This window comes from Variovorax sp. SPNA7, assembly GCF_033807855.1.
GTDB classification, from domain to species: domain Bacteria; phylum Pseudomonadota; class Gammaproteobacteria; order Burkholderiales; family Burkholderiaceae_C; genus Variovorax; species Variovorax beijingensis.
In genome coordinates this window covers 728,845-843,385 of record NZ_CP138513.1, presented here as the reverse complement: position 1 = coordinate 843,385, position 114,541 = coordinate 728,845, and the positions used below count along the sequence as shown (strand labels likewise).

At 67.0% G+C, this 114,541-nt stretch carries 95 protein-coding genes and 2 riboswitches (2 of these 97 running past the window's edge); of the genes, 44 read left to right on the top strand and 51 right to left on the bottom strand.

All coding sequences use genetic code 11. The features are described 5' to 3' along the window. From RZE77_RS03755 to RZE77_RS03730, 6 genes are all read right to left on the bottom strand, one after another. On the bottom strand, window positions 1-444 hold the start of the coding sequence (locus tag RZE77_RS03755; RefSeq protein ID WP_319440757.1) for a 3-hydroxyacyl-CoA dehydrogenase/enoyl-CoA hydratase family protein. Its footprint begins 1,980 nt before the window's first position; only the first 444 of its 2,424 coding nucleotides appear in the window; it begins with the start codon at window positions 442-444; its stop codon lies beyond the left edge, outside the window. Window positions 445-480: 36 nt separating this feature from the next. Next, window positions 481-915 carry a DUF2147 domain-containing protein gene (locus RZE77_RS03750; RefSeq protein ID WP_319440756.1) on the bottom strand — a complete coding sequence of 145 codons (435 nt, stop codon included), beginning with the start codon at window positions 913-915 and terminating at the stop codon, window positions 481-483. A 40-nt stretch (window positions 916-955) separates the two neighbouring features. Further along, window positions 956-2,752, bottom strand: a complete 1,797-nt coding sequence (locus RZE77_RS03745) for an acyl-CoA dehydrogenase C-terminal domain-containing protein (RefSeq protein WP_319440755.1) — start codon at window positions 2,750-2,752, stop codon at window positions 956-958. 59 nt (window positions 2,753-2,811) lie between these two features. Beyond that, window positions 2,812-3,510, bottom strand: a complete 699-nt coding sequence (locus tag RZE77_RS03740; protein WP_319440754.1) for a TetR/AcrR family transcriptional regulator — start codon at window positions 3,508-3,510, stop codon at window positions 2,812-2,814. Window positions 3,511-3,722: 212 nt separating this feature from the next. Further along, window positions 3,723-4,853, bottom strand: coding sequence for a type I restriction endonuclease (locus RZE77_RS03735; RefSeq protein ID WP_319440753.1), 1,131 nt, complete (start codon window positions 4,851-4,853; stop codon window positions 3,723-3,725). A 361-nt stretch (window positions 4,854-5,214) separates the two neighbouring features. Continuing rightward, entirely contained in the window at window positions 5,215-5,973 is a 759-nt protein-coding gene (locus RZE77_RS03730; RefSeq protein ID WP_319440752.1) for an SDR family oxidoreductase, read from the bottom strand. A 129-nt stretch (window positions 5,974-6,102) separates the two neighbouring features. Here RZE77_RS03730 and RZE77_RS03725 point away from each other — a divergent pair, with 129 nt between their 5' ends. Next, window positions 6,103-6,987 (top strand): LysR family transcriptional regulator, encoded by an 885-nt coding sequence (locus tag RZE77_RS03725; RefSeq protein WP_319429499.1) that lies wholly within the window; start codon window positions 6,103-6,105, stop codon window positions 6,985-6,987. A gap of 12 nt (window positions 6,988-6,999) precedes the next feature. On the opposite strand, the gene RZE77_RS03720 is transcribed toward RZE77_RS03725, so the two are convergent. The 19 genes from RZE77_RS03720 to RZE77_RS03630 form a co-directional block, all read right to left on the bottom strand. Next, window positions 7,000-7,863, bottom strand: coding sequence for an isocitrate lyase/PEP mutase family protein (locus RZE77_RS03720; RefSeq protein WP_319440751.1), 864 nt, complete (start codon window positions 7,861-7,863; stop codon window positions 7,000-7,002). Further along, window positions 7,860-8,960, bottom strand: a complete 1,101-nt coding sequence (locus RZE77_RS03715; protein ID WP_319440750.1) for an FAD-dependent oxidoreductase — start codon at window positions 8,958-8,960, stop codon at window positions 7,860-7,862. The genes RZE77_RS03720 and RZE77_RS03715 overlap by 4 nt, the downstream gene beginning before the upstream one ends. Then, window positions 8,957-9,556 (bottom strand): cysteine hydrolase family protein, encoded by a 600-nt coding sequence (locus RZE77_RS03710; RefSeq protein WP_319429493.1) that lies wholly within the window; start codon window positions 9,554-9,556, stop codon window positions 8,957-8,959. The genes RZE77_RS03715 and RZE77_RS03710 overlap by 4 nt, the downstream gene beginning before the upstream one ends. Continuing rightward, entirely contained in the window at window positions 9,553-11,607 is a 2,055-nt protein-coding gene (locus RZE77_RS03705; RefSeq protein WP_319440749.1) for a hydantoinase/oxoprolinase family protein, read from the bottom strand. Before RZE77_RS03705 ends, RZE77_RS03710 begins: the two co-directional genes overlap by 4 nt. Further along, a complete protein-coding gene (locus tag RZE77_RS03700) occupies window positions 11,604-13,292 on the bottom strand; it encodes a hydantoinase B/oxoprolinase family protein (protein WP_319440748.1) in 1,689 nt (562 codons plus the stop codon). The genes RZE77_RS03705 and RZE77_RS03700 overlap by 4 nt, the downstream gene beginning before the upstream one ends. Window positions 13,293-13,294: 2 nt before the next feature. Next, complete coding sequence (locus RZE77_RS03695) at window positions 13,295-14,266, bottom strand: tripartite tricarboxylate transporter substrate binding protein (protein WP_319440747.1); 972 nt, start codon at window positions 14,264-14,266, stop codon at window positions 13,295-13,297. A gap of 28 nt (window positions 14,267-14,294) precedes the next feature. Beyond that, window positions 14,295-15,629, bottom strand: a complete 1,335-nt coding sequence (locus tag RZE77_RS03690) for an MmgE/PrpD family protein (RefSeq protein WP_319440746.1) — start codon at window positions 15,627-15,629, stop codon at window positions 14,295-14,297. Next, on the bottom strand, window positions 15,616-16,131 hold the full coding sequence (locus tag RZE77_RS03685) for a LeuD/DmdB family oxidoreductase small subunit (RefSeq protein WP_319440745.1): 516 nt from the start codon (window positions 16,129-16,131) through the stop codon (window positions 15,616-15,618). The genes RZE77_RS03690 and RZE77_RS03685 overlap by 14 nt, the downstream gene beginning before the upstream one ends. Further along, window positions 16,128-17,417 (bottom strand): 3-isopropylmalate dehydratase large subunit, encoded by a 1,290-nt coding sequence (locus RZE77_RS03680; protein ID WP_319440744.1) that lies wholly within the window; start codon window positions 17,415-17,417, stop codon window positions 16,128-16,130. The genes RZE77_RS03685 and RZE77_RS03680 overlap by 4 nt, the downstream gene beginning before the upstream one ends. Beyond that, a complete protein-coding gene (locus RZE77_RS03675) occupies window positions 17,414-18,370 on the bottom strand; it encodes a tripartite tricarboxylate transporter substrate binding protein (protein WP_319440743.1) in 957 nt (318 codons plus the stop codon). Before RZE77_RS03675 ends, RZE77_RS03680 begins: the two co-directional genes overlap by 4 nt. A 50-nt stretch (window positions 18,371-18,420) precedes the next feature. Continuing rightward, window positions 18,421-19,131: an ABC transporter ATP-binding protein gene (locus RZE77_RS03670; RefSeq protein WP_319440742.1), complete on the bottom strand. Its 711-nt coding sequence runs from the start codon at window positions 19,129-19,131 to the stop codon at window positions 18,421-18,423. Further along, on the bottom strand, window positions 19,128-19,889 hold the full coding sequence (locus RZE77_RS03665; protein WP_319440741.1) for an ABC transporter ATP-binding protein: 762 nt from the start codon (window positions 19,887-19,889) through the stop codon (window positions 19,128-19,130). Before RZE77_RS03665 ends, RZE77_RS03670 begins: the two co-directional genes overlap by 4 nt. Next, window positions 19,882-20,865, bottom strand: a complete 984-nt coding sequence (locus RZE77_RS03660) for a branched-chain amino acid ABC transporter permease (RefSeq protein ID WP_319440740.1) — start codon at window positions 20,863-20,865, stop codon at window positions 19,882-19,884. Before RZE77_RS03660 ends, RZE77_RS03665 begins: the two co-directional genes overlap by 8 nt. After that, entirely contained in the window at window positions 20,862-21,734 is an 873-nt protein-coding gene (locus tag RZE77_RS03655) for a branched-chain amino acid ABC transporter permease (protein ID WP_319440739.1), read from the bottom strand. Before RZE77_RS03655 ends, RZE77_RS03660 begins: the two co-directional genes overlap by 4 nt. Before the next feature lie 292 nt (window positions 21,735-22,026). Beyond that, on the bottom strand, window positions 22,027-23,229 hold the full coding sequence (locus RZE77_RS03650; RefSeq protein ID WP_319440738.1) for an ABC transporter substrate-binding protein: 1,203 nt from the start codon (window positions 23,227-23,229) through the stop codon (window positions 22,027-22,029). A 21-nt stretch (window positions 23,230-23,250) separates the two neighbouring features. Next, window positions 23,251-24,036 carry a GntR family transcriptional regulator gene (locus RZE77_RS03645; protein WP_319440737.1) on the bottom strand — a complete coding sequence of 262 codons (786 nt, stop codon included), beginning with the start codon at window positions 24,034-24,036 and terminating at the stop codon, window positions 23,251-23,253. A 134-nt stretch (window positions 24,037-24,170) separates the two neighbouring features. After that, window positions 24,171-25,019 carry a fumarylacetoacetate hydrolase family protein gene (locus tag RZE77_RS03640; RefSeq protein WP_012745943.1) on the bottom strand — a complete coding sequence of 283 codons (849 nt, stop codon included), beginning with the start codon at window positions 25,017-25,019 and terminating at the stop codon, window positions 24,171-24,173. A gap of 28 nt (window positions 25,020-25,047) precedes the next feature. After that, window positions 25,048-25,794 carry an SDR family NAD(P)-dependent oxidoreductase gene (locus RZE77_RS03635; RefSeq protein ID WP_319440736.1) on the bottom strand — a complete coding sequence of 249 codons (747 nt, stop codon included), beginning with the start codon at window positions 25,792-25,794 and terminating at the stop codon, window positions 25,048-25,050. After that, on the bottom strand, window positions 25,791-26,525 hold the full coding sequence (locus RZE77_RS03630; RefSeq protein WP_319440735.1) for an SDR family oxidoreductase: 735 nt from the start codon (window positions 26,523-26,525) through the stop codon (window positions 25,791-25,793). The genes RZE77_RS03635 and RZE77_RS03630 overlap by 4 nt, the downstream gene beginning before the upstream one ends. Before the next feature lie 137 nt (window positions 26,526-26,662). Here RZE77_RS03630 and RZE77_RS03625 point away from each other — a divergent pair, with 137 nt between their 5' ends. The 6 genes from RZE77_RS03625 (at window position 26,663) to RZE77_RS03600 (ending at window position 33,262) form a co-directional block, all read left to right on the top strand. Then, on the top strand, window positions 26,663-27,376 hold the full coding sequence (locus tag RZE77_RS03625; RefSeq protein ID WP_319440734.1) for a FadR/GntR family transcriptional regulator: 714 nt from the start codon (window positions 26,663-26,665) through the stop codon (window positions 27,374-27,376). 46 nt (window positions 27,377-27,422) lie between these two features. Then, window positions 27,423-28,418, top strand: coding sequence for a sialic acid TRAP transporter substrate-binding protein SiaP (locus RZE77_RS03620; RefSeq protein ID WP_319440733.1), 996 nt, complete (start codon window positions 27,423-27,425; stop codon window positions 28,416-28,418). Between the two features lie 15 nt (window positions 28,419-28,433). Then, the gene (locus tag RZE77_RS03615) at window positions 28,434-28,991 is read left to right on the top strand and encodes a TRAP transporter small permease (RefSeq protein WP_124959788.1); all 558 of its coding nucleotides are present in this window, start codon (window positions 28,434-28,436) and stop codon (window positions 28,989-28,991) included. Between the two features lie 22 nt (window positions 28,992-29,013). Then, window positions 29,014-30,408 (top strand): TRAP transporter large permease, encoded by a 1,395-nt coding sequence (locus RZE77_RS03610; protein ID WP_319440732.1) that lies wholly within the window; start codon window positions 29,014-29,016, stop codon window positions 30,406-30,408. A gap of 127 nt (window positions 30,409-30,535) precedes the next feature. Continuing rightward, complete coding sequence (locus RZE77_RS03605; RefSeq protein WP_319440731.1) at window positions 30,536-32,062, top strand: UxaA family hydrolase; 1,527 nt, start codon at window positions 30,536-30,538, stop codon at window positions 32,060-32,062. 138 nt (window positions 32,063-32,200) lie between these two features. Beyond that, entirely contained in the window at window positions 32,201-33,262 is a 1,062-nt protein-coding gene (locus RZE77_RS03600) for a malate/lactate/ureidoglycolate dehydrogenase (protein ID WP_319440730.1), read from the top strand. 12 nt (window positions 33,263-33,274) lie between these two features. On the opposite strand, the gene RZE77_RS03595 is transcribed toward RZE77_RS03600, so the two are convergent. The 5 genes from RZE77_RS03595 to slmA all read right to left on the bottom strand — a co-directional run bounded on the left by RZE77_RS03595 (window position 33,275) and on the right by slmA (window position 38,015). After that, window positions 33,275-34,162, bottom strand: coding sequence for a DMT family transporter (locus RZE77_RS03595; RefSeq protein ID WP_319440729.1), 888 nt, complete (start codon window positions 34,160-34,162; stop codon window positions 33,275-33,277). Beyond that, window positions 34,155-34,970 (bottom strand): DUF2182 domain-containing protein, encoded by an 816-nt coding sequence (locus tag RZE77_RS03590; RefSeq protein ID WP_319440728.1) that lies wholly within the window; start codon window positions 34,968-34,970, stop codon window positions 34,155-34,157. Before RZE77_RS03590 ends, RZE77_RS03595 begins: the two co-directional genes overlap by 8 nt. Further along, window positions 34,967-35,569 carry a DUF1326 domain-containing protein gene (locus RZE77_RS03585; protein ID WP_319440727.1) on the bottom strand — a complete coding sequence of 201 codons (603 nt, stop codon included), beginning with the start codon at window positions 35,567-35,569 and terminating at the stop codon, window positions 34,967-34,969. The genes RZE77_RS03590 and RZE77_RS03585 overlap by 4 nt, the downstream gene beginning before the upstream one ends. A gap of 151 nt (window positions 35,570-35,720) precedes the next feature. Next, entirely contained in the window at window positions 35,721-37,244 is a 1,524-nt protein-coding gene (locus RZE77_RS03580) for a catalase (RefSeq protein WP_319440726.1), read from the bottom strand. A 117-nt stretch (window positions 37,245-37,361) separates the two neighbouring features. Further along, a complete protein-coding gene (gene slmA / locus RZE77_RS03575) occupies window positions 37,362-38,015 on the bottom strand; it encodes a nucleoid occlusion factor SlmA (protein WP_124959796.1) in 654 nt (217 codons plus the stop codon). A 120-nt stretch (window positions 38,016-38,135) separates the two neighbouring features. Between slmA and galE the strand changes: the two genes are divergently transcribed. The 3 genes from galE (at window position 38,136) to RZE77_RS03560 (ending at window position 45,667) form a co-directional block, all read left to right on the top strand. After that, a complete protein-coding gene (gene galE, locus RZE77_RS03570; RefSeq protein ID WP_319440725.1) occupies window positions 38,136-39,173 on the top strand; it encodes a UDP-glucose 4-epimerase GalE in 1,038 nt (345 codons plus the stop codon). Window positions 39,174-39,378: 205 nt separating this feature from the next. Then, window positions 39,379-41,178: a glycosyltransferase family 2 protein gene (locus tag RZE77_RS03565; RefSeq protein WP_319440724.1), complete on the top strand. Its 1,800-nt coding sequence runs from the start codon at window positions 39,379-39,381 to the stop codon at window positions 41,176-41,178. A gap of 58 nt (window positions 41,179-41,236) precedes the next feature. Beyond that, window positions 41,237-45,667, top strand: a complete 4,431-nt coding sequence (locus RZE77_RS03560; RefSeq protein WP_319440723.1) for a class I SAM-dependent methyltransferase — start codon at window positions 41,237-41,239, stop codon at window positions 45,665-45,667. A 13-nt stretch (window positions 45,668-45,680) separates the two neighbouring features. On the opposite strand, the gene argB is transcribed toward RZE77_RS03560, so the two are convergent. Continuing rightward, window positions 45,681-46,574 carry an acetylglutamate kinase gene (argB, locus tag RZE77_RS03555; protein WP_319440722.1) on the bottom strand — a complete coding sequence of 298 codons (894 nt, stop codon included), beginning with the start codon at window positions 46,572-46,574 and terminating at the stop codon, window positions 45,681-45,683. A gap of 64 nt (window positions 46,575-46,638) precedes the next feature. Beyond that, window positions 46,639-47,736 carry a glycosyltransferase family 4 protein gene (locus RZE77_RS03550; protein WP_319429428.1) on the bottom strand — a complete coding sequence of 366 codons (1,098 nt, stop codon included), beginning with the start codon at window positions 47,734-47,736 and terminating at the stop codon, window positions 46,639-46,641. Between the two features lie 45 nt (window positions 47,737-47,781). Between RZE77_RS03550 and RZE77_RS03545 the strand changes: the two genes are divergently transcribed. After that, on the top strand, window positions 47,782-48,540 hold the full coding sequence (locus tag RZE77_RS03545; protein ID WP_319440721.1) for a glycosyltransferase family 2 protein: 759 nt from the start codon (window positions 47,782-47,784) through the stop codon (window positions 48,538-48,540). An 86-nt stretch (window positions 48,541-48,626) separates the two neighbouring features. Then, a complete protein-coding gene (locus RZE77_RS03540) occupies window positions 48,627-50,678 on the top strand; it encodes an acyltransferase family protein (protein WP_319440720.1) in 2,052 nt (683 codons plus the stop codon). A gap of 7 nt (window positions 50,679-50,685) precedes the next feature. Here RZE77_RS03540 and RZE77_RS03535 read toward each other — a convergent pair whose 3' ends face one another. Genes RZE77_RS03535 through RZE77_RS03525 form a run of 3 tightly spaced genes read right to left on the bottom strand, consistent with a single transcriptional unit; the run spans window position 50,686 to window position 54,519 of the window. Continuing rightward, window positions 50,686-51,744, bottom strand: coding sequence for a glycosyltransferase family 2 protein (locus RZE77_RS03535; RefSeq protein ID WP_319440719.1), 1,059 nt, complete (start codon window positions 51,742-51,744; stop codon window positions 50,686-50,688). 31 nt (window positions 51,745-51,775) lie between these two features. Next, a complete protein-coding gene (locus RZE77_RS03530; RefSeq protein ID WP_319440718.1) occupies window positions 51,776-52,780 on the bottom strand; it encodes a glycosyltransferase family 2 protein in 1,005 nt (334 codons plus the stop codon). Continuing rightward, window positions 52,777-54,519 carry a glycosyltransferase family 2 protein gene (locus RZE77_RS03525; RefSeq protein WP_319440717.1) on the bottom strand — a complete coding sequence of 581 codons (1,743 nt, stop codon included), beginning with the start codon at window positions 54,517-54,519 and terminating at the stop codon, window positions 52,777-52,779. Before RZE77_RS03525 ends, RZE77_RS03530 begins: the two co-directional genes overlap by 4 nt. A 166-nt stretch (window positions 54,520-54,685) precedes the next feature. On the opposite strand from RZE77_RS03525, the gene RZE77_RS03520 reads away from it, so the two are divergent. From RZE77_RS03520 to RZE77_RS03510, 3 genes are all read left to right on the top strand, one after another. Then, entirely contained in the window at window positions 54,686-56,104 is a 1,419-nt protein-coding gene (locus RZE77_RS03520; RefSeq protein WP_319440716.1) for a mannose-1-phosphate guanylyltransferase/mannose-6-phosphate isomerase, read from the top strand. Window positions 56,105-56,184: 80 nt separating this feature from the next. Continuing rightward, on the top strand, window positions 56,185-56,904 hold the full coding sequence (locus RZE77_RS03515) for an ABC transporter permease (protein ID WP_319440715.1): 720 nt from the start codon (window positions 56,185-56,187) through the stop codon (window positions 56,902-56,904). 3 nt (window positions 56,905-56,907) lie between these two features. Continuing rightward, a complete protein-coding gene (locus tag RZE77_RS03510) occupies window positions 56,908-57,657 on the top strand; it encodes an ABC transporter ATP-binding protein (protein ID WP_125965845.1) in 750 nt (249 codons plus the stop codon). Window positions 57,658-57,714: 57 nt separating this feature from the next. Here RZE77_RS03510 and RZE77_RS03505 read toward each other — a convergent pair whose 3' ends face one another. Continuing rightward, complete coding sequence (locus tag RZE77_RS03505) at window positions 57,715-61,764, bottom strand: glycosyltransferase (RefSeq protein ID WP_319440714.1); 4,050 nt, start codon at window positions 61,762-61,764, stop codon at window positions 57,715-57,717. Window positions 61,765-62,175: 411 nt separating this feature from the next. Between RZE77_RS03505 and gmd the strand changes: the two genes are divergently transcribed. From gmd to RZE77_RS03490, 3 genes are all read left to right on the top strand, one after another. Further along, window positions 62,176-63,213 (top strand): GDP-mannose 4,6-dehydratase, encoded by a 1,038-nt coding sequence (gmd, locus tag RZE77_RS03500; RefSeq protein WP_319440713.1) that lies wholly within the window; start codon window positions 62,176-62,178, stop codon window positions 63,211-63,213. Beyond that, window positions 63,210-64,091, top strand: coding sequence for a GDP-mannose 4,6-dehydratase (locus RZE77_RS03495; RefSeq protein WP_319440712.1), 882 nt, complete (start codon window positions 63,210-63,212; stop codon window positions 64,089-64,091). Before gmd ends, RZE77_RS03495 begins: the two co-directional genes overlap by 4 nt. Before the next feature lie 113 nt (window positions 64,092-64,204). Continuing rightward, window positions 64,205-65,626, top strand: coding sequence for a hypothetical protein (locus RZE77_RS03490; protein WP_319440711.1), 1,422 nt, complete (start codon window positions 64,205-64,207; stop codon window positions 65,624-65,626). A 130-nt stretch (window positions 65,627-65,756) separates the two neighbouring features. Here RZE77_RS03490 and RZE77_RS03485 read toward each other — a convergent pair whose 3' ends face one another. The 7 genes from RZE77_RS03485 to rfbB form a co-directional block, all read right to left on the bottom strand. Continuing rightward, window positions 65,757-66,635, bottom strand: a complete 879-nt coding sequence (locus RZE77_RS03485; RefSeq protein ID WP_319440710.1) for a hypothetical protein — start codon at window positions 66,633-66,635, stop codon at window positions 65,757-65,759. Continuing rightward, on the bottom strand, window positions 66,632-68,554 hold the full coding sequence (locus tag RZE77_RS03480) for a glycosyltransferase (RefSeq protein ID WP_319440709.1): 1,923 nt from the start codon (window positions 68,552-68,554) through the stop codon (window positions 66,632-66,634). Before RZE77_RS03480 ends, RZE77_RS03485 begins: the two co-directional genes overlap by 4 nt. A gap of 4 nt (window positions 68,555-68,558) precedes the next feature. Next, a complete protein-coding gene (locus RZE77_RS03475) occupies window positions 68,559-71,435 on the bottom strand; it encodes a glycosyltransferase (RefSeq protein ID WP_319440708.1) in 2,877 nt (958 codons plus the stop codon). Window positions 71,436-71,504: 69 nt separating this feature from the next. After that, complete coding sequence (gene rfbC, locus RZE77_RS03470; protein ID WP_319440707.1) at window positions 71,505-72,053, bottom strand: dTDP-4-dehydrorhamnose 3,5-epimerase; 549 nt, start codon at window positions 72,051-72,053, stop codon at window positions 71,505-71,507. Next, entirely contained in the window at window positions 72,050-72,949 is a 900-nt protein-coding gene (rfbA, locus tag RZE77_RS03465) for a glucose-1-phosphate thymidylyltransferase RfbA (RefSeq protein ID WP_319440706.1), read from the bottom strand. Before rfbA ends, rfbC begins: the two co-directional genes overlap by 4 nt. 50 nt (window positions 72,950-72,999) lie before the next feature. Next, the gene (gene rfbD, locus RZE77_RS03460) at window positions 73,000-73,890 is read right to left on the bottom strand and encodes a dTDP-4-dehydrorhamnose reductase (RefSeq protein ID WP_319440705.1); all 891 of its coding nucleotides are present in this window, start codon (window positions 73,888-73,890) and stop codon (window positions 73,000-73,002) included. Continuing rightward, window positions 73,887-74,969 (bottom strand): dTDP-glucose 4,6-dehydratase, encoded by a 1,083-nt coding sequence (gene rfbB / locus RZE77_RS03455; RefSeq protein ID WP_319440704.1) that lies wholly within the window; start codon window positions 74,967-74,969, stop codon window positions 73,887-73,889. Before rfbB ends, rfbD begins: the two co-directional genes overlap by 4 nt. 106 nt (window positions 74,970-75,075) lie before the next feature. Then, a riboswitch (glycine riboswitch) is annotated at window positions 75,076-75,145 on the top strand. A 51-nt stretch (window positions 75,146-75,196) separates the two neighbouring features. Beyond that, window positions 75,197-75,303, top strand: a riboswitch (glycine riboswitch). A 90-nt stretch (window positions 75,304-75,393) separates the two neighbouring features. Between rfbB and RZE77_RS03450 the strand changes: the two genes are divergently transcribed. Continuing rightward, window positions 75,394-76,695: a D-amino acid dehydrogenase gene (locus RZE77_RS03450; protein WP_319440703.1), complete on the top strand. Its 1,302-nt coding sequence runs from the start codon at window positions 75,394-75,396 to the stop codon at window positions 76,693-76,695. A gap of 17 nt (window positions 76,696-76,712) precedes the next feature. On the opposite strand, the gene RZE77_RS03445 is transcribed toward RZE77_RS03450, so the two are convergent. The 3 genes from RZE77_RS03445 to RZE77_RS03435 all read right to left on the bottom strand — a co-directional run bounded on the left by RZE77_RS03445 (window position 76,713) and on the right by RZE77_RS03435 (window position 80,295). Continuing rightward, window positions 76,713-77,993, bottom strand: a complete 1,281-nt coding sequence (locus RZE77_RS03445) for an FIST signal transduction protein (RefSeq protein WP_062364448.1) — start codon at window positions 77,991-77,993, stop codon at window positions 76,713-76,715. A gap of 49 nt (window positions 77,994-78,042) precedes the next feature. Further along, window positions 78,043-78,792: a PhaM family polyhydroxyalkanoate granule multifunctional regulatory protein gene (locus RZE77_RS03440; RefSeq protein WP_319440701.1), complete on the bottom strand. Its 750-nt coding sequence runs from the start codon at window positions 78,790-78,792 to the stop codon at window positions 78,043-78,045. Between the two features lie 87 nt (window positions 78,793-78,879). Continuing rightward, window positions 78,880-80,295: an aminotransferase-like domain-containing protein gene (locus RZE77_RS03435; protein WP_012745901.1), complete on the bottom strand. Its 1,416-nt coding sequence runs from the start codon at window positions 80,293-80,295 to the stop codon at window positions 78,880-78,882. Window positions 80,296-80,399: 104 nt separating this feature from the next. On the opposite strand from RZE77_RS03435, the gene RZE77_RS03430 reads away from it, so the two are divergent. The 10 genes from RZE77_RS03430 to RZE77_RS03385 are packed head-to-tail and all read left to right on the top strand — an operon-like array spanning window position 80,400 to window position 88,445. Beyond that, window positions 80,400-80,999, top strand: a complete 600-nt coding sequence (locus RZE77_RS03430; RefSeq protein WP_319440700.1) for a LysE family translocator — start codon at window positions 80,400-80,402, stop codon at window positions 80,997-80,999. After that, window positions 80,996-81,952 (top strand): DMT family transporter, encoded by a 957-nt coding sequence (locus tag RZE77_RS03425; RefSeq protein ID WP_319440699.1) that lies wholly within the window; start codon window positions 80,996-80,998, stop codon window positions 81,950-81,952. The genes RZE77_RS03430 and RZE77_RS03425 overlap by 4 nt, the downstream gene beginning before the upstream one ends. 31 nt (window positions 81,953-81,983) lie before the next feature. After that, window positions 81,984-83,186, top strand: a complete 1,203-nt coding sequence (locus RZE77_RS03420; RefSeq protein WP_145742255.1) for an aminotransferase-like domain-containing protein — start codon at window positions 81,984-81,986, stop codon at window positions 83,184-83,186. A 23-nt stretch (window positions 83,187-83,209) separates the two neighbouring features. Next, window positions 83,210-83,842: a DJ-1/PfpI family protein gene (locus RZE77_RS03415; protein WP_319440698.1), complete on the top strand. Its 633-nt coding sequence runs from the start codon at window positions 83,210-83,212 to the stop codon at window positions 83,840-83,842. A 23-nt stretch (window positions 83,843-83,865) separates the two neighbouring features. Continuing rightward, a complete protein-coding gene (locus RZE77_RS03410) occupies window positions 83,866-84,537 on the top strand; it encodes a LysE family translocator (protein WP_319440697.1) in 672 nt (223 codons plus the stop codon). A gap of 5 nt (window positions 84,538-84,542) precedes the next feature. Then, complete coding sequence (locus RZE77_RS03405; protein ID WP_319440696.1) at window positions 84,543-85,184, top strand: glutathione S-transferase family protein; 642 nt, start codon at window positions 84,543-84,545, stop codon at window positions 85,182-85,184. Window positions 85,185-85,189: 5 nt separating this feature from the next. Further along, the gene (locus RZE77_RS03400; RefSeq protein ID WP_319440695.1) at window positions 85,190-86,116 is read left to right on the top strand and encodes a PhzF family phenazine biosynthesis protein; all 927 of its coding nucleotides are present in this window, start codon (window positions 85,190-85,192) and stop codon (window positions 86,114-86,116) included. 11 nt (window positions 86,117-86,127) lie between these two features. Further along, on the top strand, window positions 86,128-86,820 hold the full coding sequence (locus RZE77_RS03395) for a VOC family protein (RefSeq protein ID WP_319440694.1): 693 nt from the start codon (window positions 86,128-86,130) through the stop codon (window positions 86,818-86,820). 1 nt (window position 86,821) lies between these two features. Further along, window positions 86,822-87,454 carry a LysE family translocator gene (locus RZE77_RS03390; protein WP_319440693.1) on the top strand — a complete coding sequence of 211 codons (633 nt, stop codon included), beginning with the start codon at window positions 86,822-86,824 and terminating at the stop codon, window positions 87,452-87,454. Between the two features lie 13 nt (window positions 87,455-87,467). Then, window positions 87,468-88,445 carry a threonine dehydratase gene (locus RZE77_RS03385; RefSeq protein ID WP_319440692.1) on the top strand — a complete coding sequence of 326 codons (978 nt, stop codon included), beginning with the start codon at window positions 87,468-87,470 and terminating at the stop codon, window positions 88,443-88,445. Between the two features lie 310 nt (window positions 88,446-88,755). Here RZE77_RS03385 and RZE77_RS03380 read toward each other — a convergent pair whose 3' ends face one another. Beyond that, the gene (locus RZE77_RS03380; RefSeq protein ID WP_319440691.1) at window positions 88,756-89,583 is read right to left on the bottom strand and encodes a creatininase family protein; all 828 of its coding nucleotides are present in this window, start codon (window positions 89,581-89,583) and stop codon (window positions 88,756-88,758) included. 340 nt (window positions 89,584-89,923) lie between these two features. Between RZE77_RS03380 and pgaA the strand changes: the two genes are divergently transcribed. The 5 genes from pgaA to RZE77_RS03355 all read left to right on the top strand — a co-directional run bounded on the left by pgaA (window position 89,924) and on the right by RZE77_RS03355 (window position 97,036). Then, a complete protein-coding gene (gene pgaA / locus RZE77_RS03375) occupies window positions 89,924-92,260 on the top strand; it encodes a poly-beta-1,6 N-acetyl-D-glucosamine export porin PgaA (protein ID WP_319440690.1) in 2,337 nt (778 codons plus the stop codon). Continuing rightward, window positions 92,260-94,341: a poly-beta-1,6-N-acetyl-D-glucosamine N-deacetylase PgaB gene (gene pgaB / locus RZE77_RS03370; RefSeq protein ID WP_319440689.1), complete on the top strand. Its 2,082-nt coding sequence runs from the start codon at window positions 92,260-92,262 to the stop codon at window positions 94,339-94,341. Before pgaA ends, pgaB begins: the two co-directional genes overlap by 1 nt. Then, window positions 94,338-95,621: a poly-beta-1,6-N-acetyl-D-glucosamine synthase gene (gene pgaC / locus RZE77_RS03365; RefSeq protein WP_319440688.1), complete on the top strand. Its 1,284-nt coding sequence runs from the start codon at window positions 94,338-94,340 to the stop codon at window positions 95,619-95,621. The genes pgaB and pgaC overlap by 4 nt, the downstream gene beginning before the upstream one ends. Continuing rightward, window positions 95,605-96,156 carry a PgaD family protein gene (locus RZE77_RS03360; protein WP_319440687.1) on the top strand — a complete coding sequence of 184 codons (552 nt, stop codon included), beginning with the start codon at window positions 95,605-95,607 and terminating at the stop codon, window positions 96,154-96,156. The genes pgaC and RZE77_RS03360 overlap by 17 nt, the downstream gene beginning before the upstream one ends. An 82-nt stretch (window positions 96,157-96,238) precedes the next feature. After that, window positions 96,239-97,036, top strand: a complete 798-nt coding sequence (locus RZE77_RS03355; protein WP_319440686.1) for an SDR family oxidoreductase — start codon at window positions 96,239-96,241, stop codon at window positions 97,034-97,036. On the opposite strand, the gene RZE77_RS03350 is transcribed toward RZE77_RS03355, so the two are convergent. Beyond that, window positions 97,033-97,938, bottom strand: coding sequence for a LysR family transcriptional regulator (locus RZE77_RS03350; protein WP_319440685.1), 906 nt, complete (start codon window positions 97,936-97,938; stop codon window positions 97,033-97,035). The genes RZE77_RS03355 and RZE77_RS03350 overlap by 4 nt on opposite strands. Before the next feature lie 90 nt (window positions 97,939-98,028). Here RZE77_RS03350 and RZE77_RS03345 point away from each other — a divergent pair, with 90 nt between their 5' ends. Next, window positions 98,029-99,039: a zinc-binding alcohol dehydrogenase family protein gene (locus RZE77_RS03345; protein ID WP_319440684.1), complete on the top strand. Its 1,011-nt coding sequence runs from the start codon at window positions 98,029-98,031 to the stop codon at window positions 99,037-99,039. Between the two features lie 14 nt (window positions 99,040-99,053). Next, complete coding sequence (locus RZE77_RS03340; RefSeq protein ID WP_319440683.1) at window positions 99,054-99,623, top strand: GNAT family N-acetyltransferase; 570 nt, start codon at window positions 99,054-99,056, stop codon at window positions 99,621-99,623. A gap of 13 nt (window positions 99,624-99,636) precedes the next feature. Here RZE77_RS03340 and RZE77_RS03335 read toward each other — a convergent pair whose 3' ends face one another. Next, window positions 99,637-100,998, bottom strand: a complete 1,362-nt coding sequence (locus tag RZE77_RS03335; RefSeq protein WP_319440682.1) for a PQQ-dependent sugar dehydrogenase — start codon at window positions 100,996-100,998, stop codon at window positions 99,637-99,639. A gap of 137 nt (window positions 100,999-101,135) precedes the next feature. On the opposite strand from RZE77_RS03335, the gene RZE77_RS03330 reads away from it, so the two are divergent. The 6 genes from RZE77_RS03330 to RZE77_RS03305 all read left to right on the top strand — a co-directional run bounded on the left by RZE77_RS03330 (window position 101,136) and on the right by RZE77_RS03305 (window position 110,445). Next, window positions 101,136-101,885, top strand: coding sequence for an alanyl-tRNA editing protein (locus tag RZE77_RS03330; RefSeq protein WP_319440681.1), 750 nt, complete (start codon window positions 101,136-101,138; stop codon window positions 101,883-101,885). A gap of 51 nt (window positions 101,886-101,936) precedes the next feature. Further along, window positions 101,937-104,150: a protein-disulfide reductase DsbD family protein gene (locus RZE77_RS03325; RefSeq protein ID WP_405546924.1), complete on the top strand. Its 2,214-nt coding sequence runs from the start codon at window positions 101,937-101,939 to the stop codon at window positions 104,148-104,150. Between the two features lie 93 nt (window positions 104,151-104,243). Then, window positions 104,244-104,936, top strand: coding sequence for a thioredoxin family protein (locus RZE77_RS03320; protein WP_174545058.1), 693 nt, complete (start codon window positions 104,244-104,246; stop codon window positions 104,934-104,936). 105 nt (window positions 104,937-105,041) lie between these two features. Next, window positions 105,042-106,409 (top strand): MFS transporter, encoded by a 1,368-nt coding sequence (gene tcuC, locus RZE77_RS03315; RefSeq protein WP_319440679.1) that lies wholly within the window; start codon window positions 105,042-105,044, stop codon window positions 106,407-106,409. Window positions 106,410-106,754: 345 nt separating this feature from the next. After that, entirely contained in the window at window positions 106,755-107,867 is a 1,113-nt protein-coding gene (hemE, locus tag RZE77_RS03310) for a uroporphyrinogen decarboxylase (protein WP_319440678.1), read from the top strand. Between the two features lie 475 nt (window positions 107,868-108,342). Beyond that, a complete protein-coding gene (locus RZE77_RS03305) occupies window positions 108,343-110,445 on the top strand; it encodes a primosomal protein N' (RefSeq protein WP_319442295.1) in 2,103 nt (700 codons plus the stop codon). Window positions 110,446-110,483: 38 nt separating this feature from the next. Here the strand turns inward: RZE77_RS03305 and RZE77_RS03300 are convergent, their stop codons facing one another. Further along, window positions 110,484-110,693 carry a hypothetical protein gene (locus RZE77_RS03300; protein WP_125965882.1) on the bottom strand — a complete coding sequence of 70 codons (210 nt, stop codon included), beginning with the start codon at window positions 110,691-110,693 and terminating at the stop codon, window positions 110,484-110,486. A gap of 250 nt (window positions 110,694-110,943) precedes the next feature. Between RZE77_RS03300 and RZE77_RS03295 the strand changes: the two genes are divergently transcribed. Next, a complete protein-coding gene (locus RZE77_RS03295; protein ID WP_319440677.1) occupies window positions 110,944-111,582 on the top strand; it encodes a hypothetical protein in 639 nt (212 codons plus the stop codon). Between the two features lie 6 nt (window positions 111,583-111,588). Here the strand turns inward: RZE77_RS03295 and RZE77_RS03290 are convergent, their stop codons facing one another. After that, entirely contained in the window at window positions 111,589-112,602 is a 1,014-nt protein-coding gene (locus RZE77_RS03290; RefSeq protein ID WP_319440676.1) for an AEC family transporter, read from the bottom strand. 120 nt (window positions 112,603-112,722) lie between these two features. On the opposite strand from RZE77_RS03290, the gene RZE77_RS03285 reads away from it, so the two are divergent. Further along, window positions 112,723-114,541 carry the 5' portion of an ATP-dependent helicase gene (locus RZE77_RS03285; RefSeq protein WP_319440675.1) on the top strand. Its footprint extends 287 nt past the window's final position, so 1,819 of the gene's 2,106 nt are visible here — the first part of the coding sequence; it begins with the start codon at window positions 112,723-112,725; its stop codon lies beyond the right edge, outside the window.

Sequence of the window (114,541 nt, the reverse complement as noted above, 5' to 3'; positions counted from 1 at the left end):
TGGCTTCAGGGCTTCGGGCAGCGCCTCGCTGAGCTTGGTGATCGACAGTCCCGAGGTGTTCGAGGCCAGGATCGAGTGCTTGGCCACATGCGGCGCGATCTTCCTGTACAGGTCGAGCTTCCAGTCCATGCGCTCTGCAATAGCTTCGATGACGAGGTCGCACTCGCCGAGCTTGGCCAAGTCGTCGTCGTAGTTGGCCTGCTCGATCAGCACCGCATCGGCCACGTCGCCGAGCGGCGCGGGCTTGAGCTTCTTGAGGTTGTCGATGGCGCGCGAGACGATGCCGTTCTTCGCTGCACCTTGAGCGACAGCTCCGGTCGCGTCTTTTGCAGCCAGATCGAACAGCACCACAGGCACGCGCACATTGACGAGGTGGGCCGCAATCTGCGCGCCCATCACGCCGGCGCCGAGCACGGCGACTTTCTTCACTTGGAATCGGGACATGTTGATTGGTATTTCTTGGATTGAAAACGCGGCGGTCTACTGGATACGGTTCCAGGTCTGGGTGCGCCAGAAAGGGCCCAGGTAGCCGCGTACCTCGAGCTTCTTGCCGCCGTCAATCGGCGTGAAGCTCGCGCGGTATTCCTTGCCGTTCTCGGGGTCGAGGATCTTTCCGCCTTCCCAGACGTCCTTGCCGTCGGCCTTCTTGCCGCCGCGGATGATGTCGAGCCCGGTGATGGGCTTGCCCTTGCGGTCGTCGCTGCATTCATCGCAGATCGCATCGGGCTTGGCGTCCTTCTTGAGCGACTTCTCGATGCGGCCGATGAGCGCGCCGTTCGCTTCACCGATGCGGATCTCGGCCTTGGCCTCGCCGGTCTTGTCGTCGACGTTGCGCCACAGCCCCACGGGCGTGGTCTGGGCCGCGGCCATGACGGCGGTGGCGGCAAGGACGATGGCTGCAAGCGTCGATTTCATGAACAGGCTCTTGATCGGACGATGAAAAATGACGAAGGCCTCAGGCTAGCGCCGCGTCTGTGTCCATCAGCACCTTGCTGCCGGCGCGTGCGGTGCGCATCAGCGTCGCGGTCTCGGGGAACAGCTTGGCGAAGTAGAAGCGCGCGGTCTGCAGCTTGGCGACATAGAACGGATCCGTGTTGCCGGCCGCGATCTGGCGCAGCGCGACCTGCGCCATGCGGGCGAACAGGTAGCCGAACACGAAGTGGCCGGCCACGCGCAGGTAGTCCACTGCGGCGGCGCCCACTTCGTCGGGGTTCTGGAAGCCCTTGAAGCCGATCTCGGTGGTGAACTTGGTGAGCTGGTCGCCCAGGCCCGCGATCGGGTTGATGAACTCGGCCATCTTCTCGTTCACGCCTTCTTCCTCCACCAGCTTCGCAACCAGCTTGCCGAACTTCTTGAGCGACGCGCCGTTGTTGCCCAGCACCTTGCGGCCCAGCAGGTCGAGCGACTGGATGGTGTTGGTGCCCTCGTAGATCATGTTGATGCGGTTGTCCCGCACAAACTGCTCCATGCCCCATTCCTTGATGAAGCCATGGCCGCCGAACACCTGCATGCAGGCGTTGGTCGCGATGTGGCCGTTGTCGGTGATGAAGGCCTTGACGATGGGCGTGAGCAGCGCCACCAGTTCGCCCGAGTCCTTGCGCACCTTCTCGTCGGGGTGGTGGTGCTCCTTGTCGAGCAGCATCGTGCAGAAGATCTGCAGCGCGCGGCCGCCTTCGGCATATGCCTTGGCCGTGAGCAGCATCTTGCGCACGTCAGGGTGCACGATGATCGGATCGGCTTCCTTGTCCTTGGCCTTCACGCCCGAGAGCGAGCGCATCTGGGTGCGGTCCTTGGCGTAGGCCAGCGCATTCTGGTAGGCCACTTCGGTCAGGCCGAGCGACTGGTTGCCCACGCCCAGGCGCGCGGCGTTCATCATCACGAACATGGCCTGCAGGCCCTTGTTGGGCTCGCCCACCAGCGAACCGGTGGCGCCTTCGATCACGATCTGCGCGGTGGCGTTGCCGTGGATGCCCATCTTGTGCTCGAGGCCGGCGCAGAAGATCGGGTTGCGTTCGCCGAGCGAGCCGTCGGCCTTGACCTTGTACTTGGGCACCACGAACAGGCTGATGCCCTTGCTGCCCTTGGGCGCATCGGGCAGGCGGGCCAGCACCAGGTGGATGATGTTGTCCGCCATGTCGTGCTCGCCGGCCGAGATGAAGATCTTGCTGCCGGTGATGCGGTAGCTGCCGTCGGGCTGCGGCTCGGCCTTGGTGCGCAAGAGGCCCAGGTCGGTGCCGCAGTGCGGTTCGGTCAGGCACATGGTGCCGGTCCATTCGCCGCTCGTGAGCTTGGGCAGGTAGGTCTTCTTCTGCTCTTCGGTGCCGTGCGCCACCAGTGCTTCGTAGGCGCCGTGCGAAAGGCCGGGGTACATGGTCCAGGCCTGGTTGGCGCTGTTGAGCATCTCGAACAGGCACTGGTTCACCACGAAGGGCAGGCCCTGGCCGCCGAAGGCCGGGTCGCACGAGAGCGCGGGCCAGCCGCCTTCGACGTACCTGGCGTAGGCGTCCTTGAAGCCCTTGGGCGTCTTGACTTCATGCGTGGTCTTGTCGAGCGTGCAGCCCTCTTCGTCGCCGCTGATGTTGAGCGGGAACGTGACTTCGGCCGCGAACTTGCCGGCCTCCTCGATCACCGCGTTGATGGTGTCGGCATCGGTCTCGGCATGGGCCGGCAGCGCCTTGAGTTCGTCGGCGACGTTGAGCACTTCGTGCAGCACGAACTGCATGTCGCGTACGGGTGGGTTGTAGCTGGGCATCCGGGACTCTCCTGGTCGAAAACTGAAAGGGAAAAAGAAAGAAAGGAAAAAGGGGTCGCTCAGCGCACCGGCTTGAGCCGGCGGGAAGCAGCGGGCCTGGCCGACGCCGCGGCTTCGGCGGGGGGCGCATCGGGCGTGGCGCTGCGCGCAAGGATGTTGTCGAAGCCGACATTCGCGCGGCCGATGGAGCCCGGCACCTGCAGGAAACGCGCCTCGTAGTGCAGCGCGAGGATCAGGCCGTGGATCTCGAAGGCCAGCTGCCGCTCGTCGGCGTCGGCGCGCAGATGGCCTTCGCTCTTGGCCTGCACGATCGCGCGCAGCACGGCCGCCTGCCAGATGCTGACCGACTCCACCAGCGCATCGCGCACCGGGCCGGGACGGTCGTCGAATTCGGAAGCGCCGCTGATGTAGATGCAGCCCGAGTCGATCTCGGCCGAGGTGCGCTTCATCCAGTTGGCGAACATGGCGCGCAGGCGCGGCAGGCCGCGCGGCGCTTCGAGCGCGGGAAAGAACACTTCCTGCTCGAAACGTGCGTGATACTCGCGCACCACGGAAATCTGCAGCTCCTCGCGCGAGCCGAAATGGGCAAAGACGCCCGACTTGCTCATCCTGGTGAGCTCGGCCACCGCGCCGATCGACAGGCCCTCGAGCCCGATCTGCGCCGCCAGCGCCAGCGCGGCGTCGACGATCACGGCCTTGGTCTGCTGGCCCTTCTGGGCAGCGCGGACCGGCTTGGCGGGAACGGCATTGACAGACATCGTGGAAGCTCCGGAATAAAACGAACGGTCGTTCTATTTTGCAGGGGCTTTGCACTTTTGGCTGTCAATGACCTTCCGCGATTGAAGGTTAATGGGGTGCGGGCGGCTGCGGCAGTGCCCGAAGCGGGACTGGGCGCTCTGGCGGCGACCGCCGTAACCTTCGGCACTTAAGTTCGCGGACGCTCTCCGTCACCGCGCCAGTTCGCGGCGGCTCAAGCCAAATTGAGTTTGCTCCCAATTGGCTCTGTGGGTTCTTTGATCGAATTCGGTATGAGGTATGCGTTGATGCTGTCTTTCAGCCGATCGCCGAAATCGAAGAGTTCGTCAACATTGGAAATAGAAATGCGTTCTTCTTCCTTGTTCGCGTCGAACAGCCCGACCACTAGCCTGCTCTCATTGTTGAATCTCAGTCGGCAGATCGGCTTGCGGTTGTTATCGTCAAAGAGGATGGCACAGTAGCTGGCAGCATCACGGATAAACACGCGGTTTGGCTTTACCAACGGGCGAAGGATCGCTCGGATGATCTGGAAGGCCTCCAACTCGATCTCCGACGGAACGAATGGATCGTCCGCTGCCTGCGCCAACGCCAACTCTTCCACCACCAGTCCCACTGGAATCAACGCAGTTTCAGGAGTCATTGCTCCCTTCAGTCGCTCATTGATCTTGTCGCCAACGAGTTGTTGAAAGGCGCGCTTCGTCACTAAGGTGAACTGGTCCTTAACTGCGTTCTTGAAATGCTTGCCAGCCAAGAACTCTGCTGATACGAGCCGCACGAATTCCTCGGGAGGGTTCATCATCCATTCACTCAATGTGTTCTGGATTGCGCGCGTGTACTTGAGGTGGTTTGCTGTGGTGAGGATGCTCTCAAGGTCGAAGATCGCCTTGGCAAATTTCTTCAGCTCTTCAACGTCTTGATCACGAAAATCGAGGATGTTGAACTCGAAGAAGGGCTTCTCGTCCATCTTGTTCGGCTTCTCAAGATCAGTGAAGAAGCGGTACACAACACCGTTGGTGAGAACTCCGAAGCGAGCCTCAGTCACATGAAAGTAGCGGAAGAGCTGGCTGGCATGGTTGATGTTCAGGTCACCACCGCTCTTCTTGCATTCGAAAAGCATGATGGGCTTGCCCTCCTTCAAGATCGCATAGTCAACCTTCTCGCCCTTCTTTGTTCCGACGTCTGCGATCAATTCCGGTGTGACCTCCAAAGGGTCGAAGACGTTGTAGCCGAGGAGTTGGATGAAGGGCATGACCATCGCGTTCTTGGTTGCCTCCTCAGTTTGGAGCAAGTCCTTGGCAACAGCCACTCGAGAAGCAAGCGATCTGACCTGATCAATGAAGTCCAATTTCCTGCTCCTTGATGTGTTGAACTGAGCGTGCACGCGTTGCGCAATGCTTGGGCATTCTCAGCAGAACCGGCTGCCGCTGCAAGATTTTGTTACTTACGTGTTTCGCCGATCGATTTGCACGCAAATTACCAAGGGATTACCCCGGTCTCGCGCATTGTTTGTGGAAGGCGAGGAGAAATCGGTTCGCGACGGCACCCCCTTGTATGAGTGGCTAGCGCTCACGACTTCCTCAAGCCGGCATGCAGTGGGTGTCTGCAAAGGCGTGGCGGAAGCTGATCTATAGAAGGTCAGAACGACGGCGGAGATGGTCGAGTGCCAACGGCTTGCACATCTACATCAGGCCGCCCATTCCCCTAGATCAGAACTCCTGCGACACCGGCCGCAGCACCACCTCGTTGATGTCCACGTCCGCCGGCTGCTCCACGGCATAGACCACCGCGCGCGCCACCGAATCGGCGGGAATCTGGTTGGCCTCGTAGAACGCCTTCACGCCGGCCGCGCTCTCGGCGTCGGTGCTGCCGAACTTCAGCTCCGACTCCACCGCGCCGGGCGAGACGATGGTCACGCGCACGCCGCTGTTGCCCATTTCGACGCGCAGCCCTTCGGAGATGGCGCGCACCGCATGCTTGGTCGCGCTGTAGACGGTGCCGATCGGCGTGAACACCTTGAGCCCCGCGATCGACGCCACGTTGACGATGTGGCCGCTGCCCTGCGCCTGCATGCGCGGCAGCACCGCGGCAATGCCGTAGAGCACGCCCTTGATGTTGACGTCGATGGTGCGGTCCCACTCGTCGACCATGAGCTTGTCGAGTGGCGACAGCGGCATCACGCCTGCGTTGTTGACCAGCACGTCGATGCGGCCGAAGGCCTCGACGGTGGCGGCCGCGAGTTGGTCCAGATCGGAGCGCCTGGCCACGTCGGTGGCCACGGCAATGGCCTCGCCGCCGGCCTCGCGGATCTCGGCGACCACCTTGTCGAGGCGGTCGGTGCGGCGCGCCGCAAGCACCACCTTGGCGCCGCGCGCGGCCAGGTGGCGCGCGGTCGATTCGCCGAGCCCGCTGCTCGCGCCGGTGACGATGGCGACCTTGCCTTTGATGTTGTCTTGAACGGATGTCATGGAAATTCCTTTCGGGGGTGTTGAAGAAGAAGTGCATGCAGTGTGGAAAATCCACGCGTTCCCGTAAATGAAACTCTGGCGACTTCACAATTCCCTAATCTGGAATGCACCGCCTCTTGAAAGCACCCCATGGCCAACCGTCTCGAAGCCCTGCGCGTGTTCTGCACCGCCGCCGCTGCCGCCAACTTCCGCGAGGCCGCCGCGCGCCTGTCCGTCTCGCCGCAGGTCGTGACGCGCGCGGTGCGCGAGCTGGAAGAAGAACTGGGCGAGCCGCTGTTCCACCGCAGCACGCGCGGCGTGCAGCTCACCGACTTCGGCCGGCAGCTCGCCGAGCGCGCCCGCGTGGCGGTGGGCAGCGTCGACGAGCTGTTCCACCAGATCGACCGGCGCACGCTGTCGCAGCATGCGGGCACGGTGCGGGTCACGGCGCCGCATGTGTACGCCCGGCTCATTCCGCAGGCGCTGGCACCGCTGCTGGCGGCGCACCCCGGGCTGGTGCTCGACCTGCGCCTGTCGGAGCAGCATGCCGACGTGGTCGACGAGCAGATCGACATCGGCGTGCGCGTAGGGCCGATGCGCGATGCGCGCTTCGTGGCGCGCGCCGTCGGCAAGATGGCGCTGCATGTGGTGGCGGCGCCGGCGCTCATTGAAAGAGTGGGCCGGCCGCAGGGCCTCGATGCGCTGTCGGCGCTGCCGCTCACCGCGCTGATCGACCGCAGCTCGGGCCGCCCCTGGCCGTGGGCCTTCAGCAGGCGGCGGGTGGTGACGGTGTCCTCGCCCGCCTTCGTGACGGACAGCATCGATGCCGAGTGCGCCGCCGTGCTCGCGGGCGTGGGCTTCGGGCAATTGATCGGGCCGCTGGCGGAACCGTGGCTGCGCACAGGCGCGATGCTGCCCGTGCTGGAGGCCGAGGCGCCCGAGCCTTGGCCGATCCATGTCTACCGCCCGCAGCGTGCGCCGGTGCCAGCGCGCGTGCGGCTGGTGTACGACGAACTGATCCGCGTGCTGCGTTGAAGACACAGCGGGTCAGTCGTACTTCTGGCCGGTGCGCATCAGCTCCGGCGTGCCGATCACCTCGTTGAGCGCATCGAAGTCCAGCATCTGCGGCCGCCACGGCTGCGTGGTGCGGTGCCGGTGCAGGCTCGCGTAGTAGCCCTGCAGCGTGTGCACCACGGCGCGCGCGGTGCCACCCGGAAAGATCGCGATGCGAAAGCCATGGGCCTGCAGCGCGTCGGCGTCCTGGATCGGCGTCTTGCCGCCTTCGACCATGTTGGCGAGCAGCGGCACGCGGTCGCCGAAGCGCTGGCAGGCGGCACCCATCTGCTCGGGCGAGCGCAGCGCCTCGATGAAGAGCGCATCGACGCCGCAGGCGAGGTACGCCTCGGCGCGGTCGAGCGCAGCCTCGAGCCCTTCGACCGCCACCGCATCGGTGCGCGCGAGGATCAGCGTGCCGCTCGAGGTGCGCGCATCGAGCGCGGCCTTGAGCTTGCCGACCATCTCGCGCGCGGGCACCACGGCCTTGCCGTCGAGGTGGCCGCAGCGCTTGGGAAAGGTCTGGTCCTCGATCTGCACCATCGCCGCGCCCGCGCGCTCGAAGCCGCGCACGGTGCGCTGGGTGTTGAGCGCGTTGCCAAAGCCGGTGTCGGCATCGACGATCACGGGCAGGCGCACGCGTTCGGTGATGCGCGCGAGCGTGTCCTCGACCTCGGTGAAGGTGGTGAGGCCGACGTCGGAGCGGCCGAGCCGCGTGTAGGCGATCGATGCGCCCGAGAGGTACAGCGCCTCGAAGCCGGCCTGCTCGGCCACGAGCGCACTGAGCGCGTCGTACACGCCGGGTGCGAGCACGATGTCCTTGCGCGCGAGCCGGGTCTTGAAGGAAGGGTTCGTCATTGGGACGCTTTCGTCGATGGGATCAGTGCGGCAGCCGTGCGCGCCGCGATGTAGCCGCCGGCCACCGCGCTCAGCAGGCCGTTGCCGGAAAGATAGCCCCACACCGCATCACCCGAAACGCCGCCCGCCGCGCCACCGGCGGCAAACAGGTTGGCGAAGGGTGTGCCGCCCGGCTGTGCGAGCACATGCACGGCGGCTTCCGAGTAGCCCTCTGTCTCGTCATGGAAGCGCCGGCCCTCGCGGTTGAGCTGCACGCCGCCTTCCATCATCACGGCCCACGACATCAGCGCACCTTGCGGCGTGACCCACGAGCCATGGCCCTGGTAGCCGCCGAGGTCGCGCAGCCGCGCGCCCAGTGCCTCGCCCCAGAGGATCGCGCTGCCGTCATTGCCGGCGTGGCCGCCGAAGCTGGCTTCGGCCATCTCGGGCAGCAGCGTGCGCACCATTTCCGAATTGCCGCCGAAGCCGTTGCAGGCGAGCAGCAGTGCGTCGCAGCCCAGCGTTTCGCGGCTGCCATCGGGGCGCAGGTAATCGATGCCGATCACGCGGTCTTCAGCGTCGAGCACCAGCGTGTCGACCATCGCCTGGGTCAGCACCGGAATGCCCGCCGCATCGGCGGCTGCCTGCAGCGCCGCCATCAGCGATGCGCCGGTCTTCTGCGGCAACGCGTGCATCCGATGCACGCTGTGGCCCGGATAGAGAAAGCCGTCGAGCAGCATCCACCGCAGCCCATGCCGCTCCTGCAGCGCATCGAGCGCCGGGCCGATGGAAGCCGCATAGGCCTCGACCAGCGCAGGCGCCGCACGGCCGTGGGCCTTGGCCTGGATATCGGCGGCAAAGCGTTCGGCACTGTCGCCCAGAACGCCATGCGCCCGCTGCGCGCGCGTGCCGGGCGCGGGGATGAAGCCCGAGGACAGCGCGGTCGAGCCGCTGGGCAGCGCGTCGCGCTCGAGCACCACGCAGTCCACGCCCGCATCGGACAGCATCAGCGCGGCCGTGAGCCCGCAGGCGCCGCCGCCGACGATGGCCACCGCCACGTGCACATCGACCTCGATCTGCGCCGCGCGGCGGATGAGGCGCGAAGGGTTCGCCGTCATGCGAGCGATGCGATGAAGGCCGCGCAGTCGGTCACCTCGGCCACGTTGCGCATGTCGGCCAGCGAGGTCTGGTGGCGCTCCTCGCCGAAGGCCGCACAGCCGTCGGCCAGCACCAGCGTGCGGTAGTCGCGCATGTGGGCATCGCGCACGGTGCTGGCCACGCCGCCGTTGGTCACGATGCCGCACACGGCCACGGTGTCGATGCCCGCGCGGCGCAGCACCCAGTCGAGCTGGGTGTTGAAGAAGGCCGAATAGGCGACCTTGCTGACCGTCACGTCGACGAGCCCGGCCAGCGCATCGACGTTCGCCTGGCCCCAGCTGCCGGGTGCGAAGTCGCCCTTCTTCAGGTAGGGGCGCAGCGCCTTGAGGTGCGGCGACACCATCGGCTCGCCAGCCGCATCGGGCCACAGCGTGAACTGGCTGGCCACCACGAGGCCGCCCGCGGCCTTGAGCGCGCGCGCCACCCCGGCCACGCGCGCCGGCAGCAGCAGCGCGGGCGGGTTGGCGTCGCCGCCGCGCGCATAGGCGCCCTTGGCGTCGAGAAAATCGTTCTGCAGGTCGATGATGACCAGCGCCGTCTTCGCCGCGGCGCTCATGACAGCCTCACCAGCAGGTTGCCGTGCGCGTCGACCTCGGCGTGGAAGCCGGGTTCGAGCCACACGGTGGTGTCGGCCTGCTCGAGGATCGCAGGCCCTTCGATGCGCGCGGCCACCGGCAGTTCGAGCCGTGCATGGCGCACAGCCTCGTGCCACCGGCCGTGGTGGAACACGCGCTGCGTGCCCAGCGGCGCGGTGCTGCCCTGCCCTTCGGGCGCGAGCACCTTCAGGTCGAACTTGGGCCGCACGCCGATGCGCGCATAGCGCAGGTTCATCACGCGGATGGGGATGCCGTCGAGCACGCGGCCGAAGGCGGCCGTGTAGGCGGCCTCGAACGCGGCGCGGATCGATGCGGCCGTGACCGGCGCCTGGCCCGCATCGGCCAGCACCACGGGCAGCGTGTGCGTCTGGCCCGCATAGAGCATGTCGAGCGCGATCACCTCGCGCACTTCGTCGAAGCGCACGCCCGAGGAGTCGAGGCGCTGCTGGCAGGCCGCCGAGAGTTCGTCGATGCGGCGCTGCAGGTCGGCCACGTCGAGTTCGGCGAGCGGCCTGTTGAGGGTCTGCACCGCGTCGTGCCGCATGTCGGCGATCACGCAGCCGAGGGCCGAGGTCACACCGGGATAGGGCGGCACGATGCCGGTGGCCACGCCCACCTCGCGCATCATCGCGCACACATGCAGCGCGCCGCCGCCGCCGAAGGGCATGTACGCAAAGCGGCGCGGATCGTGCCCGCGCTCGATCGACACGAGGCGGATCGCGCCCGCCATGCGCGCATTGGCCACCGTGAGAATGGCTTCCGCAGCCGCATGCACGTCGAGACCGAGCGGGCGTGCAACGTGCTCTTCGATGGCCTGCCGGGACTTCTCTGCGTCCAACGCCGCCAGCAGCCCGCCGCCGAGCGGCCGGTCGGCGGCGATGCGGCCCAGCAGCACGTTCGCATCGGTCACGGTCGGGCGCATGTTGCCGCGTCCGTAGCACGCCGGCCCCGGCACGCTGCCGGCCGACTCGGGGCCGACCTGCAGCATGCCGCTTGCATCCACGGAAGCGATGGAGCCGCCGCCGGCGCCGATGGTCTCGATCTGGATCATCGGCGAGCGGATCACCATGCCGAACTCGATGGCGGTCTGCGCCGCCAGCGCGGCCTCGCCGTTGGCCACCAGCGACACGTCGAACGAGGTGCCGCCCATGTCGCCGGTGATCGCGTTCGGAAAACCCGCCGCGCGTGCAATGGCCGCGCAGGCGATCACGCCGGCCGCGGGGCCCGAGAGCGCGGTGCGCACCGGCAGGTCGCTCGCGGTCCGGCGCGACATCACGCCGCCGTTGCTCTGCACCACCAGCAGCTCGCCCGCGAAGCCCTGCGCGCGCAGGTCGGCTTCGAGGCGGCCGAGGTAGCTGCCGACCACCGGCTGCAGTGCCGCATTGAGCGTGGCGGTCGAGCAGCGTTCGAATTCTCGGATCTCGGGCAGCACCTCGCTGGCCGAGGTGACGTGCGGGTTGGGCCAGAGTTCGCGCACGGCCGCCACGGCGAGCCGTTCGTTTTCGGGGTTGGCGTAGGTGTTGATGAAGAACACGCACACCGCTTCGCAGCCCGCTTCGAGCAGCGAGCGCGCCTCGGCGCGCACCTGGTCCAGGTCGACCGGCGTGTGCAGCGTGCCGTCGGCCAGCACGCGCTCGTCGACTTCGCGGCGCAGGTCGCGCGGCACCACGGGCACGAAGCTGCCGCGCAGGCCCCAGGTCTGGGGCCGGTCGCGGCGGCGCATTTCGAGCACGTCGCGGAAACCGCGCGTGGTGATGATGCCGGTGCGCGCCACCTTGCGTTCGAGCAGCGCGTTGGTGCCGACGGTGGTGCCGTGCACGATGGTGGCGATGGCCGCGGCCGAATCGGCCACGCGCGCCACGCCGTTCATGAAGCCGCGCGCTTCCTCGCCGCGCGTGGAGGGCACCTTGACGATGCGCGCGCTGCCGTTGGCCTCGTCGAGCACGAACAGGTCGGTGAAGGTGCCACCGACGTCGACGCCGACGACAAGGGATTTGCTTGTGGAGCTCATTCGGATGCTTTCTGCTTGCTGCCGGTAGCGGCCGTGACGTAGCCCATCGCGGCATCGGCTTCGCGCTGCGAAGCGGGGCGCTCGCCGGCCCGGCCCCAGCCGCCGCCGCCGGGCGTTTCGAGCCGCACGCGCTCGCCGCGCGCGAGCTGGATGCCGCGCATCTTCGACACCATGGGCGGCGTGTGCCACTCGCCCCCGTTCTCGTAGCGGAACACGTTGAGGGCGCCCGGGCCGCCACCCGCGATGCCCTTGGGCGGCGAAGTGCCGCGCTCGCCGAAGACGAACACCTCGGCGTCCTTCTCGAGCAGTTCGATCTCGTAGACGGCGCCCAGGCCGCCGCGGTGCCGGCCGTCGCCGCCCGAGTCGGCGCGCAGGGACCATTCGGTGAAGCGCACGGGGTATGCGGCCTCGAGGATTTCGAGCGGCGGAATCGTCGCGGTCGAGATCGGTGCGTTGCCGTGCGAGAGGCCGTCGCCGCCCGAATGGCCGCCGTGCCCGCCGCCGAAGAAGCTGAACATCACCCAGCGCTGGCCTTCGCGGCCCTTGTCGCTGCGGTGGCCCGCGATCGACAGCGCATTGATGGTGCCGTAGGCCTGCGCCGCGGCGCGCGTGGGGTCGGCCTGCGCGGCGGCGCTGAAAATCACGTCGATCATGCGCAGGATGGTCTCGGTGTAGCCGCCCACCGGGCGCGGGCGCTCGGCGCTGATCACCAGCTTGTCGGGAATCACGAAGTCGACCGCGTCGAGCACGCCGGCGTTCGCGGGCACGTCGGGGAACAGGTGCTTGAGCGCGACGTAGCAGGCCGCGACCGCCGTGGCGCGCGAGATGTTCACCGGGCCCGCGCATTGCGGCGAGGTGCGCGAGAAGTCGAGCGAGAGCCGGTCGCCGGCCACCGTCATGTCGAGCGCGATAGTGAGCGGCTGGTTGACGATGCCGTCGTTGTCGAGCACGTCCTCGAAGCTGTAGCGGCCGTCGGGCAGCGAGGCGATGTGCGCGCGCATGAGGCGCAGCGCGCGGCCGCGCAGCTCGCCGAGCGCATTCAGCACCAGGCCGTCGCCGTATTCGTCGAGCAGGCCGTGCAGGCGCTTGGCGCCGAGCTCCAGCGCGGCGAGCTGGCCGTTGAGGTCACCCCAGAGGCTGTCGGGCAGGCGCGTGTTGGCCTGCAGGATGGCGAGCACGTCGGCATCGAGCACGCCGCCCTGCATGATGCGCACCGGCGGAATCTGCACCGCCTCCTGCCAGCACTCGGTGGCGGCGGGGTTGTAGTTTCCGGGCACCGCGCCGCCCACGTCGTGCCAGTGCGCGGCCGACGCCATGTAGCAATACAGCTTGCCGTTGCGGAAGAAGGGCTTCACCAGCTTGAAGTCGTTGGCGTGCGTGCCGCCGTCGTAGGCGTCGTTGCTGATCCAGATGTCGCCGTCCTTCATGCCGCCGCGCGGCGCGGCCGCCTTGGCGGTGGCGCGCACCGCGAAGGCCATGGCGCCCACGAACACCGGCAGGCCCGACTTGCCCTGCACCAGCGTGTCGCCTGTGGCGGCGTCGTACAGGCCGTGGCAGGCGTCGTGCGCCTCGGCAATGATGGGATTGAACGCGCTGCGGTAGAGCGTGGCGTCCATCTCGTCGGCCACCTGTTCGAGGCGGCCGCGCAGCACGGCGAGCGTGACGGGGTCGAGGGTGTCGTTCATGTTCAGTCCACTTTCGCGCCACTGGTCTTGACGACCTTGGCCCATTTTTCGATCTCGCGCTTCACGTGCGCGGTGAATTCCGCCTGGGTGGAGCCCACGGGCTCGGCGCCCAGCGCCGTGAGCTTCTCGCGCACCTCGGGCAGCTTCAGGATGCGCTGCACCTCGGCCGAGAGCTTGTCCACCACGGGCTGCGGCGTGCCCTTGGGCGCGAACAGCCCCGACCATGCGTCGGCGTAGAAGCCCGGGTAGGTCTCTGCGATGGTCGGCAGCTCGGGCAGCGATGGTGCGCGGCGCAGGCTGGTGAGCGCAATGGCGCGCAGCTTGCCGGCCTTGACGTGCGGCAGCGCCGAGGGCAGGCCGTCGACCATCATCTGCACCTGGCCCGCAAGCAGGTCGGACACGGCCGGCGCGCTGCCCTTGTAGGGCACGTGCGCGATGTCGACGCCGGCCTCGGACTTGAGCATTTCCATGCCCAGGTGCGCGGCCGTGCCGTTGCCGAGCGAGGCGTAGTTGAGCTTGCCGGGCTCCTTCTTCGCGAGCGCCACGAGCTCGGCCAGGTTCTTCGCGGGCACCGAAGGATGCACCACCAGCACGTTGGGCACCACCGCCACCTGGCTGATGGCGACGAAGTCGGCCACGGGGTCGTAGGGCATCCTGCTGTAGAGCGAGGTGTTGATCGCATGCGAGCCGGTCACGCCCATCACCAGCGTGTAGCCGTCGGGCGGCGCCTTGGCGACGAGGTCGGAGCCGACGTTGCCGCCCGCGCCCGCACGGTTGTCGACCACCACCGGCTGGCCCCAGTGCTCGCCCATCTTCACGGCGACCAGCCGGGCCGCCGCATCGGTGGCGCCACCCGGGGGGAACGGCACGACGATGCGGATCGGCTTGTCCGGAAAGCTGCCCGCCTGTGCGGCGGCGGCGAGCGGCAGGCAGGCGAGGAGCAGTGTGCTCGCAAGATGGCGCAGGAGTTTCATGGTGGTGGGCCTGTGAGGAACGAAGGATTCAGGCGGCAAGCTGCTGCCACAGCGCGCGAAGGCTGGTGCCGGCGGGCGCGTCCAGCACGCCGTCGCAGAAGCGCGCGGCCTGCGGGGCCGGCACGCTGTGCGCGGCGTAGTGCGCGAACTTGGCGGCGAGCGCCGTGCGGTCGAGCGGATGGGCGGCATCGCCCGCGATGGTGCCCACGGTCTGCGCGAGCGTGCCGCCCGCGTGCGACACCTGGAGCGCGGCGCCGCGCTGCTTGCGCGCCGTCAGGCCGGCATCGGTTTCGAGCACGACCAGGGCTTCGAGCCGCCGCAGCTCGGCGTCGTCGAAGCGCGGCGCGGCATAAACCGAGGGATCGACATCGCCGAAGCGCAGCATCGCCGCGACGCCGAAAGACAGGCTGAACTGCGCCTGGATCGGCGTGCGCGGCGCGCGGTTGCCGCAGTAGACGATCGCTTCTTCGTATATCTTGAGCACGATGCCCTGGATGCCGGTGGTGTCCTGGGCCAGCTGCTCGCGGATCTGGCGCGCGGCGGTGGCGCCGTAGTGCACGTGGCGCACGGCCGCGAAAGGCTTGAGGTAGGCATCGCGCAGCAGCAGGGTCGCCGCGTCGGGCAGCGGCTGCGCGGTCGCGGCCGAGTGCGTGTGCGCGTAGTGAGCCAGCGCACCGTCCGGCGCGTCGATGCCCGCTGCGCTGGCAAAGGCCGCCTGCAGCCCCAGCGATGCACTGTGGCCGAGGTAGGTGTTGCGCGCGGTGCGGCCCTGCTGCACCGGCAGGTAGAGGCTGGTCGCGAGCTGGCAGGCCGCGATGTCGATGGCCTGCACGATGCCCGCCGGGGGCAGCGCGAGCAGCCGCGCCACGCCGGCCGCCGCGCCCAGCGCGGGCCAGTTCGCATCGACATGCATGCCGGGCCGGATACGCAGCCAGGCGCCGCAGCGCGCGCCGACCTCGTAGCCGAGCACGAAGGCATCGATGAACTCGCCAAGGCTGGCATCGCGCCGCAGTGCGAGCGGCAGCAGCGCCGCCACCAGCGGCACGCCGGGCCGGCCGTGCGCGAGCGCATGGCCCTCGCAGGCCTCGTCCCAGGTCGCGGCCATGGCCAGCACCTGCGCGGCGGCTTGCACCGCCATCGGAGCGCCGCCGGGAAAGCAAAAGTCGCCGGGCTCGCAGGCCGCAAGCGCGGCTTCGAGGCGCTGCACCTCGCTCGCATGCCGGCCCGCGAACGCGCAGCCGACCGTGTCGGCCAACAGGCGCCGCGCCTGCAAGGCGGCCTCGGCGGTGGCCGGCTGCGCCGCGTGCAGCGCCACCGTGGCCTGCAGAATGGCGCGTTGCGGATCGTGTTCAGCGCCCTGCATCGGCTTCTTTCTTGGCGGCCATGCGCCGGCGCAGCAGTTGCAGCAGGCCGCCGGCATCGACCATGTCCATCAGGAAACCCGGCACGGGCTCGCAGGCGAGCATGCGCGCATCGGCGGTGCGCACTGCGGGCGTGCGGGTGTCGAGCGCGATGCGTTCGCCGTCCTGCAGCGACTCGGCTTCGACGCAGGTCAGAAGCAGCAGGCCCACGTTGAAGGCATTGCGGAAATACAGGCCGCTGTACGAAGGCGCGATCACCGCGGCCACGCCCAGCTGCACGAGCACGGCGGCCGCCTGCTCGCGCGACGAGCCGATGCCGAAGTTCGGCCCGGCCACGATCACGTCACCGGGGCGCACGTCGCGCGCGAAATCGGGGCGGATGGCTTCGAGGCAATGCTTCGCGATGAGGTCGATGCCGTGCTTCATCGCATGGCCGGGCGCGAGCGCATCGGTGTCGATGTCGGCGCCCAGGCGCCACACCCGGTGCAGGGTTTCCGCAGTCATGCGAGCACCTCGCGCGGGTCGATCACGCAGCCGCGCAGTGCGGCCGCCGCCACCGTGTAGGGCGAGCCCAGGTACACCTGCGCGGTCGGCGAACCCATGCGGCCCTTGAAGTTGCGTGCCGTGGTCGAGATCACCGTGATGCCGTCACCCATCGGATCGCCGTAGCCCGAGCAGGCGCCGCAGGCGGTCGGGAACAGTTCGGCGCCGGCATCCATCAGCACCTGCAGCACGCCCTCTTCGCGCGCCCGCTCCTGGTCGTGCAGGCTGGCCGGCGCCACGATCAGGCGGATGCCCGCCGCCACCTTGTGGCCGCGCAGCACCTGGGCCGCGGCGCGCAGGTCGTCGAGCTTGGCGCCGGTGCAGGCGCCGATGTAGGCCACGTCGACATGCGTGCCCAGGTACCGGCTCACGCCGTGCGCGTTGGCCGGGCTGTGCGGCGCGGCGATGTAGGGCTCGAGCGCGGCGGCATCGAAGCGGTGGTGCGTGAGCGCGGCGCCTTCGTCGGTGAACCACGGCGCCATGTCGACCGGCGGGGCGCCGGCTTGTGCGAGGAATGCGGCGGTGGTGGCATCGGGCGCGATCAGGCCGGCCTGCGCACCCAGCTCGGCGCTCATGTTGGAGAGCGTCATGCGCTCCTGCATCGACAGCGCGGCCACGGCCGGGCCCGCGAACTCCACCGCCTGGTAGCGCCCGCCGTTCATGCCGAAGCGGCCGATCATGTGCAGCATCATGTCCTTGGCGGTCACGCCGGCGGGCAGCGCGCCGTCCCACCACATGCGGATGGTCTCGGGCACGCGCAGCCAGATCTCGCCGGTGACCATCACGCCCAGCATTTCGGTGCTGCCGATGCCGAACATGTAGGCGCCGAATGCGCCGCCCGTGGGCGAATGCGAATCGCCGCCCACACACAGCATGCCGGGGCGGATGTGGCCGTGCTGCGGCACCACCACGTGGCAGATGCCCTGGCTGTCGTACACGTGCGGCAGCTGCTGGTCGCGCGCCCAGTCGCGCGCAATGCGCACGATGCGGCGCGAGTCATCGTCGCGCTCGGGAACGTAGTGGTCCATCACGAGCACCACGCGGGAGCGGTCCCAGATCTGCGCACCGAGCTCCTCGAGCATCGGCTGCAGCCGGCGCGGACCGGAGGAGTCGTGGAACATGGCCATGTCGACACCGCAGGTCACGATCTCGCCCACCGCCACCTGCGCGCGGCCGCTGGCGCGCGCGATGAGCTTCTGCGCCAGCGTCTGTTGGGCCGGCGCGCGGTCTGGAGCGTTGGAGGTCATTCCGGCTTGGCTCCCGAGAACTTGACGACCTTGGCCCAGCGCGTGATCTCGCTCTGCACGAAGGCGGCGAACTGTTCGGACGAGTTGCCCACCGGTATCGCGCCTTCGGTTTCGAGGCGCTGGCGCAGGTCGGCCTGCTGCAGCGCATGGCGTGCGGCGTCGCCGACCTGCTTCACGCGATCCGCCGGCATGCGGGCCGGGCCGAAGAGGCCGAACCATGCGCTCGACTCGTAGCCCGGCAGCGCTTCGGCAATGGCGGGCACGTCGGGAAAGGCCGGCAAACGCCTGGCCGTGGTCACGCCCAGCGCCCTGAGCTTGCCGGCCTGGATGTGCGCCTTGACGTTGCCCACGGCCGCGAACATCAGCTGCACCTGGCCCGCGAGCACGTCCTGCACGGCGGGCGAGGTGCCCTTGTAGGGGATGTTCACGATGTCGACGCCCGACTGCATCTTGAAGGCCTCGCCCGCCATGTGCAGCGACGAGCCCACCGCGCCGATCGCGAAGTTGAGCTGGCCCGGCTTCGCCTTGGCGAGTGCGATGAGTTCGCGCACGTCCTTCGCGGGCACCGATGGATGCGCGACGAGGATCGAGGGCGACGTCGCCACGCAGGTGAGCGCGGTGAAGTCCTTCACCGGGTCGAAAGGCAGCGCCGGATAGAGCGTTGCATTGATCGCATGGCTGGTGAAGCTCATCAGCAGCGTGTTGCCGTCGGGTGCAGCCTTGGCCACGGCATCGGCCGCGATGTTGCCGCCCGCGCCGGGCCGGTTCTCGACGATCACGGTGCGGCCGAGCGCCGGGCCCATGCTGACGGCCAGCGAACGGGCCAGCGTGTCGGTCGAGCCGCCCGCGGGCGCGCCGACGAGGATGCGTACCGGCGCATTGCCGATCTGCGCGAAGGCGCTGCCGGCAAATGCGGCGGCCAGTGGAAGAAGAAGGGTGTCGCGTCTCTTCATGTGTCTTGTCTCCGAGGAAATCGGGGGTATCTCAATGTGATGTGCGGGCTTCAGAGCCCCAGGTAGGCGCGCCGCAGTTCGTCGCTGCCGAGCAGTTCGCCGGGCAGGCCCGAAAAACGCACGCTGCCGTTCTCCAGCACGTAGGCGCGGTCCGCAATCTCGAGCGACTGGCCCACGTTCTGCTCCACCAGCAGCACCGCGAGGCCGCCGTCGCGCAGTTCACGGATCAGCGTGAACATCTCCTCCACCAGCCGCGGCGAAAGCCCGAGCGAGGGCTCGTCGAGGATCAGCAGCACGGGCTCGGCCATGAGCCCGCGCGCGATGGCCAGCATCTGCTGCTCGCCGCCGCTCATGGTGCCGGCGTGCTGCGCCATGCGCTCGCGCAGCCGCGGGAAGATGTGGAACATCTTCTCGACGTTGCCCGCGCGGCGCTCGCGCGCTCGCGTGAAGGAGCCGAGTTCCAGGTTCTCCAGCACGCTGAGGTTGGGAAACACCTTGCGGCCCTCGGGCACCTGGATCAGGCCGGCCTTGACCACGTCGCGGTAGTGCGCGCCGCTCAGGTCCTTGCCGTCGAAGCGCACCTTGCCGCTCCAGGCGGGGCACAGGCCGCAGACCATCTTGTTGAGGGTGGACTTGCCCGCGCCATTGCTGCCGAGCAGCGCGACCATTTCACCGGCGTTCACCTGCAGGTCGACGCCGCGCAGCACCTCGACGCGGCCGTAGCCGCCGCGCAGCCCTTGAATGTCCAGCAACGCGGTCATTCGGCAGCTCCCGATGCCGCCTTGCGCAGCCGCGCCGCGGTGCCATGGCCCAGGTAGGCTTCGACGACCTTGTCGTCGGAGGTCACTTGCGCCGGGCTGCCCTCGGCAATCAGCTGGCCCTGCGCCAGCACCCACACATGCTCGGCCAGGTGCATCACGGCCTGCATCACGTGCTCGATCATCAGCACCGTGACGCCGCTGTCGGCAATGCCGCGCACCACCGGCATCATCTCTGCGATCTCCTGCGGGTTGAGGCCGGCGAGCACTTCGTCGAGCAGCAGCAGCCGCGGGCGCGTGGCCAGCGCGCGCGCCAGTTCGAGCCGCTTGCGGCCGGCCACCGTGAGGTCCGAAGCGGCCTTGTCGAGCTGCGGCGCAAGGCCCACGCGCAGCGCGATGGCCTCGGCATGCGCCAGCGCTTCGCGGCGGCCGCGCAGGTGCAGGTGCGCACCGACCGCGATGTTCTCGCGCACCGTCTGCGCCGCAAAGGGCTTGACGATCTGGAAGGTGCGCGTCATGCCGAGCAGCGCATTGCGGTGCGGCTCGCGGCCCGTGATGTCCTGGCCCGCGAAGCGCACGGTGCCGCTGTCGGGCTTGAGGAAGCCCGACATCAGCGCGAACAGCGTGGTCTTGCCGGCGCCGTTGGGGCCGATCAGCGCGCTCAGGCTGCCCTCCTTCACCGACAGGCTGACGTCCTGCACGGCCTTCAGTCCGCCGAAGGAACGCGAGAGCCCGCCCACGGCCAGCAGCGCCTCAGTCATGGCGGCCTCCCTTCTTCGCATTCCACAGCTGCCGCACCGACAGCCCCAGTCCCGCGACGCCGCGCGGCAGGAAGATCACGATCACGACCAGCACCGTGCCGTAGATCACCATGTTGATGCCCGGCAGCTCGCCGAACAGGTTGCGCGTGAGGTCCGACAGCAGGTGCAGCACGACCGCGCCCAGCACCGGCCCCCACAGCGTGCCCATGCCGCCCACGATGGCCGCCACCAGGGCTTCGACCGACACCGCCGGGCCGTAGGCGATGCCGGCGTCGATGTACTGGAACACCTGCACGTAGAAAGCGCCGGCCGCACCCATGAAGGCGGCCGAGATGCCGATGGCCGCGAGCTTGACGCGAAACGGGTTCACGCCCACGGCGCGCGCCGCATCCTCGTTGTCGCGCACGGCCTGCAGGTAGGCGCCGAAGCGGCCGTTGCGCAGCCACCAGGTGACGAGCAGCGCCAGCACCACCATGGCCAGCACCAGCCACAGGTAGCCGGCGCGCGAGGCGAACTGCAGGTTGGTCACCGATTCACGCAGCGGCACCATCAGGCCCACGCCGCCGCCCGTGAAATTCACCGACAGCGCGAGGATGCGGAACACCTCCGCGAAGGCCAGCGTGACGAGCGCGAAGTAGGAGCCCTTGAGGCCATAGCGGAAGCTCAGCGCGCCGACGAAGAACCCGACCAGCGCGGCGCCGGCCACCGCCAGCGGCAGCGCGGCCCAGGCGTTGATGCCGCCCTGCAGCTGCGCGATGGCCTGGATGTAGGCCCCGGTACCGAAGAACAGCGCATGCCCGAACGAGAACTGCCCGCCGAAGCCGCCGAGGATGTTCCAGGCCTGCGCGATGAGCGTGGCGTAGAGCGCCATCATCACGAAGTTCAGCGTCACGCCCGACTTGGTGGCGAGCGGCACGCAGCCGACCAGCACCGCGAAGAGCGCGATGCCCGCGAGTTGTCTGTGCGCGCCGCTCATGCCTTGGCTCCGAACATGCCCTGGGGACGGAACAGCACCACCCCGATGAAGATCGCGAAGATGCCGATCTGCCCGAGCGATTCGCCCAGGTACAGCCCGCCGAGCGACTCGACCACGCCGACCAGGAGACCGCCGATGAGCGCGCCGACGAAGCTGCCCATGCCGCCGAGCACCACGATGGTGAAGGCCACGAGCACGAAGCCGCCGCCCACCTGCGGGTTGACGTAATAGGCCGGCAGCAAAAAACAGGCGGCCGCGCCGAGGCAGGCCAGGCCGATGCCGAAGCTCATGGCATAGACATGGTCGACGTCGATGCCCATGAGCTTGGCGCCTTCCTTTTCCTTGGCGACGGCGCGGATGGCGCGGCCGAGGTCGGTGCGGCCCATGATCCAGAACAGGATGCCGGAGACGGCGAGCGCCCCCGCGAAGGCCACGAGCTTGGGCACGGCGATCATCGCGGGGCCGATGGCGACGGTGCTGAGCGAATAGGCGGTGTCGATGCTGCGCGTGTCCGACTTGAAGAACAGCAGCGCGAGGTTCTCCATGACGATGGCAATGCCGAGCGTGGCGAGCAGGATGTTCTCGTCCTTGCCGTGGCCGGCGCGATTGATGACGCTGCGCTGCAGCGCATAGCCGAGCGCGAACATGCCGGCCACCGCGATCGGCAGCGCCATGTACGGGTCGATGCCCCAGCGCTCCTTGAGGAAGTACACCGCGTAGAGGGCCAGCATCAGGCTCGCGCCGTGGGCGAAGTTGATGATGTGGAGCACGCCGTAGATCAAGGTGAGACCCAGCGCAATCAGGGCATAGACGGCGCCTGTCGTGAGGCCGTTCAGGATCGAGGGGAAGAGGATGCTTAGATCGAACATTTGCTTTGTGCGCTTTTTGGGGGCCGCCCGGTATGCGGTGCGGGCCGTGCGACCCCACTGCGCCGGCCCTTCGGGCTGCCCTGCGGTGCTCGCGTTTCGCGGGGTCTCGCAGAACTCGCTGCGCTCAGACAGCTGCGAGCCCTGATCCGCGAAACGCTGCGCTCCTCGGCGGCGCAGAGGGGTTCGCCCGGCCCGCACCGCATACCGGGCTCCAGGGTCGAACAAGCGCGGCCGGAATATGAGGGAAGCAGCAGCCGCCCGTCACCGCCCCCGACGCTCAAACACAAGAAGTTCATGCCCTGAGCGGAAACACAGGCTCCACCTCGCGGTAGTCGCGCGGAATGATCACCTTGATGTCGTTCTTCACCACCTGCGTCATCAACGGCTGCGCGCCCTCGTTCTGTCCGTTGACGAACTTCGTCGGGCCGTACGGCATGATGTGGTTCGAGAAGGTGCTCTTCTCCAGCGCATCGACGATGGCCGCGCGTTCGGCCGACTTCGCGCGCTCCAGCGCATCGGCCAGCAGCCACATCGCGGTGTAGGTCATGAAGACCTCGTAGCTGAAGAACTGGCCCTTGGCCTCCACGCGCTTGCGCAGCTCCTGCGAGCGCTTGTCCTTCGGGTTGAACCAGTGGTTGCAGTCGATGATGCCGTTGGCTGCGTCCGGAAACTCCTTCACGAACTTGTAGCTCGATGCGGCGCCGCCCAGCACCGAGAAGATCGCCTTGGGCACCACCTTCTGCTGCTGCATGGTGCGCACCAGCAGCGCGTACTCGTTGTAGTAGTTGGCCGGGATCACGATGTCGGGGTTGATCGATTTCATGCGCAGCACGATGTTGTTGAAGTCGCGCGTGGGGTTGGCGTGCTTCACCACCTCCTTCACCTCGAGGCCGTAGCCCGGCAGCTCGCGCGAGAGCAGCTGCGCGGTGCCGGCGCCGAACAGCGACTCCTCGTGAATGATCATCACGGTCTTGGCCGGGTTGCCCGCGGCCTTGTTGAGCACCAGCAGGTTGGCCATGGCCACCTCGGTCGACTTCTTGTAGCCGGGGCCGAAGCGGAAGGTGTTCTTCAGGCCGCGCTCCACGATCTGGTCGGCCACGCCCACGTCGACCACGTGCGGCAGGTTGTACTTGGCCGCCGCCTGCGTGGTCGCCAGGCAGATGGCCGAGGCGTAGGCGCCCACGATGGCGGACACGCCGGCTTCGTTCATCTTCTCGACCTCGGCCGCGCCGGCCTGCGGCTGCGATTGCGCGTCGCCCAGCAGGGCCTCGAGCTTCGCACCGCCGAGCGCCTTGATGCCGCCGGCGGCGTTGATGTCTTCGATGGCCATCAGCGCGCCGAGGCGGCACTGCTGGCCCGAATAGGCCAGCGCCCCGGTGACCGGATGCAGCACGCCGACCTTGACGGTCTTGGGCTGCGCGCCGGCCACGAGCGGGAAGGCGACGGCGGTCGCCAGGGCGGCGGACTGCGACACGAAACTGCGGCGGTTCTGCATGGGGCTTTCCTTTTCTTCTCTTCAGTTGAACTTGGCTGACACGTCCTTGCTGACCCACACCTTCGCGTCAATGCCGCCCACGCGGGAGAGCTGCATTTCGTAGGTGTAGCGGTCGGGGCGGTAGAGGCCGTGCAGCCACTGCACGGGCCGCTCGTCCTCGTCGTAGATCAGGCGGCGCACCGCGAGCAGGGCCGAGCCGACCGACACGTCGAGGTGCTGCGCGATCAGGCTGTCGGCCAGCCGCGCAGAGATGGTCTGGTGCGCGCGCCCCACCTTGACGCCCGACTCCTCGAGCAGCACGAGGATCGGCTTCTTCGACAGCTCGCGGCGGCCGAAGCGGCGCGCGATCGTGTCGGGCACGTAGGTGGTGATGTGCGAGAGCGGGCCCTCCTTGGTGGAGCGCACGCGCACCGCCTTCTGCACCGGATCGCCCAGCTTCAGCTGCAGCGCCTCGGCCACCTGGGTGGAGGCCGTGATGGTGGCCACCTCGATCACCTTCACCGAGGTGTGCAGGCCCATCGTCACCAGGTTCTCGAGCAGGCCGCGCAGATTGGCGCGCTCCATGCTGTTGCCGCTGCCGTTCGCTTCGCCCGCGGGCCCGGGCGGCAGCGCGCGCGTGCGGCGCCCCGGGTTGCGCGCGATCAGGCCTTCGGAGGACAGCTGCTCGAGTGCGCGCCGCACCGTGACGCGCGCCACGTTGAACTGCGCCATGAGCGCAAGCTCGCCGGGCAGCCCCTCCGCGAAACGGCCTTCGTGCAGCTGCTCACGCAGGACCAGGTAGATCTGGTGGTACTTCGGCAAAGGCATTTGCGACATGCCTTTGATGTTTTTGCAGTTTCAATGTTCTGTCAATGGGACATTTAAAACCGCGAGTGCACAAACAAGAACGGCGCGCCGGGCCAATGCCCGACACGCCGTTTCCTGGCTGCTCGCCTGTTGGCTTACAGCTTGAACGGAACCACTTCCTGGCGCTGGTCGCCCAGGCCTTCGATGCCCAGCGTCATCACGTCGCCCTTTTTCAGATAGAGCGGCGGCTTCATGCCCAGGCCCACGCCGGGCGGCGTGCCGGTGGTGATGACGTCGCCGGGCAGGAGCGTCATGAACTGGCTCAGGTAGCTCACGATCTTGGCGATGCTGAAGATCATCGTCTTGGTGCTGCCGGTCTGCATGCGCTTGCCGTTGAGGTCGAGCCACATCGACAGCTTCTGCGGGTTGGGCACTTCGTCGCGCGTCACGAGCCAAGGGCCGATCGGGCCGAAGGTGTCGCAGCCCTTGCCCTTGTCCCAGGTGCCGCCGCGCTCGATCTGGAACTCGCGCTCGCTCACGTCGTTGATGGTGCAGTAGCCGGCCACGAAGTTGAGCGCATCCTTCTGCGAGACGTAGCGCGCGCGCGTGCCGATGACCACGCCGAGCTCGACTTCCCAGTCGCTCTTGACCGAGTTCTTGGGCAGCATGACCGGATCGTTCGGGCCCTGGATGCAGCTGGTGGCCTTCATGAAGACCACCGGCTCCTTCGGAATCGGCAGGCCGGACTCGGCCGCGTGGTCGGCGTAGTTCAGGCCGATGGCAATGAACTTGCCGACGTTGGCCACCGGGCTGCCGAAGCGCGGCTTGCCCTTGACCAGCGGCAGCTTGTCGACCTTCTGCTTGCGCAGCTTGGCAAGCGCGGCGTCGCCGAGCTGCTCGGGCCCGATGTCCTTGACCAGCGCGCTCAGGTCGCGCAGTTGGCCGTTGTCATCGATGAGGCCGGGCTTTTCCTTGCCGGGGTTGCCATAGCGAACGAGTTTCATGTGGTCCTTTCTTGGGGAGACTGATTGATCAATAAGTGGAGCGGCCGCCGGACAGGTCGAACACGGCGCCGGTGGAAAACGAGCAATCCTCGGTGCAGAGCCAGCCGACCATCGCGGCCACCTCTTCCACCGTGCCGAAGCGGCCCATGGGAATCTTCGAGAGCATGAACGCGATGTGCTCCGGTGTCATCTGGTCGAAGATGGCGGTCTTCACCGCCGCGGGCGTCACGCAGTTGACGCGGATGCCGGTATCGGCCAGCTCCTTGCCCAGCGACTTGGTAAGCGCGATGACGGCGGCCTTGCTCGCACTGTAGGCGCTGGCGTTCGGGTTGCCCTCCTTGCCGGCCACCGAGGCGATGTTGACGATGCGGCCGGAGCCCTGCGTACGCATCTGCGCCACCACTTCGCGGCAGCACAGGAACACGCCGTTGATGTTGACCTCCATCACCTGGCGCCAATCGTCCACCGGGTAGTCCCAGAGCTTCGTGTTGGGGCCGGTGATGCCGGCGCTGTTGACCAGCGCATCGATGCGCGGCGCATGCGCGAGCGTGGCCGCCACGGCGGCGGCGACGGAAGGCTGCTGCGCCACGTCGACTTTCACCGCGAAGGCCTTGGGGCCCAGCGCCGCTGCGGCCTTGGTGGCCGCGGCCTCGTCGCGGTCCCAGAGCGTGACGCTGCCGCCTGATGCGACCAGCCGCTCGGCGATGCCGTAGCCCAGCCCCGCCGCGCCGCCGGTCACCACTGCGTGGCGGCCCGCGAAGTCGAGCTGGTTCATATGGTGATGCCGCCGTCCACCGTGAAGGCCTGGCCGGTGGCGAACACCGATTCGTCGCTCGCCAGGAACACCACCACGGGCGCGATTTCCTCGGCTTGCGCGAGGCGTCCCATGGGTTGGCGCGCGATGAAGGCCTTGCGCGCCGCTTCGGGATCCTCGTTGGCATTGATGCGCTCGCCGAGCGAGGGCGTGTCGACCGTGCCCGGGCACACCGCATTGCAGCGGATGCCGCGCGACACGAAGTCCGCCGCCACGCTCTTGGTCAGGCCCAGCACCGCGGCCTTGGTGGTGCCGTAGACGAAGCGGTTGGGCAAGCCCTTCATGCTGGAGCACACGCTCGCCATGTTGATGATGCTGCCGCGTCCCGCGGCCAGCATGCCGGGCAGCGCGGCCTGGATGGTCCAGAACTGCGCGCGCACGTTGAGGGCGAAGGCGAATTCGAGGTCCTTGTCGGTGGCTTCGAGCGCGGTGCCGTTGTGCACCACGCCGGCGCAGTTGAACAGCACGTCGAGCGCGGGAAGACTCTTGAAGAAGGCGCCGATCGCGTCCTTGTCGAGCACGTCGAGCCTGGCCGTGCGCACGTTGGCGACGCCCGCGTAGCGCTCGAGCAGCTTCTCGTTCACGTCGGTCGCCCACACCTGCGCGCCTTCGGCGGCCATGGCGAGCACGCTCGCGTGGCCGATGCCTTGTCCGGCCGCCGTCACGAGCACGGTCTTGCCCTTGAGTCTCATGCATGTCTCCTTGGAAAGTGGTGCACCGGCCGTTCAGCGTTCAGGGTTTGGCCCGATGGCAGCGGCGCGGTGCGGATCGTATTCTGAATTGGCCTTACCACTTGTCCAATTCAGGACAACCCTTAACCCCACCGCCCGTGCCGCTCCAGACCGTCGAACCCCAGCGCCTCTATCGCCAGATTGCCGACCAGCTCCGCGGGCTGATCGGCAAGGGCGAGTTTGCCGTCGGCGCACGGCTGCCGGCCGAGCGCGACCTGGCCCAGCAGCTCGGCGTGAGCCGGCCCTCGGTGCGCGAGGCGCTGATCGCGCTCGAGGTCGAGGGCTGGGTCGAGGTTCGCACGGGCTCGGGCGTGTACGTGCTCGACCGCTCGCACCGCGCGAGCAAGCCGGTGGCGCCCACCGAATGGGGCCCGCTGGAGCTGATTCGCGCGCGCCGCGTGATCGAGGGCGAGACCGCCGCCATCGCGGCTGCCGTGGGCAAACGCAAGGACATCGACGCCATGAGCCGCGCCATCGAAACGATGCGCGGGCTCGCCGACCGCGAAATACTGCCGCTCGAGGGCGACCGCGAATTCCACGTGGCCATCGTCAACGCCAGCGGCAACGCCGTGCTGGTGGAAACGGTGCAGAGCTTCTGGGATTCGCGCAACGGCCCGATCTTCACTCGCCTGGGCGGCTACTTCGAGACGGTGGTCTCCTGGCGCTCGGCCATTGCCGAGCACGAGGCCATCCGCGACGCCGTGGCGGCGCGCGATGCCGAGGCCGCGCGCGCCGCCATGCACGCCCACATGGACAACTCGCACCAACGATTCAGCGCGAGCTGGCGCCGCGCAAAAAAAGCCTCGTCCTGAACTGCCAGCAACTTCTTCACCCCATCACTACAACGGAGACAAACCGATGAACAGCAAACGCAACACCCTCAAGGCCATCGCCGCTTGCGCCCTGGCGGCCACCGCGCTGGGCACTGCCGGCATCGCCGGTGCACAGACCAAGCTCAAGTGGGCGCACGTCTACGAGACCTCCGAGCCGTTCCACAAGTACTCGGTGTGGGCCGCGGAAGAAATCAAGAAGCGCACCAACGGCAAGTACGACATCCAGGTGTTCCCGGCCTCCAGCCTGGGCAAGGAGTCGGACATCAACCAGGGCCTGACGCTCGGCACGGTCGACATCGTGCTGACCGGCGCGAGCTTTGCGGGCAACACCTACAAGCCGCTGGCCGTGACCTACTTTCCGTTCATCTTCCGCGACTCGGAGCATTTGCTGAAGTACGCCAAGAGCGATGTGTTCCAGGAGCTGGCCAAGGGCTACGACGACAAGAGCGGCAACCACATCACGGCGCTCAACTACTACGGCGCTCGCCATGTCACCTCGAGCGCCGCGAGGCCCGTTGCCAAGCCCGAAGACATGAAGGGCCTGAAGATCCGCGTGCCCGACGCACCGGCCTACCTGGCCTTCCCCAAGGCGCTGGGCGCCAACGCCACGCCCATCGCATTCGCCGAGGTCTATCTTGCGCTGCAGAACAACACGGTCGATGCGCAGGAGAACCCGCTGCCCACCATCGAGGCCAAGAAGTTCTTCGAGGTGCAGAAGAACATCTCGCTCACGGGCCACATCATCGACTCGCTGCTGACCGTGGTCTCCGGCCAGCTGTGGGGCAAGCTCTCGGCCGACGAGAAGAAGATCTTCACCGACGTGATGCAGGAGGCCGCCGAAAAGACCGGCCGCGAGATCATCGCCTCGGAAATCCGCCTGACCGAGGAGTTCAAGAAGCGCGGCAACAACGTGATCACCGTGGACAAGGCCGCATTCCGCGAAGCCGTGCTGAAGAACACCAAGCCCACGGACCACGGCTACCGCCAGCAGGACTACGACCGCATCGTGAGCATCAAGTAAACCCAGGGCGCCGGCATGACTGAACCGAAGATCATCGACGACGAAGGGCATTTCCATGCCGAAGACGAGGCCGTCGACCTTTCCCACACCATCGCCGAAGGCTGGATCTCGCTCGCGATCTTCTGGATGCTCGCGCTCACGGTGTTCTACCAGTTCGTCACGCGCTACGTGATGAACGACTCGGCCGCATGGACCGAGGAGGTCGCGCGCTACATGCTGATTGCGGTGGTCTTCATCGGCGCCGCCATCGGGGTCGCGAAGAACAACCAGATCCAGGTCGACTTCTTCTACCGCCACATGCCGGCGGCCATGGGCCGCTGGATGTCGCGCGCGGTCGACGTGCTGCGCACCGTGTTCTTTGCCGCGGCCGTGGTCATGACGGTGCAGATGATGCTGAAGATCGGCAACACCACGCGCATGACCATCGTCGATGCGCCGATGAACATCGTCTACGGCTTGTGCCTGTTCGGCTTCATCGCGATGACCTGGCGCTCGGTCCAGGTGGCACGCATCCACTGGAAGCGTGGCTACAGCGTGCTCGAACGCCCCGAGTCCACGCTGGCCGACCGCTGATGAGCCCGAAGAGAACAACTGCATGCTGAAAATATTCTTCCTTGTCTTCATGGCGGGCGGCATTCCGGTGGCCGTGGCCATGGCCGGCGCCTCGCTGGCCTACATCGTGGCGAGCGGCAGCCTGCCTCCCTTCGTCGTGATCCACCGCATGGTGAGCGGCATCGACAGCTTTCCGCTGCTGGCGGTGCCCTTCTTCATCCTGGCCGGCAACCTGATGAACAACGCGGGCATCACCACCCGCATCTACAACTTCGCGCTCGCGCTGGTGGGCTGGCTCAAGGGCGGGCTCGGCCACGTGAACGTGCTCGGCTCGGTGATCTTCGCGGGCATGAGCGGCACCGCCATTGCCGATGCCGCGGGCCTGGGCACGATCGAGATCAAGGCGATGAAGGAGCACGGCTATTCGACCGAGTTCGCCGTGGGCGTGACGGCTGCGTCGGCCACGCTGGGTCCGATCATTCCGCCCAGCCTGCCCTTCGTGATCTACGGGATGATGGCCAACGTGTCGGTGGGGGCGCTGTTCCTCGCGGGCATATTGCCCGGCGCACTGCTGGCCATTTTGATGATGCTCACGGTGGCCTATTTCGCGCACCGCAACGGCTGGGGCGGCGACGTCAAGTTCTCGAGCACGCGCTTCTTCAAGGCCATGTGCGAGCTCGCCGTGGTGATCGGCTGGCCGCTCCTGATGTGGCTGCTGGTGGCCAAGCTGGGCACGCCGCCGCAGCTCACGGTGTTTGCGGGGCTGGCTTCGCTGTTCGTGCTCGACCGGATCTTCCGCTTCGAAGCGCTGCTGCCCATCATGACGCCGGTGCTGCTGATCGGCGGCATGAGCACGGGCCTGTTCACGCCCACCGAGGGCGCGATCGCCGCCTGCGTGTGGGCCATGATCCTGGGCTTCGCCTGGTACAAGACCTTGTCGTGGAAGATGTTCGTCAAGGTCTGCCTCGACACCATCGAGACCACGTCCACCGTGCTGTTCATCGTGGCGGCCGCGTCGATCTTCGGCTGGATGCTCACCGCCACCGGCGTGACCACCGACATCGCGAGCTGGGTGCTGGGCTTCACCAAGGAAGCCTGGGTGTTCCTGCTGCTGGCCAACCTGCTGATGCTGTTCGTGGGCTGCTTCCTGGAGCCCACGGCGGCCATCACCATCCTGGTGCCGATCCTGCTGCCAATTGCCACGCAGCTGGGCGTGGACCCGATCCACTTCGGCCTGGTGATGGTGCTGAACCTGATGATCGGCCTGCTGCATCCGCCAATGGGCATGGTGCTGTTCGTGCTGGCGCGCGTGGCGGGCCTGAGCTTCGAGCGCACGACCATGGCAATCCTGCCGTGGCTGATTCCGCTGCTGCTGGCGCTGGTGGTGATCACCTACGTACCTTCATTGGTACTGTGGTTGCCGAAAATGTTCTTCTAGAAATGACGCACACCCCCAGTCTTCGCGCACTTCGTGTCGCTTCGCCAACCCCCTTGCAGGGGGCAACACCAGCGGCCCGGCAAAGCCGGTTCCGCGGTGTTCCCCATGAGATCCAGGAGATTCATCCATGACCCCGTTTATCCGTCTTCACCCCGCCGACGATGTCGTGATCGCGCGCAGCCAGCTGGTCGGCGGCGCCAAGGTCGAAGACTTTGCCGTGCGCGGCCTGATTCCCGCCGGCCACAAGGTGGCGACGCACGCCATTGCCGCCGGCGAACCGGTGCGCCGCTACAACCAGATCATCGGCTTCGCGAGCAAGCCGATCGCAGCCGGCGAGCACGTGCACACGCACAACCTCGACATGGGCCCCGACAAGGGCGACTTCGAGCGCGACTACGCCTTCGGCGCCGACGTGAAGCCCGCGCCCGCGAAGCGCGAGGCCACCTTCATGGGCATCAGGCGGGCCGATGGCCGCGTGGCCACGCGCAACTACATCGGCGTGCTCACGAGCGTGAACTGCTCGGCCACCGCGGCGCGCGCCATTGCGGACCACTTCTCGCGCAAGACCAATCCGTCGGCGCTGGCCGGCTACCCGAATGTCGACGGCATCGTGGCGCTCACCCACGGCACGGGCTGCGGCATGGACACGCAGGGCATGGGCATGCAGATCCTGGAGCGCACGCTCACGGGCTATGCCACGCACCCCAACTTCGCGGGCGTGCTGGTGGTGGGCCTGGGTTGCGAAGCGAACCAGATCAATGCCTGGCTCGCGACCGGCCACCTGGCCGAAGGCGAGAATTTCCGCACCTTCAACATCCAGGACACCGGCGGCACGCGCAAGACGGTCGAGAAGGGCATTGCGCTGATCAACGAGATGCTGCCGCGCGCCAACGCGGTCAAGCGCGAGCCCTGCAGCGCGGCGCACATCACGATCGGGCTGCAGTGCGGCGGCTCGGACGGGTACTCCGGCATCAGCGCGAATCCGGCCCTCGGCGCGGCGGTCGACCTGCTGGTGGCGCACGGCGGCACGGCCATCCTGAGCGAGACGCCCGAGGTCTATGGCGCCGAGCATCTGCTCACGCGCCGCGCCGTCAAGCGCGAGGTCGGCCAGAAACTGGTGGACCGCATCAAGTGGTGGGAGCACTACACCGAGATCAACGAAGGCGAGATGAACAACAACCCCTCGCCGGGCAACAAGGCCGGCGGCCTGACGACCATCCTCGAAAAATCGCTCGGTGCGGTGGCCAAGGGCGGCACCAGCAATCTCGAGGCGGTGTACGAATACGCCGAACCGGTCACGGCGCACGGCTTCGTCTACATGGACACGCCGGGCTACGACCCCGTGAGCGCCACCGGGCAGGTCGCGGGCGGCGCGAACCTCATCTGCTTCACGACCGGGCGCGGCTCGGCCTACGGCTGCGCGCCCTCTCCTTCGCTCAAGCTCGCGACCAACTCGGCGCTGTGGCAGCGGCAGGAAGAGGACATGGACATCAACTGCGGCGAGATCGTGGATGGCACCAGCTCGATCCAGGAGATGGGCCAGCGCATCTTCGAACTGGTGCTGGCCACGGCTTCCGGCGAACCTTCGAAGAGTGAGAAACATGGCTACGGCCAGAACGAATTCGTGCCGTGGCAAGTCGGCGCGGTGATGTAGCTCACCCCCAGGCTGCGCGCACTTCGTGTCGCTTCGCCCTCCCCCTCTCCGGGGGCAACACCAGCGGCCCGGCAAAGCCGGTTCCGCGGTGTTTCACGAATGGGCCGCGGCCCCTGATCAAACCCATGGAGTCAACTGATGCCCAAGACCGTTCCCGCCGCAGCGTTGCGATCGCAATGCGCCCGCATCCTCGAAGCCGCCGGCAGCACGCCGGCCGAAGCCGCGCAGGTGGCCGCCAACCTGGTGCTGGCCAACCTGAGCGGCCATGACTCGCATGGCGTGGGCATGCTGCCGCGCTATGTCGATGCGGTGGCCGAAGGCGGGCTCGTGCCCAATGCCGCGGTCAAGGTCAACACCGACATCGGCACGCTGCTCGCGCTCGACGGCCAGCATGGCTACGGCCAGATCGTCGGCGTGCAGGCCATGGCGCTCGGCATCGAACGGGCCAGGCAGCACGGCAGCTGCATCTTCACGCTCGCGAATGCGCACCACCTGGGCCGCATCGGGCACTTCGCCGAAATGGCGACGGCCGAAGGCCTGGTCTCGATGCACTTCGTCAACGTGCTGTCGCGGCCCGTGGTGGCGCCGTGGGGCGGCGGCGACGGGCGCTTCGGCACCAACCCCTGCTGCATCGGCATTCCGCTGGCAGGGGCCGAGCCCTTCCTGCTCGACTTTGCCACCAGCCGCGTGGCGCAGGGCAAGATGCGCGTGGCCCACAACAAGGGCGAACGCGTGCCCGACGGCTACCTGATCGACGAGCGCGGCGCGCCCACCAACGACCCCGGCGTGGTGGTGGTGCCGCAGGCCAACGGCCTGTTCGGCGCGCTCATGACCTTCGGCGAGCACAAGGGCTACGGCATGGCGATGGCCTGCGAGCTGCTGGGCGGCGCGCTCACCGGTGGCGGCACCTGGCACCGCCCGGCCGACACCGCACGCACGGTGCTCAACGGCATGCTGACGATCCTGATCGACCCCGCCAAGCTGGGAACCCAGGCCAGCTTCGCGCAGGAGGCGACGGCCTTCGTCGAGTGGCTGCGCCAGAGCCCGCCGGGCGCCGGCTTCGACCAGGTGCAGATCGCCGGCGAACCGGAGCGTGCCGCACGCACGGCACGCGAGCGCGACGGCATCTGGCTGGACGATGCGACCTGGGGCGAGATCGTCGCGGCCGGAACGAAGGTGGGCGTGGCGGTCGCCGCGTAAAGGCCCGCGCTTCTAGCGCCGCGCCTTGCGCGACTTCTGGCTCAGCACGATCGCGATGCCGCCCAGGATGGCCACCGAGGCAGCCGCCAGCCGCGGCGTGATCGCCTCCGACAGCAGCAGCACGCCGCCGAACGCAGCCAGCAGCGGCACCGACAGCTGCACGGTGGCCGCCTGCATGGCCGAAAGACGCGCCAGCGCCGCATACCAGACGACATAGCCGAGGCCCGAGGTCAATGCGCCGGAGGCCACGGCCAGCGCGATGCCGGTCGCATCCGCATGGGCGCGCATCATGAAGGCAAGGCTCAGCGCCAGGGCCAGCGGCACGGCCCGCATGAAGTTGCGGCCCGTGGCGGCCAGCGGATCGGGCACGCCGCGGCCGCGCAGCGAATACACGCCCCATGCCACGCCCGCGATGGCCATCAGCACGGCGCCGAGCAGCGGCGGCGCCGCAACGCCCGGCAGCACCAGGTAGACGAGCCCGCCGGCCGCCAGCACGAAGCCGAGCCATGCCACGGGCCCGAAGCGCTCGCCGGAGCCCAGGCCCGCGCCCAGCATCGTGAGTTGCACTGCGCCGAACAGGATCAGCGCGCCCGTGCCCGCGGAGAGGCTCAGGTAAGCGAAGGAAAAGAACGCGACGTAGGCGAACAGCATGGCGGCCGCGAGCCAGTCGGCACGGCCGGGCGCGGCAGGTCGTGCCCGGAACTGCACGACGAGCGCGAGCGTCAGCGCACCGGAAACCAGCCGGATGCTGCCGAAGCTGGCCGGATCGATGCCCTGCTGCTGCAACGCGAGCCGGCACAGCAGCGAATTGGCCGCGAACGCGACCATGGCCACCGCGGTCAGGGCGACGGTCTGCAGCGTGGACGGCGCGCGGCGCACTTCGGACATGGCTTCAGACATGCGCCGCCACCATGAAGACGGCCCAGCCCAGCAGCGCGAACCCGAGCGGTGCGCTCAGGCGGTGGCCCCAGGGAACGTTCTTTTCCAGCGCCATGACGGCGGCCAGCAGCAGCATCCAGCCGAGGCTGCCGGTGCCGAGCGCGAACATCAGCAGCATCAGCGCCCAGCAGCAGCCGACGCAGAACAGGCCGTGGTGCGTGCCCAGCGCGAACGCCTGGCGGGCCTGCGCGTGGCCGCGCCAGTGCTCGATGACAAAGCTGAGCGGCGTGCGGCACTTCTCGAGGCACTTGTGCTTGAGGCTGCTGAACTGGAAGGCGCCGGCCAGCGCGATGGTCGCGGCGCCGATCACCCAGCCGTGCCAGGCCAGCGTGGGCGCGCTCGCGAGCAGCGCCAGCACCCCGCTGTGGAGCCCGTGTGCCAGCAGCCCGAAGGCACCCCACACGGCCATGTAGCCGAGCCCCAGCATCACGAGCAGGCGTGCATGGTCCGGGCGCCCCGCGGTCAGGCGGTCGAAGGCGCTGAACAGCGGCAGCGTGGTCGGCAGCATCATGGCCATGGTCATGAGGATCCACGCCACCGCATAGAGGACCGCCGGCACGATCACGCCGCCGGCGGGAATGGCCTGGCACAGGAACGCGGCCGGCCCCGAGACGGTCCAGTCGCCGTGTTCGAGGTAGCGCCCGTAAGGGCTGCGCGCCCAGGCCCACAGCGCCATCCACGCAAGCGCGGCCAGCGCGACGAGAACCGGCAGGAACACGCGGCGGTGGCGGATGACGTTGCGCGGCGGCAAGCCGGCCGCGGGGTTCATGAATCAAAGACGAAGGTGCTCTGCAGGGCGTTGTGGTTCTTGATGTCTAGGTCGATGCCGAGGGCGGGGTTCTTCGACCGGTAGGTGGGCGCCTTGCCGACGAACACCGGCGCGCCCGGAACCGTGGAAAACACGGTGTCGGAAAGCGTGGTCTGCCCGCCGGTGGCGCCGCGGTAGGGTTCGAGCTCGGCGTAGTAGTCCTTGCCGATTTCCAGCTCGCCCTTGCCTTCGTTCACGGTAAAGCGGATCGGCGCCCGCTCGACCGACACGACCTCGCCGATGAGGGCGGCCAGGTCGGCGATCGGCCCGCCGGCCTTCCCGGTGTAGACCTTGAGCAGCGCTTCTTCCTGTTCCTTGGAGGCTTTGTCGTCGACGAAGATCGCCGCCGTCCAGTTGCCTTCGAGGATGTTTCCGGGCACATGCGCCACGGCCGCGATGGTGTTGCCGCCGACATCGACGCCGTCGATGGTTCCCTTGTCGATGCGCCACGCGACGATGGTGTCGCAGGTGCCGTTGTCAGGGTCCTCGCCGATCCAGCAGGGACACAGGACGTTGCAGTTGCATACCTCGAGCAGGCGACCTTCCAGGTGATAGCTCATACGAACCTCCGTTCAGAAGCCACACGAACACGGAACTTGTCGCCGCGACTCAGCGGCAAGGGGGGCGCTGATCCTACGCTTCGCAACAAGGCAAGTCGAGCGCGATGCCCGGCCGCGCGCAGTACCCTGGGTACCCAGGGTACGCCGCGGATCAGCTGCGGCTTGCGTCGTGCGCCGGCTTGCCGACCTGCACGCTCACTTCCTCGCCCTTGAGCTTCGCCTGCACGGCCTTGATGGCCTTGTCGAGCCGCGCGCCGTAGTCGGCATCGGCCTGGCGGAAGTAGCTCACCGAACGGTCGATGATGTCCTGCCGCGTCACCGCGCCCAGGCCGCCCGCGATGTTGTTCACCAGGCGCTGCTTCGCTTCCTCGTCCATCAGCCGGTAGAGGTCGCCGGCCTGCACGAAGTCGTTGTCCTCGGGGTGCTGCTGCCACTGGTGGCTGCCGGTCCAGCCGTGGATCTCGAGCGGCGCGTAGACCGGCTCGTTGCTCTGCTTGGGCGCGTCGCTGAAGCTGTTGGGCTCGTAGTTGGGACCGCGGCCGCCGTTGCCGTCGCCGCGCATCGCGCCGTCGCGGCCGTAGTTCTGCGCCGTGGTCGCATGCGGGCGGTTCACCGGCAGCTGCGTGTGGTTGATGCCCAGGCGGTAGCGCTGCGTGTCGCCGTAGCTGAACAGCCGGCCCTGCAGCATCTTGTCGGGCGAGGGGCCGATGCCGGGCACGAAGTTGGCCGGGTTGAACGCAGCCTGCTCGATCTCGGCAAAGTAATTGTCGGGATTGCGGTTGAGCGTGAGGATGCCGATGTCGATCTTCGGATAGTCCTTGTGCGACCAGACCTTGGTCAGGTCGAAGGGATTGAAGCGGTAGGTCTGCGCTTCGGCCACGGGCATGATCTGCACCTGCACCTTCCAGCTCGGGAACTCGCCGCGCTCGATGGAATGCAGCAGGTCGAGGTGGTGGTGGTTCGGGTTTTCGCCGCCCACGCGCTGCGCCTCTTCAGCCACGAAGGTCTCGATGCCCTGGTGGGTCTTGAAGTGGTACTTGACCCAGAAGGCCTCGCCCTTGGCGTTCACCCACTGGAAGGTGTGGGAGCCGAAGCCGTCCATGTGGCGGTAGCTCTTCGGAATGCCGCGGTCGCCGAACAGCCAGGTGAACTGGTGCGTGGCTTCGGGCGAATGCGAGAAGAAGTCCCAGGCGTTGTTGGGCTCCTGCACGTGGCTGTAGGGATCGCGCTTCTGCGAGTGGATGAAATCGGGAAACTTGAGCGGGTCGCGGATGAAGAAGACCGGCGTGTTGTTGCCGACCAGGTCGTAGTTGCCGTCTTCGGTATAGAACTTGAGCGCGAAGCCGCGCGGATCGCGCACGGTGTCGGCCGAGCCGAGCTCGAGCGCCACGGTCGAGAAGCGCGCGAGCACCTCGGTCTTCTTGCCGACCTGGCTCAAAAACTTGGCCTTGGTCCATTTGGACACGTCGGCCGTGACTTCGAAGGTGCCGAAGGCGCCCGAACCGCGGGCGTGCACCACGCGCTCGGGAATGCGCTCGCGGTCGAAGCGCGCAAGCTTCTCGATCAGGTTGTGGTCCTGCATCAGCACGGGGCCGCCGGGGCCAGCGGTCTGCGACTGCTGGTTGTTCTCGACGGGCGCGCCGTTTTCGGTGGTGAGCTTGCGGGAGTCGGTCATGGGTGGGCTTTCCTCTGGAGTTGTAGGGGCCCATGCATTCTGTCAATGAATGCAGCCTTGCTGCATCACATTGAGCTATCGCCTCGATAGGCGGCCCGCCGAAGGCCGCCCGAGGCTCTAGACGATCAGCGCGATCGTGGCTTCGAGGTGCTCCGACGGCGCCCGGCGGAAACCCGAGCGCGTGAAGCGCTGCAGCTGCCCGACCACGAAGGCCGTGAGCGCCGCGGCGCGCACCTGCGCGTCCACGCTCGGGGTGGCCGAGCCGTCCGCGGCGGCCGCCCCGCGCAGTACCTGGCGCAGGGTGGCCTCGATCTTGTCGAAGAACTGGTTCATGCGCTGCTGGAGGCGCTCGTTCTCGAACACCAGCGCATCGCCCACCATGACGCGCGTCATGCCGGGGTTGCGCTCGGCAAACTGCACGAGCAGCGTCAGGATTCTTGCGGCCTGCTGGGCGCCCGTTGCGCCTTCGCGCTCGAGGATCTGGTTCACCAGCGTGAAGACGCTCTGCTCGATGAAGTCGATCAGGCCCTCGAACATCTGGGCCTTGCTCGCAAAGTGGCGGTAGAGCGCGGCCTCGCTGACGTCGAGCCGCGCGGCCAGTGCCGCGGTGGTCACGCGCTCGGCCCCGGGCTGCTCGAGCATGGCGGCCAGCGCCTGCAGGATCTGCACGCGCCGCTCCCCGGGCTTGGGGCGTTTTCGGACCGGCGCGACGGGCGTCAGCGTTTCGGTCTGGGTTTCTATGCCGGGATAGCTTGTCTCTTCGTTCTGCATGGAAGCGCGTGCAAAGATGTAATCAATTGATTCTCGCACAGGGCCGCGCAGTGAGCGCGCGCAAACCGGCCCCGGGAAAGCTCGTACAGAATCGGCCCATTCAACCAAGCAAGAGTTCTCATGGCCCCAAAAAGCGTTCTGGTGACAGGTGGTGCAGGTTTCATTGGCAGCCACACCTGCGTCGCGCTGGCCGCGGCCGGATACACACCGGTCATTCTCGACAATCTGGGCAACAGCGACATCCGGGTATTGGAGCGGTTGCGGCAGATCACCGGCAGCGCGCCGCGGCTGATCGAGGGCGACGTGCGCGACCGGGCGCTGCTCGACCGCGTGCTGGGCGAAGAGCGCTTTGCGGCCGTGATCCACTTCGCGGGCCTCAAGGCCGTGGGCGACTCGGTGGCCGACCCGCTCACCTACTACGACAACAACGTGCACGGCAGCCTCGTGCTCGCCTCGGCCATGCAGCAGGCGGGCGTGCGGACGCTGATCTTTTCATCGTCCGCCACGGTGTACGGCGAACCCGACCACTCGCCCATTCCGGAAGACGCGCCCTGCAGGCCGGCCAACCCTTACGGGCGCTCCAAGCGCATGGTGGAAGAAGCGCTGGCCGACCTGCACCGCGCGCAGCCCGATTGGCGCATTGCGCTGCTGCGCTACTTCAACCCGGTGGGCGCGCATGAAAGCGGGCTCATCGGCGAGCACCCGCAGGGCAAGCCGAACAACCTGATGCCCTTCGTCTGCCAGGTGGCCGTGGGGCAGCGCGACAAGCTGCTGATCCACGGCAACGACTACCCCACGCCCGACGGCACCGGCGTGCGCGACTACGTGCATGTGATGGACCTCGCCGAAGGGCATGTGGCGGCGCTTCGGCATGCGCAGGACCACGCCGGGCTGGTCACGCTGAACCTCGGCACCGGCCGCGGCGCCTCCGTGCTGGAGGTGGTGCATGCCTTCGAGCGCGCGAGCGGACGTCCGCTGCCTTATGAAATCGGTCCGCGCCGGCCCGGCGACGTGCCCGCGTACTGGGGCGATCCCTCGCTGGCGGAGGCCACGCTCGGCTGGCGCGCGCACCGCGGACTCGACCAGATGTGCGCCGACAGCTGGCGCTGGCAGCAGGGCAATCCGAACGGCTACGAAAGGTCACTGACCGCTTGCTGACCGCTCCTGGCTTCCCCCGGAAGGAAGGCCCCCAACGGCTCCCGGGCATGTAACGAATGCACACACGGGAACCTGCCCGCAACAAATGTTAAGGGGATTGTTACCCAACCGATCTTTCGCGTCGCTATTCTGAATTGATGGGGGGCTCTGCATGCCGGCAAGCCCCAAGGGTTGTGCCATCTCTTTGCAGAGTAGGGGGAAAGATTTGCCTATCGATCAAGCGCGATACGCCCAATGGGCGGCGGCGTGCCGGTTCTCTGCCTTCACCGATACCGCCTACAGCGCGTGGACACGCGAGGAAGCGTCCCGCCACAAGGCAGAGCAGCCGGCGCTTCGCTCTGAGCTGGAGAATCTTCCGTACCGCGAGGGCCTGACCTTCGCCATCGCCGACAGCGGCAGCGACGAGGCGTTGCGCAGCACGCTGACTTCGCTTTCCGCGCAGCTGTGCCATCGCTTCGACGTGGTGGTGACCTGCGACCCTTCGCGCGCCGAAGCGGCAAGCCAGGCGCTCCTGTTCGTTCGCGATTCGATCAACGTGCGGCTGGTGGCGGCGAGCGCACCGGCAAGCCGGCTTGAACTGCAGCAGCTCGCGCTCGAGCACACGGCCGAACCGTGGTTCGGCGTGATCCTCTCGGGCGACCGGCTCGCTGCGCAGGCCGTTTCGTCGATCCAGTTCACGCTCGCCAAATGGCCCGATGCGGCCGTCGTCTATGCGGACGAAGACTGGATCGCCGAGGGCCAGGCGCGATGCAAGCCGCGCTTCAAGTCGGCATGGGATCCGGAGGCGCAGCTCGGCTTCGACCTGCTGGACGGCCTGTGCGTGATGAAGCGCGACAACGTCCTGGCGGCCGGGGGCTTTCGCGCCGAATTCGAACCGGCCGCCGGCTACGACCTGCACTGCAGGGTGGCCATGCCGCTGCCCTGCAGCCGGGTGCGCCATATTCCCTCGGTGCTGTACCACCGGCAGGTCCCGCCGATCATGGATGCGGGCGACACGCGGCAGGCCTTCGAGGCCTATGCGGCGGCGGCCCGGCGGGTGGCGGCTGAAGCGGCGTTCCGGCAGACGGGCGTGGCGGCCGAGGTGCTGCCCTCGCCGATCGCGGAGTTCGTCAACCATGTCCGCCGTCCCCTGCCCAGCCCCGCGCCACGGGTCAGCGTGCTCGTGCCGACGCGCGACCGCGCCAACCTGGTGAGGACCTGCCTGGACGGCCTGCTGCGCAAGACGGACTATCCGGATTTCGAAGTCCTCATCCTCGACAACGACAGCGTCGAGCCGGCCACGCTGTCCCTCTTCGCCGAACTGGCCGCGGACCCTCGCGTGCGCGTGCTCCGCGTGCCCGGCCCCTTCAATTTCTCGAGCATCAACAATGTCGGCGTGCAGGCCTCGACCGGCGAGGTGCTGCTCTTCCTGAACAACGACATCGAGATCCTCGACGGCGGATGGCTCAGGGAGATGGTCGGCGAGGCCATGCGGCCGGACATCGGCTGCGTGGGCGCCAAGCTGCTGTACGGCGACGGCACGGTCCAGCACGCCGGCGTCATGCTGCAGAGCGGCCCGCTGGCGATGCATGTCTGCCGCACCGACGGTGCCACCGACACCGGCCTGGACGGGCGGCTCGCCGGCACGCGCGACTACCTGGCGGTCACGGGCGCCTGCCTGGCGGTTCGGCGCGCGGTGTTCGAGCAGGTGGGCGGCTTCGACGGCGAGCACCTGCCGGTGGCCTACAACGACATCGACCTGTGCCTGAAGGTGAACGATGCGGGCTACCGCAACATCTGCACGCCGTTCGCGTCGCTGCTGCACCTGGAGAGCGCCTCGCGCGGGCACGACCATGTTTCCGAAGAGAAGCAGCAGCGGGCAGCGCGCGAGCAGGCGCATGCCAGCACCAAGTGGATCGATCGCTTCGAGCACGACCCCTACCACAACCCGAATGTCCAGTGGGACTGGCTCACCGGCGCGCACCTGGCCCCCAACGTCGGCCAGCCCTGGCAGCTCGCGCGCTGAAGCCGCGGTTTCATCGACTTTCTAGCGGAGGCCCGGACTCGTCCGGGCAGGAATACAAATGAAAGAACCCACCCTCATCCTTCCGACAGTCGACCGGTCGCTCGACGTGCTGACGCACCCGGTGCTGGACCCGCTCTTCTGGACGCCGCACCTGCTCGGCAAGGCCAGCGCCTGGTGGACCCACACGCCGTTCGCGTTCTGGATCGTGGCCGCCTGCAAGCCGGGTTTGCTGGTGGAACTGGGCACGCACAACGGCGTGTCGTACGCGGCGTTCTGCGAGGCCGTTGCGCGGCTCAAGTCGGCCACGCGCTGCTACGCCGTGGACACCTGGGCCGGAGACGAGCATGCCGGGCACTTCGACGCGCAGGTCTACCACGAGCTGCGCGACTTCCACGACAAGCACTTCAGCGCCTTCTCCGAGCTCCTCAAGTCCACCTTCGACGACGCCCTGCCGTACTTTGCCGACGGCTCCGTCGACCTGCTGCACATCGACGGCTTCCACACCTACGAGGCGGTCAAGCACGACTTCGAGACCTGGCTTCCCAAGCTGTCGGACAAGGCCGTGGTGCTGTTCCACGACACCAATGTGCGCAGCGGCAATTTCGGCGTCTTCCGCTTCTTCGCCGAGCAGGCACGGCACTACCCGTCGTTCGAGTTCCTGCACGGCCACGGGCTGGGCGTGCTGGCCGTGGGCGACCGCGCGCCGGCCGCCGCCATGGCGTTGTGCAACCTCGAACCCGAGCGCGCCGATGCCGCCAGGGCGCGCTTCGCGCACCTGGGAACGCGCTGGTTCGTGACCACGCGCGAACAGCTCGGCTCGGCCGAACTGCATCAGCGCATCCACGAGGCCAATGCCCTGCGCGCACCGGTGGAAGCCGAACTGGCCCAGGTGGCGGCCGCCCGCGCGGCCGAGGCCGAGGCCCGCGCCAGCGCCGAAGGCAAGCTGGACGCCCTGGCCCACGAGGTGGCCGAGAAGGCAGCGCAGCTGGAAGACCTGAACAGGCAGGCCAGCGATGCACACGCGAAGGCCGCCCAGGCCGAAGCCGCCGCGCGCGCAACCGGCTTCGCCCACGAGCAGGCGAACCGGCGCGTGGCGGAGCTGCGGAATGTCGTGGCGCAGTTGGCCACCGACCTGAACAAGACCCGCGACGACCTGGACGAGACCAGCGAAGCCAAGAGCCTGCAGCAGCGCACCGCGCTGGCCTGGAAGAACCTTGCCGACCGCAAGGAAGACCGGGTCGAATCGCTGATGGAGCGCTTCACGCGCCTGCGGGTCGATCCGTCCCTGAGCGTCAAGGCCAAGCTGCGCAGGCGCCTGCGGCTGCTTGCCCGGCGCCTTGCCGGCAAGCCGGTGGACCTGGGCGCGGTGGAGATCGTCCGGTTCTCGCCCTACTTCGACCGCGAGTGGTACCTGAAGACCTACGCTGACGTGGCATCGGCCGGCACGGACCCCGCGGAGCACTACGTCACCCACGGCGCGGCCGAAGGGCGCCAGCCCGGCCCGTGGTTCTCGGGCACCGAATACGCCGCGCGCTACGGGGATGCGGCAGGCTTCAATCCGCTGATTCACTACACGCTGGTCGGCGCGCGAGAGGGTCGGCGCGCCGGCCTGCTCGGCAGCGACGACACCGAGCCGCCGCCCATTCCTCCATTGCCGAGCCGGGTGTTCTCGATCTTCTACGTTTCGGGCGAGGCGGATACGCCCGGCCATCTGTACCGCGTCGCGCGCTACATCGAGGCGGCGCGGATGAACGGCGTGCCGGCGGAATGGATCCGGCAGGAAGAGCTGGAGGCGCGGCTCGAGCTGACGTCACGGCACGACGTGATGATTCTGTGGCGCACCCAGTGGAGCCCGGTGCTCGAAAAAGCCATCGGGCTGATGCATGCGCAGGGCAAGAAGGTGGTGTTCGACATCGACGACCTGATGATCGAACCCGACCTGGCCGACACCAAGGTGATCGACGGCATCCGCTCCAACGCCCATCCGGAGGCCGCGGTGCGCGAGCTCTTCACGAGTGTGCGCCGCGCCATGCTCGCAGCCGATGTGTGCATTGCCAGCACCCAGGAGCTGGCCTATCACATGCGCTGGGCGGGCAAGTCCACCCATGTACTGTTCAACGGCTTCGACGATCAGACCTTCGAGCTCTCCAGGCGCAGCGCCCGGCAGTGGCGCAGCGCGCGGACCGACAACCTGGTGCGCATCGGCTATGCCGGCGGCTCGCGAACGCACCAGCGCGACCTGGGCCTGGCCATCGAGGCGATCGCGCGCGTGCTGCGCGAGAACGAGCTGTGCCGGCTGGTGCTCTTCCAGACCGAATCGGGCATGCGCCTGGTCGACGTGGAGGAATACCCGGTGATGGCCGGCCTGGCGCACCGCATCGAATGGCGGCCCTTCCAGACCCTGGAGACATTGCCGCGCGAAATTGCGCGCTTCGACATCAACATCGCGCCGCTGGAATTCGGCAACCCGTTCTGCGAAGCCAAGAGCGAATTGAAGTTCTTCGAGGCCGCGCTGGTCGACGTGCCGACCATCGCGTCGCCGACCGGCCCGTTCACGCGGGCGATCGAGCATGGCGTGTCGGGCTTCCTGGCCGCGAGCGCGGACGACTGGTACCACCATCTGTCGACGCTGGTTTCGGACCCGGCACTGAGGGCCAGCGTCGGCTCGGCCGCGTTCCTGCGCGCGATGGCCTCGTACGGGCCGCTGCAGCGGGCCACGCAGTTCGGCCGCGTGCTCGACCAGCTGCAAGGCGATGCGCTGGCCGCGCGGGCCTTTGCGCTCGATGCGCGCGTTCGCTCGGCGCCGATCCGCCGGCCCCAGCTGATGCCGCTGGAAGTGCTGTTCGAGCACCGGGCCGACGAGGCCGAGATTGCGGACGTCACGGTGGTCATTCCGCTCTACAACTACGAGCAGTTCATCGTCGAGGCGCTGGAGTCCGTGCGCGCCCAGACGCTGGCGGTGCTGGACCTGGTGGTGGTGGACGACTGTTCGACCGACGGCTCGCTGGACGCCGTGCTGGCATGGGCCCGGCAGCACGCCAGGCGCTTCAACCGCGTGGTGGTCGCACGGCATGAGGCCAACAGCGGCCTGGGCCTCACGCGCAATGCGGGCTTCCACCTCGCGGACAGCCCCTATGTGCTGCCGCTGGATGCCGACAACCGGCTGCGCCCGAAATGCTGCGAGGAACTGCGCCGCGCCATCCGCGCCGAGCGCGTGGCCTTCGCCTACCCGACCATCCAGCACTTCGGCGCCTCCAGCGCGATGCTCGGCGAAGCCTCCTACGAGCCGCAGCGCTTCGTGGCCGGCAACTACATCGATGCGATGGCGCTGGTCTCGAAGGAGGCGTGGGCGATCGTCGGCGGCTACAACCACGTTCGCCACGGCTGGGAAGACTACGACTTCTGGTGCCGGCTCGCGGAACAGGGCCAGCGCGGCGTGCGGGAGCCGCAAACGCTTGCGGACTACCGCGTGCATGCAGGCTCGATGATCAAGGCCGAGACGACGGTCCCGCAGAATTACCAGCGGCTGATCGAGAACTTCAAGGCCCAGCATCCCTGGGTGTCGCTGATCGACGAGCGGCTCGCGCGCAAGGCGCCGGCGCTGCAGGTGGCGCTGAGCGACAGCGGCGCGAAGTCGCGGCTCCAGGCGCTGCTGCCGATTCTTCGCTGCCCCAAGACCGGCCTCAAGCTGACGGCCGATGCGGCAGGCGGCGCGCTGGCGACCGTGGACGGCTGGCGGCGCTGGCCCGTCGTCCAGGGCCGGCCGGTTCTTTGCGAGGACATCGGCGAGCCCGAGGTCAAGCCCGCCGAACACGTCAGCAACGCGCTGCCGCCCGAAGCCCTGAAGCTCGCAAGGAGCACCAAGGGGTGGGTGCTGAATCTCAGCGGCGGAGGCTCGCAGGAAAAGATCGAGAACGTGGTCGAGGTCGAATACTGCCTGTTCAGGCACACCGACGTGGTCGCCGATGCCCACGTGCTGCCGTTCGACGACGCGGTCTTCGACGCCGTGATCGTCATGAACGCCTTCGAGCACTACCGCGAACCGCAGAAGGTGGCGGCGGAACTGCTTCGGGTGCTCAAGCCCGGCGGCCGCATCCTGGTTCGCACCGCCTTCATGCAGCCGCTGCACGAGCGGCCGTGGCACTTCTTCAACTGCACGCGCTACGGGCTGGAGCAGTGGTTCCGCGAGTTCGAGGCCGAGCGCGTGCGGGTGTCGGAGAATTTCGCGCCGAATCACTCCGTCAGCTGGCTGGCGTCGGAGTGCGAGCAGGCGCTGCGCGCCAATGTGTCGGACGAAGCCGCGGAGCGCTTCCGGGAGGCCCCCGCGGGCGATCTGGTGGACCTGTGGCGCGATCCGTCGCTGCGCGACACGCCGCTGTGGACCGATTTCGAGAAGCTGCCGCAGTCGGTGCAGGAGGTTGGCGCCGCGGGCTTCGAGTTCCTGGGCCGGAAACCCGCGGGGGCCAGGGTCAGCGCGAACGGCCGCTGAGGCGGCTGGGGCCTCAGCGCGCGCGGATCATCGTGCCGTAGGCCTGGTCGGTCAAGATCTCGAGCAGCATCGCGTGCGGCACGCGGCCGTCGATGATGTGCACCGCGTTCACGCCGCTCTTGGCGGCATCGAGCGCACCCTCGATCTTGGGGAGCATGCCGCCCGAGATGGTGCCGTCGGCAAACAGGTCGTCGATCTCGCGCGCACTCAGGTTGGTGAGCAGATTGCCGTCCCTGTCGAGCACGCCGGGCGTGTTGGTCAGGAGCATGAGCTTCTCGGCCTTGAGCACGGTGGCGAGCTTGCCGGCCACCACGTCGGCGTTGATGTTGTAGCTCTCGTTCTCCTCGCCGAAGCCGATCGGGCTCACCACGGGAATGAAGGCGTCGTCCTGCAGCGCCTTGACCACGCTGGGGTCGATGGAGACGATGTCGCCCACCTGGCCCACGTCGTGGTGCAGGTTGGGGTCGGCGCGGTCCGCCATCTTGAGCTTCTGCGCGCGGATCATGCCGCCGTCGCGCCCGGTCAGGCCCACGGCCTTGCCGCCGGCCTGGTTGATCAGGCCCACGATGTCCTGCTGCACCTCGCCGGCCAGCACCCATTCGACCACTTCCATGGTCTCGGCGTCGGTCACGCGCATGCCCTGGATGAAGCTGCCCTTCTTGCCCAGGCGGTTGAGCGCCGCCTCGATCTGCGGGCCGCCGCCATGCACCACCACCGGGTTCATGCCGACCAGCTTGAGCAGCACCACGTCTTCCGCGAAGTCGGCCTGCAGGGCCGGATCGGTCATGGCATTGCCGCCGTACTTGATGACGATGGTCTTGCCGTGGAACTTGCGGATGTACGGCAGCGCCTGGGCCAGGATTTCGGCCTTGTCGCGCGGGGGAATGTTGAGGACGGGATCGGTCATGGGCGGGCAGGCTCCAAAACGGTGGGGACGATGGAAAGAAGGAATTCTTGCAGCAAGGAGGCCGTCACGGGCGCAGCCAGCGCGGCACCTTGAATCGCACGATCATCAGGTAGGCGCCCACATAGGTCGTGACAAACAGCAGGCAGAACAGCATCAGCACGATGGTGTTGTTCCAGAACAGCACCGCGGGCACCACCGACAGCGCGGCGAACATCCAGAGGTAGGGCGAGGTCCGGTTGTTGCGGGCGAGCAATTGGCGCGCCTCGTCGTCCGCGAACGCCACGCGCACGATGCGCCGGAAGATCAGCTGGTGGAAGTGCAGCGCGTCGGCGGTGCCGGGCGACTGCCCGCGCGCGAGCTTGCGGTAGATGGAGAACAGCGTCTCCCACACCGGGTAGATCAGCAGCAGCATCGGGAACCACGGCGAGACGACGCGGTGCCGCTGCACCAGCGTCACGCAGGCCAGCGCAATCACCATGCCCCACACGTAGGCGCCGCCGTCGCCGGCAAAGATCTTGCCGCGCGGATAGTTCCAGATCAAAAAGCCGATGGTGGCGCCGACCAGGCAGACCATCATGGCCGCGAGCTGGCGGTCGCCCACCTGCAGCGCCACGTGCGAAATGGCAAGGCACACCAGCACCGCCACCGTGCCGGCCAGCCCGTTGTAGCCGTCGATGATGTTGAAGGCATGCGGCAGCCCGCCGATGGCCAGCGCAGCGAACAGCACGGCGCCGTACGGCACCACGGCCAGCCAGCCGTCGACCGCCTCGATGCCGGTGCGCGACAGGCTGAGCCCCAGCACCCAGCACGCGAGCAGCGCGGAGCCGATGGTGAGCGCCAGCCGGTAGCGCACCTTGACGTTCTGCGTCACGTCTTCGACGATGCCGCCGAGGACCGCCGGCGCAATGCACAGCAGCGTGAGCATCGAGGTCTTGAGCGGCCAGGAGACGTTGAACGGGTCGGTGCCGGTGATGCCGGAGGCCATCCAGGCCACGCCCATGCCGAGCAGGATGCCCGCCCCCCCGAGCCGCGGCACGTGGCCCTTGTGGAAGCGCTGGGGCATGTCGGCGCCATAGAGCCGGGCGTGCCTGCGCGCGCGGCGCATGAACACCTGGACCCCGAAGGCCGAGACGAAGAAACTGATGACGATCAGAGCAATCATGTGTGGGTGTTGGGGAACCCTAGAATTCCCGAGCGAAATTAGACCATGCCAGCGCCCCCTTCCCCTTCTTCCCCCCCGATCACCATTTCGATCGTCAGCCACGGCCAGCTTGCGCTGGTGCGCCCGCTGCTCGAGCAGCTGGACCGCTTCTGCCGCAATTCGACCGCCAAGGTCGTGCTCACGCTGAACATCCCCGAACCTGACGTGCTGGCCGGCCTGGAATGGGGATTTGCGCTCGAGCGGATCGAAAACACGGCCCCCAAGGGCTTTGGCGCCAACCACAACCAGGCCTTCGGGCACTGCGACACGCCCTGGTTCCTGGTGCTCAACCCCGACATCCGCCTGGACGGCGACGTGCTGGCGCCGCTGCTGGCGCAGGCCGTGCCCGACGCCGGCCTGCTGACGCCGCGCATCCTCGAACCGGGCCGCAGCACGCCCGAGCAGCACCGCGCCGTCATCACGCCGCTCGAGATCCTCACGCGGCGCAAGCCGGGGTATGTGCGCCCGGCGGTGCCGGACTGGATTCCAGGCCTGTTCATGCTGTTCCGCAGCCAGGCCTACCGCCAGATCGGGGGCTTCGACGAGCGCTTCTTCATGTACGGCGAAGACTTCGACATCTGCGCCCGGACCCAGCTGGCGGGCTGGAAGCTGCAGGTGGGCGAAGACCTGCTCGCGCGCCACGAGGCCCAGCGCGCCAGCCGCAGCAGCAGGAAGCATCTCTACTGGCACGTGACCAGCCTGCTCAAGGTGTGGACCTCGGGCGCGTTCTGGCGCTACCTGCGGGCCCGATCCCGCCGGGCCTGAAAAAAGCCGCGACCGCGTTTGCGCAGACAATCCGGGGCCGGGAAGCCAGCAGAGACCGCAGGCGCCGTCCCCTCCCAACCACGACGATGACGACCACGAGCAGCCCGACAGCCCCGCAGGAACACGCCCACCTGCTCCATCCCAAGTACCGACCCGACATCGACGGCCTGCGCGCCGTCGCCGTGCTTTCCGTGCTCGGCTACCACGCGTTTCCGCAGTGGATCAAGGGCGGCTTCATCGGGGTCGACATCTTCTTCGTCATCTCGGGCTTCCTGATCACCACGATCATCCTGGGCAGCTTCGAGGGCGACGGGTTCAGCTACCGCGAGTTCTACGCGCGCCGCGTGAAGCGCATCTTTCCGGCGCTGGTGCTGGTGCTGGCGGCGACCTTTGCCTTCGGCTGGTACGCGCTGCTGCCGCACGAGTGGGAGCAGCTCGGCAAGCACGTGGCCGCGGGTGCCGGCTTCGTCTCGAACTTCGCCTTCTGGAGCGAGGCCGGCTACTTCGACAATGCGGCCGAGACCAAGCCGCTGCTGCACCTGTGGTCGCTGGCCATCGAGGAGCAGTTCTACATCTTCTGGCCCGTGCTGCTGGGCCTGGCGTGGAAGCGCAAGTGGCGCGTGCTCGCGGTGGTGGGCACGGTGGCGGCCATGTCGTTCCTGCTCAACGTCACCACCATCCACAGCCACCGCACCGCGGCGTTCTATTCGCCGCTGTCGCGCTTCTGGGAGCTGATGATCGGCGGCATGCTGGCGTACATGCGGCTGCACCGGCCCCTGCCCAAGCCGGGCTGGGGCCGCCATGCGCAGTCGATTGCCGGGCTGGTGCTGATCGGCCTGGGCCTTGCCTACATCCGCGGCGGCAAGGCCTTTCCGGGGTTCTGGGCCATCCTGCCCACGCTGGGCGCCTTCTACTGCATTGCGGCCGGCCCGACCGGCGTGCTCAACCGCTACGTGCTCGCCTCCAAGCCGATGGTTTGGGTCGGCCTGATCAGCTACCCGCTGTACCTCTGGCACTGGCCGCTGCTGGTGTACGCGCGCATCGTCGAGGGCGACGTGCCGTCCAACGGCCTGCGCGCGCTGATGCTGCTGGCCGCCTTCGTGCTGGCCTGGCTGACCTACCGTTTTGTCGAGCGCGGCACGCGCCGCAGCGAGAACAGCACGGTGATCTCGGTGCTGGTGGCGCTGATGGTGGGCTTCGTGGTGCTGGGCACCCTGGCGGCCACGCGCTACTACGTGGGACGGCACAGCGACCCCTACTTCAACAAGACGGCCGCGGCCGCCAAGGACTGGGGCTACCCGGACGGGCTGAGCCCCATCAAGGTCGACGGCGAGGTGCTCCAGCAGATCGGCCACGGCAAGCGCCGGGTGCTCCTTTTCGGCGACAGCCACATCGAGCAATACGGCCCGCGCGCCGTGGAGCTGAACAAGATCGCGCCCGACACCCTCGATTCGCTCTCCTTCGCCACCTGGGGCGCCTGCCCGCCCATTCCCAACGTGGTCGACGAAAAGAACAACCTGTGCGGCGAGCGCCGCGACGGCGCCATGCGCCTGGCCATCAGCGACAAGTTCGACGCGGTGGTGTTCGGCGGCTGCTGGAACTGCTACTTCTCGGAAACCGGCAAGCCCAACGCCGCGAACGCCGATGCCGACCGCTACTACTACTTCGACGGCAAGACCAAGCGGCGATTCATGGGCGGCGGCGGCGTGGACTTTGCGCTCAACATGCTCGAAGCGGTGATGACGAACCTTGCCAAGCACAAGCAGGTGTACCTGGTGCTGGACAACCCGGTGGGGGAAGGGTATGGGCCGGAAGAATTCATCAAGGGGGGGCGGCTCGGCAACATGAGCGTGGCGCCAATGTCGCCCACCACGGAATGGGTTTCAGCGCAAAGGGCCCTCCACGAGCGCATGCGCCAGATCGCGATCCGAAGCGGCGCCATCGTGATCGACCCGATTCCGACGCTTTGCAAGGGCAACCAGTGCACCCGGGCGGATGCCGACGCCACGCCCATCTACAAGGACGCGGGGCACTTGCGGGCCGAGTACGTGCGCAAGTTCGCAACGTACATCGACGTGGCGATGAGCACGCAGAAGCAGCAGCAAACACCCGCAACCGTGCCGGTCACGGGGCGCTAGCTAGAACTCAGGAATAGAGCTTCCGCAGGCTGCGCACACCCGGCAGCCGCGTGATCGCCCCGACCAGGCGCACCATGCCGGGCGAGCTGTGCTTCAGCAGAAACAATGTGGTCCGCAGCCGCAGCTTTTTCTTGCGGCCGACATAGGGATTGGCCAGCACCATCGCGCCGTACTCGAAAAGGATCGCGGTCATTTCCTCGCGGTACTGGTCGTCGTTCTTGATCGACTCGATCGCATGGTTGACGAAGTACGGCTGAAACCGAGGCACGAGACAATCGCGGAAGTAGTAGCGACCGCGCTGGTGCTCGTCGGGGAACATCTGCACCAGCTTCTTGAAGTACTTGAAGCGGCTGCGGATCATGCGAATGCCGAACGAGGTGCTTGCCGTATGGATGCACCACACCGTCACGGCCTTGTCGACAAAGTAATTGCTGTAGCCCTTGCGGAACACGCGCAGGAAGAGGTCGTCGTCCTCGAAGCCCATGAACTGCGAATCGAACCCGCCCACGGCCTCGAAGGCCTTGCGGCTGATCAGCGTGGCCGATGGCAGCACGAACATGTCGTGCCGCAGCAGGTCGTTGATGTTTCGCTTGGGATGCGTCGCATGCTCCTTCACAACGCCGGTCCGGATCACGTTTCCATCGGCGTCGGCTTCGTACAGGTCGGCATAGACAAAGCCGAAGAGCCGGTCGTCCTGCGGAATCGAAGACGCCAACGTCTCGATGTGGTTGGGCAGGTAGAAATCGTCCTGGTCCAGGAAGCAGATGAAGTCGGAGGTGGACGCTGCCACTCCGGCATTGCGTGCGGAGCCTTGTCCTCCATTCTCCTTGTCGAGAATGCGAAAGGGATAGCGCTTCGCAAGCCCGTCGAGCGCCGCGCGCTCCTCCGGCCGCGAACCGTCGTTCACCACAATCACCTCGGCCGCGGGCACCGATTGCTCGAACACGCTGCGCACCGAGCGCTCGATGAAATCGGCGCCGTTGTAGAACGGGATGATCACCACCACGCTGGGCCACAGGGGCATGGATTCGATGGCGGGCACGGCGGGAGCGTTCGTTGGGGTCATTGTTTTTTGGCTTGGCTCTGTTGGGGCGAGCCTACACAGATTCGAAAAGGTCGCGAACCACGCCGCGTACGCCGCGGCCGAACTTGTCGTAGCGGCCCGTCATGGCTTCGCGGAAGATGGGAATGCACCGCGCCAACCGCGACGCGGGCAATGCGGCCCGAAAGCGCTGATGCTCGATCTTGCTGCGGACCTTGGCAATGATCTCGGGCGAGACGCGATCGCCGATCTGCAAAAGACGCTCCAGGAGAAGCTCGGCCTTGATGGCACGCTCGACGTGGGTATTTCCGCGCGATGCAAGCGCCTTGCGTATCTTCTCGACGAAAGTGTCGCGCCGCGCGCCAATCTGGTTGGACTCATGCTGGCGATAGTCGATGAGCGGCTGCTCCAGAAAATCGACACGCCCTACCGCCGATGCCACGATGCCCAGCCACTCGTCGTGGACCCATTCAACGGGCAGCGGCAAGGCGTCTGCAAGCAGCGACCGGCGAAATACCGCGGTCGCTCCGGTGACGAGGTTCCTGCGAAGAAACACGTCGAAAGCGCTGCCGCCATGGATACGCTCGACTTCGGACCGGGTGACCTCGAGCGCGTGGAACAGGGACTGGTTGAGGTCGTTTCCGCCCGCATCGACAAGGCGCGCGTCGGTATGCAACAGCAGCAGATTCTCATCCTGCTGAAAGCGCACCACCATCTGCGCAAGCCGATCGGGCACCCACACATCGTCCTGGTCGCTCAGCGCAATCAGCTCGCGGGTGCAGGCACTGATGGCCTGTTCGAAATTCTTGACGACCCGCAAGGGGGTGGCGTTTTTCAACACCCGCAGCGCCACCGGATGCCCGGGCCGTTCGACAGCGCATTCGGCCACCGTAGCGCGAACCACCTCCACCGAGTCATCCCGGGAGGCGTCGTCCGAGAGCACGATCTCGACCGGCGGAAGAGTTTGCAGGCAGATGCTGCGCACCTGCTCGCGCAGAAAGCGAGCACCGTTGTGTGTGCAGAGCGCGACGGAGACTTCGAGGGGACGGGCGGTGTTCATAGGGATGTACGCGGCGGCCACGCAAGATCGAAATCTTCGCTATCGAGCGTCAGGTTTGGGTTGTAGGCTGGATCGTGCGCGATGAGCTTGCCCCAGCGGACCTGCATGACCGCCGCTTCGGCCGCCAGCCGATTCCGCGACTCGGCCGCCACCTCGAGTCCCCGCGTGGCCGATTCGTGGTGCAGCAGCTCGGCCCAGGGCGTCCAGACGTTGCGGAATCCGGCTTCGCGCAAGCGCAGGCAAAAGTCGACGTCGTTGTAGGCAACGCCAAGATGCGCCTCGTCGAGTCCTCCCACTTGCTCGTAGAACGCCTTGCGCACGACCAGGCAAGCCGCAGTCACGGCGCTGAACGACTGCGCAAGCTGCGCACGTCCGCCGTGGCCGGGATCCGAGCGAGCCAGGTGCTTGTGGGCATGGCCTGCGATGCCGCCCATCCCCAGAATCACGCCCCCGTGCTGGACAGTCGTGTCGGGATAAAGCAGCTTCGCGCCGACAGCGCCCACCCCCGGCTGCAAGGCAATCGACACCATCTCCGCGAGCCAGTCAGGCGAGACGACCTCGATGTCGTTGTTGAGCAGCGCAACAAGCTCGCCCCGCGCCCTTGCAACCGCCGCATTGTTCAGCGCCGAATAGTTGAACGGACGCTCGTCGCGGATGACGGTGATGCCCTGCTGCGCATCGAGCGCGGCAAAGTAGGCGAGCGCTTCGGGGTCGTCCGATCCGTTGTCGACCAGCAGGATTTCGTAGTTCGGATAGTCCGTCTCGAGCACGATGCTCTCGATGCACTGCCGCACCAGCGGCAATGCGTTGCGCGTCGGGATGATGAGTGAGACCAGCGGCGGCGAAGAGGGCAGCGCATAGCGGGTGCGATAGCCAAACGGCGTGGCCTCGGCCCTGGCTGCGGCGCCGGTTCGCTCGAAATGGGCATTCAGCACGGCAACGCCGGCCGGCCGGGCACCGAGCGCGGCCTCGGAAGCATGGCGATGAGCTAGCACGTGCGGGATGTGGCGTACCTGCTCGCTGCCAACACGCTCCACGCAGCGCAGCGCGAGGTCATAGCCCTGCTCGGGTGGCGCCAGCTCTGGACGAATTCCGCCGACCTCATCGAACAGGCCGGCCTCCACGGCAATCCATGAAGAAAAGAGATTGCGGCCGAGGAAAAGATCCGGATTCCAGTCGGGCTTGAAAAAGGGATCGATGCGCTGCCCGTTTGCATCCAGTTCGTCTTCGTCGGCATAGATCAAGCGCGCGTCGGGGTGCGCAACAACCTGCTGGGCAATGGCCCACAGCGCGTGCGGCGGCAGTGCGCAGCCCGGTTCGATCCAGATGACCCAGTCGGCGGAAGCCGCAGCCTTGAAGCCGCTGGGCGATGACCCGGCCGGCCGCCTCGTCCATTCGTTGTACAACTGCGCGTCAAGCGAGCCCGCGCTCAATTCGCCCGCGGGCATCAGCAGCAAGCGCGGACGTTTCGGCCAGGCATCGATTTCCCGGCGCTTGCGATCGCAGTCGGCGGTATCGATCCTGTCGTAACGCTCGACCCAATCGGTGTAGTCTCCGCGTTCCTCAACCCGCGGCAAGGACGCACCCCGCACGATGCGTTGAAAATGCCGGCTCGCCCAACGCAGCGGCGCCGTGATGCGCCAACTGCTGGACCGCTGCATCCCCAGGATCTGCGCTTCCAAGGACTTCGTCTCGTGCTCGAGCAACGCGATCTGGCGCTGAAGCTGCGCACTGCTCAAGCCGCTCTCAAGCCCGCATCGCCGGATATGGGGCTGCGCGGCTGGCAGCGTGGGCTTACTGAACATTGCTCGAGGTCATCACGAAAGAGAAAGCGGCTTCCACTGGTTACCGGCCCCGGAAACTGGAGCCGGTAAAATTATCCTCTTCTTCAAACATCTATAAAAAATGCGCGTCCTTTCAGTTGTGCTCTCGGGAGGGGCCGGTTCCCGGCTTTGGCCAGCATCGCGGCAGGCTTTTCCCAAGCCTTTCATGAAGCTTGGGGAGTCGACCTTGCTGCAGCAGGCCATTGAGCGCGGTCAGGCGTGTGGAACCGGTGATCTCATGATCGTCACCAACAAGGATCATCTGTTCCTCACGAAGGACGTACTGGGCCAGATGGTAGACCCGCCCCAAACGACGCTGCTGCTCGAGCCCAAGGGCCGGAACACGGGTCCGGCCATCGCCCTTGCGGCATTGCAGTGCATCCGCCAATACAGCGGCGACACGGTCATGCTGGTGCTCTCTGCCGACCACCTGGTGCCGGACGTCGAGGCCTTCGTGGCCAGCGCGCAGCAGGCATTCCGCCTCGCAACAAAGGGGGCCCTGGTGGTCTTCGGGATCAACCCGACCAGTCCGGACACCGGCTTCGGCTATGTCGAAGTTGCCAAGGTTTCGCGAGAAGCGCAGCCGGTCAAGCGCTTCGTGGAAAAGCCCGATCTCGAGACCGCACAGGAATACCTGGCCACCGGCCGTTATTACTGGAACAGCGGAATGTTCTGCTTCACGGCCGATGCCATCGTTGCGGCCTTCGAAAAGTATGCGCCCGAGCTTTTGGTGGCAGCGCGCAAAACGCTCGACTCGGCACGAGAAGCCAATGGCACCATGCAGTTCGACCTGCACTCCTTCGGGCTTCAGCCAGACATCAGCATTGACTACGCTGTCATGGAAGCGGCAGACAACGTTCATGTGGTGCCGGCAAAATTCGGTTGGAGCGACGTGGGCTCCTGGCCGGCGGTTGCCAGCGCGCATACCCCTGATGCGAGCGGTAACACCATGCCTTCCGATGCCGTTGCAATCGACACCACGGGAACTCATGTGCAAGTCGACAGCCACGGCCCCAAGCTGGTCGCGACCTTGGGCGTGCACGATCTTGTGATTGTCGACACGCCTGATGCACTGCTGGTCGCCCATAAAAGCAGCGCCCAGAAAGTCAAGAAAATCGTCGACGTCCTTAAAGAACGCAAGCACGAAGCGGTCACCCTGCCTGCAGTGGTTCATCGCCCCTGGGGGACTTATGCTGCCTTGAAGGAAGAGGACAGCTATAAAGTGAAGCGCATCACCGTGAAACCCGGCGAATCACTGTCATTGCAGTATCACCATCAACGCGCAGAACACTGGGTTGTGGTTCGGGGGCGCGGCATCGTGCAGATCGGCGAAGTGGAGCATGAGACCCTTCCCGGCCAGTACCGCTATATTCCATTGAGAGAAAAACACCGCTTGACCAATACAGGACAAGAAGAACTGGTACTCATTGAAGTCCAGTGTGGCGACTACCTTGGCGAAGACGACATCGTTCGTCTCGCAGACACCTACGGACGTGCATGAGTCAAGTTCATTCCAATCTTCACCGAAGTGCGCTCTCCGACTGGTGGGAGGGCACCCGCCGAACAGATATCTGGTGGACCTTGGCCTGGTTCGACGTTGTGCTGCGGTACCGGCGCTCGATGCTGGGGCCGCTGTGGCTCACGCTGAGCATGGGCGCAATGATCGGTGGCATGGGTCCGCTGTACAGCTCGCTTTTTGGCACGGAACTGTCCAAGTTCTTCCCGCACCTCGCACTCGGGATCATCTTCTGGGGCTTCTTCTCCAGCGTGGTATCGGAGGCGTGCAACGCGTTCGTGGGCTCATCCAACTACCTGAAGCAGGGCTACTTCCCGATCAGCCTTTTTGTCTGGCGAAGCATCGCGCGCAACCTGATTCAGTTCGCGCATCAGATCGTGCTGTATATCCCGGTGGCTCTCTGGGCCGGCATTTCACTGTCGTGGTCGGCACTGCTGGTACTACCGGCCTTCGCGATCCTGGTCATCAACGCGCATGCCCTCGGCCTGCTGCTCGGCCTGATCTGCACGCGCTACCGGGACGTGACCCAGATCGTGACCAGCGTGATGCAGATGTTGATGTTCCTGACACCCGTTTTCTGGCTTCCCGAGAGCCTTCCGGGACGTGCTCAGTACATCCTGTGGAACCCCTTTGCACAGATGCTCGACCTGCTACGCACTCCGCTGATGGGCGGCGTGGCGGAAATGCATAGCTGGCTCGGCATCCTGGCCTGGACAGTCGTGAGCGTTGTCGCCTCCTCGCTGCTCTTCATCAAGTACCGTCGGCGCGTCGTTTACTGGCTCTGATATATGGCATCCATCTCACTCAAGAACGTCGCAGTCAATTTCCCCATCTATGGTGCAGGCGCGGCCTCGCTGAAGAAGACGCTTGCGGCATCTGTCACGGGCGGGCGCTTCGGCAAGGAGACGGGCGTCACCGTCGTCCAGGCACTGAGCGACATCAACCTAGAACTTCGCAGCGGCGATCGTCTGGGACTCATCGGCCACAACGGTGCCGGGAAGTCGACCTTGCTGCGTACCCTGGCTGGCGTTTACGAGCCCTCGGCAGGTGAGTTCCGGCGTGAGGGAAGCGTCTCGAGCCTCATCGATCCATCACTGGGCATCGAGGTCGACGCGACGGGTGTCGAGAACATCATGCTGCGCGGCCTCGTGATGGGCATGAGCAAGAAAGAAATCGACCGGCGTACGCCCGAGATCTGTGAATTCAGCGGACTCGGCCAGTATGTGGACATGCCCGTGCGTACCTACTCCACTGGGATGATGATGCGCCTGGCTTTTTCGATCTCGACCAGCGTCGAGGCAGACATCCTGCTCATGGATGAATGGCTGTCGGTGGGCGACGCGGAATTCACCGAAAAGGCCGAGAAGCGGATGCGCGATGTGGTGTCCAAGTCAGGCATTCTGGTGCTTGCCTCCCATTCACCCGATTTGATCGCGAAAGAGTGCAACAAGGTTGTGAAACTCAACCATGGCCGCCTTGAAGCGGTGGATATGGAAGAGTACATGGCTGAGGTGGCCGAGCGCCGATTGACCGCCTGATCGATTGAACAGTCACGCGTCATTGAGCGCCGCGGGCGTCGCCCGGGCGCCATTGGCTCAGTTCCTCGAACCCGTCCGAAGAAGCATCCGGATCTCGGCCAACCGTGCCGCGGCCCTATGGCCCGCAGTTTCCAAAGACAGGTCGATGGCCGCGCGGGCCTTGCCGCGCGCACCGATCTGTTTTGCCCATTCACGGTCTTCATATAGGCGCCGCATGAGTTGGGCCGCATGCTCTGTCGATGGCTCCGCCCACTCGAGCTTCTCGTCGTAAGGAGGAATCGGGCGACCGAGCTTCACCAACTTGTAGGGCACCAGCAGGCTGTCTTCCTCGCTCATGAAATCGACGTTGCCCGAATAGTTGGTGGCGATCACCGGCTTGCCCATCAGCATTGCCTCGGCCATCGTGAGACCAAGCCCTTCGCTGCGATGCAGAGACACATAAGCGTCGCACGCGTCCATCAGCGACAGCACTTCGTCGGGACTGTAGACCTGATCGATCACCACGATGTTGTGGCCCTCTGCGGCGGCGCGCAGCTCCTGCAACTGCGCCGGATGACGGTCACCGAACGACGTCTTGAGCACCAATGTCGCATCGTCCTGCGCAGAGAACGCCGCCTTGAATGCCTGGACAAGGCCAAGCGGATTTTTGCGCTCCATCACACTCATCATGTGGAACGTAAATAGAAACGTGAAACTGCTGTCCTTCAGGCCAAAGTACTTGCGCGCTCGCTGCTGATAAGTACCAAGCGCGACGCCGGGGAATATCGTCCGGACCGGGATCGAGAGCCGCTCGCGCAGGCCCTTGGCAACGAACTCAGTAGCCGTCCAGACTTCGTCGACCTTGGCAGCCGCATCGAGCCACGAGTCGGGAATCGAGTCGAATTCCCAGTACCAATACGCAATCCGATAGGTGCGCGGCACGTGCTCGCTCAGATCGCTGCGGCTGTAGGCTTCGTTGAAAAAAGGCTCCGGCTGGGTGTGGATGATGGTCGTTTCGAAGTCTTCGAAATCGCGAAACTGCGCATGGACGGGGTCGTCTTTCTTATCCGTGCGGAGGTCGCGCAGCGCCGTCTGCACGCCCACACTCCGCAAGCCCTTCGCCAGTGCCTCCACGGAAACCCGCAGGCCGGACGGATACGAGAAATGACCGATGACGTTGACGCCGAGCATCGTCATTTCAGCCGCCACGCCTTCCTTGTCGAGACCGGCGCACCATGCCCGCACCGCCTCTGGCTGCATGGATTCGGGCAACTGGAGCCATTCGATCAGCGCCTTGGCGGCCTCGACCTTGTCGAGCGCTTCGGGATATGCACGCTGCCATTGCTCGCGCGCGCGATAGGCCGATCGAAGCTGCCGGGCGGGCGGGATGTCAACGGGCCAGCGCATCGGGTCGGTCCACAGTTCGGCCACGCGGTAATTTGCGCAGAACCAGGAGGCAAACGCGCGGCGGCCGAAAACCGTCAGCCCGTCGGGGTAGAGCTTTTGCCAGCCAGGCGTGAATTCGTAGGCCCTGACCAGTTCGGCCTCGGGTGTTTCTGCAGCCGTCCAGAACAGCCACCAGACTTCCTCCAGCCTCAGGCCTCCATTGCGCCGGCCATGCTGCATGAACCAGTGGAACAGCTCACGTCTGCCAATAGGCAATAAGCCATGAGGCAAGACAACCCTGACTTCCGAGTGAAAGAGAAACACCTGCCGCGCACGAGTTGCGAGATCCTCCGACCACAACATGCGAATCGAGGCGAGCGCGTCTTCACTGAGTCCGAAACGGTCCGCGCCTTCAGTTTCGAGCCAACGGCAGAACGCGCCATCGAGGCCTTCGGACAGCGCACCGGGGAAACGCAGGCGAACATCGGCGCACGTACGCAAGAGATCCAGACACCATCTCGCCGCAGACCAGACGTCGCGCACGCCGTGCACAGGCTGTGGCACCCAAATCACGCGCTCGCGCGGCAGCATGGCAACGGCCAGGCATACGCCGTCATTCGACAGATCGAGGGTCTGTGGCTGCGGCCTTGGCGAGCCGAACTCGCGAAGGCTGGCCTTGAGCTTCTCGCGGACGGCGGGCGCCGTGCCGACCCGAAGGACTGGAATCGCGTGATTCGCATCCAGCTCGGGATGAAGATAGGGGTCGTCGTCGATACCCAGCGCACGAATGTCGTCAGCCACCCGGCACATGTCGATCCCGGGGTTGCTGTTGCCTCGCGTCGCGCCTTCGTGATGCACAAGGCGCGCCTGCGGTACGTAGGCAGTCCGGTAGCCGGCGCGCCAGATATTCAAGCAGAGAGCGACGTCGCTCATTGCGATCAGGTACGACTCGTCGAAGCCTCCGACGCGTTCGAAGGCATCGCGCCGCACCATCTGGCATGCGCCCATGATCGCGAGCCAGTTGCGGGCGTGGTCCGGCGAACCGAACACGCCCCAGCCGCGCCCATCGGCGCCGCGATACATCAAGCCACACAGGTGAATGCCGACGCCCACGCCGCCATGCTGCAGTTCGCCCGAGGGAAACACCAGCCTGGCGCCGACCACTCCGACACCCCGGCGCATCGCGACGCGCACCATTTCGTGCAGCCAGTCGGGAGAGGTGACCTCGATGTCGTTGTTGAGAAATAGCAGGATCTCGCCTTGCGAGAACGCAGCGCCGTAGTTGCACGCCGCGGAATAGTTGAAGGTCTTATTGAAATGAACGATGCGAACGCTTGGCTCCGATGCGAGTTCGGCGTAATACGCCAGCGTTTCCGGCTCGGTAGAGCCGGTGTCCACAATGATGATTTCCTTGTTCGCGTATGCCGTTCCCCGCAGCAACCCGCCGACAGACATGCGCAGCAGATGGTCCTTGTTCTTGGAAGGAATCACGATCGAGACGAGCGGGGGCTGGTCAATCGTCCAGGTCGCGTGCTGGGTGCCATCGGGTTGCGTCTGAACGGAGGCGTCAATGTTCTTTTGCGCCCAGAACTTGCGCAATGCGGCGCGCTGCGCCGCAGCCTCCGCCGAATCGGCGGCTGGTCTGTCTCGGTGACCATCGGCCGCACGGTGGCACAGCACCTTGGGAATGCGGGTGATGGTTTGCGCGATGTCGCTCGCGCGCAAATTCAGATCCCACTCGAGGCCGGCGCCCGCTTCGGGGTCGACGCCGCCCGCCGCCTCGACGAGTTGTCGACGCAACAGCGTCAAGCGCCCGAAGTAATTGAAGGCATAGAGCAGTTCCGGCGACCAACTCGGCTTGAAGTAGGGCCGAATTCGTCCGCCTTCGGCCGACAGCTCGTCCTCATCGCAGTAAAGAATATCGCTGGCCGGCGCCTCGGCCAGCGCATTTGCGATTTCGATTGCAGCGCCCGGCGCAATGACGTCGCCGGCGTCCAGCACCGCGATGAAATCGCCCTCGGCATGCGAAAAACAGGCGGCCAGCGCTTCGGCGCGGCTCTTTCCATGCGCGGGTACCGGGATGACCCGCGGCTCTTCATCCTGCAACGCGCGAAGGCGTTCATCAAGCGCGCCAGCATGATCACTTGTGTCGGCGACGAGGAGTTGCCACTGGGGCAAGTCCTGCGCACGAATCGACTTCACGGTCTCGCTCAGCATCTCAAGCTGCGTGCCACTTGCACAAAGCAGGAAACTCAGCTGCGGGCTCGGAGCCCCCTCCACGAACGCGGTAGAGCGACGCTCGTTCTCGGCGATCCATTGTCGATAGGCGTTCTGGCTGTCACAGCCGACATCAACGCCGGCGGCGGGCACAACGCGAGAGGCATTTGCGTCAACCGTTCGGCGACGCTCCTTGAGAAACTGCAGCCGCTGCTGCGTGCGCCAGGGCGTCGCGACCCACCACGTTGCCTTGGCTGCGCGACGCAGATACCCGCGCCAGGACGAAGGAATCGCCGCCGACACCCTCCGCAACGGAGCTGTCAGTCGCCAGGACGCTGATCGGAGCAACTCGTCTTGCTGCTGCAGCGCGAGCGCCGCGCGTTGATTTGCCGATTCGATCTGGGCCTCGCGCGCATCGTCGCTGCTTAGTACAAGCCGTCCCTGCAACTCCAATCGCAATTTAAGTGCAGCGATCTGCCGCTCCGCTTCGGCGAGCTTTTCTGCGTCTCGTGGTGTGTCACTCATACTTGCTTCGTTATCTGGGAGCATTGCGGACCCCCGCCCTTCGAGCCCCCCAGTTTCTGCCCCCCTCCGTGAGACATGGCCGCCAGTATTCTGGCCGGCGCTTTTTCACATTTATTATCACCGTCGACTGTTGGCTTTCAGCCACGCAAATCTGCATCGCTGTTGCACTTGAGTGCGGCGCGCGCTTCGCTCTGCCTATAACAATAGGAGAGCTTCTTCGTTGATCTCTGGAACCGCTTGATACTCGAGCGCAGGCAAGATACGTAACCAAACATGCCGTGACCTCCGGGCCGCCCGATTTGGCAAAATCGAGACTTCCACAAGTCCAATCCAACCCCCACTCACGGATCCTGCCCCACAGGCGCAGATCGCCGTGTTTGCGAACTTTTGGACAATACAGAAAAGGTTCTCATGAAGAAACATGCCGTTGTAACGGGCATTACGGGTCAAGACGGCGCTTATCTGGCCGAGTTGCTGCTCGCCAAGGGGTACGTCGTCTATGGCACCTATCGGCGCACCAGTTCGGTCAACTTCTGGCGCATCGAGGAACTGGGCATTCAGAACAACCCCGACCTGCATCTGATCGAGTACGACCTAACCGACTTGGGAAGTTCGATCGAGCTAATTCGCCAAGCGGAGCCGGTCGAGGTCTATAACCTTGCCGCCCAGAGCTTTGTGGGCGTGAGCTTCAACCAGCCCGTCGCGACCGCGCAGATCACGGGCGTGGGTGCTCTGCACCTGCTTGAGGCCATCCGACTCGTCAACCCAAAAATTCGCTTTTATCAAGCTTCCACCTCAGAGATGTTCGGCAAAGTGCAAGCCGTTCCGCAGGTGGAAGACACACCTTTCTATCCGCGCAGTCCCTATGGCGTTGCCAAGCTCTACGCCCACTGGATGACCATCAACTACCGTGAGAGCTATGACATCTTCGGTTGCAGCGGCATTCTTTTCAATCACGAGAGCCCGTTGCGCGGCCGAGAGTTCGTCACCCGCAAGATCACTGACGGCGTCGCGAAGATCAAGCTGGGCAAGCTCGACGCCCTTGAACTTGGCAATCTCGACGCCAAGCGCGATTGGGGGTTTGCGAAGGAATACGTCGAGGGCATGTGGCGGATGCTCCAGGCCGATGCGCCCGACACCTACGTGCTGGCAACCAACCGCACCGAAACCGTCCGCGACTTCGTGAGCATGGCATTCAAGGGCGCGGGCATCGCCGTGGATTTCAATGGCAGCGGCGAGGGCGAGTCGGCCGTGGACACGGCTACCGGAAAGACCGTCATGCGCATCAACCCGAAATTCCATCGCCCCGCGGAAGTCGAACTGCTGATCGGAAATCCGGCCAAGGCAAAGACCCAACTCGGCTGGGAGCCAAAGACCACGCTCGAGGAACTCTGCCAGATGATGGTCGAGGCAGACCTGCGACGCAATCGCCAGGGCTTCTCGTTTTGAGAATTCTGCTAACCGGCGCCGAGGGGTTTACCGGCCTACATTTCTCCGAACGCGCATCGGCCGAGGGACATGCAGTCATCGCGTTGCGATCTGATCTGACGGACAGCGATGCGCTTCGCCAGGAAGTGCTTGAGACGTCACCTGATGCAGTGGTTCACTTGGCGGCGATCAGCTTCGTCGGGCATGCGGATGAAAAGGCGTTCTATGCCGTCAACGTGGTGGGCACCGCGAACCTGCTCGATGCGCTCGCCAAGCTGCCTGCGCGGCCTCAACGCGTGCTTCTGGCTAGCAGTGCCAACATCTATGGCAACACGGCACAGTCACCAATCAGCGAGACCCAGCCGCCCGCGCCGGTCAATCATTACGCCATGAGCAAGCTCGCCATGGAATACATGGCGCGTACTTATGAAGGTCGCCTCGATCTGGTGATCGCGCGGCCCTTCAACTACACAGGTCCCGGGCAGAGCCCGAGCTTCCTGATTCCCAAGCTTGCACTTCACTTCGCGAAGCGCGCACCGACCATAGAGCTCGGAAATCTCGACGTCGAACGTGAGTTCAACGACGTGCGCATGCTCTGCGACGCTTACCTTTTGCTTCTTGCTCACGGAGAGCCGGGCGAAAGCTACAACATTTGTACCGGGCATCCCTACACGCTTCGCCACGTGCTCGATACCTTCATGCGTATGACGGGCCACACTCCACGAATCGAGGTCAACCCGGCCTTCGTGCGGGCGAACGAGGTGCACAGGCTCTGCGGCAATCCCGCCAAGCTCGACGCGCTGCTTGAACACCATGGTGCCAAGCTCGAAATACCGCATCTCGAGGACACTCTAAAGCGCATGCTGGCCGCCGCCGCCGTCAGCGTGCTCAAGACCTAGGATCGGCCAAGCCCGCCGGCGGTTTGTTGTGCTGCTTGCGGGGTCGTCATCCGCAGCGAGGGCGAGTCCCGGCGCGAACGCTGGGGCAATGCCAGCGCGGTATCCTTCTACCGATGATGAACAGCGATCCACTCCGCGTCATCCAGGCCGCGCCATCTCGCAGGAACCCCCACGAAATAGCCGCACTGGGCGTCCCCTATCTAGCTCACCTGATCGATGATCTTGAGGAAAAGCAGGCCAAGCACAGGGAGTGCCTCGGTCGCTGGTATCAGCGAGACTTGCTGCGGAAAGGCCGTTTTGTCGTTTGCTCTGTGTGGGACAACGAGCTAGTGCAAGCTACCCAGTCCGTTCTGCTCGAAGACAAGACCATCGCCTATGGCTTCGGGTCTGCGCTGAACTTCTGGCTGTTCGCCGGCTCCCTCGGGGAGGGTGCGCCAATTCAGGGCATCTACCTTCCCCAGAGGGCAATCCTGGTGAATCTTGGGGATGAAGCCTGGGGTGTGACCGAGGGCCACGTCCGCAAAGCCATGACGATCTTCAACAGGCTGCCGCTCGACATGGATCGGGTCAGTGGTCCGACCCCGTATCTAGTGACGGGCGACGCCAGCTTCGCACATCACATCTGGAATCAGCTCGGCGCATTGGACCGGCTGATCGCAGATGAGCCTGATTTCGCGCTGGAGACCACGAATGTGGTGGTGATGCAAGAGCCGCTCGGCCCGCTGGCGGAATTGTTCGACGACTGCCCGAACTGGAAGATCAGATATGTGCACTCATCGCGGGTTCAGCAATTGAACTGCCGTGACACCCTGTTCGTGCAGCTCGCCGGAATGCTGGTCACGGAAGGCGCCAAAGCTCGTGTATTCAAGCACGTCGAGCGCACAGTTGACCTCCCCAAAGCCGCCGTTCGGCGCAACCCAGCCGGCCGCTTTTGGCTGAGTATTCGTACACGCAATCGCACCATCACCAATCAAGTGCAGTTTCTCACTGAACTAGCGCACTCTTTGATCGATGAGTACCCGGGTTGCGATATTGTGCTCGATGGGCATTCGCTGTCCGAAGACGACGACCGTTTGGTTGAACTGGGCGACTGTTCCAACCACGCCATTGCGGCCGCTGATGCAGACGTGGCAGCAAAGGTGACTAACCGCCTCGTGCAGCGGAATTCAAAAATCTATCAGACCGCGGGGCGTCCTTTGTCCGAGGCCTTGGCGTTGGCGCGAACCTGCGACTTCTACGTTTGTCACCACGGTACTGTGCAGCACAAGATCGGATGGTTCACCTGTGTGCCGGGCGTGGCGCATGCCAATCGGCGGGTGACGCAGTCGAAGCCAGCCCTCTCTGTCGCGGCGCAGACCGAAGGAGGCCAGCCCCCGTCATACCTTCCTGCCGAGCTGATCGAGGACGAAGTGAGCAATGCACACGGCGCTCTCGCTGACGCACTCAGACACGAGAACTACACCATTGTCTCACTGGATGAAGCTTGCCGATTCGTTCTTTCGGAGATCAAAGCGACCACTGCGCTCAAAACATGAGGCGTCCTGCTCTGCAGCAGGTCTCCTTCACACCGAGCGGCAGCAAACTCAGCCCTTTTATGACCACGGTCATGCGGTCCGCCTTTCAATGCGAGCCCCCGACTTCAACAGCGGGCTTCTTGAGCTTGAGCTACACCAATAGGCTCACCGGCGCCGCGACGCTGTCGCGTGCCACCAATTGCTCCTGCCAGCGGGGAATGGAGAACGGCTCACCTCGCTGTCCGAGGTTCTCGACCACGGTGGCCGCCCAAGTGGCATCAACTACCGCGCAACCTTGTGCTCTCAGCCGATTGCTGAGCATCTGCTCGTTGAAGATCGCAAGCACCTTGCTCTCGAAGAAAGGCAACGTCGTGGCGTCGAGCCTGAAGCGCGAGTGCCATTCGACCCCCTGCTCGGTACCGTCGCCCGTCAGCCAGCCCAGAATGTTTTTTCGATAGCCGGTCGAAATTGGCGCCTCTTTCAAGAACGGCTCCGAGGGATTTCCCGAGAAAAAGATCTCCTTGCTGGTCACGCTTACCAATGACCTCAAGAGCCTGATCTCAGCAGGCGGAAGAAAGACGAATGATGTTCTGAGCCACGACTGAGAACCCACGCCCAGCAGTGAAACCGACTCGTTGTAGTAGTCAACATGGCCCAGCGCCACGCTGCGCCCCAGCATGAGGTTCAACATACGCTCGCTGAAGCGGTCTAGGTAGTCCACGTACAGTTGTCTGAATGCGGACGTTGCAAGGTGGACGAAGTCGAAGTCGTCGAGGCGTGAGCCTAGATAAGCGATGGCACTATCCCAGGCAGAGAATTCCCAGGCCGCATTGGACCCACCGATCAATATCACGCCGCCATCAAGGCGTTCTTCGTGCGATGGAGGCAGCGCGTTGTCAACAACGATGAAGGTGTGCTCGATCTGCGGGAGGCGCTGTTCGAACAGTGCCCGGAGATCGGCCACCGCAGACTGATATTTAGCGGTACCGTGGCGGGCCATAAGCGTGGCAATCCGCAGTTTTGGGGTCATAGCTTCATCCACGTCAAGGTATGTTCTCGCTCCGTCCAACGTGCAATGTCGGTGCGGTGTAGGCATTCCTCGACAAAATCGAGCAGGTCCAACGCATAGCTGTGCCAGTTCGGGGGAGGCACGCCATCGGCGAGTGCGGTAGCGCAAGACAGTTCGCTCACCGGCAGCCCCGCCAACACTCGGCCCAGGCCCTCGACCAAAGAGACCGTATCGTCGAACTCGATCATCCGGCCAGGCAAGCATGAATGCGCAGCAATCTCGTCCCATAGGGCGGATTTTCGAACCAGCACGGGACGCCCGTAGGCAAGGCTCTCCACCACCGGCAACCCGAAGCCCTCATAGTGCGACGGAAACACCACCGCCTGCGCGGTTGCGATCAGCCTGTGAACCTCGTCGCCCGATACCTGTCCGCTCGGCACGTATTCGACCCGCGGCAGCGCACAAGAGGCCGCACCAAGAACCATGAATTTCTGCAAGGGGAAGGCATCGGACAAGACCTGCAATGTCGGCACTAGGTCCTTATGGTCGTAGTCGTTGCCAAACAGCAGCACATGATCGAGCGGCGCCTGCGCACCGACTGCAGGATCCGAGTGGTCGTTGCCATCGAGACTCAGGTGAATGACCCTCTCCTGCACGCTCGGCTTCACCGGAAATCTCGGCTGGAACCGCTGGCGGCTGAAAGAAGAAATGTAGGCAAGCCCATCCGCGTGCGCAGCGATGAAACGCCAAGTTTCTTCCACGCGAAGATCGACTGCATACAGCACATCCCAGGCAATGGTGTCCAGGATGTTGAAGATGTTGACCAACGCGTGGCGATGCAATTGCGCCACGGTTTCCAACGCCCATGGCTGATTGGGCATTAGGGCCGCAGCGTATGCGCCTGCAATGTCGCCATGTGCATGGACAAGACCGGGATAACGCTCGGCCAAGCCGTGAAATCTCGCGGCCTCGGACTGGCTTTGGACCACGACTTCCCAAGATGGGTGTTCGATCGACGAAAGGCCGTCGAGCAAACCAAGCATCACTTGCGATGTGCCATTGTGAATGGCGGACATGCCACGGAAATCGAGCAGAAGGCGCCTCGGCTGGCGCACAGGTGGATGCGCTGCAGCCAAGAGTTGCTCCAGCCGCCGGTTCGCACGGCGTTCAATCTCGGCACCTGCACGTGCGTGGTCAGGATACCTGTCGAGCAGTGTCGCCATGTCGGCTGATTCGAGCTGCGGGTAGGCAAGCCGGTGCGCCTCTTCGCTGGGATCCACAGGCAGGACGACAACCGCCCTGTTGGAGACCGCATTTCGGTAGCCCTTGCGTCTTGCCCGGCACAACCCCAAGGCGAGCGCACCAGTCAAACTGCGAAATGGCCCGGAGGGCCCGAGCGCCGCGACGACCTCGCGGCGCAGTAAAAGGCACGACGCCAGCAGTTCTGCCGTGATCGTGATCTCCGGCAACTCCGCCAGCGCTCTTTTTGAGGTGAGCCCATGGCTCGCAACCTCCGCTGAATGCGGGTATGGAAAGATACCATCGGTTCTCGCATCGGCGAAGCGTGGTTGAGCAACACCTAGCAATGGATCTGAATGAATGGCACGCCAAAGGTGCAGGAGCACTTCGTTGGACGGGAGCAATGGTCCAATGACAACCAACAAAGCCCGGCGCCGCATGGCAGCTTCCTCGACGGCAAGGTCGAACAATGCAGCGCCGTCGGCATTGGCTTGCAGCACACCGCTCCAATCCGGCCTTGGCTGAAGTTCAAGTCTCGGCGGTACTACGACACTTAGTCGATCCAGGACGTCGCCAAAACCGCAGTACTTCAGAAGCTTGGCAACGTGCTGATCGAACCCCGGCTGATCGAGCGCGCAGGCAGACAGATCAACCAGCAGATCGTAGGGCCCGACAATCAAAGATCCGGCGGAGGTCGTCATCGATTCAGAATTCATCAAGTGCACCGGCAAGCTCCGCATAGACAACTTCGGGCGAAAATTCGCGGGCGAGTGTGATGCCAAGTCCGGCGAGCATCTCGGCGTCTGGCCGTTCCGAGAGGACACGCAAGACGTGTTGGGCGAAGAGGAACCAGTCCGAGGCCACGTGGAGCAGCGGCTTCGCCGCGGCACTGATGCCATCAACTCCAGCGGGGAATGCAACCACCGGCCGCAATTGACAAATTGCCTCGACTGTCTTGATCTTCAGGCCCGTGCCGGCCACAGTTGGGTTGATGACAACAGTGGCACTCGCATATGCAGCGTTCAAGTCGTCGAGCCGGCCGAGCACTTTCACACCATCGGGAACGATAGCAATCGATCGGCCCACGTCGCCGACGATGTGCAGTTCGGCATCACTCCTTCCCTTGCGGATGATCGGCCATGAAAAGCTCAGGAAGTCCTTCGTCCCCTTGACGTTCATTGGATTGCTAGAGGCCACCAACAGAACAATCGGCTGAGGTGGTGGTACCACAGCATTCGTATTCACCGGGAAATCGACGCCCACGTTTACCACGTTGCATCCTGGGGCAAGCCGCATGAGATCACGGGTTTCTTCGGGCTGAATTCCTATCAGCAGCTGAGCCCGCTTGAGCAAAGCGGCTTCCTCGGCATCGCTCAGTGCGAGTCCATCGGACACGCCGTACTGCTGCACTTTGCGCGCCTTGGTCGAAAACACATCGTGGGTGTCGATCACCTTCAATAGCTCAGGCCGCATCACGGCAAAAGCGCGCGTCATGAACACGTACTCGGCCAGAAGAATGTCCGGACTCCAATTTGCATCGAGCTTCATCAGCAGTTCGATCAATACGTTCGGACAGAAGGCGCGCATGGTACTCAGCAAGTCCCGTTCGCGTTTAGTCGCAGGCACTTGCTCGCCAAGCGTCGCAGCGAAGTCGCGGGCTACTCCACCATGAAGTCCCTCGAGGAGCGGTGAATCTTTGTCGAGGTTGTGATGGATCACGCCGTCGCGCCCGCACACGACGAAATTCGGATAGACCGAGGCGGCCGCTGCGATCTGCTTATCGGAAGGCACCTCGTGCGGGAGCGGACAGATCACGACCAGCGGACTGTAGCCAGCGCTCGACAGCCACGTAAGCAGTTGGTGAATTCGATACTCGTTGCCAGCACGAGGGGGGTAAGGCATCACGTGGCTGACGCAAAGCACGCGGCGTTTCGAAGCAGGAGTGCGTGCGACCGAAGGAACATCGAGGCGCTGTACATCAAAGCGCCTCTCGACGTCCGTACTCGGAGCCAATGCGGGCAACAGTTCGCCTTCGGACAGCGGCGCCGGCGCCGGCGATACTGGCGTGTTTCCTTGACGAAGCGTGATAAGTCGCCATCCGGCTTTGACGGCTCCCACCGCCGCTCGCCTTAGCTTCGGATGCCGCCTGAGGAACCCACGCAGCCCAGCCACCGCCCTGGGGTGACGCGAGGCAATGCCGCGCATCGGGCTGGTGAGCCGCCAGCTGACAGAGGCATAGACCGCATGCAATTGCTGGCGCGCGCTTGCAGCGTCAGCTCTCAGCTGATCCGCTTCCGCTTGCACCGCTGCAATCTGCTGTCGAAGTACGAGAGCCTGGTCGTGCTGGACCTGAAGTTCGCTACGCGCGAGTCTGAGGTCTCTGGATGCCTGCAGTATCTGCGCTTCATGCAGAGTTGCGTTCGCTCGTGCCTCCTCTTGCAGCTTGGTTTCCTGCGCCACAAGTTGCTCGCTGCTCTCCGCCAACAAATGGCGCTCGTACGCAAGTGCCGCGGCGGCGCCCCGTCGTTCGACCTCTGCTGCTGCGCGCACGTGGCGCAACGACTCGCGCAATGCTTCGATTGCGCGACGCAATGTCTCGAGCGACGCGTCATCGCTGATGACCGCATTGCGCTCGGGCGCTTTAGTTGGCGGTACTGCCGACGCTACCAATTGCGAGGTATCGATCTGCGGTGCCGCAACTTTTCGAAGTGGGAGTTCGCGGGCATACGCTGCATCGAGCTGGCGGCAAATCGCCTGAAATGCCGCATCACCGTCGACACCCTCCTCTTCTTCCCACGTCTTGAGGCGATCGAGGATGTCGTACAGCGCGCGCAACACGGCCACAGCGCGTGGATAGCCTCCTGGTTCACTCGACTTGGTAACGGAGACATAGCGGTTGATATTCTCGTGCGAGAACGCCACGACATCATCACCTGCATGCGGGACTCGCACGCGGTCCGGCCTCGATGTGTAGCGGTTGGCCTTCTCGATCCACTGCTCTACGTTCTTGTGCGACAGGTGATGGATGCAGGTACCGTCCTCGTAGGGAACGACATAGGCCGTCGCCTCGTCGTACTTCATACCGCCATGCACCGTCTCAAGGAAGGTTACTGCCTTTCTTGAGAAAAACCGGGGCTGGAATTCAGGCCAATAGTAGGCACGCTCGTCGTGCTGGCCCATGATGTAGTGCCGTTGCGGCAACAAGTAGACAGACGCGCGGGGAGATATGAGTTCGCGCTCGATGAAGCGAACGGCCTCGACGCTCAGACATTCATCATCGTCCATGCAGACGATCCAGTCGTGCTTGCAGGTCGCGACCGCAAACGCCCTGGTTTCCTCAACCACAGGCGACCAGGGCACGACGATCACGCGGTCCGCAAACTGAGCCGCAAGCTCCGCGGTTCCATCTGTTGACGACTTGTCAATTACCAAGAGTTCGTCGACAAACGACAGTGCCCTGAGGCAGGTACCTATCAGATCAACCCGGTTGTAGGCGATGACGACGCCACTGACCCTTTGGCGTGTGGCACCCGTGTTTGTCACAGGCAATTTTGAAGCTTCTTGCAGCCCTTCGATCGACATTCAGTTCCTCACTCTGGCGCTCGTGCTGGCGCCGTATCCATAGATGGGCAACAGATCTTCGCCTGTCTTTTAGTCGAAGGTTTCAGCTTGATTCAATGAAACACCGAGTTCGTCTTTCGCGGACAGCACGGGGCCCATGCCGGCATCCGGCCATTCGATACCGATCGTCGCATCGTTCCACACGATACTGCGCTCATGCGCCGGCGCATAGTAGTCCGTCGTCTTGTACAGAAACTCCGCCGTCTCGCTGAGCACCAGAAACCCATGCGCAAACCCCTCAGGCACCCACAGCTGCCTGTGGTTGTCCTCGCTGAGTTCCACCCCCACCCATTTTCCAAACGTCGGCGACGACTTGCGGATATCCACCGCCACATCGAACACCGCGCCGCGCACCACGCGCACCAGCTTGCCCTGCGGTTGCTGGATCTGGTAGTGCAGGCCGCGCAGCACGCCCTTGGCCGAGCGCGAATGGTTGTCCTGCACGAACTCCACATGCCGCCCGACCGCCTCGTCGAAGGCCTTGCCGTTGAAGCTCTCGTAGAAGAAGCCGCGCGCATCGCCGAAGACCTTCGGTTCGATGATCAGCACCTCGGGAATGGCGGTGGGTGTGGCCTTCACGAGCGCACCTCCTCGGCCAGCAGGTGGTTCAGGTACTTGCCGTAGCCGTTCTTCTGCAGCGGCGCGGCCAATCTGGCCAGCTGCTCGCGGTCGATGAAACCGTGGCGCCACGCGATCTCTTCGGGGCAGGCGATCTTCAGGCCCTGCCGGTGCTCCAGCGTGGCGATGAACTGGCCGGCCTCCAGCAGGCTCTCGTGCGTGCCGGTGTCCAGCCAGGCATAGCCGCGCTGCATGATCTGCACGCTGAGCTGGTCGCGGTCGAGGTAGGCCTGGTTCACGGCCGTGATCTCCAGCTCGCCGCGCGCGCTGGGCTTCACGGCCTTGGCGATCTCCACCACCTGGTTGTCGTAGAAGTACAGGCCCGTGACGGCATAGCTGCTCTTGGGTTTGAGCGGCTTCTCCTCGATGCTGCTGGCCTTGCCCTTGTCGTCGAAGGCCACCACGCCGTAGCGCTCGGGGTCGTGCACGTGGTAGGCGAACACGGTGGCACCGGAGGGCTTCGAATCGGCATCGGCCAGCAGGTGCGCGAAGTCATGGCCATAGAAGATGTTGTCGCCCAGCACCAGCGCGCTCGGAGAATTTCCCACGAACTTGTCACCGATGATGAAGGCCTGCGCGAGGCCATCGGGGCTGGGCTGCACCGCGTACTGCAGGTTGATGCCCCACTGGCTGCCGTCGCCCAGCAGCTGCTGGAAGCGCGGCGTGTCCTGCGGCGTGCTGATGATCAGGATGTCGCGCATGCCGCCGAGCATCAGCGTGCTCAGCGGGTAATAGATCATCGGCTTGTCGTACACCGGCAGCAGCTGCTTGCTGAGCGCGAGCGTGGCGGGGTGCAGCCGGGTGCCGGAGCCGCCGGCCAAGATGATGCCTTTGCGTTGCGTGGTCTTCGTGGTCATGGTGTTGTTCTCCGCTTCTTGCTTGCGTGGGTCGCTTGTGCTGCCGTCTGTCAAAGGGTCTCGCGCAGCATGCGGGCCACGCCCTGCTGCCAGTGCGGCAGCACCAAGCCGAAGGCGGCCTGCAGCTTGCGCGTGTCCAGGCGCGAGTTGGCCGGGCGCGTCGCGGGGGTGGGGAAGGCGCTGGTGGGCACGGGCTCGACGGCTTCCGGTCCGGCCTTGAGTTCCACGCCAGCCGCTTTCGCCTGCTCGATCACGAAGCGCGCATAGCCATGCCAGGTGGTCTCGCCGCCGGCCACCGCGTGGTACAGGCCGGCCTTGGCCGGGTCCTGCAAGGTGGCGCGGATGGCGTGCGCCGTGACGTCGGCCAGCAGCTCAGCGCCGGTGGGGGCGCCGAACTGGTCGTCGATGACGGTCAGGCGGTCGCGCTCCTTGGCGATGCGCAGCATGGTCTTGGCAAAGTTGCCGCCGCGCGCGGCATAGACCCAGCTGGTGCGCAGGATCAGGTGCTTCGCGCAGTGCTTCGCCACCAGTTGCTCGCCTTCGAGCTTGGTGCGGCCGTACACGCTGAGCGGGCCGGTGGCGTCGTCTTCTTTCCACGGCGTGCTGCCGCTGCCGTCGAAGACGTAGTCGGTGGAGTAGTGCACCATGAGCGCGCCGATCTGCTGCGCGGCCTCGGCCACCACGCCGGGCGAGGTGGCGTTGAGGGTGCGGGCGAACTCGGGCTCGCTCTCGGCCTTGTCGACGGCGGTGTGGGCCGCGGCATTGACGATGACGTCGGGGCGCACCTTGCGCACGGTGTCGGCCAGCTGCTCGGGACGGCTGAAGTCGGCGTGGAAGTCGGTGCTGTCGAAGTCGAGCGCGACCAGCTCGCCCAGCGGCGCGAGGCTGCGCTGCAGCTCCCAGCCGACCTGGCCGCCCTTGCCCAGCAGCAGCAGCTTCATGCCGCAGCCTTGGCCGCGGGTGCGGCGTCGTATTGCTTCTCGACCCATTCGCGGTAGGCGCCGCTTTGCACGTTGCGCACCCATTCGGCGTTGGCCAGGTACCACTCGACGGTCTTGCGGATGCCGCTGTCGAAGGTTTCGGCGGGCTTCCAGCCGAGTTCGCGCTCGAGCTTGCGCGCATCGATGGCGTAGCGCCGGTCGTGGCCGGGGCGATCGGTGACGTAGCTGATCTGCGCCTTGTAGGGCTGGCCGTCGGCACGCGGGCGAAGTTCGTCGAGCAGGGCGCAGACGGTGTTGACGATCTCAATGTTGGGCTTCTCGTTCCAGCCGCCGACGTTGTAGGTCTCGCCGAGGCGGCCGGCTTCGAGCACGCGGCGGATGGCGCTGCAGTGGTCCTTCACGTAGAGCCAGTCGCGCACCTGCATGCCGTCGCCGTACACGGGCAGGGGCTTGCCGGCCAGGGCGTTGACGATCATCAGCGGGATGAGCTTCTCGGGGAAGTGGAAGGGCCCGTAGTTGTTGGAGCAGTTGGTGGTGACGACCGGCAGGCCGTAGGTGTGGTGCCAGGCGCGCACGAGGTGGTCGCTGGCGGCCTTGCTGGCCGAGTAGGGGCTGTTGGGCTCGTACTTGTGCTCTTCGGTGAAGGCGGGGTCGGTCTTGGAGAGGGAGCCGTAGACCTCGTCGGTGGACACGTGCAGGAAGCGGAAGGCGGCTTTCTGCTCGGCCGCCAGCGCGCTCCAGTGGCCGCGCACGGACTCGAGCAGGCGGAAGGTGCCCAGCACGTTGGTCTGCACGAAGTCCTCGGGGCCGTGGATGGAGCGGTCGACGTGCGATTCCGCGGCAAAGTTCACGATGGCGCGCGGCTTGTGCTCGGCCAAGAGGCGGTCAACCAGCGCGCTGTCGCCGATGTCGCCCTGCACGAAGAGGTGCCGCGGGTCGCCTTTGAGAGACGCGAGCGTCTCGAGGTTGCCGGCATAGGTCAGCTTGTCGAGGTTCACGACAGGCTCGTCGCTCTGCGCCAGCCAGTCGAGTACGAAGTTGGCGCCGATGAAGCCCGCGCCGCCGGTTACCAGGATCATGAGTCTCCCCGAAGTTTCGAATCAATGACAATTATCCCATTGGTCCGAATTGTCAAAATTCATGGTTGGCGGCTTTGCGGTCCCCGCCTACAATCGTTTCACTGCAGGAGAGTGAGTAGTACTTATTACTACTCCACCGAAGGCGCAAACTCCCATAAACGCTCAGGTCAGCCCACAGATTCCTTGAAGTTCTTTCAAAGAGTGTCGTGGCATGTACTGCATCAACTGACAAGCCGTCTGGAGAGCCATCACCTCGCGTGATGCACCGAAGGAGCAAACCCGTTGCAAGGTGCAACAGGTGAATCTCTCAGGTACCAAGGACAGGGGGAGCGGCAACTTGGACGGCGTTCGTCCGGTTGCTCGCTATTGAATCAGTAGCACACCAAGTCCGCCGTTCGAGTGCCAATCTTCAAAGGTACTTGAAATGCGTGTGATCGTTCTTGGCGCCGGCCTGCTCGGCGTGACTTCTGCTTACTATCTCCAGCAACTCGGCCACGAAGTGACCGTGATCGACCGGCAGGCCACGCCGGCCGCCGAAACAAGCTTTGCCAACGGCGGGCAGATCTCCGTCAGCCATGCCGAGCCCTGGGCCAATCCGAGCGCACCGCTCAAGGTGCTGCAATGGCTGGGCAAGGAAGACGCCCCGCTGCTGTTTCGCATCCGCGCCGACATGCGCCAGTGGCTCTGGGGCCTGCAGTTCCTGCGCGAATGCACGCCGGCGCGCACCCGGCACAACATCGAGCAGATCGTTCGCCTGGGCACCTACAGCCGCGAGGTGCTGCAGCAGCTGCGCGCCGACGCCGGCCTGCAATACGACCAGCGCACGCAGGGCATCCTGCACTTCTATACGACGCAGAAGGAGTTCGACGGCGCCCTCAAGCCCGCCGAGCAGATGCGCGCACTCGGCTGCGAACGCCAGGTGATCTCTGCCGACGAGGCCGTGAAGATCGAGCCCGCCCTCGCCCACATCCGCCCGAAGCTGGCGGGTGCCACCTACACGGCGGAGGACGAGTCCGGCGACGCGAATCTTTTTGCACGCGAGCTGGCGAAGCGCGCGGCCGCGGCCGGCGTGAAGTTCCTCATGAGCCACACGGTGACCGCGCTGCGCGAGGCCGGCGGCAGCATCGACCACGTCGAAGCCACCGACAGCGAAGGCCGCTTCCAGCGCATCCGCAGCGACGCCTTCGTGCTCGCGATGGGTTCGCTGAGCCCGATCGTTGCCGCGCCGCTGGGCATCCGGCTGCCGATCTATCCGGCCAAGGGCTATTCGGTGACGCTGCCGGTGAAGGACGCGTCCAGGGCGCACCAGGTCTCGCTGACCGACGACGAGTTCAAGCTCGTGTTCTCGCGCTACACCTCGGCTTCCGGCGACCGCCTGCGCATTGCCGGCACGGCCGAGCTCAACGGCTACGACCGCGACCTGAACCGCGTGCGCTGCGAGGCGATCGTGCGGCGCGTCGAGGAGCTCTTTCCGGGCGCCGGCGACACCACGCAGGCCCAGTTCTGGACCGGCCTGCGCCCCGCGACGCCAAGCAACGTGCCGCTGATCGGCAAGACGAAACTGCCGAACCTGTTCCTCAACACCGGCCATGGCACGCTCGGCTGGACGCACGCCTGCGGATCGGGCAAGTCGATTGCACGCATCGTGAGCGGACTCGCGCCCGAGGTCGACTTTGCGTTCACCGGCATGCCTGCGCCGGCGGCGCGCGTACTGCAGCCGGCCTGAATGCCAGAGGGCGAGGCTCAGTCCTTGCTGGTGAACACCGTCAGCACGCCGGTGTAGCCGTACAGGTGGTGGCGCGCGATCTCGCCCGCGGCAAAGAAGCCGACCAGCGGCACGTCGCCCAGCGCGTGCCGCACGATCTGCAGTTCGGCGCCCGGCGCGCCGAAGTGCGGCCCGCCGCGTCCCGAGCAGCTCACGTACACGGCGCCCGCGATGCGGCGCGCCGGATGCGGCGCCGCCTCGGCCTCCCCCGCTGCGACGGCGCGCGCGGTGGCCAGCGTCTGCTCCTCGGGCTCGAGCTCTTCGCGGATCTCGGCGCAGATGCGCATCAGGTCGGCGCGCGCGGCCTGCGCATTGCGGCGGCAGAAGGTCAGGCGCATGCCGGCCTCGGCCACATCGGCAATCGCGATGCCGCGGCGCGTGGGGTCCAGGCCGATGATGTGGCGCACCAGCACATCGGCCCCCAGGTCGCCGGTGCGGCGGATGCCGTCGCTGCCCGCATCGGCAAGGCCCACCAGGGTGGCGCGCACGGCGTCGATGGCTTCCTGCGGCCGCTCGAGCGTCACCTGCAGGTCGGCCAGCAGCACGTCGAGCGCAGGTTCGCCGTCGAGCTTGAGCAGCAGGTTGCCATCGGCCTCGGTGATCTCGCGCTCGCGCCCCGCGCCCGAGCGCAGCGGCTGGCAGCCCTGGGTGACGCGCGACACCAGCCGCACGCCCTCGCCGAACACCACGCCCGACAAGCCGCCCGAGAACACGCCGCCCGCGGCCCCATGGCCGCGGATGTTGCCGTTGCCGCCGACCGCGAACTGCAGCGCGCCGCCGCGCCCTGACGACAGCCCGCCGAACAGGTAGCCGGTGTCGGTGCGGCCCGCCATCTCGCCGATGAGTTCGGTCAGGTCGGGCGTGGCGGGGTCCGCGTGCACCAGCGCCGTGTGGGCCTCGAAGCCGCTCATTTCCGAATTGCCCAGCGGCGCCACGCCGGAAAACACGCGGTACTGGTCGCTCGGCAGCGCGCAGAGCATCAGGCTGAGGCCGGGCTCGTCGAAATATTCGGCGTTGTTGGCCGAGACGCCGATGCCGACCGTGCCGGACCAGTCGGTGACCTCGGGCAGTTCGGCGCTCAGGTGGTCGAGGATGTCCTGCGCGTCCGACGCATAGTGGTCGGTGATGTAGAGCAGCCCGAGCGTGGGCGACGCCGCGTAGTCGGGCAGCGCCATCTGCGCGCGCAACTGGGCCAGCACGAGGCCGGCTGCCATGCGCCATTGCGGGTGGGTGGCATGGCCGGAAGGAAACAGCTTCATGATGCGTGCCAACCCGTTCTCTTCAATCAAGGAATGTGTGTGTATGACGTCAGCGGCGGCCGGCCGTTCGCTTGCGCGCGGCGGCCGATGCCTTCTTTGCGGCGGCGGGCGCTGCCGCCTTCCTGGCCGCGGGTTTCGAGGCTGCGGGAGCAGCCGCCGCCGGCTTGCCCATGGCCTTGCCCACCGCATCGGCCAATGGCTGGGCCATGGCCGGCACCTTGAGCTGGGCCGCATCCTGCAGCGCCGAGCTCGCGATCTGCTGGAACTGCTCGGTCAGCGAGCCCCACCATTGCATCGGATCGATCACGCCGGCGCCGCTGCCATTGCCGTCCGAAGCGGCAGTGGCCGAAGCCGGCTTGCTGCGCGCCTTCTTTGCCGGTGCCGGGGCTTCTTCCTCGGGCTCGGCCTCCGGTTCGGCCGGCGCAGCGGCTGCAGGTGCCGCGGCAGCGGCAGGCGCCACGGCGGCCGCCTGCTTGGTGAACGCGCTGGCGATATCTTCCATCCGCACGTTCATGCCGCGCAAGGTCGAAAGTGTCATCTTTTGCACTTCGAGCGCCTGGATGGTGGCCTTGAGCGCATGGCCGTTCTGCTCGAGCCAATACTGCACCGTCTTGAGTTCCTGGATGCGCTTGTCGACCTCTTCCACGCTCAGCGTGGGGGCCACCCAGCTCGCGAGGCTCGGCAATCCGGGCACCGCACTGCCCGCCGCGCCGCCGGCGCCACCGCCGGCAAGGTTCTTCAGAAAATCGAATCCGGGGACGAATTGGCTGAAGTCGAAGGGTTGGCTGGCATTGCTCATGCGGAGGTCTCCGGTTGGGTTTTCTTGTGATGCCAGCTTACTCCAAGGCATCGCCGTTTTGGGCCCGGGCGCCCTCCCCGTTGGCCATCAGAGTTCCGCGCGCACCTTGCTGAACACCTTCCAGAACGCCGCGTCCTGCGAGGTCGCGAAATTGATCCGCATCATCGTGCTCGGCGGCCGCCGCGCATGGAACAGCGAGCCCGGCGCGAGCAGGTAGCCCTGGTCGAGCATGCGCTGGGTCAGCGCGTCGGTGTCGACGCCCGTGTCGACCCAACCGAACAGGCCCGCCGGCTCCGACGCGAAGCTGCAGCCGTGCGCCATCGCAAGCTTCACCGCACGGCCGCGCGCGCCGTCGAGCCGGATGCGTATGCGTTCGGCATGCCGCCGCAGCTGGCCCTGGTCGATGCACCACGAAAGCGCCCGCTCGAACAGCGTGGGCGTGGTGAGCGTGGCCAGGAGCTTGGTCTCGAGCAGCCGCTCCTTCAGCTCCGGCGAGGCGGCCAGGAAGCCGATGCGCCAGTTGGGCGCGAGGATCTTGGCAAAGCCGCTGACGTAGATGGTGCGCTGCAGCCCGTCGAGCGCGCTGAGCCGCGTGGCGTGCTCGGGCGCGAGGTGGCTGTAGGTGTCGTCCTCGACGATGTGGAAGTCGTGCTCGTTGGCCAGCTTGAGCACGCGGTGCGCGCTGCCGGGCGTGAGGCTGTAGCCGGTCGGGTTGTGCAGCACGCTCACGCTCACGAAGAGCTTGGGGCTGTGCAGCTGGCAGTACTGCGCCATCACCTCCAGGTCGGGCCCGTCGGCGCGGCGCGGCACCGGCAGGATGCGCATGCCCAGCGCCTCGAGCCGCGCGAATTCCAGCGCCCAGCCGGGCTCCTCGACCATCACCGGATCGCCCGCGCGCAGCAGGGTGCGGCTCACGATGTCGAGCGCATGCGTGGCGCCCACCGTGGTCACGATCTGGTCGGGCGCGGCGGGCACGTTGATGCCCACCAGCTTGTTCGACAGGCTGCGGCGCAGCGCGGCGTCGCCCGAGGGTTCGCCGTACTGGAGCGACAGCTCCTGCAGCGCGGCTGTACTGGTCATGCGGCGCACGGCCGTCGGCATGAAGGCGGAGGCCATCCAGTCGGGCGGAAACACGCCCATGCCCGGCTGCGGCTTGTCGCTGGGCCGGTGGAACATGCTGCGGATGAGCGAGCTCGCATCGGCCGGCACGCGCGAGGCCATCATCTGGACGACCATGGGCGCCGCATTGGGCGGGCGCCCCTCCTGCGCCGGCGCCGAGTCGCGCACGTAGAAGCCGCGCTGGCGGCGCGCCTCGACCAGCCCCTGCGCCAGCAGCTGGTCGTAGGCCGCCACCACCGTGTAGGGGCTCACGCCCTGCTGGCGCGCGCATTCGCGCACCGAGGGCAGACGCGCGCCGGGCGGCAGCAGCCGGGTACGGATGCGTTCTGCCAGCCGGTCGGCCAATTGCCCCGTGAGCGACTGGGTGGAGGTTCGTGTCAGCATCTGGGGCCCGGCTTCTGTGTCGAAAGAAAGACCAATACAGTTTTCGAATATGTTCGATCAACTGTATCGGAACTGTAATGGTGTGAAAGTTTAGAGTGTATGCAATGAACTGGCAAGAATTCACCGCGCTGCTGGTGCTGGCCACGGCGATGAGTTTCTCGCCCGGTCCCAACACCACGCTTTCCACTGCTCTCGCGGCCAACGGCGGCCTGCCGCGCGCCATGCGCTTCGTGGTGGCCGTGCCGGTCGGCTGGACGCTGCTGCTGGTGCTGTGCGCGGCCGGCATCGGCGCGCTGGTGGTGGCGGTGCCTTCGCTGCGCCTGGCCATCAAGGCGCTGGGTGTGGGCTACCTCTTGTGGCTGGCCTACAAGCTGAGCGGCAGCGGCACGCTCGGCCGCGCCGACGGCGCCAGCCTGAACATCGGCTTCGGCCAGGGCGTGATGCTGCAGTTCGTCAACATCAAGGCCTGGCTGCTCGCGCTCACGCTGGTGGCCGGCTGGATCGCGGGGCAGCCCGACGCGCTCGGGCGCTTCGCCATCGTCGCGCCGGTGATGCTGGTCTACGCCTTCATCAGCAACTTCACCTACGCATTGGCCGGCGCGCTGCTGCGCGAATGGCTCTCCAAAGGCAAGCGCCTGCTGTGGTTCAACCGCGCGATGGGGCTGGTGCTGGTGCTCACGGCCTGGTGGATGCTGGGCGTATGAGCAGCCGCCTCAACATCAAGGATGAAACGCTGGGCATGTGGCTTGGCGTGATCGGGGTGGCGCTGTTCGCCATCACCTTGCCGATGACGCGGCTGGCCACCGGCACGCAGGGCGCGCCGCAGCTGTCGCCCTGGTTCGTCACGCTCGGGCGCGCCGCGCTCGCGGGCATTCTCTCGATGGTCTTCCTGCTGGCCACACGCTCGCCGCGGCCCGCTGCGCATCAGTGGAAGCCCCTTGGCATGGCGGTGCTCGGCAACGTGATCGGCTATCCGCTGCTGCTGGGCTACGCCTTGCGCGTGGTCACGGCCAGCCACGCGGCGGTGGTGACGGCGCTGCTGCCGCTCGTGACCGCGGCGGTCGCGGCCTGGGTGCTGCACCAGCGCGCGCGGCTCGGCTTCTGGCTCTGCGCCATCGCGGGCAGCGTGCTGGTGGTGCTGTTCTCGGTGCTGCGCGCGAGCCAGGGCGGCCATGGCTTCGGCTTCGAATGGGCCGACCTGCTGCTGGTCGGCGCGGTGGTCGCGGCTTCGTTCGGCTACATCTACGGCGCGCAGGTCACGCCGTCGCTCGGCGCCGAGCGCGTGATCTGCTGGGTCTGCGTGATGGCGCTGCCCGTGACGCTGCCCGCCACGCTGGCCCTGTGGCCCGCGGAGCCCATCGCCACCTCGGCCTGGCTGGGCTTCGTCTACGTGGGCGTGTTCTCGATGTGGATCGGCTTCTTTGCCTGGTACCGCGGCCTGGCCCTGGGCGGTGCGCTGCGCGTGAGCCAGACGCAGCTGCTGCAGCCCTTTCTCTCCATCCTTGCATCCATTCCGCTGCTGGGCGAACCGCTCGACGTGGTCACGCTGGGCTTTGCCATTGCCGTGGTCTGCACGGTGGTGCTCGGCAAGCGCCTTTCGCAGCCGCAGCCCGCTCCTGCCGTTTCGGCGCGTGCCGCGCATGCCGAACAATCCTGAATCCCACCTCACCCGCCTGAAAGAAGAACCCATGAACTGGAAACTCGCCGCCCGCGCCGCCAAGATGAATCCGTCGGTGCTGCGTGAAATCCTCAAGGTCACCGAGCGCCCCGGCATCATCAGCCTGGCCGGCGGCCTGCCCTCGCCCAAGACCTTCCCGATCCAGGCCTTTGCCGACGCCTGCGCCGAGGTGCTGCACAACGACGGCCAGGCGGCGCTGCAATACGCCGCGAGCGAAGGCTATGCGCCGCTGCGCCAGGCCGTGGCCGACATGCTGCCGTGGAACGTCGATCCCGCGCAGGTGCTCATCACCACCGGCTCGCAGCAGGGCCTGGACCTGGTCGCCAAGGTGCTCATCGATCCGGGCAGCAAGGTGCTGGTCGAGACGCCCACCTACCTGGGCGCGCTGCAGGCCTTCGGCCCGATGGAGCCGAACCCGGTGAGCGTGGCGAGCGACGACGAGGGCGTGATCGTCGAAGACCTGGTGGCCAAGGCGAAGGATGGGCGCTTCATCTACCTGCTGCCCAATTTCCAGAACCCCACCGGCCGCACCATGACCGAGGCGCGCCGCGCGGCGGTGTCGGCCGCCGCGGCCGCCGCCGGCCTGCCGATCGTCGAGGACAACCCCTACGGCGAACTCTGGTTCGACGAAGCCCCGCCGCTGCCGCTGACCGCGCGCAACCCCGAAGGCTGTATCTACCTGGGTTCGTTCTCGAAGGTGCTGGCACCGGGCCTGCGCCTGGGCTTCCTGGTGGCGCCGAAAGCCATCTTCCCGAAGCTGCTGCAGGCCAAGCAGGCGGTCGACCTGCACACGCCGATCTTCACGCAGCGCATGGTCTCGGCCGTGATGAAGGACAACTTCCTCGAGCGCCACGTGCCCACCATCCGCGCGCTCTACAAGCGCCAGCGAGACGCGATGATGGCTGCGCTCACGCGCGAGATGGCCGGGCTGGACGTGAAGTTCAACGCGCCCAAGGGCGGCATGTTCCTGTGGGCGCGCCTGCCCGAGGGCATCGACACCGTCGCGCTCTTGCCCAAGGCGGTGGAGCGCAACGTGGCCTTCGTGCCCGGCGCGCCCTTCTATGCGGACCAGGGCGATCCGCGCACGCTGCGGCTGTCGTTCGTGACGGCCAGCGTCGAGGAGATCGACACCGCGATCGCCGCGCTGGCCCTGACGCTGCGCGAAGAGCTGGCGCTGCTGGGCGAGCGCAGGCTCGCGCCCGAACCCGTCTGAGCCGCAACACGAGGCAGACCACGATGCACATCGCCATCCTGACTTTCGACGGCTTCAACGAACTCGACTCGCTGATCGCGCTCGGCGTGCTCAACCGCATCAAGAGGCCGGGCTGGCGCGTGACGCTGGCCGCGCCCAGCGCCACGGTCACCTCGATGAACGGCGTCACCGTGCATGCGAGCTCCACGCTCGAGGCGGCCGCCGAAGCCGGCGCGGTGCTCGTCGGCAGCGGCATCCGCACGCGCGAGATCGCGGCCGACCCGGCCATCATGGGCGCGCTGCGCCGCCTCGATGCGAAGCGGCAGCTGATCGGCGCGCAGTGCTCGGGCACGCTGCTGCTCGCCAAGCTAGGCCTCTTGGGCGCGGTGCCGGCCTGCACCGACCTCACGACCAAGCCCTGGGTGCAGGAAGCCGGCATCGAGGTGCTCAACCAGCCCTTCTTCGCCAAGGGCAATGTGGCGACGGCCGGCGGCTGCCTGTCGGCGCCCTACCTCGCGGCCTGGCTCATCGCGCGCAGCGAGGGCATCGAGGCCGCGCAGAGCGCGCTGCACTACGTGGCACCGGTGGGCGAGAAGGAAGACTACGTGGCGCGCGCGCTGCGCAACATCGAGCCTTACCTTCCGCCGGTTCCAGCAGCCACGGCCGCAGCGGCCTGAAGGAAGCATCGCAAAGACACACCATGATCAGCCTCGCCACGCTCGCGCTCTTCCTGCTGGCCGTTCTCGCGCTGTTCCTGTCGCCGGGGCCGAACATGGCCTTCGTGCTTTCGCACGGCGTGGCCCACGGTCCGCGCGGCGGCTTCGCGGCGGCGCTGGGCATCTCCTCGGCCGACCTGGTGCACACGCTCTTTGCCGCCACCGGCGTCACGGCGCTGGTCGCGGCCTGGCCGCCCTCGTTCGACCTGCTGCGCTACGCGGGTGCGCTGTACCTGCTGTGGCTTGCGGTGCAGGCCCTTCGCAGCAGCGGCGGCCTCCCCACGGGCGCGCGTGCGCAGCCATCCGCCTTCGCGCGCATCGTGCGCATGGCCTTCCTGAACAACCTCGTCAACCCGAAGGCGCTGCTGTTCTTCATGGTGTTCCTGCCGCAGTTCGTCGACCCGGCGCGCGGCAGCGTGCCCTTGCAACTGGTGCAGCTCGGCGTCATGCTGTCGGCAGCCGCGCTCGCGTTCAACACGCTGCTCGGCGCATGCAGCGGGCAGGTCGGCCGCTGGCTGCAGCGCCGTCCGGGGGCTGAAAAGTTCCAGCGCGGCCTGTTGGCCCTGGTGATGGTCGGCCTGGCGATCCGCCTGCTGCTGCTCGACCGTCCCGCCGTGCCATCCGCCCTGTCCGCCACACCTGTCCAAGGAAGCTGAACACCATGCTCAATATCTGGGGCCGCATCAGTTCGATCAACGTGCGCAAGGTTGTCTGGTGCGCGCAGGAACTCGGGCTCGACTTTCAACGCACCGAGGCCGGCGGCCGGTTCGGCATGGTGCAAACGCCCGAGTACCTGGCGCTCAATCCGAACGCGATGGTGCCCACCATCGACGACGGCGAAGGCAGCGATCGCGTCACGCTCTGGGAATCGAACGTGATCGTGCGCTATCTCTGCGCCAAGCATTCGCACGGCAAGTTCTACCCGAGCGAGCTGCCCGCGCGCTTCGATGCCGAACGCTGGATGGACTGGCAGCAGACCACGCTCAACCGCGCGAGCCGCAACGCCTTCGTGCAATGGGTGCGCACGCTGCCGGCCGAGCGCGATCCCGCACTGATCGCGGCCTCGGTCCATGCGAGCGAGGCGCTGTTCGCCATGCTCGACGCGCACCTGGCCCGGCAGCCCTTCATGGCCGGCGAGCGCTTCACCATGGCCGACATTCCCATCGGCTGCGAGGCGCACCGCTGGTTCGGCCTGCCGCCGGCCGAATACCAGCGCCCCAGCTGGCCGAACCTCGAACGCTGGTACGGCGAACTGATCTCCCGGCCGGGCACGCGCGGCGTGCTCGATCTCCCGCTCGAATGAAAAGCATGAAACCCCGCCCGTTCAAACAAGTCGACGTCTTCACCGCCACGCCCTACCTCGGCAATCCGCTCGCCGTGGTGCTCGACGGCAGCGGGCTGGGCGACGCCGAGATGCAGCGCTTCGCGCAGTGGACCAACCTGTCGGAAACCACCTTCCTGCTGCCACCGACCGAGCCCACGGCCGACTACCGCGTGCGCATCTTCACGCCCGGCGGCGAACTGCCCTTTGCCGGCCATCCCACCATCGGCAGCTGCCACGCCTGGCTGCAGGCCGGCGGCAGGCCCAAGGCGGCGGGCCGGATCGTGCAGCAGTGCGCGGCCGGCCTGGTGCCGCTGCGCCATGAAGGCGAGCGCCTGGCTTTCTCGGCCCCGCCGCTCAAGCGCAGCGCGCCGAGCCCCACGCTGCTGGCCAAGGTGGCGGGCGCGCTGGGCCTGAAGGCGCAGCAGATCGTCGCGGCCCAGGTGCTCGACAACGGGCCGGTGTGGTTCGGCCTGCTGCTCAGCGATGCGGACACCGTGCTCCGGCTGGTGCCCGACCACCGCATGCTCAAGGAGCTGGGCGTGAAGGCTGGCGTGGCGGGTGTGCCGGCCGAGCAAGGCTCGTCGATGCTGATCGGCCGCTCGAACCGCGAGGCGCGCGCCTTCGGCGGCAAGTCCGTTGCAATCGAAGAAGGCGACGGCCCCAAGATCGACCTCGAGGTGCGCGCCTTTGCCGCGCCCATCGGCGTGGAAGAAGACCCGGTCACCGGCAGCCTCAACGCCAGCCTCGCCGAGTGGCTGATTGCCGACGGCCACATGCCCGCGCGCTACGTGGCTGCGCAGGGCCAGTGCCTTGGCCGTTCCGGGCGCGTGTACATCGAGCGCGACGCCGACGGCAAGGTGTGGGTCGGCGGCGACGCCGTGACCTGCATCGACGGCCAGGTCACGCTCTGAGGCCGGCCGCCATGCACGCGCAACTCGACCACCTGGTGATCGCCGCCGCCTCGCTGGCCGAGGGTGTGGCGTGGTGCGAGGCCACGCTGGGCGTCACGCCCGGTCCCGGCGGCTCGCATCCGCTGATGGGCACGCACAACCGGCTGCTGAACATCGCGGCCGAGGCGTTTCCGCAGGCCTACCTGGAAATCATCGCGATCGAGCCCGGCAAGCGGCCATCGCGTCCCGGCACGCGCCGCTGGTTCGACCTCGACGACCCCGTGCTGCAGGCCGGGCTCGCGCGGCGCGGACCGCGGCTGGTGCACTTCGTCGCGCGCGTGCCCGACGCCCACGCCGCGCTGCAGGCGCTGGCGCGCGAGGAGCATGCGCACATCGACCGCGGCCAGTTGCTCGAAGCCTCGCGCGACACGCCCGCCGGCCGGCTCGAATGGCAGATCACCGTGCGCGACGACGGCCAGCGCCTGTTCTACGGCGCGCTGCCCACGCTGATCCAGTGGGGGCCGGTGCATCCCACCGACGCCATGCCGGGCTCGGGGCTTGCGATGCGCTCGCTGCAGGCCACGCATCCGCGCGCGGCCGACCTCTCTGCGGCGCTGTCGGCCATCGGCATGGCCGGCATGGCGGTGCAGCCCGGCGCGCCCAATCTGGTGGCCGTGCTCGACACGCCCCGCGGCCCCGTCACACTTCAATCCGAAGGAATTTGACATGCTGAGCTTGACCGAAATCGCCTGGTTCGCACTCGCCTCGCTGCTGCTGGCGCTCACGCCGGGGCCGAACATGATCTATTGCGTGTCGCGCACGCTCATCCAGGGCCGGCGCGCCGGACTGGTCTCGCTCGGCGGCGTGATGATGGCCTTTCTCGCCCACCTGTTCGCGGCCGCGCTCGGCCTCACCGCGCTGCTGCTGGCGGTGCCGCTCGCGTTCGACGCCATTCGGCTTGCCGGCGCCGCCTATCTGCTGTGGCTCGCGTGGCAGGCCGTCAAACCCGGCGGGAATGCGCCCTTCGAGCCGCGCGCGCTGCCGGCCGATCCGCCGGGCAAGCTGTTTCGCATGGGCTTTCTCACCAACCTGCTGAACCCGAAGGTCGCGATGTTCTACCTCTCGTTCTTTCCGCAGTTCATCCATCCCGAGCGCGGTTCGGTGCTGCTGCAGAGCATGCAGCTGGGCATGGCGCAGATGGCGAGCAGCGCCGCGGTCAACACCGCGGTGATCCTCGGCGCCGCGAGCATCACGGCCGTGCTCTCGCAAAGCGCCGGCTGGCTGCGCGCGCAGCGCTACATCATGGGCAGCGTACTGGCGGCACTGGCGGTGCGCGTGGCACTGACGGAACGCAAGTAAAAAAGGAGTGCGCGTGAGATTCACCCGCGAAGAAATCGAATCCGCGCAGCGCACCGTCGGCGCCGCCATGCCGCCCACGCCGCAATATGCATGGCCGCTGCTCGCGCAGCGCCTGGGCTGCACGGTGTGGGCCAAGCACGAGAACCACACGCCGGCGGGCGCCTTCAAGATCCGCGGCGGGCTGACTTACTTCGAAACGCTGGCACGCGAGCAACCCGGCGTGCGCCATGCGATCAGCGCCACGCGCGGCAACCACGGCCAGTCGGTGGGCTTCGCGGCGCGGCGCCACGGGCTCGCAGCCACCATCGTGGTGCCGCATGGCAACTCGCTCGAGAAGAACGCCGCGATGCGCGCGCTGGGCGTGCAGCTGGTCGAGCATGGCGACGACTTCCAGGCGGCCGCGGAGCATGCGGCCCTGCTCGCCGAGCAAGGCGGCATGCACCGCGTGCCCTCGTTCCACCGCGAGCTGGTGCGCGGCGTGTCGACGGCGTATGTCGAATTCTTCAGCGCGCTGAAAGATGCGCCGCCCGATGTGCTGTTCGTGCCGATCGGGCTGGGCTCCGGCTTCGCAGCCGCGGCCGCCGCGCGGGCGCACTGCGGTGTGTCGACCCGGCTCGTCGGCGTGGTGTCGGCGCATGCCACGGCCTACCGCGATTCGTTCCGCGCCGGTCGGCCCGTCGAGTCGCCCGCCGGCACGCGGCTGGCCGACGGTATGGCCTGCCGCACGCCGGTGCCCGAATCGCTCGATGTGATCCTGCGCGAAGCCGACGACGTGATCACCGTCACCGACGACGAGGTGGCCGAGGCCATGCGCATTCTCTTCAGCGACACGCACAACGTTGCCGAAGGTGCTGGCGCCGCGGCGCTGGCAGGCGCGCTCCAGCAGCAGGAGCGATGGCGCGGGAAGACGGTGGGCATCTGCGTGAGCGGCGGCAATGTCGATTCCGGCATGTTCGCCGGGGTGCTGGGGGGCGTTGGCGCCGCGGCGTAAAGACTTGGGAGGCGCAATCGGGGCGCTTCTGTTCGGGGTGCGATCACGCCGACGGGGTACCTTGCTCCGCGAATGTCCTCCGGCCTGCGGCCTCCCCCTTAATTTCGCTGCGCAAGGCACCCCATCAGCGTGATCGTTGTTCAGCGCGGTGGTTGATCGGCTGTACACCCGGAGCGTGCCCAGGTGCACAGGGCATCGGGTACTCCCCGCAGCGAAATCAAGGAGGAGGGGGCGCAGCCCCCGGGGGACATTCGCGGAGGGGAGTACCCGGTGGCCTGTGCACGCGCCCCGAACAGCAGCGACAACAAGCTTAAGGCAGCGGCCCCGTACGAGCCGTGTCCAGCGGCAGCCGAGACACCTCCGCCAGCAGCAGCGCGAGTTGCTCCGCAGCCGCATCGACAACAGCCTGCCCGCGCGGCGCCGTCGCGGCGGCTGCGTTGCCGGCCGCGCCCTGCGCGTTGTAGTCCTCCATGGCCCAGCCGAGCTTGGCGCTCTTGCCGTTGCCGAGAATCGCGTAATCGGCCGCGCGCTGCTCGGAGGTGGAGCGGAAATTCTTCGCCTCGGCCATGCGCACCTGCTGCGGCGCCAGGGCCAGCATCATCGAGGTCTCGATCTCGCCGGCATGCACGCCGAAGCGGTGCTCGCCGGCGCCGAACTGCGCGCCCGCATCGCCCAGCGGCAGGTTGAACCAGCTCACGCTGTAGACGATGAGGCCGTGCGCCGCGCGCAGTTCGCGCGCCACGATGTCCATCGCGCCCACGTGGCCGCCATGCGCGTTGAACAGCACCAGCTTCTTCACGCCGGCATGTGCCACGCCGGCACCGATCTCCTTCCACATGCGGATCAGGGTCTCGGCCGACAGCGTGAGCGTGCCCGCAAAACGCGCGTGCTCGGGGCTCAGGCCGATCTGCTGCGTCGGCAAAAACAGCACCGGCAGCGCGGCCGGCAGCAGCGGCAGCGACGCGGCCACGATGCCGTCGGCCAGCACCGTGTCCACGCCCAGCGGCAGATGGGGCCCGTGCTGCTCGGTGGCGCCGAGCGGCAGCACCGCAACGGTGGCGGCCGCGTCGAGCGCCGCGAAATCGCGCGTGGTGAGCTGGGACCAGAAGCGCGGGAGGGAGGCCGGTTTTGCGTGCATCTTGCGATCTTAGGCTGACGCGCCGCCGGCGCCCAGATGGCCACGCGATGCGCTCGCGGATGCCTTCATGCCCATCGATCTGCGACTCAGTTCACGCTCCGGCCACATCTTTCGCTGCTTGTGAGCCATTTGTTAACAAACTCCCATAGAGTCACTTTTTAGGAACTTTTCAATACAGCTTTCGTGGCTTCGAAAAGTTCTGCCCTGAACGGCGATTCGCCGTACAGGGAGTGCAATCAAAGGGAGCAGAGTGCCAATCCACAAGAACGATGGAGGCACGGTCGTGGCTGGGCGCAATTCGGCGCCGGCCGGCCCGTGGCCTCGATACCTCGCACAGGCTGTGCGGAAGCTGCCTCCGGCCGTCTGCCTGCTGGCGTTCGGCGCCTCCGCTGCAGTTGCGGCACCGGCTGCCATTGCATCGTCCGCATCGCCCGCGGCGGCCGATCGCACCGCCGCTTCCTCCTACGATCCACAGCGGCACGACGCGCTCATTACTGCATATCGCGCGAACCGCATCGCGCCGCCGCAAGCGCTGCAGCAACTGAAGGCGTGGCTCGCGGCAGCGCTGGGCCATGCCGAGCGGCAGCGCGTCGTCTCCGATGCCGTGGCGATCGCGGCCGCGGACGGCCAGTTCGCCGAAGCCGCGGCGCTGGGCCGCCAAGGGCCGCCTGCCAGCTTGCATGACTACGCGCTCGGCCCGCTGGTCCTGGCGGCACGCCGCACGCAGGACCTCGCGCTGCAGGGCGAGGCCATCGCCGCCTGGCGGGCGCGCCTGCCGGCGTCGCGCGATGCGCAGCGCGAAGCCGGACTGCTGCTGGCGTCGAGCGGCGCCGCATCCGCGGCCTTCGAGGAAGCCGAAGCGGCGGAGCACGCGAATCCCGGCACCTTCACGGCGCTGGCCTTGTCCACGCTGCAGCAGCAGGCGCTCGCGCAGCAACTGCGCTGGGCGGTGCTGGAGCGCGACGAGCGCATCGGAACGGCGCGCGTGGCTGCGCTCGACAAGGTGCTCGCGCAGCAGGAGATCGCGCTGGTCCGGCTCGACGCATCGGCACTGCACGCCGACCCGGCCGATGCCGATGCATGGCGTTCCGTTCGCCTGCGGCTGCAGTCCGACCGGCTGCTGGCGCTTGTCGAGCGTGGCCGGCCCGCCGACGCCATTGCGCTGTACGAGGCACTGCGCGCCGACGGATCGGCACTGCCGCCCTATGGGCTCGGCGCCGCGGCCCGTGCCTTCGCGCAGGAACGCCGCTCGGTCGACGCCGTGCCGCTGTTCGAGGCGGCCGTGGCCGGCAGCGGCCCGGCGCTGCCGACGGCCGATCCGATCTACCGGGGGCTGGCCTACGCCTACCTCGATACCGGCCGCTTCGAGGAAGCCGATGCGCTGCTCGCGCGCATCGAAGGCGCCACGCCCGCCACGCTGCGCCTCGCCCCCGAAGCGGGCCTGCCGAACGGCGAGTACACCGAAGCGAACGGCATGCGCGCCATGCTGCTGCTCTACGGCGACCAGCATGCGCTCGCGCAACAGCGCTTCGCCCTGCTCACGGGCGAAGCGCCTCTCAACGCCGGATTCGCGGCGGGTGCGGGCCTCGCCGAACGGCTGCGCGATCGCCCCGAGGCGGCGCTCGCGCGCTACGAGGCACTGGCCGCCGACCACCCGCATGACATCGGCGCACGCGCCGGCCACGTCGAGGCGCTGCTCGACGCGGGCGAATTCCGCGAGGCCCGCCGCCGCGCCGAATCGCTCGAGGCCGACGCGCCCGACACCGCCCAGGTGCGCGACCTGGCCCGCAAGCGGCGCGCAGCCACCGGCCCGCGGCTCGATCTCGATGCCGAGGCAGCTTCCGGCGGTGCCGCCATCGCCAATCGCGAATGGCGTGTGGCGAGCCGCCTCAGCTCGGGCCTGATCGACGACGAATGGCGCGTCTTCTACGACCAGGTACTGGGCCGCGCAGACACCTCGGACGGCAACGGAAACTGGGCGCGCGGCGGCATCGGCCTCGCCTGGCAGCGCGGCCGCTGGCTGGCGGAGGGCGCCGTGCAGCATTCGAACACCGGGCCCTACCGCAGCAGCGCGGCCGGACGCATCGACTACCGCGCCGGGGACGCATGGCGGCTTTCGGCCACCTTCGACGGCGACAGCAAGGATCTGCCCTGGAAGGCACGCATCGCAGGCATCGGCGCGCGCGAGAGCGGCCTGGCCCTGAGCCACGTGGTCAACGAGGCGCGCCGCTTCGAGCTGCAATGGCAGCGGCTCGACTTCAGCGACGGCAACCTGCGCAACGGCCTCGACCTCACCTGGCGCGAACGCTGGGTCAGCACGCCGCGCTTCCAGCTCGAGACGCGGCTCGGCGCCGGCACCAGCCGCGGCAGGCAGCAGGAGGCCGCGTACTTCAGCCCGTCCCGTGATGCCAGCGCCCTGCTCACCGTGCGTGCGCAATGGCTCAACTGGAAGAGCGACGACAGGCAGTTCTTCCAGGCCGTGGAGATCGGCGGCGGCAGCTATCGCCAGGCCGGCTTCGGCACCGGCCCGCTGTGGAGCCTGCGCTACGAGCACAGGTGGAACCTGGGCCCGAAGCTGACCCTGCGCTACGGGCTGGGCATCTCCAGCCATCCCTACGACGGCGTGCGCGAACGGCAGCGCAGCGTCTTCCTGAACCTTTCGATGCCCCTGCCCTGATGCGAACCGACCTGTTCATCCTCGTGCGCGCCACCATGGCCTGGCTGCTGCTGTCGCTCGCGCTTCCCGGCGCAGCGCAGCCGCTGCCGCCCGCCGACCCCGACGATGGCGTGAGCTTTCGCGTGCTCTCCTTCCACGACGTGCGCAGCAACGTGCGTGCGAGCTTCGAGAGTTCGCCCGACGGCACTGCCATCGACGAGCGCACGCTGGCCGAGGTGTTCGCCTGGCTGCGGCACAACGGCTACCACCCCATCAGCCTGCAGCAGGCGATCGATGCGCGCGCCGGCGGCCGGCCGCTGCCCCCGAAGCCCGTGCTGCTGAGCTTCGACGACGGCTACCGCAGTGCCTACACCAAGGTCTTCCCGCTGCTCAAGCGCTTCGGCTATCCCGCGCTGCTGGCCCTGGTGACCAGCTGGCTCGACGTGCCGGAGGGCGCAAGCGTTCCCTACGGCGACAAGCCCGCGCCGCGCGACGACTTCCTGCGCTGGAGCGAGGCCGCCGAGATGGCGCGCTCCGGCCTGGTCGAACTGGCAAGCCACAGCCATGCGATGCACAACGGCGTGCAGGCCAATCCGCAGGGCAACATGCTGCCGTCCGCCGCAACGCACCGCTACGACCCGGCCACGGGCCGCTACGAGGACGACGCCGCCTACGCGCAGCGCATCGAATCCGACCTGCGCCGCAGCCGCGGCATCATCGAGGCCCGCACCGGCGCCAAGGTGCGCGCGATGGTGTGGCCCTACGGCGCCTACAACAGCACGGCATTGAAGGCAGCCGAGCGCGCGGGGATGCCTGTCACCTTTACGCTCGACGACGGGCCGAACACGGCCTCGGTGCCGCTCTCGCAGATTCGCCGCGCACTGGTGGCCTACGACAACGAGGCGCCCGAATACGCCCGGCTGCTGAGCAGCCCCGTGGGCGGCGAGCTGCGTCCGGTCAACCGCGTGATGCACGTCGACCTGGACTACGTCTACGACCCCGATCCCGCCCAGCAGGAACGCAACCTCTCGGCCCTGCTCGACCGCGTCGCGGCCATCCGGCCTCGCTCCGTGTTCCTGCAGGCCTATGCCGACCCCGACGGCGACGGCGTGGCCGATGCGCTCTACTTCCCGAACCGCCAGCTGCCGGTGCGCGCCGACCTCTTCAGCCGCGTCGCCTGGCAATTGCGCAGCCGCACCGGCGTGAAGGTCTATGCATGGATGCCGGTGATGGCGTTTCGCCTGCCGGCCTCCCACCCGCTCGCGGCGCATACGGTGCGCACCATGGACGGCGGCACACCCGCGGACCGCTACCACCGGCTGTCGCCCTTCGACCCCGAAGTGCGCGCGCTGGTCGGCGGCATCTACGAAGACCTCGGGCGCCATGCCTTCTTCGAGGGCCTGCTGTTCCATGACGACGCGATGCTGTCGGACGACGAAGACGCAAGCCCGCCCGCGCTCGCCGAATACGGCCGCTGGGGCTTGCCGGCCGACGTGGCCGCCATCCGCGCCGACCCGGCCCTGATGGCGCGCTGGACCGGCGCCAAGACGCGCCACCTGACGGAATTCACCCGGGAGCTCGCCGCGCGCGCAGGCGCCTGGCGGCCCGGGCTGGAAACTGCGCGCAATCTCTATGCGCGGCCGGTGCTCGAACCCGCCGCGGAACAATGGTTTGCGCAGAACTACGAAGCCTCGCTCGCGGCCTACGACTACGTGGCGCTGATGGCCATGCCGCGGATGGAGCGCGAAGCCGATGCGCAGGCCTGGCTCGCACGCCTTGCGCGCCGCGCGGCCGGCACGCCGCGCGGCCTGGACGGCACCGTCTTCGAACTGCAGGCCCGCGACTGGCGCACCGGCCAGCCCGTGCCCGACGAGGAACTCGCGCGCCAGTGGGCACTGCTGCACCGCATGGGCGTGCGGCACCTGGGCTACTACCCCGACGACTTCCTGGCCAACCAGCCCTCGCTCGAGGTGGTGCGCCGCGCGATCTCGGTGCGCGCGCTGCTGCCGCGCGCGCTGCCTGCACCAGCACCAGCACCAGCACCAGCGCCAACGTCCGCCGCGACATCCGCGGCATCCGCGGAAGAAGGCCGCTCGCCATGACCACCCTCCAAGCCCTGTCCGAAGCGCTGCCGCCGCTGCTGTTCGGCTTCGTCTTCTACTACCCCTTCTTCATGGCGTACGTATGGATGGCGGGCGGGCTGTCGCATGCCTGGGTGTTCGAGCGCCGGAGTGACGTCGAGATCGATCCGCTGCAAGTGCTTGCGTCGCAGCCCCTGGTGACGGTGGTGGTGCCCTGCTTCAACGAGGCGCCCCACCTGCGCGAGGTGATCGAGCAGCTGATGCGCACGCGCTATCCGAACTTCGAGGTGATCGCCGTCAACGACGGCAGCACCGACGGCACGGGCGAGCTGCTCGACGCGATGACGCAGGAATACAGCCGGCTGCGCGTGATCCACAACGCGAGCAACCAGGGCAAGGCCGTGGGCCTGAACACCGCCTGCCAGCTCGCGCGCGGCGAGTACATCCTCGGCATCGACGGTGATGCGCTGGTGGACGCCAACGCGATTGCCTGGATGCTGAACCCGATGCTGGAGTCCGAGCGCATCGGCGCCGTGACCGGCAACCCGCGCATCCGCACCCGCACCACGCTGCTCGGGCGCATGCAGGTGGGCGAGTTCTCCTCGATCATCGGGCTCATCAAGCGCTCGCAGCAGCTGGTGGGCACGCTGTTCACGGTGTCGGGCGTGATCGCGATGTTCCGCCGCCGCGCCGTGATCGACGTGGGCTTCTGGAGCCCCGACGTGCTCACCGAGGACATCGACATGAGCTGGAAGCTCCAGCTCGGCGGCTGGCAGCTGCGCTTCGAGCCGCGCGCGCTGTGCTGGATCCTCATGCCCGAAACCCTGCGCGGCCTCTGGAAGCAGCGCCTGCGCTGGGCCGTCGGCGGCATCCAGACCATGCTGCGCTACACCCCGCGCATCCTGCGGCCGCGGCAATGGCGCATGTGGCTGGTCTATGCCGAGTACATGGTCAGCGTGGTGTGGGCCTATGCGATGGCGCTCGTGCTGCTCATCGGCTTTCTGCGGCCCTGGCTGCCCGCGGCGTCGGCGTGGCATTCGGCGCTGCTGCCGCACTGGCAGGGCACGCTGCTTGCCATGACCTGCATCCTGCAGATGCTGCTGAGCCTGTGGATCGATCGCCGCTACGACCGCGACCTGCTGCGCTATTTCGCCGGAACGATCTGGTACCCGATCGCTTTCTGGACCATCACGATGGCGGCCACCGTCATCGCCCTTCCCAAAGCCCTGATGCGCCGCCGCGGCAAGCGTGCGGTGTGGACGAGCCCCGACCGAGGAGTTTCCGATGCACCACCACCCTGAATCCCACATCCTGCCGCCGGTGCGGCGCCGCTCCTGGGGCCAGCCCGCGGGGGAAGAGCCGATCATCGACGCCGCGCGCATTTCGCTGCGCGCCTTCGGCAGCGGCCGCTCGCCGCAGCGCACGCTGGCCATGTACCTGTGGCTGCGCGTGCTGCGCCCGGCCGTCACCGTGGCGATCTGGTTCTGCGCGATCTGGTACGCATGGCCCTACGTGCTCGGCGCGCGCTCGCAGCCCGAGGTGCTGCACCTGCTCGGCCTCTATGCCACCGTGATCGGCGTGATCCTGGTCTCGATGCTGCTGATGGCGCCGTTCCGCCGGCTGCAGCAGCTGCGCGAAACGCCGCCGGACCAGGAGCAGTCGTCGCTGTTCGCGCTGGCCTCCTACATCGCCGTGCCGCCGGCGCGCCTGTCCACCTGGCAGCGCGCCCGCCAATTGCTGGTGCACCACGATCGCGACGGCCAGCTGCGCCATGCCGAGGACGCGGCCCGCGGCCTGCCGGAGCCCGCGCTGCAAACGGCGGCCGCCGCGCGCTGAGCGGTACGGCCGCATCCCTGCAGGGGTTTCGCGTCGGTGATTCAATCGCTCCGATTCGCAGCAACCCTTCAAGGACTCTTCAATGGATCTCCAGCTCCAGGACCAGCACGTTCTCATCACCGGCGGCAGCAAGGGCATCGGCCTGGCCTGCGCGCTGGGCTTCCTGCAGGAGGGCGCGCGCGTGAGCCTCGTGTCGCGCGACCTGCAGAACCTGGAGCGGGGCCGCAAGACGCTGATCGAGGCGTTCGCGCAGGCCGAGGGCCGGATCTCGGTGCATGCAGCCGACCTCAAGGACCCGGCCAGCGCCGTGGCCGCGCTCGATGCGGCCGAGCAGGCCTTCGGCCCGGTCGACGTGCTGGTGAATTCCGCCGGCGCCGCGCGCCGCACACCGCCCGACGAGCTGGATGCCGCCGCCTGGCACGACGCGATGGACGCCAAGTACTTCACCTACATCCACATGATCGATCCGGTGGTCAAGCGCATGGGCCGGCGCGGCCGCGGCGCGATCGTCAACGTGATCGGCCAGGGTGGCAAGGTCGCGAGCCCGGTGCACATGGCCGGTGGCGCCGCCAATGCGGCGCTGATGCTGGTGAGCGCCGGCATGGCCGCGGCCTATGCGGCCAAGGGCGTGCGCGTGAATGCGGTGAACCCCGGCCTCACGCTGACCGAGCGGCTGCAGGAAGGCATGAAGGCGGATGCGAAGCTGCAGGGCATCGGCAGCGACGAAGCGCTGCAGCGCGCCAAGGCCCGGCTGCCGCTCGGGCGCATCGCCACGCCGCAGGAGATTGCCAACACGGTCGTCTTTCTGGCGTCGCCGAAGGCGAGCTATGTGACGGGCGCGATCGTTGCGATGGATGGCGCCGTGACGCCGATGATCTAACCAGCCGTCAGTGCCTCGAACTTCAGCGCCAGGAAATCCACCAGCGCCCTCACGCGCGCGGGCACGAAGCGCCCGCTCGGCAGCAAGGCGTGCAGCGGATAGGGCTCGGTGTCCCATTCGGGCAGCAGCCGCACCAGCGCGCCCTTGCGGAGGTCTTCGCGCACGTCGAGCGCCGACTTCAGCACGATGCCCAAGCCCGCCACGGCCCACTCGCGCGCGAGCGAGGCGTCGTCCACGCTGCGGTCGCCCTTCACGCGAACTTCGGTCCACTGTCCGTTCTGCGCGAAGCGCCAGGTGCGGTGGCGGCGCCCGCCGCGGTCGAAGGTGAGGCAGTTGTGGTGCACCAGGTCCTGCGGCGTCTTCGGCGCGGGGTGGCGGCGCAGGTAGGCGGGCGATGCGGTGAGCAGCGGATTGGTCAGCGCGAACGGCCGCGCCACCAGCCGTGAATCGGCCAGCGCACCGTAGCGCAGCGCCACGTCGACCTCGTCGCGCGTCACGTCGAGCAGCCGGTCGCCGACGGACAGCGACAGCTGCACGCCCGGGTGCAGTTCGAGGAATTCGTCGAACCAGGGCAGCAGCGTGCTGCGCGTGAGGTCCGACGGCGCGGCCACGCGCAAGGTGCCGACCAGTTCGCCGCGCTCGGCCGTGACCAGCGACTCGCCTTCGGCGAGCAGTTCGAAGGCGCGCACCGCGTAGTCGAGCAGCGTCTGGCCCTGCGAGGTCAGGCGCATGGCGCGGGTCGAGCGCTCGAACAGGCGGGCGCCGAGCTGCGTTTCCAGCCGCTTGAGCGTGGCGCTGGCCGCTGCCGGCGTCATGCCCAGCGCATGGGCCGCAGCCGTGAGCGTGCCGCCGCGGGCGGTCTGCACCAGCACCTGCAGGTCCGAGAGATTTTCAATCTTCATTTGAAAGTGTTGCTCATTGAGGCGGTCTTATCAATTTCTGGTTGCCATCCTACAGTCGAGCCATCGTTCAAGAAAGAAAGGTCATCCACCATGAAAGCCATCGGCTACTACCAGCCCCTGCCCATCGACAACGCCGAGTCGCTGCAGGACATCGAACTGCCCGCCCCCGTGGCCGGCCCGCGCGACCTGCTGGTGCGCGTGAAGGCCATTTCGGTCAACCCCGTCGACACCAAGGTGCGCAAGAACATGGCGCCCGAAGCCGGCCAGCCCAAGGTGCTGGGCTGGGATGCCGCGGGCACGGTCGAGGCGGTCGGCACCGGCGTGAAGAACTTCAAGGTCGGCGACCGCGTGTACTACGCCGGCTCGATCGTGCGGCCCGGCGCCAATTCGGAACTGCACGCGGTGGACGAGCGCATCGTGGCGCTCGCGCCCACGAGCCTCGACGATGCGCAGGCCGCCGCGCTGCCGCTGACCACCATCACCGCCTACGAGCTGCTGTTCGACCGCCTGCGGGTGCCGAAGAACGGCGGTGCGGGCCAGACGCTGCTGGTCACCGGCGGCGCCGGCGGCGTGGGGTCGATCCTGATCCAGCTTGCGCGCCAGCTCACGCAATTGCGCGTGGTGGCCACGGCCTCGCGCGCCGAGACGCGGGCCTGGTGCCTGGCACTCGGCGCCCACGCGGTCATCGACCATTCGAAGCCGCTCGCGGCCGAACTCAAGGCCGCGGGCATCGGCGAGGTCGACATGGTCGCGAGCCTCACGCAGACCGGCCAGCACTACGCGCAGATCATCGAAAGCCTGAAGCCCCAGGGCCAGCTCGCGGTGATCGACGACCTGCCGACGCTCGACGCGATGCCGCTCAAGACCAAGAGCATCTCGCTGCACTGGGAAATGATGTTCGCGCGCTCGCGCTTCGAAACGCCGGACATCGCCGAGCAGGGCGCGCTGCTGGCCGAGGTGGCCGCGCTGGTCGACGCGGGGCACATCCGCACCACCGCCAATGCGAGCTTCGGCACCATCAACGCCGCCAACCTCCGGAAGGCACATGCGCTGATCGAGAGCGGCAAGGCGCAGGGCAAGGTGGTGCTCGCGGGGTTCTGAGCACAATCGGCCGCATGGCCGAAGACAGCATCCAGCCCCTGATCGAATTCGAAACCCCGCGCCTTCGGCTGCGCCAGTGGAAGGAGAGCGATCTCGCGCCCTTTGCCGCGCTGGCGGCCGATCCGCTGGTGATGGAGTTCCTGCTGCCCGTGCCCACGCGGGCCGCGAGCGATGCGCTGGCCGCGCGCATCCGGGCCCGCATCGCCGAGCAGGGCTGGGGCCTCTGGGCCGTGGAGCACAAGGCATCGGGCGAGTTCGCGGGCTTCACGGGCCTCAATGTGCCGCTGGCCGCGCTGCCCTTTTCGCCCTGCGTCGAGATCGGCTGGCGCTTCGCCCGCCAATGGTGGGGCCAGGGGCTCGCGACCGAGGCCGCGCGCGCTGCCCTGCAGGTGGGTTTCGAGCGGCTCGGATTCGACGAGATCGTGGCGTTCACCGCGCTCGGCAACCACCGCTCGGCGGCGGTGATGGAGCGCCTGGGCATGCGTGAAGACGTGGATGGCGCCTTCGACCACCCGGCCGTGCCCGAGGGGCATGCGCTGCGGCGGCACAGGCTCTATCGCATCGCCCGGCCGAAGCAAGGATGAAGGCCGCGCGCTACTACTTCGCCTGCGCCGACACGCGCCAGACCACGTTGCCCACGTCGTCGGCCACCAGCAGCGCACCGCTCTTGTCGAGCGCCACGCCCACCGGGCGGCCGTGCGCCTTTTCGTCGGCCGAGAGGAAGCCGGTCAGCACGTCGACCGGCGGTCCGCTCGGCTTGCCGCCGGCGAACGGCACGAACACCACCTTGTAGCCCGACTTCGGCTTGCGGTTCCAGGAGCCGTGCTCGCCGATGAAGGCGCCGCCGCCCGCGAACTGGGGCGGCAGGCCGCGGCCGTCCGAAAAGACCAGGCCCAGCGCCGCGACGTGGGCGCCGAGCGCGTAGTCCGGCGCAACGGCCTTGGCCACCATCTCGGGGTTCTGCGGCGTGACGCGCGCATCCACCTTGCTGCCGTAGTAGCTCCAGGGCCAGCCGTAGAAGGCGCCGTCCTTCACCGAGGTCAGGTAGTCGGGCACCAGGTCGCTGCCGATCTCGTCGCGCTCGTTGACCACGGTCCACAGCGCCTTGGTCTCGGGATGCCAGGCCATGCCGTTGGGGTTGCGCAGGCCGCTCGCGAACAGGCGCTTTTCGCCGCTCTTCACGTCCACTTCCCAGATGGCGGCGCGGCCTTCTTCGGCGGCCATCCCGTTCTCGCCGATGTTGCTGTTGGAGCCGACCGTGACATAGAGCTTGGTGCCTTCGAGATTGGCGATCACGTTCTTGGTCCAGTGGTGGTTGATGCCCGCGGGCAGCGGCGTGACCACCGTGGGCGTTGCGCTGGCCGAGGTCTGGCCCTCGGTGTAGGGCACCTTGACGAGCGCGTCGGCGTTGGCGATGAACAGCTCGTTGCCCACCAACGCCATGCCGAACGGCGACCTCTGGTTCGACAGGAAGACCTGCCGCACCTCGGCCGCGCCGTCTCCGTCGGCATCGCGCAGCAGCGTGATCCGGTTGGCGCTGGGCACGTTGGCGCCGGCGCGGCCCATGACCTTGCCCATGACCCAGTTGCGGACCTTGCCCATCAGGCCGCCGGCGCCGTCGCTGCTGCCTTCGGGCTTGGGCGGCTTGTTGCTTTCGGCCACCAGCACGTCGCCGTTGGGCAGCGTGTAGACCCAGCGCGGATGGTCCAGCCCGCGCGCCAGCGCGTTCACGCGCAGGCCCTGGGCGGGCTTGGGGGCGGCGGTGTCGGTCCAGCCGACCGCCGTGGCCACGTTGACGGTGGGAATCAGCGTCTTGTTGGGTTCGGCCAGTTGCGGGCGCGGCCCGATGGTGGCCTCGGGCGCCACCTTGGCGGTTTCGCCGCAGCCGGCCAGCGCCAGCGCTGCAGCCACGGCGGCCATCCAGGCCAGCGAGGAATTGGCGATGCTCGGTACCTTCATTCGCGCTCCTTGGTTGCTGCGGCGCGGGGGCCGCCTTTTCGGCAAATCATGAGGACGGCGCCGGCATGGACTGTCGGCCATGGGCGCTTTTTGGCGTGGGCGCACCCCATTCACGCATCGCCGCTACCATCGGCCGCATGACCGACGACCTGTTCCGCGCCGACGCCTACCTGCGCGCCTGCGAAGCCCGCATCCTGCGCATCGACGATACCGGCATCGTGCTGGACCGCACGGTGTTCTATCCGCTGGGCGGTGGGCAGGCCGGCGACACCGGCGTGCTGGCATTGGCCGACGGGCGCGAACTGGCCATTGCCGACACGCGCAAGGCGAAGAACGAGGAAGGCCAGCCCACGCAGGAAGTCGTCCACGTGCCGGCGCCCGGCCAGGCCGAACTGCTCGCCGAACTCGAACCCGGCAGCGCCGTGACCGCCCGCCTCGACTGGGAGCGCCGCCACCGGCTGATGCGCTTCCACACCGCGAGCCACCTGCTCTGCCACCTGGTGCCCGTGCCGGTGAACGGCTGCTCGATCACGCCCGACTACGCGCGCATCGACTTCCACATGACCGATCCGCTCGACAAGGAAGCGCTGACGGCCGGCCTCGCGCGGCTGGTGGAAGCCGCGCATCCGCTGACCGTGGGCGCCATCACCGACGAGGAGCTCGACGCCAACCCGGCGCTGGTCAAGAGCATGAGCGTGCAGCCGCCGCGCGGCACGGGCACGGTGCGCACCATCCGCATCGGCGGCGAGGGCGAGGCGCAGATCGACTTCCAGCCCTGCGGCGGCACGCATGTTGCAAACACCGCCGAGATCGGCGCCGTGATGGTCACCAAGATCGAGAAAAAGAGCGCCAACAGCCGCCGCGTGGTGCTGAGTTGGGCCGCCTGAGCCGCCCCAACCATCGGAACTTCGCACCGTTCCCCTGCTCCGACTGACGGCATGATCTTTTCCCGCTTTCACATCGCTACGTTTCTGGTAGCAGCCGCCGCAGCCTGCATGCCGGCTGCGGCCCAATTGGCATCCAGGCCGGGAGCGGTGGTCACCACCCCCCACGTGCGCGCCGAACTGGTGGCGCATGCGCCCGAAGGCGTTGCGCCCGGCGCACCGGTCTGGGTCGGCCTGCAGATCACCCACCAGCCCGAGTGGCACACCTACTGGAAGAACGCCGGCGATTCGGGCCTTCCGACCGAGCTGAACTGGACGCTGCCGAGCGGCGTGGCGGCCGGCGACATCGCCTGGCCGGTGCCGCGCAAGATTCCGGTCGGCAACCTCGCCAACTACGGCTACGAAGGCACGGTGCTGCTGCCGGTGCCGCTCGAGGTGTCGAGCAATTTCAAGCCGCCGCTGGCCCTGGGCGCCGGCGCATCGACGCTCGATGTGCGGCTCAAGGCCAGCTGGCTGGTGTGCCGCAAGGAATGCATTCCCGAGGAAGGCGAATTCACCCTGGCCCTGCCGCTGCAGGGCTCGACCGCGCTGCACAAGGCCGACTTCGACGCGGCCCAGGCCGCGCAGCCGCAGCCGCTGGGCAAGCCGGGCGCGGTCGAGGTCAGCGGCAACACGCTGCAGGTGCGGCTGGAAGGCCTGCCCGCCTCGGCCCACGGCAAGACCCTGGGCTTCTTTCCCGAAACACCCGAGCTGATCCGCACCGCCGCCGAATCGGGCAAGGACTGGACCCAGAACTGGCAAGGCGGCACCTGGACCGCCACGCTGCCGCTGGCCGACCAGCGCAGCGCCAGCCCGACGACCCTGCCGCTGGTGGTGGCGCTGGCCGAGTCCGACCGGCAGCCGGGCCAGCACGTGGCCTGGCGCGCCGAGGCGCCGGTCAGCGGCAGCTGGCCGGCCGCGGCGCCGCGCGCGGAGGTTTCGCCCGCGCTGCAGGCGGCCCTTGCCGCCAATGCGGCCGCCGCGCCTTCCTCGCCCGCTTCGGAACTGCCGCCGCAACCCACGGTCACGCTGATGGCCGCGCTGCTCGGCGCCCTGCTCGGCGGACTGCTGCTGAACCTCATGCCCTGCGTCTTCCCGATCCTCGCGATCAAGGTGCTGGGCTTTGCGCGGCAGGCCGGCAACCACAGCGCACACCGCACCGCGGGCCTGGCCTACACCGCCGGCGTGATGTTCTCGATGCTCGCGCTGGGCGGCGCCATGCTGGCGCTGCGCGCCGCCGGCGCCCAACTGGGCTGGGGCTTCCAGCTGCAATCGCCGGCCGTGGTGGCGGCGCTCGCGGCGCTGTTCACGCTGATCGGGCTCAACCTGGCGGGCGTGTTCGAGTTCGGCCGCGCGGCGCCCCTGTCGCTGTGTTCGGCCCAGGCCCGGCATCCGATTGCCAACGACTTTCTTTCGGGCGTGCTGGCAGTGGTGATCGCTTCGCCCTGCACCGCACCGTTCATGGGCGTTTCGCTCGGCTTTGCCATCGGGCTTCCCGCCACCCAGGCGCTGCTGCTGTTCGCCGCGCTGGGCCTGGGCCTGGCGCTGCCGTACCTGGTTGCGGGTTTCATTCCGGCCGTGGCGCTGCTGCTGCCCAGGCCTGGCCCCTGGATGAACACGCTGCGCCGGCTGTTGGCGTTCCCGATGTTCGCCACCGTGGCCTGGCTGGTCTGGGTGCTGGGCCAGCAAAGCGGCATCGACGGCGCGGGCACGCTGCTCGCGCTGCTGGTGTGCATGGCCGCGATCGTCTGGGCCCTCACGCTGCGCGGCCGCACGCGGCTGGTGATTGCCACGCTGATGGTCGCGTTCACCGCGGTGCTGGCCGCCGCGATCGGGCGCAACGTGCTGCAGACGGTGGAGCCGGCCAGGCTGGCTGCCACCACCGCCGGGCAGCGCTGGCAGCCCTGGTCGGCCGCACGCGTGGCCGAGCTCACGGGCGCCGGGCAGCCGGTGTTCATCGACTTCACGGCCGCGTGGTGCGTGACCTGCCAGTACAACAAGAAGGCCACCCTGGCAGATGCCGAGGTGCTGGCCGATTTCGACAGCAAGAAGGTCGCGATGCTGCGCGCCGACTGGACGCGCCGCGACCCCGCCATCACCGCCGCGCTGACCGCGCTCGGCCGCAGCGGCGTGCCGCTGTACGTGCTGCAGGCGCCCGGCAAGGCGCCGGTCGTGCTGACCGAGATCCTGGGCAAGGACGAGGTGCGCGCCGCACTTGCCAAGCTTTGACCCCCGGCGCGACATGGGTTGTCACATGCACATGAGCAAAGCGCCCTAAGCTGTCGCCGTTGTTCGTTTTTTCTTTTGGAGTTCAAGCTGGCCATGTCACTTTCGCCATCGTCCGACTCGCGTTCCATTCGTGCCGCGCGCCATGCCCGCGCGGCCCTCAGCCGCGCTTCGCGCCGCGCCGTGGTGGCGGCTGCCGTCGCACTGGGCGCCACCTTCCTGATGGGCAACAATGCCTTCGCCGCGCCCGCCGTGGGCCAGCAGGCACCCGATTTCGTTGCCGTGGACACCAGCGGCGCCAAGCACAAGCTGTCCGACTTTGCCGGCAAGTTCGTGGTGCTCGAGTGGACCAACCCGGGCTGCCCCTTCGTGCGCAAGCACTACAACAGCGGCAACATGCCCGCCACGCAGAAGGCCGCCACGGCACAGGGCGTGGTCTGGCTGTCGGTCAATTCCACCGAGCGCGCGGCCAGCGACTACCTGCAGCCCGCCGCCCTCGACGCCTGGATGAAGTCGCAGAAGGCCGCGCCCACCGCGGTGCTGATGGACGAGGACGGCGTGATCGGCCAGGCCTACGGCGCGCGCACCACGCCGCACATCTTCATCATCGATCCCAAGGGCATGCTGGTGTATGCCGGCGGCATCGACAGCATCGCCTCGGCCCGGCCCGACGACATCAAGACCGCGACCAACTACGTGAACCAGGCGCTCGGCGAAGCCTTCGGCGGCAAGCCGATCTCGACGGCCTCCACGCGGCCCTACGGCTGCTCGGTGAAGTACAAGAGCTGACGACGCCCCACGGGCAGTGACAGGTACCTGACCCGCGCGGTCAGGCGGTGGTCGGGAACCCCGGCCTACCCTCGGGCGAACGACATCGCCCAAGGGGACAACCAGATGAATCCTGCGCACTCCGCCGCGCAACCACCGGCTGCGGCCGCCGCCCGTGCCGCGCCAGGCACCGCTTCTTCCAGCGCTTCCTCCTCCTCCTCGAAATTCGCCACCGTGCTGCGCGTGACGGGCGGCAATTTCATGGAAATGTTCGACTTCTTCCTGTTCGGCTTCTACGCCACGCAGATCTCGAAGGCCTTCTTCCCGGCGGGCAACGAGTTCGCCTCGCTGATGCTGACCTTCATGACCTTCGGCGCGGGCTTCCTGATGCGGCCGCTGGGCGCGATCTTCCTGGGCGCGTATGTCGACCGCGTGGGCCGCCGCAAGGGCCTGATCGCCACGCTCGCGCTGATGGCGCTCGGCACGCTGCTCATCGCCTGCGTGCCGGCCTACGCCACCATCGGCTTCGCGGCACCGCTGCTGGTGCTCGCCGGGCGGCTGCTGCAGGGCTTCTCGGCCGGCGTGGAGCTGGGCGGCGTCTCGGTCTACCTGTCGGAGATGGCCACGCCGGGCCGCAAGGGCTTCTACGTGAGCTGGCAGTCGGCCAGCCAGCAGGTGGCGATCATCGTGGCGGCCGCGCTCGGCTACTGGCTCAACGTGACCTTCACCTCGCAGCAGATCGGCGACTTCTACTGGCGCCTTCCGTTCTTCGTCGGCTGCCTGATCGTGCCGGTGCTGTTCGTCATCCGCCGCTCGCTGCAGGAGACCGAGGAGTTCATGGCGCGCAAGCACCGGCCCGACGCGCGCGAGATCTTCCGGTCGATGGTGGCCAACTGGGGCCTCGTCGTCGCCGGGATGATGCTGGTGTCGATGACCACCGTGTCGTTCTACCTGATCACGGTCTACACGCCCACCTTCGGCAAGTCGGTGCTGCACCTGGGCACCACCGATGCGTTGGTCGTCACGCTGTGCGTGGCCATCTCCAACTTCATCTGGCTGCCGGTCATGGGTGCGCTGTCGGACCGCGTGGGCCGCAAGCCGCTGCTGGTCCTGTTCACGGTACTGACCATCCTCACCGCGTACCCGTCGCTCAAGTGGCTGGTGGGCGCGCCGAGCTTCGGGCGCATGCTCGAAGTGGAGCTCTGGCTGTCGTTCCTCTACGCGAGCTACAACGGCGCGATGGTGGTGGCGCTCACCGAGGTGATGCCGGTCGATGTGCGCACCGCCGGCTTCTCGCTGGCCTACAGCCTGGCCACGGCGCTGTTCGGCGGCTTCACGCCCGCCATTGCCACCGGCCTGATCGAGATGACCGGCGACAAGGGCGCGCCGGGCCTGTGGATGACCGCCGCCGCTGTCTGCGGACTGGTGGCGACGTTGTTGCTGTATCGGCGGCAGGTGAATCCTGCGGATTCGGTGCGGGTGCCTGTGGTCTGAATTCTGGTTCTCGCGCGCTTGTCAGTTCAGGGCGCGCTCCCGCCGACGGGGCACCTTGCTCCGCGAATGTCCCCCGGGCTTCGCCCTCCTCCTTTATTTCGCTGCGCAAGGCACCCCGCCAGCGGGAGCGTTGGGCAGAGCGGTCGTCGATCAGCGGTACACCACGAGCGTGCCCAGGTGCACAGGGCATCGGGTGCTCCCCGCAGCGAAATCAAGGAGGAGGGCGAAGCCCGGGGGACATTCGCGGAGGGGAGTACCCGGTGGCCTGTGCACGCGCCCTGAACAGCAGCCCCCCGAACAGCAGCACTCGAAAAGAAAGCACAGTCCCCCTGCGACAATCGGGGCATGCCCTTCGCCCCCTTGCAAAACGACACTTTCCTGCGGGCCTGCTGGCGCCAGGCCACCGACCACACGCCCGTCTGGCTCATGCGCCAGGCCGGACGCTACCTGCCCGAGTACGTGGCCACCCGCGCCAAGGCCGGCAGCTTCATGGGGCTGGCGACCAACACAGACTACGCCACCGAAGTCACCCTGCAGCCGCTCGAGCGCTATCCGCTCGATGCCGCCATTCTTTTCTCCGACATCCTCACCGTGCCCGACGCCATGGGCCTGGGCCTTTCGTTCGAGGCCGGCGAAGGCCCGCGTTTTGCACGCCCCGTGCGCGACGAAGCGGCCGTCGCGGCGCTCGAAGTGCCCGACATGGCCAGGCTGCGCTACGTGTTCGACGCCGTGGCGTCGATCCGCAAGGCACTCGACGGCCGCGTTCCCCTCATCGGCTTTTCTGGCAGCCCCTGGACGCTGGCCTGCTACATGGTGGAAGGCGCGGGCTCGAGCGACTACCGCCTCGTGAAGAGCATGCTCTACAGCCGCCCCGACCTGATGCACCGCCTGCTCGCGGTCAATGCCGATTCGGTGGCCACCTACCTCAATGCGCAGATCGACGCCGGTGCGCAGGCCGTGATGGTGTTCGACAGCTGGGGCGGCGTGCTGGCCGACGGCGCGTTCCAGGAATTCAGCCTCGCCTACACGGCGCGCGTGCTGGCCGGCCTCAAGCGCAACGGCGCCGACGGCCAGCCGGTGCCGCGCATCGTCTTCACCAAGGGCGGCGGCCTGTGGCTCGAGGCCATGCGCGAACTCGACTGCGAGGTGCTCGGCGTCGACTGGACCGTGAACCTCTCGGCCGCGCGCCGGCTGGTCGGCGAAGGTACGGATGCCAAGGCCAAGGCCCTGCAGGGCAACATCGACCCCAACGTGCTGTTCGCACCGCCCGCCCAGATCGAGGCCGAGGTGGCGAAGGTGCTGCAGGCCTTCGGCAAGCCGCATGCCGATACCGATGCCAAGGGCCCGACCCACATCTTCAACCTGGGCCACGGCATCAGCCAGTTCACGCCGCCCGACCACGTCGCGGCGCTGGTGCAGGCCGTGCACGCACAATCGCGCGCCCTGCGCAAAGGTTAAAAACGGTAAACGAGCCGCCGGCCGCGCAGGGACGCGGCCGCGGCCCCAAAAATCGATTTCCTGGCGTTTGTCAAGCATAAAAACGGTGTAGGACCACCGACTTATGCACAAAACACGTGTTGCACTGCGCAAGATTATCTGTAGCCCTTCCCTCTTTGCTCCTAAACCAATAGCGACGCTAAGTTGTTGATTTATATAGAAATTGAACTTTGCTTTTTTTGAGGGCAATCCAGTCAGAGGCTTGATTTTCAAGGCTCGCCGGCGTGTCGAGCCCGGTTGTCAACAAAGTTATCCACAGAAACTCTGGATGGCTCCCAAAGCACTGGAAAATCAACGACTTAAGCGATCTTGTTCAAAGTCGCATTAACAAACCTTGCCAACAAGGACGCCCATTCCCACCGTCAGCCCCGCCTCCGAAACAGCAGCAGCGCCCGCGGCCGGCTCCGCTCCGGCGTCGGCGAGCGTGCCTGCCGCGGTGGCCTGGCGGCTCGACATCGCGGTGCAGACGCCCGCGCATGCCGCGCTCGGCGACCTGCTGAGCTATGCCAGTTCCGCCCCCCTGGTGCCCGGCACGCTGGTGCGGGTGCCGCTGGGCCGGCGCGAGGTGCTGGGCGTGGTCTGGAATCCGCCGGTCTCGCTCGAAAATGCCGAGCCCGACATGGCCCTGAAGCCCGTGGGCGCCGCACTGGACGCGCTGGCCCCGCTCGGCGAGGCCTGGCGCGACCTCGTGGCCTTTGCCGCGCGCTACTACCAGCGTTCGATCGGTGAGATCGCCCTGGCCGCGCTGCCGCCGCAGCTGCGCGACCTGAGCGGAACGCAGCTGGCGCGCCGGCTCAAGCGCAAGACGGCGGCCGGCCCCGTGGCCGAGACGGCCGAGGCCGCCCACCCGGTCGCCCTGAGCGCGGAGCAGACTGCCGCGCTGGCCCGCATCGAGGCTGGTGAAGCCGGCACCTTCCTCTTGGTCGGCAGCACCGGCAGCGGCAAGACCGAGGTCTACCTGCGCTGCGTGGCCGACCTGCTCGCGGCAGATCCCGGCGCGCAGGCGCTGGTGATGGTGCCCGAGATCAATCTGACGCCGCAGCTCGAAGCGCGCTTCAAGGCGCGTTTCGGCGACGACGCGGTGGTGTCGCTGCACAGCGGCATGACCAACCCGCAGCGGCTCGCGAGCTGGCTCGCGGCGCACAGCGGCGCCGCGCGCATCGTGCTGGGCACGCGCATGGCGGTGTTCGCCTCGATGCCGGGCCTGAAGCTCGTGGTGGTCGACGAGGAGCACGACCCCAGCTACAAGCAGCAGGAAGGCGCGCGGTATTCGGCGCGCGACCTCGCCGTCTGGCGCGGCCAGCGCGAGGGCGCGAAGGTCATCCTCGGCTCGGCCACGCCCTCGCTCGAAAGCTGGCACCAGAGCCGCCCCGCCGAGGGCGAAGACCCGGGCGGGCGCTATGTGCGGCTGGCCATGCCGTCGCGCATCGGCGCCGGCGAGCTGCCCACGGTGCGGCTGGTCGACATGAACCTGCAGCCGCCCAAGACCGTGATCTCGGGTGCGCTGCTCGACGCCATCGGCCAGCGCATCGCGCGCGGCGAGCAGAGCATGGTGTTCCTGAACCGCCGCGGCTATGCGCCGGTGCTGGCCTGCGCCGACTGCGGCTGGAAAAGCGAATGTCCGCACTGCAGCGCCTACCGCGTATTCCACAAGATCGACCGCACGCTGCGCTGCCACCACTGCGGCTTCACCGAACGCGTGCCGCGCGCCTGTCCTTCCTGCGGCAACCCCGACATCGCGCCCGTGGGCCGCGGCACCGAGCGGCTCGAGGAACATCTCGCGGAACTGTTTGCGGCGGTGACGCGGCCGGACGGCAGCGCGATATGCATCGCCCGCATCGACGCCGACAGCACCAGGAAGCAGGGCGCACTCGAATCGCAGCTCGCGGCCGTGCATTCGGGCGAGGTCGACGTGCTGGTGGGCACGCAAATGATCGCCAAGGGGCACGACTTCCGGCGCATCACGCTGGTGGCGGCGGTGAACCCCGACGGCGCGCTGTTCTCCAGCGACTTCCGCGCGCCCGAGCGCCTGTTCAGCCTGCTGATGCAGTCGGCCGGCCGCGCGGGCCGCGACGCCGCCTACCTGGCGGCGCAGGGCGCCACGGCCGAGATGTGGATCCAGACGCACCATGCGCAGCACCCGCTTTTCTCGGCGCTCCGAAGGCACGACTACACGGCCTTCGCGCGGCAGCAGCTCGAGGAACGCGCCGCCGCCGGCATGCCGCCCTTCGCCTTCCAGGCGCTGCTGCGCGCCGATGCGCGCACGCAGGAAGCCGCGCAGGCTTTCCTGAACGCGGCCAGCGCCGCCGTCGATGCGCTGGAAGGCGCCGACCGGGTGGTGCGCTATCCCGCGGTGCCGCTGGCGATCCAGCGCGTGGCCAACGTGGAACGGGCGCAGATGCTGATCGAAAGCCCCTCGCGCGCCGCCTTGCAGCGCCTGCTGGCGCAGTGGCAGCCGCTGCTGCACGCCCTCAGGCGCACGCCCGAAGGCAAAAGCGTGATCCGCTGGCTGGTCGACGTCGATCCGCACAGCATCTAGCAAACTGCCTTCTGCCTCGCAGGCCCCGACGGCGGCGGTCAGTGCAGGCCTGCGGGCTCCTTGCCGACGTCGACGTAGCGCAATTCGGTGCTGCGGCGCCGCGCGCTGCTGGCGGGCCATGCGAACACCACCAGGCTCAGGGCGCCCAGCGCGAGCGAGGTGCCGGTGCCGAGCATGCCGGCCTGCCAGGACCAGCTCACGCCGGCAACCCAGGCGAGCCACAGCAGGATACGAATAAGTATTGCCATCGTGCTGCCCCATTCAAACTTTGATTCACAAACACTCTATCAGGCATTGTGCAAACTCAAGTATTCATCTGAAGTAGTAGCAGTAGCTATGCCTTACGGCCGTTACGCCGCAGCGGAAATATTCTGAAAAAACCGTTGACTGTGCCCCCGCGCGTTGCGCAAGCTGTCGCTGTGCGAAGCCCGTTCCGGCTCGCACCTCCAGCAAGCACGCTGGTCCGCGGGGTCGTCTGTCGTGAAACTGCCTTCATCTGTGGTTGCGGTTCTCCTGTTCGCATGCCTTGCATGCTCGGCGGCCGAACTCGACCTGCAGGGCAGCCGGCTCGTGGTGTCGGGCATGCTCGACGGCAGCGCCATCAAGACCTTCACCGAGCACCTGGGCAAGGGCACCGTGCGCACCGTGGTGTTCGAAGATTCCTTCGGCGGCACCGCCGAGGCGGCCGGCGCCTTTGCCGACGCCATCCGCGCGAGCGGCGTGGACACCGAGATCCGCGGCCAGTGCTTGGCCGCCTGCGCCTATGCCTTCCTGGCCGGCAAGGCGCATCGCTTCGGCTACGGCCTTCAGGTGAACGGCGTGCTGCTGCCGGTGGCGGCAAGGCCCACGGCGGCCGAGCTGGCGGTGCGCTGGCGCGGCGAGGAAGCCCACAAGACGCTGGCCGAATTCACGCCCAGTGCGGCGGCCGCGCCCATCCAGGCCACGGAAACTCGCGCCGCCGGCACGCCCAGGGACAACTGGCAACCCGAGCACGGCGTGCTCTTCACGGCCAGCCCGACGCTCTTCGGCCGCATCTACAACGCCTTCTATTGCGACGGCACCCAGGGCCGCGACTTCTCCAAGTGCGAGCGCCTGCCCGATGCCGATCCGTTCAAGCTGGGCGTGCTGACGCCCTGAGGCCGCTCAGCGCAACACGCCGACAGCGAACGGAAAGCTGAAGAAGGTTGCCACCGTCGTCCACAGGATGATGCGTGCGATGCGGCCGTTGTCGGCACCGAAGCGCTCGGCCAGCATCGAGACGTTGCTGGCGCTCGGCAGCGCCGCCACCAGCACGATCACCATCAGCGCCGAAGAAGACAGCGGCAGGCCCATGGCAATGGCCGCCTGCCCCACCGCCCACACCAGCACCGGATGCACCAGCAGCTTGACGGCCACCACCGGCAGCACGTCGGCCAGCGGCGCCTTGGGAGGCAGCGCCGACTTCGTGCCCATGGCGGCTGCCACCGCCGCGCTGGCGCCGTGCTCGCGCGCGAGCAGCGCCGAGCGCGCCAGCACCGCGCCAATGGTGAAGAGCGCCACCGGCGAAGCCGCATCGGCCAGCATGGCGATGGTGCGCTCCACCGGCCCCGGCAGGTGCCAGCGCGCCGCCGACAGCAGCACGCCCAGCAGGATCGACCACGGCATCGGATTGACCAGCACGCCGCGCAGCGCCTGGCGCGCGGCCAGCCGCGGGCCATGCTGCCCGCCGGCGCCGTCCAGGCGCGACAGCGCAATGCACAGCGAGGAAGTCACGACCAGGTCGAACGCGATGGTGATGATCATCGGCCCCGCGGCCTGCGCGCCCAGCAGCGCCACCAGGAGCGGCACGCCCATGAAGCCGGTGTTCGGAAAGGCCGCGACCAGCGCGCCGAATGCGCCGTCGTTCCAGCCGATGCGCGCATTGCGGGTAAAGACCACCACGCCCGCCACCACCGCCAGCGCGCTCAGGCCCCAGACCAGTGCCACGCTGCCGTCGAGCAGCTGCCCGATCGGCGTGCCGGCGCCGAAGCGCAGCAGCATGCAGGGCAGCGCGAAATACAGCACGAAGGTGTTGAGGCCCGGGATCGCGTCCAGCGGCAGGATCCGGGCGCGCGCGGCGCCGTAGCCGGCCGCGATCAGCGCGAAGAAAGGAAAAGTTACGAGAAATACAGGCAGCACGCGCTGATTGTCGCCGCGTCCCGCATCGTGAACTCCGGGGCCATTCCGCGGAGACTGCGCCCCGTATCATTGCGCGCTTTGCGCCTGCCGTTCCTTCGCGGCCTTCCGTTCCCACTCCTCATGTCTTCCGGTCTCAATCTCGCGCAACAAGAAGCTGTCAACTACCTGCACGGCCCCTGCCTGGTGCTGGCGGGCGCGGGCTCGGGCAAGACGCGCGTCATCACGCACAAGATCGGGCGGCTGATCCAGGCCGGGCTCGAACCCAAGCGCATCGCGGCCATCACCTTCACCAACAAGGCCGCGAGCGAAATGCGCGAACGCGCCAAGGGGCTGATCGGGCGCGAGGCGAAGCATGTGGTGATCTGCACCTTCCACGCGCTGGGCGTGCGCATGATGCGCGAAGACGGCGCCGTGCTCGGCCTGAAGCCGGCCTTCAGCATCCTGGACAGCGACGACGTCACCAAGATCCTGAAGGACGCGGGCGGCACCACCGACACCGCCACCGCGCGCATCTGGCAGTGGACCATCAGCAAGTGGAAGAACATGGGCCTGAACGCCGCGCAGGCCGAGGCGGCCGCGGCGGACGACAACGAGCGCATCACCGCGCGCATCATGGCGCGCTACGAAGAGCGGCTCACGGCCTACCAGAGCGTCGATTTCGACGACCTGATCGGCATGCCGCTCAAGCTGCTGCGCGACTTCGACGAAGTGCGCACCAAGTGGCAGGCCGCGCTGGGCCACATATTGGTGGACGAATACCAGGACACCAACGCCACGCAGTACGAAGTGCTGAAGGCGCTGGCCGGCGAGCGCGGGCGCTTCACCGCGGTGGGCGACGACGACCAGTCGATCTACGGCTGGCGCGGCGCCACGCTGGACAACCTGCGCAAGCTGCCGGTCGACTACCCGGCCCTGAAGGTCATCAAGCTCGAGCAGAACTACCGCTCCACCAGCGCGATCCTGCGCGCGGCCAACAACGTGATCGGCCCCAACCCCAAGCTGTTTCCGAAGACGCTGTTCTCCGAACTCGGCGAAGGCGAGCCGGTGCGCGTGGTCGATGCCGACTCCGAGGCGCACGAGGCCGAGCGCGCGGTGGCGCGCATCGTCAGCCTGCGCGCGGGCGACACCGCCATACAGGGCAAGCAATACAAGGAGTTCCGCGACTTCGCCATCCTCTACCGCGCCAACCACCAGGCGCGCGTGTTCGAGCAGGCGCTGCGCAAGGCGCAGATTCCCTACAAGGTGTCGGGCGGCCAGAGCTTCTTCGACCGCGCCGAGATCAAGGACCTGTGCGGCTGGTTCCGCCTCTGGGTCAACAACGACGACGACCCGGCGTTCCTGCGCGCCATCACCACGCCCAAGCGCGGCATCGGCCACACCACGCTCGCGAGCCTGGGCACCTTTGCGAGCCAGTACAAGCTGAGCCTGTTCGAGGCGCTGTTCAGTCCGTCGCTGCCGAGCGTGATGCCCAAGCGCACGCTCGAAGGCATCCACGAGTTCGGCCGCTACATCAACGACCTCGAATACCGCGCGCGCCGCACCATGGGCGCCGAAGATTCGCGCACCTTCATGCTCGACTGGCTCAAGGAGATCGACTACGAGAAGCATCTCTACGACGGCGAGGACAGCGAGCAGGCCGCGGCCGCGCGCTGGACCAACGTGATGGAGTTCGTCGACTGGATGTCGCAGCGCGCCGGCGGCACCATCGACGATGCCTCGGGCGCCGACGGCAACATCGAGACCGAGCGCAAGAGCCTGCTCGAGGTGGCGCAGACCATCTCGCTGCTGTCGACCATCAGCGAGCGCGAGCAGGACCAGAACGTGGTCACGCTGTCGACGCTGCATGCCTCCAAGGGCCTCGAATGGCCGCACGTGATGCTGATCGGCGTGACCGAGGGCCTGCTGCCCTTCAAGCTCGACGACGACAACGGCCGCCAGC

What these genes read in the sequence shown, in the direction of transcription:
- RZE77_RS03445 (WP_062364448.1), bottom strand. Translation starts at nt 77,993, where the DNA reads ATGAAGCTGTTTCCTTCCGGCCATGCCACCCACCCGCAATGGCGCATG.
- RZE77_RS03345 (WP_319440684.1), top strand. Translation starts at nt 98,029, where the DNA reads ATGAAAGCCATCGGCTACTACCAGCCCCTGCCCATCGACAACGCCGAG.
- RZE77_RS03430 (WP_319440700.1), top strand. Translation starts at nt 80,400, where the DNA reads ATGAACTGGCAAGAATTCACCGCGCTGCTGGTGCTGGCCACGGCGATG.
- RZE77_RS03605 (WP_319440731.1), top strand. Translation starts at nt 30,536, where the DNA reads ATGACCCCGTTTATCCGTCTTCACCCCGCCGACGATGTCGTGATCGCG.
- RZE77_RS03695 (WP_319440747.1), bottom strand. Translation starts at nt 14,266, where the DNA reads ATGAAACTCCTGCGCCATCTTGCGAGCACACTGCTCCTCGCCTGCCTG.
- RZE77_RS03355 (WP_319440686.1), top strand. Translation starts at nt 96,239, where the DNA reads ATGGATCTCCAGCTCCAGGACCAGCACGTTCTCATCACCGGCGGCAGC.
- RZE77_RS03690 (WP_319440746.1), bottom strand. Translation starts at nt 15,629, where the DNA reads ATGCAGGGCGCTGAACACGATCCGCAACGCGCCATTCTGCAGGCCACG.
- RZE77_RS03425 (WP_319440699.1), top strand. Translation starts at nt 80,996, where the DNA reads ATGAGCAGCCGCCTCAACATCAAGGATGAAACGCTGGGCATGTGGCTT.
- pgaC (WP_319440688.1), top strand. Translation starts at nt 94,338, where the DNA reads ATGACCACCCTCCAAGCCCTGTCCGAAGCGCTGCCGCCGCTGCTGTTC.
- RZE77_RS03340 (WP_319440683.1), top strand. Translation starts at nt 99,054, where the DNA reads ATGGCCGAAGACAGCATCCAGCCCCTGATCGAATTCGAAACCCCGCGC.
- RZE77_RS03435 (WP_012745901.1), bottom strand. Translation starts at nt 80,295, where the DNA reads ATGCTGACACGAACCTCCACCCAGTCGCTCACGGGGCAATTGGCCGAC.
- RZE77_RS03480 (WP_319440709.1), bottom strand. Translation starts at nt 68,554, where the DNA reads ATGACGACCTCCGCCGGATCTTTGATTGTCGGGCCCTACGATCTGCTG.
- RZE77_RS03335 (WP_319440682.1), bottom strand. Translation starts at nt 100,998, where the DNA reads ATGAAGGTACCGAGCATCGCCAATTCCTCGCTGGCCTGGATGGCCGCC.
- RZE77_RS03320 (WP_174545058.1), top strand. Translation starts at nt 104,244, where the DNA reads ATGTCACTTTCGCCATCGTCCGACTCGCGTTCCATTCGTGCCGCGCGC.
- RZE77_RS03740 (WP_319440754.1), bottom strand. Translation starts at nt 3,510, where the DNA reads ATGTCTGTCAATGCCGTTCCCGCCAAGCCGGTCCGCGCTGCCCAGAAG.
- RZE77_RS03510 (WP_125965845.1), top strand. Translation starts at nt 56,908, where the DNA reads ATGGCATCCATCTCACTCAAGAACGTCGCAGTCAATTTCCCCATCTAT.
- gmd (WP_319440713.1), top strand. Translation starts at nt 62,176, where the DNA reads ATGAAGAAACATGCCGTTGTAACGGGCATTACGGGTCAAGACGGCGCT.
- RZE77_RS03600 (WP_319440730.1), top strand. Translation starts at nt 32,201, where the DNA reads ATGCCCAAGACCGTTCCCGCCGCAGCGTTGCGATCGCAATGCGCCCGC.
- RZE77_RS03360 (WP_319440687.1), top strand. Translation starts at nt 95,605, where the DNA reads ATGCACCACCACCCTGAATCCCACATCCTGCCGCCGGTGCGGCGCCGC.
- hemE (WP_319440678.1), top strand. Translation starts at nt 106,755, where the DNA reads ATGCCCTTCGCCCCCTTGCAAAACGACACTTTCCTGCGGGCCTGCTGG.
- RZE77_RS03730 (WP_319440752.1), bottom strand. Translation starts at nt 5,973, where the DNA reads ATGACATCCGTTCAAGACAACATCAAAGGCAAGGTCGCCATCGTCACC.
- RZE77_RS03440 (WP_319440701.1), bottom strand. Translation starts at nt 78,792, where the DNA reads ATGAGCAATGCCAGCCAACCCTTCGACTTCAGCCAATTCGTCCCCGGA.
- RZE77_RS03630 (WP_319440735.1), bottom strand. Translation starts at nt 26,525, where the DNA reads ATGAGACTCAAGGGCAAGACCGTGCTCGTGACGGCGGCCGGACAAGGC.
- RZE77_RS03645 (WP_319440737.1), bottom strand. Translation starts at nt 24,036, where the DNA reads ATGCCTTTGCCGAAGTACCACCAGATCTACCTGGTCCTGCGTGAGCAG.
- RZE77_RS03700 (WP_319440748.1), bottom strand. Translation starts at nt 13,292, where the DNA reads ATGAACGACACCCTCGACCCCGTCACGCTCGCCGTGCTGCGCGGCCGC.
- RZE77_RS03590 (WP_319440728.1), bottom strand. Translation starts at nt 34,970, where the DNA reads ATGAACCCCGCGGCCGGCTTGCCGCCGCGCAACGTCATCCGCCACCGC.
- rfbA (WP_319440706.1), bottom strand. Translation starts at nt 72,949, where the DNA reads ATGACCACGAAGACCACGCAACGCAAAGGCATCATCTTGGCCGGCGGC.
- RZE77_RS03505 (WP_319440714.1), bottom strand. Translation starts at nt 61,764, where the DNA reads ATGAGTGACACACCACGAGACGCAGAAAAGCTCGCCGAAGCGGAGCGG.
- RZE77_RS03750 (WP_319440756.1), bottom strand. Translation starts at nt 915, where the DNA reads ATGAAATCGACGCTTGCAGCCATCGTCCTTGCCGCCACCGCCGTCATG.
- RZE77_RS03665 (WP_319440741.1), bottom strand. Translation starts at nt 19,889, where the DNA reads ATGACTGAGGCGCTGCTGGCCGTGGGCGGGCTCTCGCGTTCCTTCGGC.
- tcuC (WP_319440679.1), top strand. Translation starts at nt 105,042, where the DNA reads ATGAATCCTGCGCACTCCGCCGCGCAACCACCGGCTGCGGCCGCCGCC.
- RZE77_RS03745 (WP_319440755.1), bottom strand. Translation starts at nt 2,752, where the DNA reads ATGCCCAGCTACAACCCACCCGTACGCGACATGCAGTTCGTGCTGCAC.
- pgaB (WP_319440689.1), top strand. Translation starts at nt 92,260, where the DNA reads ATGCGAACCGACCTGTTCATCCTCGTGCGCGCCACCATGGCCTGGCTG.
- RZE77_RS03540 (WP_319440720.1), top strand. Translation starts at nt 48,627, where the DNA reads ATGACGACCACGAGCAGCCCGACAGCCCCGCAGGAACACGCCCACCTG.
- RZE77_RS03350 (WP_319440685.1), bottom strand. Translation starts at nt 97,938, where the DNA reads ATGAAGATTGAAAATCTCTCGGACCTGCAGGTGCTGGTGCAGACCGCC.
- RZE77_RS03715 (WP_319440750.1), bottom strand. Translation starts at nt 8,960, where the DNA reads ATGACGGCGAACCCTTCGCGCCTCATCCGCCGCGCGGCGCAGATCGAG.
- rfbD (WP_319440705.1), bottom strand. Translation starts at nt 73,890, where the DNA reads ATGAAGCTGCTGCTGCTGGGCAAGGGCGGCCAGGTCGGCTGGGAGCTG.
- RZE77_RS03610 (WP_319440732.1), top strand. Translation starts at nt 29,014, where the DNA reads ATGCTGAAAATATTCTTCCTTGTCTTCATGGCGGGCGGCATTCCGGTG.
- RZE77_RS03420 (WP_145742255.1), top strand. Translation starts at nt 81,984, where the DNA reads ATGAACTGGAAACTCGCCGCCCGCGCCGCCAAGATGAATCCGTCGGTG.
- RZE77_RS03685 (WP_319440745.1), bottom strand. Translation starts at nt 16,131, where the DNA reads ATGACTGCGGAAACCCTGCACCGGGTGTGGCGCCTGGGCGCCGACATC.
- RZE77_RS03520 (WP_319440716.1), top strand. Translation starts at nt 54,686, where the DNA reads ATGCGCGTCCTTTCAGTTGTGCTCTCGGGAGGGGCCGGTTCCCGGCTT.
- RZE77_RS03380 (WP_319440691.1), bottom strand. Translation starts at nt 89,583, where the DNA reads ATGCACGCAAAACCGGCCTCCCTCCCGCGCTTCTGGTCCCAGCTCACC.
- RZE77_RS03535 (WP_319440719.1), bottom strand. Translation starts at nt 51,744, where the DNA reads ATGACCCCAACGAACGCTCCCGCCGTGCCCGCCATCGAATCCATGCCC.
- RZE77_RS03390 (WP_319440693.1), top strand. Translation starts at nt 86,822, where the DNA reads ATGCTGAGCTTGACCGAAATCGCCTGGTTCGCACTCGCCTCGCTGCTG.
- RZE77_RS03545 (WP_319440721.1), top strand. Translation starts at nt 47,782, where the DNA reads ATGCCAGCGCCCCCTTCCCCTTCTTCCCCCCCGATCACCATTTCGATC.
- RZE77_RS03720 (WP_319440751.1), bottom strand. Translation starts at nt 7,863, where the DNA reads ATGACGAACCCTTCCTTCAAGACCCGGCTCGCGCGCAAGGACATCGTG.
- RZE77_RS03400 (WP_319440695.1), top strand. Translation starts at nt 85,190, where the DNA reads ATGAAACCCCGCCCGTTCAAACAAGTCGACGTCTTCACCGCCACGCCC.
- RZE77_RS03680 (WP_319440744.1), bottom strand. Translation starts at nt 17,417, where the DNA reads ATGACCTCCAACGCTCCAGACCGCGCGCCGGCCCAACAGACGCTGGCG.
- RZE77_RS03330 (WP_319440681.1), top strand. Translation starts at nt 101,136, where the DNA reads ATGACCGACGACCTGTTCCGCGCCGACGCCTACCTGCGCGCCTGCGAA.
- RZE77_RS03725 (WP_319429499.1), top strand. Translation starts at nt 6,103, where the DNA reads ATGGCCAACCGTCTCGAAGCCCTGCGCGTGTTCTGCACCGCCGCCGCT.
- RZE77_RS03475 (WP_319440708.1), bottom strand. Translation starts at nt 71,435, where the DNA reads ATGTCGATCGAAGGGCTGCAAGAAGCTTCAAAATTGCCTGTGACAAAC.
- RZE77_RS03395 (WP_319440694.1), top strand. Translation starts at nt 86,128, where the DNA reads ATGCACGCGCAACTCGACCACCTGGTGATCGCCGCCGCCTCGCTGGCC.
- RZE77_RS03705 (WP_319440749.1), bottom strand. Translation starts at nt 11,607, where the DNA reads ATGAGCTCCACAAGCAAATCCCTTGTCGTCGGCGTCGACGTCGGTGGC.
- RZE77_RS03405 (WP_319440696.1), top strand. Translation starts at nt 84,543, where the DNA reads ATGCTCAATATCTGGGGCCGCATCAGTTCGATCAACGTGCGCAAGGTT.
- RZE77_RS03485 (WP_319440710.1), bottom strand. Translation starts at nt 66,635, where the DNA reads ATGACCCCAAAACTGCGGATTGCCACGCTTATGGCCCGCCACGGTACC.
- rfbB (WP_319440704.1), bottom strand. Translation starts at nt 74,969, where the DNA reads ATGATCCTGGTAACCGGCGGCGCGGGCTTCATCGGCGCCAACTTCGTA.
- RZE77_RS03530 (WP_319440718.1), bottom strand. Translation starts at nt 52,780, where the DNA reads ATGAACACCGCCCGTCCCCTCGAAGTCTCCGTCGCGCTCTGCACACAC.
- RZE77_RS03560 (WP_319440723.1), top strand. Translation starts at nt 41,237, where the DNA reads ATGAAAGAACCCACCCTCATCCTTCCGACAGTCGACCGGTCGCTCGAC.
- RZE77_RS03450 (WP_319440703.1), top strand. Translation starts at nt 75,394, where the DNA reads ATGCGTGTGATCGTTCTTGGCGCCGGCCTGCTCGGCGTGACTTCTGCT.
- RZE77_RS03620 (WP_319440733.1), top strand. Translation starts at nt 27,423, where the DNA reads ATGAACAGCAAACGCAACACCCTCAAGGCCATCGCCGCTTGCGCCCTG.
- argB (WP_319440722.1), bottom strand. Translation starts at nt 46,574, where the DNA reads ATGACCGATCCCGTCCTCAACATTCCCCCGCGCGACAAGGCCGAAATC.
- RZE77_RS03585 (WP_319440727.1), bottom strand. Translation starts at nt 35,569, where the DNA reads ATGAGCTATCACCTGGAAGGTCGCCTGCTCGAGGTATGCAACTGCAAC.
- RZE77_RS03595 (WP_319440729.1), bottom strand. Translation starts at nt 34,162, where the DNA reads ATGTCTGAAGCCATGTCCGAAGTGCGCCGCGCGCCGTCCACGCTGCAG.
- RZE77_RS03550 (WP_319429428.1), bottom strand. Translation starts at nt 47,736, where the DNA reads ATGATTGCTCTGATCGTCATCAGTTTCTTCGTCTCGGCCTTCGGGGTC.
- RZE77_RS03670 (WP_319440742.1), bottom strand. Translation starts at nt 19,131, where the DNA reads ATGACCGCGTTGCTGGACATTCAAGGGCTGCGCGGCGGCTACGGCCGC.
- RZE77_RS03410 (WP_319440697.1), top strand. Translation starts at nt 83,866, where the DNA reads ATGATCAGCCTCGCCACGCTCGCGCTCTTCCTGCTGGCCGTTCTCGCG.
- RZE77_RS03490 (WP_319440711.1), top strand. Translation starts at nt 64,205, where the DNA reads ATGATGAACAGCGATCCACTCCGCGTCATCCAGGCCGCGCCATCTCGC.
- RZE77_RS03580 (WP_319440726.1), bottom strand. Translation starts at nt 37,244, where the DNA reads ATGACCGACTCCCGCAAGCTCACCACCGAAAACGGCGCGCCCGTCGAG.
- RZE77_RS03660 (WP_319440740.1), bottom strand. Translation starts at nt 20,865, where the DNA reads ATGAGCGGCGCGCACAGACAACTCGCGGGCATCGCGCTCTTCGCGGTG.
- slmA (WP_124959796.1), bottom strand. Translation starts at nt 38,015, where the DNA reads ATGCAGAACGAAGAGACAAGCTATCCCGGCATAGAAACCCAGACCGAA.
- RZE77_RS03675 (WP_319440743.1), bottom strand. Translation starts at nt 18,370, where the DNA reads ATGAAGAGACGCGACACCCTTCTTCTTCCACTGGCCGCCGCATTTGCC.
- RZE77_RS03650 (WP_319440738.1), bottom strand. Translation starts at nt 23,229, where the DNA reads ATGCAGAACCGCCGCAGTTTCGTGTCGCAGTCCGCCGCCCTGGCGACC.
- galE (WP_319440725.1), top strand. Translation starts at nt 38,136, where the DNA reads ATGGCCCCAAAAAGCGTTCTGGTGACAGGTGGTGCAGGTTTCATTGGC.
- RZE77_RS03640 (WP_012745943.1), bottom strand. Translation starts at nt 25,019, where the DNA reads ATGAAACTCGTTCGCTATGGCAACCCCGGCAAGGAAAAGCCCGGCCTC.
- RZE77_RS03615 (WP_124959788.1), top strand. Translation starts at nt 28,434, where the DNA reads ATGACTGAACCGAAGATCATCGACGACGAAGGGCATTTCCATGCCGAA.
- RZE77_RS03300 (WP_125965882.1), bottom strand. Translation starts at nt 110,693, where the DNA reads ATGGCAATACTTATTCGTATCCTGCTGTGGCTCGCCTGGGTTGCCGGC.
- RZE77_RS03415 (WP_319440698.1), top strand. Translation starts at nt 83,210, where the DNA reads ATGCACATCGCCATCCTGACTTTCGACGGCTTCAACGAACTCGACTCG.
- RZE77_RS03655 (WP_319440739.1), bottom strand. Translation starts at nt 21,734, where the DNA reads ATGTTCGATCTAAGCATCCTCTTCCCCTCGATCCTGAACGGCCTCACG.
- RZE77_RS03325 (WP_405546924.1), top strand. Translation starts at nt 101,937, where the DNA reads ATGATCTTTTCCCGCTTTCACATCGCTACGTTTCTGGTAGCAGCCGCC.
- RZE77_RS03635 (WP_319440736.1), bottom strand. Translation starts at nt 25,794, where the DNA reads ATGAACCAGCTCGACTTCGCGGGCCGCCACGCAGTGGTGACCGGCGGC.
- RZE77_RS03710 (WP_319429493.1), bottom strand. Translation starts at nt 9,556, where the DNA reads ATGAGCGCCGCGGCGAAGACGGCGCTGGTCATCATCGACCTGCAGAAC.